Origin of the sequence: Methanobacterium sp. BRmetb2, assembly GCA_003491285.1 — an archaeon.
GTDB lineage: Archaea > Methanobacteriota > Methanobacteria > Methanobacteriales > Methanobacteriaceae > UBA117.
Genome location: CP022705.1, coordinates 1,021,200 through 1,136,542 on the forward strand (window position 1 = coordinate 1,021,200; position 115,343 = coordinate 1,136,542).

The window sequence follows — 115,343 nt, forward strand, 5'->3', positions numbered from 1 at the left end:
ATAAAACCATCCTCTAGTTTGATCATGGCCTTCGGTTATGAAATCGTAGGGATACCATTTTTCAAAGAGTTCTGTTTCCTGAGGGTAATAAAGTGAGGCCCATCCAGCAACCCCTGAGTCAATCCACACATCTAAAACATCAGGAGTACGTTTCATATTCCCTCCACAGCTGCATTCTAACAAAATATCATCTACATGTGGTCGGTGAATAAAATCTCCCTTCAAACTTCCTTCTACAGTCTTTTCTTGAAGTTCGTCTATGGATCCTACTACGTCAATTTCTCCACAATCCTCACATATCCAAATAGGTATGGGTATTCCCCAATATCTCTGCCGAGATATTGTCCAATCCCGTGCATTTTCTATCCAATTTCTGAATCGGCTGTCTCCAGACCATGAAGGTACCCATCTGATATTTTCAAGCTCTTTCAGCATTTTTTCTTTTATATCGGTAATTTTTAAAAACCACTGTTGAGTTGCAAGGTATATGATAGGGGTTTTACACCTCCAACAGAACCCATATCTGTGAGTGATGGTTTCTCTTTTTAGAAGAAGATTCTTAGAATCTAAATCACTCATTATATCATCATCTGCATCTTTAACAAATTTTCCCTGATACTTTCCAGCTTCCGCTTCAAATATACCTGCCTCATCTACCGGACAAAATATGGTCAATCCATATTCTTTACCTATTTCAAAGTCCTCTGGCCCGTGGCCCGGTGCAGTATGAACACAACCAGTACCATCAGTTAAAGTTACGTGTTCTCCAAGGATAATTTTGTGTTGAAACTCTGTCTGTACAGGTATTTCTTTAGTTAATGGATATTTATATTCTAATCCTTCCAAATCTGATCCATTTACTGTTTTAACGATTTTGTAATCATCTTCACCAAAGAGAGTGTCAACCAGTGCTTCAGCCATTAAATAAATTTCACCATCAACTTCAACATATACATAATCAAAATCTGGATGAACAGTCACTGCCATGTTAGCAGGAAGAGTCCACGGCGTTGTGGTCCAAACTAAAATATATTCATTTTCTGCGTTACTTAAAGGAAATTTAACATATATTGATGGATCTTCCTTGTTTTCATAGTCTATCTCAGCTAGAGCCAATGCCGTTTCGCATCGTGGACACCAAGTAATAACTCTAAGGTCATTAATCAGCAAATCTTTCTCATGAGCCTTTTTTAGAGTCCACCAACATGATTCCATGTATTTTGTATCAAAAGTCACATAAGGATTATCCCAATCCATCCATACTCCTAATCTCTTAAATTGTTGGGTCATTATGTCCTTATTTTCCAAGGCAAATTCTTTACATTTCTTGACAAAGTTGTCAATACCAATGGTAGTTTCAATTTCTTTTTTGCGTTTAATACCTAGAATACCTTCAACCTTGTGTTCAATAGGAAGTCCATGGGTGTCCCATCCTGCTTGTCGGCGAATACTAAACCCATTCATGCTTTTGAATCTTAAATATGTGTCCTTTATTATCTTGTTCCAAGCTGTTCCCAGATGTATTCTTCCACTGCAGTAGGGGGGACCATCTAAAAAGGAATATTTAGGTTTGTTTTCCCTCATTTTATTTGTTTTTTGGTAAATTCCATGAGATTCCCAGAAATTCTGTATTTTATCCTCAACTGTATGCGGATTGTATGATTTTTCTGCCTCCCTTAACGGCATTTTTATTCTCCTTATGATTTTTTATTAGAATATGAATTTAGTGTTTAATAATTAGAGTATTATTTCCCATTATATTAATTTTAATATGTGCAATCTATGTAAATATCCTTGTTATTTTTTAATTTAGATGAATATAAGAGCACTATATTAATTTAGAATATTATCATGAATAAATAATTATAAAAAAATATTGATTAAATCTTTGTTGAAGAGAAAAGAGGTATTATGGTGTGTAAAAAAATTAAGAGAGATTTCTAATTTACAATTAAATTTTTAATTTTGAATCGTTCTAATAATCAGAAATCCATACTTTTAATACAATATATTACACTTGAAATACATGTCTAGAATAGGCGTTTTTCATATTCTAAAAATATATTTCCACTACTGCCCGGCCCATATTATAATTAAAGGCCATGAGAAGTAAAATACTAGTTCAAGTGTAAAACTTCATTTTTAATTCAAGTTTCTTTTAGAATGTTCCGAGCTTCCCCTTTACCAGCATTCCAGTGATAGCAGATATATCCTCTAACCTGGAATCAATCACTTTTTCAACTTCTTTAGTCACAGCATCCATCTTGTAACCGTCTTCCAAAATTATCTGAGCACTTGCTGCTTTAGGCTGATCAACAGGTTTACCAATCTGACTTAAAAGCATTATATGAATTTGTTTAATTCCTTCAACATTTTCTACAACGTCACTTGCCATTTGGTTTGACAGTAGGTTATATATTTTACCCACATGATTTATTGGATTTTTACCAGAGGTAGCTTCCATAGACATTGGCCTGTTTGGAGTTATAAGTCCATTTGCACGATTCCCTCTGCCTACCGAACCATCGTCACCCATTTCAGCAGAGGTGCCAGTAACAGTTAGGTAAAATCCTTTCTCAGATTGACAGCTAGGATCATCAGCAGTATTTATAAACGTTTTAACGGCCCTATCAGTATGTTTAAGGGCCAAATCAGTGATGATATCATTAAGTTCATCTTTAACATTAATATAAGTATCACGATTATCTACATACTTGGAGATCATTGCTGTGGCCACGGTTAGAGTAATATCGTCGTGTTCTCTTAATCCCATAACTTTAATATCTTCTCCAACTTGTGGGAACTTCTTTTTAAAGCTCTTAGAATTTAATAGATTTTCTGCAGCAAGAACAATATTTTCAGTTTCCGAAAATGGTGCGTAACCTACTCCAAAGGAAGTATCATTAGCTTTAGCAATACCATCACGCCCAAATACGTCAACTAAATCTCCTGAACCTTGACCAATTTTACATTCAACTACTGTACATGTTTCCACATTTAAATTTATAATATTCTCTTTTAAATAGTTTTTAGCAGCTTCGATGGCGATTCTGTCAACACCTATCTTTTCTCCTTTATATTCCCTTACGCCCCTACCAGTTAGAAGAATTTCAATAGGTTTTATTACTTCTCCACCACCAAATTGGGGATCAGATTCACCAGCTGTAATCTGTACTTCGTCAGTATTATGGTGCAATACCCCGCCAAACTTATCAATATAAGCTTTACATAAAGCACAACTTACAGACTCGGCTATACCATCACTGATACTATCTGGATGTCCTATACCTTTTCTTTCCACAATCTCTACTTCATTTTTCTCAATAGGGCTCTGTTCGAGCTCTTTAACAATGATATTCCTCATGATGATTAACCTCCATACTTTTTAAGTGATCATGTTAAATTATCTTTATGAACTTTGTTCTCATAGTAAATAAAAGTAAGGGAAATAAACTGGGTTATGCAAAAATTGCTGATAGTTTCTTCTCCAGGTTCAAAGGTTTGATGTTCCAAAATACCTTAGAAAATGGCCTGATATTAAAACTTCCAAAACAGCGCGGAAGGCGATCTTCAGGAATTCACATGTTTTTTATGAAATTTCCCCTTGATATTATCTTTGCAAACTCCAAAAAAGAAGTAGTAGACTTGGTTACTGTAGATCCATGGGACACTTATACCCCTAAACAATCAGCCCAGTATATTATTGAACTAAAAAAAGGTCTCATAAACGAAACTAATACTGAAATAGGGGATGAAATAGATTTTGTATGTGATTTTGCATAAAACGATTTAACCCTTTAAATTATTTCAATAGAAAATTCAATTAATTATTAAATAAAATTCGATACACCATATCTCCATATAATTAGGAAAAATTATATGTATCAAATCATGATTTTCTCTTTTTTATTTCATTAATGGCCATGACAGAAATTTTCTTTACCACTGGATCTTCATCTTCAACAGTTTTTTCCAAAGGTTCAATTGCCTGTTCATCTCCAATAATGGAAAGAGCTAAGGCTGCAGCATATCTTACACTTGCTTTTTTATCATTTAAAAGAGTGATTAAATGTTTTATTGATCTTTTATCGTCAAAGGTTGCTAGTGAAAGTGCAGCAGCTTCACGTACATGGAACTCTTCATCTTCCAAAGCTTTAATTAGAGGTTCAATTGCTCTTGGATCTCCCACTTCCGCAAGAAGTTCGGCAGCATCTTCCCTTACGTACCATTTATCATCTCGAAGTTGTTTAATAAGAAAATCAATCCCATATCTTTCTTCCATCCATAATTACCCCCTTAACTTGCTACAAATATTAAGTTCTTAAAGTTATTTACTTGTTTTCATCTGGTTATGGTAAAGGCCATTATGTTCTAGTAATTTAGTTATCTAGAAAAAGTTTTGATAGCTTGGAAAAACCAAAAAAATAGAAAAATATTACCAAGTTTTGATTAATTTCCATCAAATTTTAGCTTTGATGGATGTTTTAATACATCAATTCCATCAAATTCATCTAATTTATCTGTATTTTTGATGTCAATTTCTCTCATGTAGATTGTTATAATTTTTCCGCCAGATATTGCTCCAAATGGACACGCCTGTTGACAAAGTCCGCAGCCCTCACATTCAAGTAAATTGATCTCCACCCCGGGGTTTATTGCATCGTTGGGACATGTTGCAGCCGCTTCGCAGATCTGACATTTTTGACATAAATCCAGTTCGAGTTTTGAAGGTAAAACCGTTTGAAGCTCACCTGATTCCATATCTACAGGGATTATAAAAGTTTTTACTCTTCCTTTTCCGGCTTGAGCCACTGCATTGGTAATTAAAGAATCTGCTATGCCATAAACTATTTTGGCAATGGTATTGGATGTTGTGGGAGAAACTATGAGTACATCGTATCGTCCCATTGATAATCTGCCAGTTATAGGAAAACTTGACTCTTGATCTTTTTCTAATGCCAGTTCCCTGTAATATCCTCCAGTCAACTTTTTAACTCTTTTAAAAAGTCCGTACATTTTAAGAACTTCTTCTCCTGCCTTGGAGATTAATATGGTTATTTCATGTTCATGGGCCATGTTCTCCAAAATTTCTACGCTTTCTAAAAGTAAATGGCCCGCTCCTGTAATTCCCCAAGCAACCTTCATAAAAATTTCCCTCAATACACCTGAACAAAAAAGGACAAATTATCTCATAAAAAGTAAAAAAATGGAAATTTCTAGAATTCGATGTATTTGTATGCTTCGTCCTCCTTAAAAGCATAATGTACCTTATTGTACTGGCTAATAAATTCAGAAACATCTTCTTTAACATCTTTTCCATCCACAACTACCTTTTTAATGTAATCAGCAACTTCACCCATATGTGATTCTTTCAAACCTCTCCGGGTTATCTCCTGGGTACCGATTCTAATACCTGATGGATCATCAGAACGATTAACATCATCCCAAGGAAGTAAATTTTTATTTAAAATTATATTATTCCTTTCTAAATCTTTAGCCATTACCGAAGCTTTACCAATCTTGGAAACATCCATAGCAATTTGATGAGATTCCGTGAACCCCAGATCTTCACATAAAACATTAAAACCCAATTCATACAAGTTTTGAGCTAATGTTTTAGAATTTTTAATAATTTGTTTGGAGTATTCTTTACCGAATTCAAGCATTTCTGATGTGGCTATTCCTAGAGCAGCTAAGTGATGAAGATGATGATTACTCACAACACCTGGAAATACAGCTTCATCAATTTTATCTTTTAATTCATCTTTACAGAGTATTATTCCACCCTGCGGACCAGGGAAAGTTTTGTGAGTACTTCCAACTAGAAGATCTGTGCCCTCTTTTAGAGGATCCTGAAAGTATCCGCCTGCTATAAGACCCATTACATGGGCACCATCATACATTACACGAGCACCTACCTCATCTGCCGCTTCTCTAGCTTCGGCCACTGGATGAGGGAAAAGGAATAAACTACCACCCAGTAAGACTATTTTAGGTTTATTTTTCAGTATTTCCTTTTTCATGGCATCGGCATCAATATTCATTTTAGTTGAATCAAATGGGTGAGGAATTACTTTGAGACCTCGAATACCTGCAGCGCTTACATTTGCATGGCTTATATGGCCACCCACCGGAACTTCTAAAGCCATTATTTTATCGTTATAATTCGATAAAGCAAAAAATGAAGCTAAATTAGCAACAACACCCGAAGTAGGTTGTACATTTGCATGTTCGGCGTTAAATATTTTTTTGGAAAGATCTATAGTTAAATTTTCTATTTTGTCAATGAATCCACAGCCCTCATAGAGCCTCTCATCAGGCAAGCCTTCAGCGTATCTATGGGATAGATCAGAAGCTAATGCTTCCCTTACACTTGTGCTAGTAATATTTTCACTGGCAATTAAATTGATACTGCTTTCCATCCATTTATGGTGCTCTTTTGTTAAATTTTCGATCTCTTGAGCGTATTTTTCATTTTCAAACATTATATTTCCTCATGAAACTGAATTTTGATAATCTTTAATTAATCTAAATGATGATATAAAAAGTACTTATATAAATATTTCAAGTTTTGATTAACATTTAATAATGAAATTAGGATTAATTTGATCGGAACATTCTTTTAGTACGCATCTCTTTTAAATTAGAAATTATTCTTAGTAAATCTGCTGCAGGAATACTTAACATCACATCTTCTGGGTTTAGATTAGTATTGTTTCTTGCACCGATATCTCCAAACCCATAAGTTACTTTTCCGGTTAAATATGGTAATGCAGCCATGGTACTGCATATAGGACCCGAATCAGCCCCCAATCCATGTATTCCTGAATCGTATGCATTAGCATGGAGGATTTCCATTCCCTGTTTGGCTTTACATATGATAAAGATTACATCTGGCTCAAATTCTGCTTTCATCAAAGGTGCAAATAATATGGCCTTAAATATTCCAGATTCCATCTGTTTGTTGTCATTCCATGACCTCTGTACGGCGGATACGTTCTTGTAGACCCCCATGCCTACCAGGAAGGCTCCGCTTCTCATGTTAGATGGAAATTCTTTAATATCTTTCAATCCACTGTATCTGGCACCACCCATACATTCTTCTTCCTCAGCAGTGGAATAAAAAACATCTCCACTAGAGGCATTTTCAAGTTTTTTACAGAACCTTGATGTGCCTTCTTCTTTCTGAATATTTCTTGGTATTTTAGTAGACCATTTAATTGCTACTGGTTCCTTTTCTATATCCAGTAATTCTTTTAATTCAATTCCCCATTTACTATACATAAAAACCCCTTTCACCATACAATTCTAGATTATTATCATTTTTAAAATACTACAATTAAATTTTCCTTAGAGGAAATATGCTAGAAATTTACTATATTGAAATTTTTAATGTTAAATTTGATTCAAATTGAAAAAATAAATCATAATATCAGTTTTAATTATCTAAAATAAATTTTAAATGATTTAATTAAAGATAGTAATTATTTAAAAATAAAAAAAAATAATTTAAGGGTTTAAAACCCCTAATTATTTGGATTCATCCAATGCAGCTTCGATCTGGGCCATTATCTGTCCAGTTCTGAAGTGTTGTTGATCCATTGCTCCAGATGGGCATGCAGCTACACATGTACCGCATCCTTTACATAGCGCAATATTTACGTGTGCTTGTTCGTCTTCTCTCTCTATTGCACCGAATGGGCATAGTTCAAGACAGACTTCACATCCACCACATACATCCAGGTCAGTAACAGCTACAATTGGCTCAATTTCCACTTCACCTTTAACCATTGGTATGGCTGCTCTGGCTGCTGCACCTGAAGCTTGAGCTACTGAGTCCGGAATATCCTTAGGACCTTGTGAAACTCCTGCTAAGTATATACCGTCAGTTAGGGTATCAACAGGCCTTAGTTTTGGGTGAGCTTCCATGAGGAATCCGTCTGCACTCTTAGATATACCGAGGGTCTGTCTGAGATCTTCTGCACCTTCTGGTGGGGTTAAACCTACAGATAATACTACCATATCATAGTCGTATTCTGTGACTTTTCCAAGAAGTGTGTCTTCTCCACGTATGGTTAAAGTCAGATCTGGGTTTTCCATTACTTCTGCTGGTCGTCCTCTTATAAACTTGATACCGTACTTTTCTTGTGAGCGTTTATAGAACTCTTCGAATCCTTTACCAAATGCTCTTATATCCATGTAGTAAATTGCTACATTTGTATCAGGCATTTTATCTTTTATGAGTTGAGCATTTTTCATTGCATACATACAGCATACTCTGGAACAGTATGGTTTGCCGATTTGCTCATCTCTGGAACCTACACATTGAATGAAAGCAACGCTTTTTGGTTTTTCACCGTCAGATGGTTTGAGAACTTTTCCTTCTGTTGGTCCAGAAGCGTTAATTTGTCTTTCTAGCTCCATTGCAGATACTACATTGGTGTGACTGCCGTAACCATACTCTAATTTTTCTGTTGGGTTGTAAGGATCGAATCCTGTAGCAACTATTATAGTTCCAACTTCTAATTCAACTTCTTCTGGTTCTTGGTCGTGTTTTACTGCTCCTCTTTCACAGATCTCGTCACATAGCTTACATTCGATACAGTAATCCTTATCGATGGTTGCACATAATGGAACTGCTTGTGGGAATGGGATGAAAGCTGCTTTTACCATACCAATACCTTGGTCAAAGTAGTTAGGCATTTCAATTGGACATACATCAACACATGAACCGCATCCAACACATAAATCTTCATCTATGTATCTAGGTTTCTTTTCCACTTTTACCTTGAAATTTCCAATGTAACCGTCAACTTCTTTAACTTCAGCATAGGTCATGAGTTCTATATTTTCATGTTTACCTACGTCCACCATTTTCGGTGCGAGAATACACATGGAACAGTCAAGAGTTGGGAAGGTTTTATCCAGTTGAGCCATTCTTCCACCAATGGTTGGCTCTTTTTCTACCATGTAGGTCTTGAATCCCATATCAGCTAAATCTAGTGCTGATTGGATACCTGCAACCCCTCCACCAATAACCATGGCTTTATTATCCACACTCACAGTTTCTGATTCTAGAGCTTCTAATAACCTTGATTTTGCAACTGCCATTCTTACTAAATCTTTTGCCTTTTCAGTAGCTTCTTCAGGCTGATTCATGTGCACCCATGAATCATGCTCCCTTATATTTGCAAACTCGAAAAGGTAGGGGTTGAGTCCGGCTTCCCTGACACATCTTCTGAATGTAGGTTCGTGAAGCCGTGGTGAGCATGCTGCTACAACTACTCTGTTTAAACCTAGCTCTTTAATGTCTTTTTGAATTTCTTCTTGTCCTGGGTCTGAACAATAGTATTTGTATTCTTTAGCTAAAGCTACATTAGGTAGAGTTGCTGCGTAATCCTTTACTGCTTCAACATCAATTACACCACCGATGTTAATACCACAGTGACACACATAAACTCCAATTTTTGGTTCTTCAATAGTTTCTTCATTTTTTTCTGCCATTAGATCACCTTGTACAAGTTGATGAATTCTAATCTTAAGTGATGTAAGGTGTATCACCAACACTTATAAAGATTTCTATCTATTTTTTTATACAAAGTTTATATACTATAATAAGTTTAAGGCATCCACGTAATACAAAGGTTATGGGCAACCAAAACCTGTTTTTGGCCATTTTTCCGGATTTCAGGTGAAATACTCAAGTATAATTTATAAAATCATTATAATCAACGGGATAGTTATCATGCTTAAAACTGTGGTTAAAAATATGCATGCTGCTGCTGCATTAACATCCAAGTCATAGTTAATTGCCAATACCAAACTAAGCATGGCCGAAGGCATGGCCGCCTCTACAATTATGACTGATCTTTCCAAACCACCAATACCTAAAAAATATACAATTAATAAGGCCAACACTGGGGCTAAAACCAATCTAATTAAACTAACATAAGATGCTGCTTCAAAATATCCCTTAATATTTCTAGCTTGAAGTGATAGTCCTAGAGATATCATGATAAGAGGTATGGCAGCACCGCTCAAATAATCAATTATATTTTCTGCTATCCCTATTTCAATATTTAAAAAGTTAAAGAGAATGCCAAGCAAAACTCCCCATAACGGAGGAAATAATAGGGCTCTTTTTATTATATCTGAAGATTTTCCTGTGAAAATTAGCATAAACAAAACGCCAAAACTAATAAAAAGAATTATGGAACCCATGTCATAGAAAATTGCCCTTATAAGGCCCTCTGTCCCAAAAACACTTAAAACTACAGGATAACCAAGAAATCCGGAATTCACCATGGTTGAGGTAGTTATAATGCTCCACCGGGTTTTTCTAGAATAACCCTTTGCCTTAGCAAGTAGATAACCAATCACTCCTGAAAGTATACCTAGAAATATGCAGATAAAAGGTATAGGTGCTAAAATATGAATATTTGTTAGATCTGCAGTGTACATAGCTAAAAATATTAGTGAAGGGATGCTCAAGTTCACTACAATCTTATTTAAAATTAAGGAATCTTCTGACTTTAAAAGGCCAATTTTTCGTAACAAATAGCCAATAGCTATCATTACAATTATGGTTATAATTGTTTCAACTGAATTCATTCTATCTACTTTTTAAATTGTTCGGTATAAAATGCATTGAAAACAAAAATAGATTATTAAAGTCCTATTTTATGAAAGAAAAAAAGGGAATTAGATTCTGTTTAATCTGTTCCCTCATTCGTTTTAAAATATTTAAAAAAAATTGAAGGTTAATGTTTAATCCGAAATACCTTCGGTTATTATTTTAAACACACATTCTCCTTCGGGTAAATGAGGACTGTCTACCAATCGAGCAATACGTTTTCCAGCTAATCCTTTTTTAAGCCAGATCCTGTAAGTTGCAGCGTGACCTAAAACATGACCACCAATAGCTTTGGTTGGGCTTCCAAAAAATGCGTCTGGCCTTGCTTGTACTTGGTTAGTTACAAAAACTGCTACATTATAAGTATTTGCTATGTTTTGTAAGGTATGTAAGTGCTGATTCAATTTTTGCTGTCTCGTTGCCAGGGACTCTCTTCCCACGTATTCCGCACGAAAATGTGCAGTCAAAGAATCAACAATTACCAACCGGATGTTAGTATCGCCCTGGATTAACTCATTCACTTTATCTGCCATTAATATTTGGTGGCTGGAATTAAAGGCTCTTGCAATATGAATTTTCTGTAATACTTCCTCTATATCAAGTTCTAGTCCGTCTGCAATTTGTTTAATCCTTTCGGGTCTGAATGTATTTTCAGTGTCTATAAAAACACATTCTCCATCAAGCCCGCCTTTTTCCTCTGGTAACTGAACAGTTACAGCAAGTTCATGAGATATTTGACTCTTACCCGAACCAAATTCACCAAATACTTCGGTTATGGATTGTGTTTCGATTCCCCCACCAATTAATTCATCTAAACCACTACTACCAGTGGTTATTCTCCCCACGTCTTTTCTGCGCTCCATAACGTCGAATGCTGTTTCAAAATCAATTTGTTCCGCTTTTCTAGCTGCTTCAATAACCTTTTGAGCTACACCCTCGCCTATTTCTGCTTTTACACTAAGTTCCTTTGCAGTGGCCGTGGCCAGCCTCATCATATCCGCAAAACCAGCATCTCTAAGTTTCTGTGCAGTTTTTTCACCAACATTAGGTAATTCTTCAAGTTCAACCATTTTGATCTCCTTTATAATTTGGTAATAAAAATTATCTATTGATCTTTTTTCATTCTAAATACAACACATATTCAAATATATTAAATACTATAAATTAATTCAATTTATATTTTTAGTTTCAAGTATTTTAAAAGTTTTTTTAAATTTAAATACCCTTATTTTCTGATTTAAGTTAAATTACTCACACTTAGATTAGCTATTATAGTGGAATATTATTCCACTATTTTTTTAACGTTAAGACGTAATTCTTCATTGTATTCATCAAAATTAGCATCGGCAACTATGACTATTTCTGTTCCAATCAGATCCTGTGCCTTTTCTCCTAACGAACCTTCATCACCAGTTTTATCAATTATTTCTTGCCCTTGTTCGGAAGTTAAACCAATTAACTTTTCTGCCTGTTTTCTGAAGAAGGTGACCCTGATATCTGCAGTATCATCCTCTATTCTGGTAGGAATTATCATGAGGTAGTTGGGGGTTTCTATTTCTTCTCCGCAGAAATCACATATATAAGCTTCTTCTACTAATTCAAGCCGCTTATTACAGTTAGGACACATAGGATACAAAATCCTGTCACTATAAACCTCTGAAATCTCTCCTTTTACTTTTATATTACGATCTTCCTCTTCGATTTCGTCAATCTTCTTTGATTTATAAATTGTTTCCTCTAGATCTTTAAATGAAGGTAAATTTTCTGCTTCTTTCTCTTTAAGTTTAATTAAATTTGAAGTTCTGCCCACGCTGAGTTCAAGATTATCATTCCGGAAGTTTATTCGTGGATTCTCAATTTTTATTGCATCTCCTATGTTTAAAGGAACTTCAGCCATATCATCCCATAACGAAACCCTGATAACTCCACTATCATCAGCTATTTCAGCAGACCTAACCTTTCCTATTGATCCATCATCTTTCTGGAATTCATTAGGTTCATATAAATCAATAATTCTGGCCAGTACCCTGGTGTTTCTTTCATCTTCTTCTAGTTGATGGATTTTTTTGGTGGTATATATCATTTCTTCAAGTTCAGCTATAGGAGGGATCTTTTCCACTTCCTCGTCAGTGGGTTCCAATACACGAGCAGTCTTCCCTATACTTAATTCAACATTATAAAGTCCTAAACGAGTTCTAGCATTTTCAAGACGTATTTCATCCCCGATATTTAATGTTGCGCTGGCTTTATCATCCCAAAATGAAGTTCTAACCACCCCTGACCCGTCAGCTATTTCAACAGATCTTACCACTCCAACAGTTCCATCATCTCTTTTAAATTCCCTAGGTTCATTAACATTGATTATTCTACCTATTATATCTACTTCTTCACCTTCTTCATCAATATCATCTAAATCTCCGATTTTAATTGGTTCTAGATGTTTTTTATATTCTTTAAGGAGTTTTAATAAAGTTCCATCAGATTCAGGGTTAATAGAAATACGAGAATTCCAGTTGGTGTTTATTCTATAACCTGTAGGTGAATATTCATCAAATTCCACATTACCCCCATTGATCTTTAAAATATCCCCTTTGTTAATTTTAAGCCCAGTATCCTCATTCCAGAGCGTTATTCTAATTTTACCTGTATCATCTGCTATTTCAATTGATTTTACAGAACCAGTGCTTCCGTCGCTACGTTCAAAATTTATAGTATCCTGTATTTTTGTCACAACCCCCATTACCGTGACATTTTTTTCTTCATGAGCATCTCCAATTTTAATGACCTTTTCTTCATGTTCTGGCACATCAAAATCTCCTTTTACAATTCTACTAATCCATGCATGAGTAAGTGAGATTTCACCATTTCTACTTCTGCTTTGTGCACCCAGTATTTTAACAGAATCCCCTTCTTCCAGTTTTAAATCAGCAATTAAACCCACATCATTGTTCCATAAGGTGTAAGAGATTGTGCCAGTTTCATCTTCAAGTTCAAGAGATAATACTTTTCCTTCACCGCCATTTCTATCGAATTTTCTGATTCGGGGTATTCTAATTATTCTAGCTATAATATTTACCTGCATGTCTTCTTTAATATCCGTTATATTAGTTATTTCCTCATCATATTTGGGAAAATCTTTATAATCTTTTTCAGATAACTTTTTGATTGTTGAACGAGGGTTTAAGTGAACTTCTTTACTCCTATAACCATCTTTTACTTCCACATTATTTATTTTAGCTATATCTCCTTCACTGATCTTTTTAACCATTTTTATATTTTCAGTCCAAAATACAGTCCTTATTTCCCCAGTATCATCAGCCAATATGATATTTAACACTTTTCCTTCTTTTCCATTTCTTTTAGTAAATTTTTTAGCATTGGATATGTGCATAACACGTCCTATAATACTAATCCTACTTTTTCCAGTTTCTAAATCAGCAATCTTAAATGATGCATTTTCTTCAGAGAGGGGCTTGTTTTTTTCGTTTATATGTTCACCTACAATCATACGGGCCAGGTCAAGTTCATTCATGAAGCTTACGTCTTCATATTCTTTTTTCATATTATCCATTCGCTTCAAAAATTCCTCCTCTGAAATTTTATCTGCTATTTTTTGGTACTCCTGCAATATTTCGTCTTTCATTTACTTCCCTCAATAAAAGTTCTCTCCACTATTATATTAAAAAATGCTATAAATTAATTTTAATATTGATTAATATTACTTATATATATTATTATTATTACTTATGTTATAGATTAGCTAATAACCTATTTATATGTCGTTACTTAAACTATTATTTGAATCAATTTTTGTATAAAAAGATTTAAAATCACGAGTTTTTAATAAATGATAAAATTGATTATCAAAATCATCTTTAAAGTATGAATCACTTCTTAAGTTATATGAAACCGACTTTACAATACTTATTCAATAAATAAAAATTAAAATTTATAAATGGAGGACCAAGAATGTCTATGACAATGGCAGAAAAGATACTGGCAAAAGCAGCTGGAGAAAAAGAAGCAGAAGCTGGAGAAATAGTAATGGCAAATATTGATGTGGCTATGACCCATGACTTAACTGGACCATTATCAGTAGAATCTTTTGAGAAAATTGGAACTCCTGAAGTATGGGATCCTGAAAAAATCGTGGTAATATTTGATCATCAAGTACCAGCAGACTCTATTGAAGCAGCAAACAACCATATAATAATGAGAAAATTTGTGGAAAACCAAAAAATAAAGAATTTTTATGATGTTAATGAAGGAGTCTGTCATCAAATACTACCTGAAAAAGGACATATAGTTCCGGGAGAGGTTGTAGTTGGTACAGATTCACATACTTGTACTCATGGAGCTTTAGGTGCATTTTCAACTGGTATTGGTTCAACTGACATGGCTATGGTCTTTTCAACAGGCAAATTATGGTTTAAAGTACCAAAAACCATTAAATTCAACATAAATGGTCAACTGCCTGATTATGTCTATGCTAAAGACGTGGTATTAAATATTATAGGAAGAATAGGTGCTGATGGAGCAACTTACATGGCTTGTGAATTTGGCGGTGAAACAGTTAAAGAGATGTCTGTATCTGACCGAATGGTTCTCTGCAACATGGCCATTGAAATGGGAGGAAAAACTGGTCTGGTGGAACCGGACAAAAAAACAATAGAATATATAAAAAATCGGACCACCAAACCCTATGAAATAATGAAAACAGATGCGGATGCAACTTCCCTTGAAATAATGGACGTTAAAGTAAATGATTTAGAACCACAAATTGCATGTCCACACAATGTGGATAATGTAAAACCAATCTCAGAAGTTGAAGGAACAGAAATAGATCAGGTCTTTCTAGGTTCTTGCACCAACGGGCGTCTGAATGATTTAAGAGACGCTGCAAAAATCATTAAAGGACATACCATTTCAAATAGTATCCGAATGCTGGTTATACCTGCCTCCAGAGAAATCTACCGCAAAGCCCTTGATGAAGGACTCATAGGAACATTTGTAGATGCTGGCGCCCTTGTTTGTAATCCATGTTGTGGCCCATGCCTAGGAGGGCATGTAGGGCTTCTAGGCCCTGGCGAGATTAGTCTTTCCACATCCAACCGGAACTTTAAAGGAAGGCAAGGAAGTGCAGAAGCAGAAGTATACCTGAGTTCAGCTGCAGTTGCAGCATCATCAGCAATCAAAGGTAAAATTACCGATCCACACAATTTAAAATAAAATTTGAAAAGAAGGAATAGTTATGAAAGGAAAGGTTTGGAAATTTGGAGATGACATTGACACAGATATCATAATACCTGGAAGATATCTGGTTTTAAGAGATGAAAAAGATCTTGCATGCCACGTAATGGAAGGTCTTGACCCTGAATTTTCTAATAAAGTAGAAAAAGGAGACATAATAGTAGGAGGCAAAAATTTTGGATGTGGTTCATCTAGAGAACACGCACCTATAGCAATTAAAGGTGCAGGAATATCTGCTGTTGTAGCTGAATCATTTGCACGTATTTTTTATAGAAATTCAATAAATGTTGGTCTTCCCCTATTTGAATCCAAAAATATTTCCCAAAATGTTTCCACTGGCGATAAAATAGAAGTCGACCCAGAGAAAGGAATTTTAAAAAATCTCACAACATCTAAAAAATATAAAATAACAAATTTACCTAAATTTATGGTTGAAATACTGGATAAAGGTGGACTTATCCCCTACTTAAAAGAAAAAATGGATGAAATATAATAAAATAGAATAATAAAAATTTAAACAATGAATAGGAGCTTGTAGGTGTTTATATGTATAAAATAGCAGTTATACCTGGAGATGGAATAGGTAAAGAAGTGATGGAAGCTACTTTACACGTTTTAGAAGCAATAAATGTTGAATTTGATTATACCTTTGCTGATGCTGGAGATGAATACGCAGAAATTAGTGGAGTGCCCCTCCCCCAAGAAACCGTAGATATAGTAAAGGCGTCCAAAGCCTGTTTATTTGGTGCTGCAGGTGAATCAGCTGCAGATGTTATTGTGAAAATGCGGCAAGAACTAGATTTATACGTAAATTTAAGGCCAGTCAAATCATACCCTGGAACTAAATGTGTATATGACGATTTAGACTTTGTAATTGTAAGAGAAAACACGGAAGGGATGTATATTGGTCGAGAAGAATACACAAACGAAGGAGCCACTGCTTTAAGGGTTGTAACTAAAAAAGCATCAGAAAGGATATGTAAATTTGGATTTGAATACGCTAAAAAGACCGGTCGAAGTAAAGTAACTGCTGTTCATAAGGCCAATGTTCTAAAAAAGACTGACGGCCTCTTTAGAGATACATTCTATGAGGTTGCAAAGAAATATCCGGAAATGGAAACTGATGATAGATACGTAGATGCAACTGCCATGTTCTTTATAACTCGTCCCCAAATGTTTGACGTTATTGTAACCACCAATCTCTTTGGTGATATTTTATCAGATGAAGGAGCCGGCCTGGTTGGAGGTTTAGGTTTAATACCCTCGGCCAATATAGGTGAAAAGCATGGATTATTCGAGCCAGTTCACGGATCTGCACCGAGCCACGCTGGAAAAGGAACTGCTAACCCTGCGGCTATGATGTTATCTGCAGTTTTAATGTTAGATTACTTGGAAGAACATGAAGAAGCTCGAAGATTTGAAAATGCGCTTATTGAAGTTCTAAAAGAAGGTAAAGTTGTTACCCAAGACTTAAGAGGTAACGCTTCCACCATGGAAATGGCTCGGGAAGTTAGAAAAAAACTAGAAAATTAAAATTGATTTAATTTTTTTTATTGCATTATTAATAGTAGTGAAGGAATCTTTATGAAACCTGACGATGTAAGAGCTGATATCCCCTTACTAAAAGATGTTATTTATCTAGATGCTGCAAGTACAACACCTACCCCTAAACCAGTAATAGATGCTATCTGTGATTATTTTTATAATTATAATTCTAATACAGGTAGGGGGGCCTATAAATTAGCAGTTAATGCTTCAGAAAAGTTCGACAAAGCCCGACTAACAATTGCCGAATTTTTAGGATGTCTGGAAGAAGAAATAATCTTCACTAAAAATACTACCGAAGCCATAAATTTAGTTGCTAACGGCCTTGATTTTAAAAAAGGAGATTCTATAATAGTTCCTAATATAGAACACCACTCAAATTTAGTTCCCTGGCTCAACCTTAAAAAAAGGGGAATTAATGTAAAGATTATAAAAGCTGATGAATTTGGAGTGGTAAATCCTGCTGATGTTGAAAAAGCTGTAGACAAAACCACTAAACTCATTACTGTAACACATATTTCTAATTCCATAGGTTCGGTCCAGCCAATTGATGAAATTGGGAAAATTGCCTATGACAACAATTCACTATACATGTTAGATGCGGCTCAGTCCGGAGGACATGTAAAACTTGATTTAAAGCAGATTAATGCAGATTTTGTGGTATTTCCCGGACATAAAGGATTTTTAGGTCCTGTAGGAACTGGATTTTTATATTGCGACCAGGAAAAGGCAGATAATATTTTTCCCATGAATCTGGGTGGTGGTACGATCTTAGATGTTACTGAAGATAGTTTTACTCTTGATTCATCACCGGCCCGATTTGAGGGAGGTACACAGAATATTGCTGGTATCATTGGACTGGAAGCAGCTGTAAAATATATTGATAAAATAGGGATAAATAAGATCGAAAAACACGGCAATAAACTTACAAAAATAATGTTTGAAGAAATTTCAAGTATAAAAAATACCATCTGTTATGGTGATCCAGAAAATATTTATGGTATCGTTTCCTTCAACATTAATAATATTAATTCACATGATGTGGCTAAGATATTAGATGAATTTCAAAATATATGTGTAAGAAGTGGTCATCACTGTGCAATACCTGCTATGAGACACATTGGAGCTTACAAGTTGGGCGGAACAGTTAGGACATCATTGCATTATTATAATAATAAAGAAGAAATTCAAATATTAGCTGATGTGGTAAAAAAGGTTTCAGAATCGTTTGGAGATAAAAAATGAATAAATATCAAATTATTGCACTTGTAATGATATTTTTGATGGTTGCAAGTCTACTTGGAGCTTTATTAGTTTAAAAAAGTAAGGCTATTTGGAGGTTATTAAATGGCAAAAATTAAAATAGGGGCCGTAGTGGCAGAATTCAATTATGATATAACACATATGATGTTAGAATTGGCAAAAGAACATGCCAAATTTTTAGACTCAGAAATAACTGAGGTTATTACTGTACCTGGCGTTTTTGATATGCCTTTAGCAATTAAAAAACTTCTGGAAGAAGATAATGTTGATGCGGTTATTACACTGGGTGCAGTCATAGAAGGTTCAACATCCCACGATGAGATTGTGGTTCAACATGCTTCCCGTAAGATAGCTGATCTAGCACTGGAATATGACAAACCAGTATCTCTTGGAATATCCGGACCAGGTATGACCAGATTAGAAGCTCATCAAAGGGTTGAATACGCTAAAAGAGCTGTGGAAGCAGCAGTTAAGATGGTGGAAAGGTTAAAATAAATTTATACTACTTTTAATCTTTCTCATTTTAAATTTTTTTTAAATAGTTTGTATTGGAGTTAATTTTTCCTTATTTATTCAAATTAAAATATTTACACATCAACTTTATTTAAATTACTTTTTTTGTTAATTCAATACTGCCCCGTCGGATCGGTGAGTAAAACTCTTTCATTACTCCTCTTTTCATAACACTGCAATGTGAATTATATAATGCTGACTACTTATAGAAAGTAATAGATAATTTAAAAAAAAATAAATGATTTTAATTACTTTTTTAGAGATATACCTAAAAATTAAAGGTTTAATGCCATTAAAAAATCTTTTAAAGTTTTAAATTATATTAATAAGAGTAGATCTGATATAACTTATATATCTAAGATTAAGATTAAATAGTAATAAGATAGAAAGGGTTGTTTGTTAATAAATTATTGATCAGAATTTTCCAATTATTAAGATATACTAAAGGTGGATATCAATGGAAATTTTAACGCCTAAAGATTTGAAAAATAAATTTAAAGACCCTTGGATCGCTCCATACCATAAAGTAATTACCATGGTTGATGATGACCTTGTAGAAATTGTGGAAATCCATCCATGTATTGGAGGCTCAGAATGGGTGGTTTACCAATATAAAAGATCCAGTGATTTGGTATTAAAATCAAAAAGAGATGGTAATAAGCATGTTTTCCTTGTAAAAAAAGGAAAAACCGATTTGAAATTGAAACCAAGCTTTTCTGCTGCGGGAATTGAAGAAATTTCAGTTGAAAATAATGAAGTGAAAGTTGTTCACGCCGGCCTGGCAGGGGCTGGTGTAGGTGCTGCAATGTGTCGAGGAATGGCAGAAGGTGTTAAAAGAGTAGAACTCTATGATGTAGGTGGGGGTTCTAAACTTGGAAAAGCAGCAGTCATAACTCCTTTAATGGAAAAAGTTGTAATTGGAATCGATGATACTGACACTAAGGAAGAAGGAGCCACATGGACTCTGGCCAACAATGTAGGTGTTGAATTAAGCCAAATGGGTTTTGAATACCTTGATCATATAATAGTGCAACTTTATCCCCATAATCCTAACAAAACACAGAATTGTGTAGCTATTGCATTGGTGTTTGCTGTAAAGCCTGGGCAAAGAGATAATTTAATAGAAAAAACTGCTGAACTTTTAAAAAAGAGTACACTTTCTAATAAAACATCAATGGCCATACTGGATGGTATCAAAATTCCTGAAAAACTGAGAGAATACTCTGATGCAGCTAAAAAATCCATGATAACTGTGGAAGAAGCTGAAAAGATGGCAAAGGATCTGGGCATCCAGTTGGTAGAAGTAACTGGATCACAAGGCAAGATAGGAGCTTTGGCGGCGTTGGGACTCTATGATGATTTAAAAGAAGCTGTTAAAGTTTACGATGAATAAACAATAATCAATTCTTTTTTTTAAATTTTTAATAATTAAAAATAAAATTTAAAAATCTACCATCACCATAAGGAGCAAATTCCATATCCGTGTTAACTTTATTGGAAATTTCAATTTTTATCACATGCGAACCCCAGTATAAATAATAATCTCTGTTAATGTCGTTAACTTGAATAGTCCTCATTAACACACCGTTTATGTAAACACCATACTTACCATTCTTAAATACGCCTGAACTACTTGATACTTTTTTATCGTCCACATAAATATTTATTAATCTTCCACTTTTACTATCGGTTTTAAGAAAAATACCTTCATTTATGGTAAGATTATTTTTAATTGTTCCGTTTATATTTAGGGCTTTTTCAGCGTAAAGATTTTTAAAAACATTTCTAATGTTACTATCAGGGATAACATCTCCTACTGCTATACCTAGAACTGATCTGGCATCTGCAGGTACGCGGATTATATTATCTTCTCCTGGCCTTGTTTGAGTGATATTATATTTGACATCTTTTATGTAAATCGAATCATTATAATTTAGTCCCAACGTGTCAACTGCACCTTTAGGTACTCTTAGCATATTGTATTCATCTTCTAATGCACTATCAACAGTGTAAGGCCCTCTAACATCAAATGTTTTGTTTTCAGATGGTTGTTTCCATATTATTAGATTTCTTGATGTAGGTTCAATGGATATTTTCCCCTCGTCCACATGTACAGCTCCTAAAAACGAAGTTAGCATCAGTATTAATATCAATCCTGACACCAGTATTGGGAAATGCATGTATAAAAATGATTTTGTTGATCGGGCCCGGCCACTGGATTTAGATATTACAACTAAAGATCTTCTAATAAGTTTTATAATGTAATAACCGGCCATTAACAATCCAATTACTGTTATTGCAATTCCCAGTAATGGAGGAACAAATCTCACAAAAAATAAAGAAAACAAACCTAATGTAGCTAGAGATAAGCCCAAAATGCCCATTCGTATAAATTTGCCTAAGGCATCCATCATGGTAACTCTACCATACTCCATGGCCCGATCCATTATGGTTCTGACCACTTCTGTAGCCACTAAATTTAATTCTTTAAGTGAAGATAAATTATGGTCAATTTTTCCAATGTCTACTTCTTTAATTTTTATTCCCATCACATCGGCGTCCAGAACTATCCCCACGTCAACTCCGTAGTCTTCTTCAAACTTAATGTTATTTAGAAAATTTCTTTTTGCTGCAAACTGTCCGCTTAATGGTTGATCAAATTTGATTTCTGGAAAAAAGAAGTTTAATAAAGGTTTAGCAGTTAATTCAGTTACTCTTCCTGCCTCTCTTTTAAATTTAGTTTTAGTAACATCTGCTTTTCCTTCAATAATAGGCATTATTATACTTTCAACTTGTTTAGAAGTCAGGTGATGAAGATCTGCGTCAATGAAAGCTACAACATCCCCTCTAGAATACTTAAACCCTGTTTTAAGGGCAGAACCTTTTCCTTTATTTGCATCATGTTTAATTACAGTGGCTCCAGCTTCTTCTGCTATTTTAGCTGTTTCATCCTCGGAACCATCATCTACAACAATTACTTCCAGGATGTAATTTAAGGATTTAACTACTTTAACCACATGTTCAACAGTTCCTGCCTCATTATAAGCAGGTATTACGACTGATATTTTAAAATTACTATTATTTTGCTGTTTATTGACAGTTAATATGAGCAATAAAAAAATTACAATGATCCATGCCAATATGTGCACCTCGAAGTTTTTTTAATGTTGGTATCAACTTAATTAAATAATAGGCTATATAATATTTTTTAAAAAAACTATTTATCAAGTTTTTATCATAACTATTATAAGAATAATTGAAGGTGTAAAATGAATACCAAAGTTATGATTTTACTGGGAAGTTCATCTGATTTTAATATTGCGCAGAAAGCCATAAATGTTTTGGAAAAAATTGGAGTAGGCTACGATATCAGGGTTGCATCAGCCCATAGAACCCATGATAAAGTAAAGCAAATTGTCGTAGAAGGTACAAATAAAGGTGTAGATGTATTTTTAGGTATTGCCGGACTTTCAGCACATTTATCCGGTATAATGGCTGCCAATACATATAAACCAGTTGTTGGAGTGCCTGTAGATGTGAAAATAGGTGGAATGGATGCCCTTTTTGCAAATGCACAGATGCCTTTTGGTGCTCCGGTAGCTACAGTAGGTATTGACCGGGGCGAAAACGGGGCCATTCTCGCATGTCAAATAATTGGTATGTATGATGAAACAGTTAGAGTTAAAGTATCAAAGATGCGTGATGAATTCTTTGAAAAAGTACAAAAAGATGAAAAAGAACTCTTAAAAAATGTAGATGGACGTTATTATACGCCCAGAAAAATTGGTTCAAAAAATAATGAGAATAATAACCCTAAAAAATCATCTTATAATGACAATATTAAGAGTATGGATGATCCACAAATAGCTGTGATTCCTGGAAGTTATTCAGATATGAAAATAGCCAAAAAAACCACAAATTTTCTGGAAAAAGTTGGAATTTCATATGATATGAACATTATATCCCCTATAAGATATCCAAATAGATTTGAAAATTATTTAGACCGGGTAGAAAATGTAAAGGCATTTATAGCAATCTCTGGTTTATCTGCACATGTAACTGGAGCAATTGTGGCCCACTCTGATAAGCCAGTTATAGGGGTGCCGTGCCCTGTACAATTAGGTGGATTAGATGCCTTGTTATCTATGATTAATATGCCGCCAGGAGTGCCAGTTGCAACTGTGGGAATAGGAAACGGAGGAAATGCCGCATTGCTTGCAGCTGAAATGTTAGCGCTGGAAAATAATGAAATTAAAGATAAAATATTTCATTTAAAAAAGCATATAATTTAATTATTGTAAGTTATTCAATATTATCTTTCAACAAAAATTGTCAATACTCAAAGAGAAGATATAAATGTCCGACATAAAAAGAAATGGTCAAAATTTAGGCAAAAATAAGAAATCATGTCAGAATAGTAATTGCAGATGTCCTGCTAATTATCTGCTAATTGGAGTTTTTATAATATTAATAACATTATTTATCGCCACTACCCTCTAAAAAGAAGGTGAAGCAATGAAAAATTTTTTAAAAACACTTGAAGCTGAATTTGAAGTAATAAAAGTAGATGAAGAATTATCTACAAAATTTGAAGCTGCTAAAACTTTAAGAAACCATCCTAAAGACTTGGTTTTATTAGAAAATATAAAAGAATCCCCAATAAAGGTTATATCCGGCATATGCAACACCCGCAAGAAAATTGCCCGAGCTCTATCCTGTGAAGTATCCCAAATAACTTTTAAGATCATGGAAGCCATGGAAAATCCCATCCCTATATCCAAAATAGAATCAGTGGCTGATAATTTTCAATTATCAAAAAATGCTGATTTGTACAAACTACCCATTTTATATCACTATCAAAAGGATGGTGGAGCATATATAACTGCAGGAGTTATTATAGCTAAAGATCCGGATTCTGGTATAAGAAACGCGTCAATACACCGGATGTTAGTACTGGGAAAAGACAAACTTACGGTGCGTATTGTTCCCCGCCATTTATACACTTATTATAAACGTGCTGAAGAGCTAAAAAAACCATTGGATATAGCTATTGCAATAGGGATCCATCCTGCAACCCTACTGGCAACAACTACTTCCATTCCGTATAATGCTGATGAAATGGAAGTGGCTAATCACTTCCATAAGGGAGAAATGAAACTAATTAAATGTGAAACTGTGGACCTGGAAGTTCCTGACTGTGAAATACTATTGGAAGGCCAGTTGATACCTCATGAAAGAGCAAAAGAAGGACCTTTTGTTGATTTAACCGATACTTATGATGTTATTAGGGACGAACCCGTGATCAAACTTAAAAAAATGCATTTAAAAGAGAATCCAATTTATCATGCTATTTTACCGGCAGGTTTTGAACATAGACTATTACAAGGTTTGCCCCAGGAACCTAGAATTTACAATGCTGTCTTGAACACATTACCCACTGTGAAAAATGTTGTTTTAACTGAAGGCGGATGTTGTTGGTTGCATGCGGTTGTATCCATTCATAAACAGACCCAAGGAGATGGAAAAAACGTTATTATGGCAGCTTTAGCTGCTCATCCTTCCCTTAAACATGTTGTTGTTGTAGATGAAGATATTGATATATTTGATCCTGAAGATGTTGAGTATGCGATAGCAACAAGAGTCAAAGGTGATGATGACATAGTTATAGTTCCTAAAGCCCGTGGATCATCACTTGATCCTTGCGCCCTGCCTGATGGTACCACTACCAAGGTAGGTGTGGATGCCACCAAGCCTTTAGATAAGAAAAATAAATTTAAAAGGGTTAGTTTAACTGAATAAAACTTTTCTATTTCTTTATTAAAAATAACAACACTTTTTTAATTATTTTTAATAATTAAATTAAAACATCGATTTTAGCTCCACATTTCATGCATTTATTGTCTTTAATATTATTTTTGTTAACTTGAAAACCGTTTCTTTCAACTAAAAGTTCACCACACTGATAACAGTAAGTGTTCTCTTTATCAGTTCCACTAACATTACCCATATAAACATAGCGCAATCCTGCGTCTTTAGCAATTTTATATGCCCTTTCCATGGAGTCTATCGGTGTGGGAGGGACATCTTGCATTTGATAGTGGGGGAAAAATCTGGAGAAATGTAATGGAACTTCTATACCCACTTCTTCAACCATAAATTTAACTAAATCTGTTACATGTTCTTCAGAATCATTATAGCCGGGTATTAGTAGATTAGTAATTTCTATATGAATTTTTTTATCATACATGCGTTTAATAGTTTCTAAAACAGGTTCTAGATGTGCACTGCAGAGATCATGATAAAATTTATCATCCATACCTTTTAAGTCGATGTTGGCTGCGTCAAGATAAGGGGCCATTAATTCAAAAGAGTCTTCAGTCATGTAACCATTGGTGACATAAATTGTTTTAATACCTTCCTTTTTGGCCAGTTTTGCAGAATCATAGGTATATTCCAGCCAGATTGTTGGTTCGTTATAAGTCCATGCTATGGACTTACAATTATATTGTTTACAAAGATCTACTGCTTGTTCTGGAGGAAGTTCACGCAGGGAACTTTCATCTATTGTTGCCTGGGATATGGTCCAATTCTGACAGTAACGGCAGCGGAAGTTACACCCTACTGTTCCTAGTGATAGCACATCTGTTCCAGGATAAAAGTTGAACAATGGTTTCTTTTCGATAGGGTCGACTGCCAATGAAGATACTGCAGCATAAATTAAAGTATTAAGTTTTCCTTCATCGTTCTTTCTGGTCTGGCAAAATCCTAGTTTTCCCGGTGTTATAACACAAGTTCTTGCACATACATGGCAATTTACATTGCCGTCAAGTTTATCATATAGTATTGCCTCTTTTTTCATGGCTACCACTCAGATGTTCATATCCCCTAGGTGTAATAATATTTGTTTTTCCATCTTTATACACTATTTTTATTTCACCAAATGAAGTAACTTCACCAATTTTATGTAAAGAAATCTTTTCAGATAAATCTTCAAATTTTTCATTTTCTATTGTAAGGAGAAGTTCAAAATCTTCCCCATAGTATAAAGCCATTTCTAAAGGATCTTTATCTAAAATACGAGCTAAATCAAAAACCTCTGAAGGTATAGGTAGTAAATCCTGGTAAATTGTTATCCCAATATTTTTTGAGGACGATGTGACTAACTCACCAATTTCACTAATCAATCCATCAGTAATATCTGTAGCAGAAGTCACATATTTGGATTTAGATAATTCCATAGCCTTTTTTAGAGGAGCTCCAGGATCTAATGCATGTTTAATTATTTTTTCTTGAAAATCCTTGCTAATTTCTATTTTTCCAGAATCATTAAATAAAAATTCAAATCCTGCAGCGGCCAGACCAATGGAACCAGTTAAAGCCACCACATCCCCTGCGTTGGCTCCACCCTTTGTTAATACATTTTCTTTCCCTACAATTCCAATGCAAGTTCCTGAAAGAGTGATTTCATCTGATTCGTTGGTATCACCACCAATTAAAGACATATCATAACTAGAACAAGCCATAAGTATGCCATCAATAATCGAATCAAAATCTGCAACTTTCATATCACCAGGTAAGCCCATGGAAACTATAATTCCAATTGGCTTTGCTCCCATAGCAGCAATGTCGCTGACATTAACTGTTACTAATTTTTTCCCCATTTGAAAGGGTGTCATTTGTTGAGGGAAATGTTTAGATCCAAATAACATGTCAGATGTTACCACAAGATAATATTCTCCAAAATCGAGTAATGCAGCATCGTCACTAAAACTATCAATGGATTTTTCGTTTAAAAAAAGAGAATTATATTCTAAATTTTTAGTTTTTTTCAAAATCCGTTGAATTAATTTTTTTTCACCTAAATCAGAAAGAACTTTAGAGGGCATGATAAACCCTTTAATATATTAAGATTAATAAAAAAATGGTGCTAGAGTGATTTATTCACTCTATCCTTTATAATATCCACAATTCTTGGATCAGATCCCAGTGGCTCTGTATAAATAATTTCGCCACCAAATTCTATTTCTTCCTCTTCTTCATCATGGCGGTGGCTATGCTTATGTGAGTGCTCATGGCCATTATCTAATCCCAATATGTGTGGAATGTCATGTTTAGTGTGAACTCCGTGGGCTAAAAATACAGGAGTTACAATTATCTTTTCTACACCGTTTTTAGCAAGTTTGTTGATGGCTGAGGGTATAGTGGGTTTAGTCATCTCCATAAATCCTACTTCAACCAAATAATCTTCGTTTTCTCTGTACATCTGGGCCAAATTAGTTACTACCTCTTTACCGTAGGGTAATCGACTTCCATGCCCCACCAGCAGAACTCCTATTTTACTCGTCTTTAATTCTGAATTTGAAACCATATGATATCACTCCGTCGTCGCCTGCTTCTCTAATTTTTCTAAATACCATTTCTACTTCTTTTCCTATTTCAACTTTTTCTATGTCACAATCCACAATTTGGGTTGTGATTTTAGCACCTTCATCTAATTCGACGATTGCAACTACATAAGGTGCTATATTTTTAAATTCGTCAGTAGGGGTTTCTATAACTGAATATGTTAAAATTTTCCCCTTCCCAGTGAGATTGATATCTTCTAATTTTCCTTTTCTTCTGCACTCCGGGCATAATATCCTTTTGGGAAAAAATACCTTTCCACATTGTAAACATTTTGAGCCTATAAGATTATATCGTTGCGGGATGTGACGCCATGCTCTTACAGTTTCTGTCATTTAAATCCTCCAAGTAATATTTAAATAAATTTTTTTACTTTAAATTAGTTAACCGATTGTTTAAAAGTTGATTTAATGATTAAACTGATTTTAAAATCAATCAACTCTAAAATAGTGCCTAATTTGATTTTTTAAAAAATTATTTAGTCATTTTATTCTTGGAAATTATGGTAATTAAATCCTTTGGTTTTATGATTTCTGATCTAAACGGAACCAGGCAGGAGAGTGGAAATGATCTAAGATGGATAAGCAGGAATCTGATTTTATTATTAATAAATTTAATGATAGTCATACTTATTTATGTTAACCAAAGCAAAAAGTATTAATATAATAATAATTAATTAATAAGTATTACAAATTATTGATGCATTTTTAAGGTGAGTTATATGGATGAAAAAGGTTATATTATTAGTTCATTATCGTTTTTACTCATCATTCCAGCCATATTATTAGTTTTTGTACTTTTAGACGTAAATAATGCTGGAATTGAAACTTCAAGTTTGACTGTTCAGTCCAAAAATGTATTTTATGTGGCTAATGATTTAAAAAATAATATTCAATTAATATCAAAGGAAATCATCAATGAAACGGCCCTGAAAATAATTGATAATGGAGCAGTCAAGGACAGCAGAAAAACAATCAAAGACCAGTTACAGTTAAAAATCAATCAACTTATAACAAATTATGAGTACAGTGACGGAGTTAATATCAATTGCACTATCCGTTCGGTGGACAATGGTAATGACCCATTTATAATACAAGTTAATTCTACTATACAGGTTTCAAAAAATGGTGTGAGCCATAACGAAAATGTGAGTCAAAATGTGTCCCTTGAAGGACTGCCGGATTGTCTACCTTTTATAAAATGTAGAGGATATGGAAGGCTAGATATAGTTGATGATAGGATAAATTACAATTCTTGTCTATTCAACCTTTTAAATAAGAAAAATATAATCAATTTTTTCGTTTATATTAACGCCACCTCGCCTTATTTGATAAAAAGGTGTCCTTACCATCCCTACATTACTCATGAAAATTTTTTAACTCTGAAAAATTGTATAGATAATGGATATTATCACGAAAGCAATGACGGTGCTTGTTATTTGTGCAGGATGGAAGGTAAAGGTGTGTGTCCACATTATGGTTTAGAAACCTTTATAATTTCTTCTCCAATATCTAATTCAACTTTGACACTTGCTCCCTGTTCAGTTGATCATGTGATTTTCAATGAAACCGTGTTTTGTGGAATGGGACTTCACTATCACCAAGATACTTTAAAATATTATAATATCTATTTAGACAATGGACATCGTTCTAAATATGGTATAAAGAATTATTAGAGAATTAAAATGAAAAGATTAATTAGAGATGAGGATTGTCAAGTCTTCTCAATAGATGTTATGCTTGGTTTGATAATAATTGTCGTCATAATGGGAATATCAGCAGATTCTATGGATCTGATAAGTTATAAAATACAGGAATTTAGCTATAGTTCATCGATGGAAAGGATTGTAGAGGATGCTGCTGATGTTTTAATTGAAACGCCAGGAACCCCAGAAAACTGGGAAGAATGTGATCCTAACGTGGATATAAGCCCTGGACTTGCACAATATGATAATGTAACAGGTAAAACTGTCCCTAACACCCTATCCATTAAAAAAATATCAAAATTACAAAATCATTATGAGGAACTTATTTATGGAAAAATTTTGCCAGATATCATGCATTCTACTATGATCATAATTCCATTAGATTCAAAATTTAAGCCCTTGATAATACACGAAGATGAAATAGATGAACAATCTCCAGATACATTTATTATAAATAGAACCATTTTAACAAATTATATTGACTCAAAAGTTGTTATAAACATTGGGAACAACATTAATTCAGCAAATACCGGTGCAAAAAATTTAAATTATGAAAAATGTCCCCATAATGATTTAAATGGAACATATAAACATGAAAATCCAAAAAAAGGACAAAATCCGTTTTGGATTTGTAAACATTTCACATTATCTAAAAAAGAATTAGATTCAAGTGATTTTTATGTTTTTACTGAACCACTTGGCAATATTAACACTGTAGAATGGATTATTGATAGGAATGAAAAAATTTCCAATAAGGGGAATAGATTTGATTCCAAACCAAGATGTGTAACTGATAGGATACAGGAAGTTCTGGGACAAGATGAAAATGCAACTTTATGGTTGCATGTGAAGATTTCAAGTAATCAAAATCCGTTCATGATTTATTTAGTAAGTTTACCTAAAGGTAATCCCATGGAAATGGTGAGTATTGAATATTTAAATCCCATACCTTGTAATTTTATTTTAAAAGCTTGGATTTAGTATCTTTTTAAAAAAATTATTTTTTTATGTTATATTCAATTTAGTATTAACATTATCACTAGAACCAAGCTGTTTGTGGCCAGTGGATATGTGAGTCTTGTTGATATAGGGATTACTATATTATTTGGATCCCAATCATTTTCATAGCTTTTAAGAGAAATTAAAGCTGTGGAAGAAAGGAGTATTATCTAAGAGAATACTCCCAAAAACGGAGATAATTGTAAAATCCATTATACTCATGCTTTCGAATCCCATTAGAACGCTGAATCCTTTAGCCATAAAAGCCAAGAAAATCGACATCATAATGGTTAAAATAATAATAGAAGCAATATTTTCACTTAATATTCTTGACCTTTTAAGTTCAGGGGATAAAGTGCCAATATGTAGATTAGAATTTAAACAGACCCTAATGCTCCAAATAGGTTACCCCTCATACCTATTGCGCCAGGAATTAAAACAAGTAATCCCGGAAATGCCTCCAGCTGCGAGGTCATCATACTTAAAAACAAGCCAGCCAGTATTCCTCCTAAATATTGATAAGTATAGCAATAAAACTTTCACCTAAAACTCGTTTTACATCAGCGCAAAATAATGAAAGTTTGTTTAATGCTGAAAATGGTGCATAAAATAATTTGATAGCGCTTTTAGAGATTACTATAACAACTTCGACTAGAATTAGTGGTATATTTTCTATGAACTTCCTGATCTTCATAAAAAGTTGATCTAGATTCGTCACTTGGATCACCAGCTATCATAAATCATACACCCCGTCAAACTTTTCTAAAGATCGTCCATTTTAATCTCATTTTTGGCTAATTTCCTTAACAGATCCGCGCCAACTTCGTTTCCCTTGGCAATAAGTGTGTCTTTACTGCATAGAATTGTATTTCTGTCTGGTCCATAAATCCAAGATTCATTTCTTCTTATTGCAATTACTCTCATACCAGTCCTTGTGGCAAGAAGAAGTGCTCCCAAAGAATTATCTGATAGTTCTGAACCTTTATTTATAGTGACTCTAACTATTATTTCTTCTGACTCTTCCATAACCATTTTAAAAACAGGATGTGGCTTAATCCCTTTTAAAACCAGATCGGCTATGTCCTTGGCAGAATTAGCAATACTTTCTGCAGCTTCACCAACCTCGAGAAGGGCGGTTAATTTTTCAGCGTCTTCAACAGACCTTGCTGCAAGGAGAGATTCCTTTTTTATCTCATAGTTAAGTCGATTAACCTTATTTTCTAGTTTTAAAACTTCTTCAGCCGCATCTTTGCTATTAAAAAGCAGGGCGGAGTAGGCCAGATCAACCATCAGCTCGGACATGTTCTTCATTTCGATCAAGATATCCTTAACACTTTTCGACACCTTTCATCCTCCAAATCTAGGTAATAAGATTAGAATATATTAAGATAAAAACTTTTTCAATTTTATGAAAACCTATCATCAGTCAAATACTAGAAGAGTGTACTAATACTGAAAATTTAATGACCCAAATTACTATGCATGAAAAATTTAGGTAAAAAATGGACTAATATTATAATTTTCATCATTCATTATATGTGGTGTGTATACATTCTCTTCTTAATTTTAATAGTTCTTTCTTTTTATTTTTAAGGTCATCTGTTTCTTTAAGAATTTTTTGAAGTTTAGGTAATATGCACTCCACTGTTTTATCTTCATGGATCCATAAACAGTCAAGACAGCTCCATACATTTTTACCTTTAATCCATTTTCCACCGGTAGAACTGTCTCCACAAGGATAAAAGGGACAATAACAGAATGTACAATTCTGTGGATGTTGGTGGCAAGGATAATATTCGCATTCCAGGTTAGATCCCTCTACTATTTCCCCCTTTAAAAATTTATCATAAAATTCAACAGCCGCAGAATGAATTTCTGAGGGAACCACATACCCTCGTGGTGTGATCATATATCCTTCGCAGACATAAGTCATAGAATTTCCAACTATCAAAGTAGTGGACATATTAATCTCTTTGTCTGGTAAATCTTCAAGAGTGGTGATTTCAACTTCTGAAACTTCATCTCGACTCATAACTATTCCAACAGGTGTAGACAATTTTTTATACTTAATCAGAAGATTATAGGCTTCTTGAAAAGGTTTTTTACGAGTTTTACTTAACGGATTGTAAAACGCTATGACGAAGTCTCCCTTACAAGCACTCTCTACTTTTCTTTTAATTTCAGATAAAGGAGTTAGTATATCACTTAGACTAATAACAGCAAAATCGTGTAAAGGAGCCCCTAAAAGAGATGCAGCAAAATTTACTGCTGTAATACCAGGGATAACTTCTACAGACAAACCATCGTATTTTCCAATTAACTGAAAAAGTACATTACCCATTCCAAATATTCCAGGATCACCAGAACTAACCAGCGCAACATTTTTACCTTGAAGAGATTTATGAATGGCCATTTCAGCCCTTCGTATTTCATCTCCCATCCCTTTTTTTATTACTTCTTTGCCATCTAAAAGATCCTGAATAGGTTTAATATATCCCTTATATGCTATTACTACTTCAGCATTTTTTATGGCTTCAACTGCCTTAAAACTAATGTTTTCTCGTGATGGGCCTATCCCAACTATACTGATCAATTTAATCACCTTAAATATCGGATTTCAGTAGGTATAATGGAACTTGATTAAATGATGTTTATTTGATATATAATCACTAACTACGTGTTCATATTAGTATTGGCATACAATCTACCGACGGAAACTATTTTAATAGTATTTACATTTATTTCAATACCTTTTGCAGTCATATTACCTACAGCAGTGGCCCGAATACTATAAGTTTCATTGGGAGCTATAACTATAGTTCCTCCTGTTTTATTACTGCCGGAACCGCTGATAGACTCTTTATATCCTGTAGCTGTAATATTTACCTGGAAATTTTCATTGTCTGTATCGGCGAAAGTTGTGATAGTTAGAGTATCCAGATTTATACCATCTATACCACCCTTTGTTTTAAGAGCTTCTACCACTTCAGTAGGGTTAGTTGCATTAAATGAATCTGGTGTGGGGGTAAATGTAGAATTAAGGCCTTCAAAATTCAGGAGCGAAGCTATTGCATTTATCTGGAAATCAAATAATTTTTCAATGTCTGGGGGTTGAGATGTAACAATAGTGTAAGAACTTACCAGTCCTGCTTCAAAAAACAAGAAGAAGACTAGAAGAAATAGTATGAATTTTATGATTCGGGACACATAATCACCTTTATATTAATTTTAAAATTTTTTTTTGTATTGATTTATAAAATCTACACTTAAAACAATTTAACATTTAGTATGATCCATTTTAAATACTGTTTTTAAGTAAATGATCCGTATCTTCAAAAAGATTATATTAACATATTTAATGTATGAATTTTTCTAATATGAAACTAAGTTATTTATTTATTTTTTTAAATAAAATTTTTATTAGAATCAATCTTATAATTGAAGTTAATAATATATAGTACTAATAAGTTTTTAAGGGTTAAGTTATGAGTGAAGATATTATCATAAAATTTGCTGATGCAGGGATTTTAATAAACGATACTGCGTATGAAATGATTAATAAACTTAAAAATCCTTTAACTATTACTGAAAAAATAATAAAGGATTTAAATAAAAAGGATAAAGAGTTATTAATCTTAACAGAGGATGATTTAAATTGTTATATCCCCAGCCGGGCCGCATCTCCGCTTTCATCCTTGCCTAAAAGTATATCGAAAACCGTGGAAGATGTTACTTCAGAGGAAATAAAGGTTAAAAAAACTTCAGATTTTGTTAAAAAAGATAAAAAACCTAAAACTTTTAATTTTAACATCATACAGGATACTAGTAAGCAATCATATACTAATGGGGAAATTAAAGATTTATCAAGCTATTTTAACAGCAGATATCAAAAATTAAGAGGTTTAATACAGAAAAGGGGAAATATGCAAGATAGTGTTACTATTAAAGATATTTCAAAATCCCAAGATGTGGTAAAAATCATAGGAATAGTCAATGATATAAGAACCACTAAAAATAATCACAAAATTATCGAATTAGAAGATGAAAGCGATGAAACTATAGTTCTAATCCATAATGAAAATCATAAACTCTTTGAAAAATCTGAAAACATTGTAAAAGACGAAATAATTGGAGTAATAGGAAGTAGGAAAGGAACCATGGTTATCGCATCAGAGGTTATACATCCAGGTGTACCTCGTGTTGAAGAAGTAAATATGGATTTTAGCACTGTTTTTCTCTCAGATATTCATATTGGTAGTTCCACATTCTTAGATAATGCATTTTCCAAGTTCATAAGCTGGATAAATGGTGATTATGGCACACCTGAACATCATGAAATTGCCAATGATGTTAAATATTTGATAATTGCAGGGGATATAGTAGATGGAATAGGTGTATATCCTCATCAAGAAAAAGAGTTGATAATAAAGGATATTTATGACCAATATGAAGAGGCAGCAAGACTTATAGGTGAAATTAACAGGGACATAAAAATAGTAATAGCCCCTGGAAACCACGATGCATCCCGACTGGCTGAACCCCAACCAGCCATACCTATCAAATATGCTGAGGAATTATATCAATTGAAAAATGTGGAATTTGTAAGTAATCCGTCCTGGGTAAGTTTAGATGGTATAAAAACCTTAATTTACCATGGTAGAAGCTTTGATGATCTGGCAATGACTGTAAAAGGACTATCACATCAAAATTCAGATTTAATCATGAAAGAGATACTTGAAAAAAGGCATATTGCACCAATATATGGTGAAAGAACCCCATTAGCATCAGAAGTAGAAGATCACCTAGTCATAGATGAAATTCCGCACATATTTCACACGGGACACGTTCATATAAACGCTTATAAAAAATATAAAGGTATTCACCTTATTAACTCAGGTACCTTCCAGTCTCAGACAGAATTCCAGAAGATCTACAACATTGTGCCAACATGTGGAGAAGTACCAATTTTAAATCAAGGTGTTTTTAAACAACTTAAATTTGCTTAAATTTTTTAAAATAGCTAATTCATGTTTATTTTATATGGGAGGTTTCAAAATTAGAAAATTTGTAATCAATAAAATTGTGGAAACATGCCATTACCTGTATCAGCGCAAACTAGTTTCTGGTAAAGGTGGTAATGTTAGCTGTAAATTTGAAGATTCAGGAGAGGTTAAAATTGCCATAACTGGAAGTGGCACCTCCTTTAAAACCATTGAAAATAAAGATGTGTTAATTACGGATTTGTCAAGTAATATATTATCTGGAGATGGAAAACCATCGTCAGAGTTAGGAATGCACTTGGCAATCTATAAAAAAAGACCTGATCTAAACAGTATTGTTCATACCCATTCACCATATACCGCTGGATTTGCTTTTTCTGATAAAAAATTAAAAAGATTAGAAGGTTTTGGAGCGATAAAAAATGAATTTATTAGTATGGTTGAATATGCTCCTCCCGGCTCCATTGAATTAGCAAATTACACTTCAAAAGCAATGGAAAAAGAGAATGTAGTTTTACTTAAAAGTCATGGCTTAATAGTTGCAGAAAAAGATATAGATGAAGCTGCTCTTCTTGCTGAATTTATTGAAGAATCAGCTAAAACCCAGCTTGTAGGTTATATACTTAGTCTCTGATAGATTCTAGTTCGCTTAAAACGTTCCAAATAAGAGTTCGGGCATGTATAGGTATATTAGGATCATTACTAATTTCGTCTAGTATAGAAATCACTGTACTCGCCCTTATAGTAGAATCTTCATCCTCATTCATCAATATATCATTTGATTCCTCAGCTGCGCGCCTAATATTTCTGGGCACACTTGTATCTTCCATTATATGTTTTAATATTTCAGAAACGCGATTAAATGCATCATTACTCATATTATATCCTCCAGAATTAATAAATTATATGAAAATTTAATTATTGTTATCCATGTTGGTTTATATTAACTGCCTTAAAAACCTTTTGCTGATAAAAAGATCCATATTTAATCAACAGTATTTACTGTGATAATCATTAAAAATGAATAATAACTGATTTTAAAATTCATATTTGATTATATGGAAATTAAATTTGAATATAATGATTAATAAAGTTAGTATAATAAAATTAATTTATTAAAATTCAATTTTATTTATTTAAGGGATTTTAAGGTGAAATTGCTGCAGCTACAGTTACACCATTGAAAGCTATTTTTTTAAGAATTAAATGAGAATTTTCACCAGCACTTATCAAAGCACACGGCTGACAGACTCCTCCCACACCAAAGATTTCCTTTACAAAAGGAGAGTCATCATATTCATTACTTTTAAAATCCTTTAAAACATGGTGAGGGATTATTTCAAGCGGAATATCATGTTCTAATGCAAAATCAGTGATTCCTTGTTCATATTTTTTCATTTCTGCAGTTGAAATTGAATCAATTCTTTCAATAGGTATGTTCAAATAATTTAAAGCATTTTTAACTGCCAAATCGACTTTAATTTTAGAAACACCTTTTTTTGAGCCAATACCTATCACGAATTTTTTAGGTTTTAACTCTAATGAATCTGAACCAGTTGAAGCTTTAATTAAATCGTCTTTCGAATTTTCAGAGAAAGAATATGTGTTATTAATAATAGAATATCCTTTTAAAAATTTGAATTTGGGTGGTATGGATAAATTAACATTTTTATTTTCTATGATGGCAGAATTAATTATTTTAATTTTTTCAGATCCTTGAATTCCCAGTAGATATTGCCTCGCTAACTCATCAATACCAATTTTTCCATGAACATCTGTAGATGTAGTTATAACTGCATTTGCATTTGTTAATTTACTTATCTTAGTTGCAAAAGCATTTGAACCCCCTATATGTCCAGATAATAGACTTATAACATTAGATCCTAGATCATCCATGACTAAAACTCCAGGATCTACAAATTTATTTTTTTTAAATTTGCATAAATTTCTAACCATTATTCCAGTTGCCATTATACCAAGAATCATCTCATATTTTGAAAAAATCTGTTTTAAAGTGTTTTTCACATTTTTCTGGAAGATATCAACTTTGAATATTGTAGGGTCCTCTTCTAGTTTCTCAGATATCTTTTTTGCTAATTCATATCCAGATGAACTAACAACAATTATGGCTATTTTCATTTGATCACAATCTAATTTAATAATATATATTGATTAAATAATATTTAACGATTTGAAACATCAATGAGATTTAAGTTATATATAATTATTATTTTCTAATACTAACCTCTAATTGTTAGTTATAATAAAGTGAAGGTTAGAATTGATATAAAAAATGCATAAAGTAAGGATGAAATTATTATAAATAGAGCTATGGTTATTTCAGTCAATAATATTGCCTCATCTATTGTTTCAATTTCCAAAGAATTGATATTGTTACCTAACTGATACACTCCTTTCTTGGTCAGTTTAACTTTTAAAGCACCAGCTGCTGCTGCCATAGAATATCCTGAATTTGGACTGGGTGTATTTTTAGCATCTCTTATCATGATTTTATAGGCATTTTTCCAGTCTTTCTGTAATATAAATGCTGAAAATATAATTAAAAGTCCTGTTATTCTGGCCGGTATATAATTGAGGATATCATCTAATTTTGCTGGAAACCAGCCTATTTCAATATTTTCAGGATCCTTATAGCCGACCATTGCATCAAGTGTGTTTACTACTCTGTAAGCTACACCACCCAATACTCCTAATAAAAATGAATAAAATAATGGTGAAATGATAGAGTCTGTAATATTTTCAGTGAGACTCTCAATACTGGCGGAGATTAACTCTCTTTGTGTAAGATCAGATGTATCTCTGCTCACAAGATATGATACAGAAATTCTAGCTTCATTAATATCAAATTCTAAATTATTTTTCACATTAATGATCGAAGTAATAAGGAATTTGATTGAAAAAATAGAAGATAATATTATAGATCCTACTATCAAATAGATTAAATCATTGATTTTAGATATTTCAAGAAATATATAAGCAATTAAAACAAATATTATTATTGTTAAGAAAGTTAATAAAATACCAGTCCACTTACTGTTGAAAGGCGCTAATAACTTTTTAAAATAGTCAATAATATTTCCCATCAAAACAACAGGATGGATTTTTGTAGGTGGTTCTCCAAACAATATATCTATCAATACAGCAGTAATAATTATGAATAATATTTCCATGGATTTCATTTGTATCCATTTCATAAAAAGTCTTATTGATTTTTAATTTCTTCATACAAAGGTGTTAAAATGAAAAATTTAGAGGATAAAATACAAAAATGGCTCTCAGATGAAGGTTTATTTAGAAAAAAAGTTCATGATGATAATAGTAACTTTCATTTTTTAATCCATTATCCTGATGAGCATGTAATGGATGTTATACAACCAAAAGGAAAAAAAGATATGATAGTTGTAGGCTGTGCAACCAATGTAAGTCCTGAACATTTAAATGAAATGAATAAAATGTCAGCCAAAGAGAAGGAAGATTTTATTTGGGATTTCAGGTTTGGATTAAATAAATATACTGTTGATTTCCAAATGCAACATCCTGAAAATGTGCTAAATAATTTTATTGTAACTACGGAAATATTTGAAGATGGATTAACCAAGGATAAATTGATTTCCTCAATAAAAAATATTTTTCGTGCAAAGATACAAGGTGTGTGGAGAATACAAAAAAAGTTTGGTACCCATGATGAAAGCGAAAAGGGTATCTCTGATTCTATGTATGTTTGAATAAATTATTTAAACATTGTATTGTTGAATAGTAGAAGATTATTATAATATTTTTCATAAAATAAGCTATAAAAAGAAGTATAAATAACTAAAGATACATTTCCAGTGTAAAATTTTTAATGAAAATATTGTTGAAAACGGAGATACATTTCCAGTGTAAAAATTTCAAACTATCAATGAAAGTTAACAAAGAGAGATACATTTCAAGTGTATTGAAAAAAAGTTGATGTTATAATTAGTAAGAGAGGTACATTTCAACTGAAAAAATATTAAAGATAACAATAATATTTAGGTAAGAGAGATACATTTCAAGTGAAAAAATAAAAAGCATATCTTTAATGATTTTAGAGGTACATTTCAAGTGAAAAATTATTAAGTTAAAATCAATTAAAACAATTTTAAAAAAATATTAACTAAAAATTAATAGTTAATTAGAAAATAATTCACTTATGTTTCTTTGATACTTAATCAAAGATTTAAAATTATTTTAAATTTTAATTTTTTCATAATATTGTCTTTCTAAATTTTTGTTCCTGAAAATTTTTTATTTAGTTGTTAATATTTAAAGCTCTAATATAACTTAAAACTATTTAATAACTATTTTTATAACCTTTTAAGTATTAAATAATTATATATAATATAAAAACAAATTATTATACGTTGAATTAATATTTTACATATACAAAATAATAGTTAGTATTATATTCATACTTTTTTTACACTTGAAATATATGTCTCACTGAATTTACTCTTAATATATTTTATTTCATTACAGTTGAAACGTATGTCCCTCTTTGTTTTTCTATGTAATATTTGATAAGTTACATTTGAAATTAATCAAATTTTTTTATTTTTTTAATTTTTCATCGAATTTACCATAACAAAAAAAATTTTACACTTGAAATACATCTCTCACTTTCAATAAATATATAACCAAGTTGCAAACACTATTATATTTTGTAGTTGGGACCCAAATGTTATTATTGATTTCATTATTATTAATACTACTTTATAATTGAACTTGTCAGTGTTTTCTAGCAGAATAAGTCCTACTTTGATTTAAAGAACATTCCAATATTAATTACATTAATCTAATATTAATATTAGGTAAGGGGTATTTCATGAATATATTTGATGAATTAGGAGATAAACACAGCGTTTTTACAGATAAAAATTATCTTGATCATAGATTTTTGCCAGATAAATTACCTCACAGAGAAACACAGATAAAATCTATAGCAAAATATTGGATTGAAGCTTTAAGTAATGTTACTCCTCCTGATATTACTATATACGGTAAAACTGGGACAGGTAAAACAGCGGTTGCTAAATTTGCCATGAAGCAACTAAAAGAAGCTGCAAACAATAACGCTGTTAAAATTCGAACAGAATATATTCGTTGCACCGATTATACAACAGAATATCAAGTCATTGCCAGATTATGTCAGCAGATGGGTCGTGATGTTCCCTACCGTGGATGGACCAAAGCCGAAGTTATACACGCTTTTAGAAATCTTTTCAAAAAAAATGCATTCGGTAAAGATTTAATTTTGTTGGTTGTTCTTGATGAAATTGATATATTACTAAAAAATGATGGTGATGGTCTTCTATACACATTAACCCGTACTGATAACGTTTCTATTTTATCTATTAGTAACTATGTTGACTTTAAAAAATTTATAAAACCAAGGGTAAAAAGTAGTTTAAGAGATCGTGAAATTGTATTTCCTCCCTACGGGGCACAACAATTAGTTGATATATTGGAAGAAAGATCTACATTATCATTTAAAAAGAATGCGCTAAGTGATGATGTAATTCCTTTATGTGCAGCCCTAGCAGCTAAAGAAGAGGGAGATGCTAGATACGCTTTGGATCTATTAAGGACTTCCGGAGAAATTGCTGATGAAAAAGGTTCAGAAATTGTTTTAGGTGATTATGTAAGAGAAGCAAAAGATTTCATTGAACACAACAAAATAACTGATATTGTAATGACCCTTCCAAGCCAACAACAAAGAGTTCTCGAATCAATACTATTTTTGACTAAAAGAAGAGAAGAAATTACTTCTGGAAGACTTTATGAAGTATATAAAGATGTTTCAAAAGGTGACACTGTTTCATATAGACGAATATTTGATTTCATCAATGAACTGGAAATGTTAGGCCTTATATCTACAAACACTGTTTCGAGAGGAAGAGCAAAAGGCAGAACCAATATTATTGATTTACAATGCGAAACATCGATTTTGGAAGATGCAATATGGGGAATGTAACAGCCAACATGGAAAAATATTAACATTCATATTTTTATATTAACTAAACCTTCATTATTATTTTTAAATAAATTTTTTAATTTTAGACTATCAATTATCTGATTATTGACTTTAAAAGGGCCATGCGTACAGGAACACCATAAAAAGCCTGTTCAAAATATTTACTATATGATGTTGTATCCACATCATAAGAAATTTCATCAACCCTTGGAAGGGGATGCATTACTATTAAATCAGTTCCCTTTAATAATTCTGAGTTAATTAAATATGCTCCTTTAATTTTTTGATATTCTTCTGGATCAGGAAATCTTTCTTTCTGTATCCTTGTAACATACAAGACATCTACTTTATTCAAAACTTCATGAATATTTTCAGTTTCTCTGGCCACTACATCCATCTTGTTTAAATCATGTACTATTTCAACAGGCATTTTTAGTTCTTTTGGTGATACAAAACTCATTTTGACATTGAACAGTGCTAGTGCATAAGCTAAAGAATGAACAGTTCTACCATATTTCAAGTCACCAATAAGTGCTACATTTAAGTTTTTTATTTTTCCAAAAATTCTTTTCATGGTATAAAGGTCCAACAGAGTTTGGGTAGGATGCTGACCAGCACCATCTCCTGCATTGATAACAGGTATATCTACCAGATCTGAAACATATCTTGCCGCACCTTCCATTTCATGCCTTATAACTATTGAATCAGCGTATTCACCAACCATACGTGCAGTATCAGCCAGATTTTCTCCTTTTGTCATGGAACTACCAGCAGCTTCTGTAAAACCTATTACATTACCACTTAACCTTTTCATTGCAGTTTCAAATGATAATTTTGTCCGGGTAGATGGTTCGTAAAATAACATTCCCAAGATCTTTCCATAAAGTAGATTAGAAGTTTCTTGTGACCTTGCAATCGGCTCCATTTTTTCAGCTACATTCAAAATATACTTAATATCTTTCTTACTGAAATCTTTAATCGAAATAACGTTTTTCTGATTGAAGGTCATAAAATCACCTTTATATATATTATCAGGTATCTCTTATTATATTAATTATATTTTTAGACTTCTTAATCAAATAACTATAACTTCCGGGCAAAGGTTAAATAGCCCGTATGACCTGCCATTCTAGTTTTTGGACGAGTACCTTTATTTTTTAATTCCATTTCTCTAAAGATACATTCTACAGTCTTAATATCTTTTAAATCATGTTTATTTAACACTTTATTGAGAATCTGAAACTGTTCAATATAAGGGTTATATGCTGCCAAATAACCTCCTACTTTAAGTGATTCTTTCACTCCTTCGACAAGTTCCCAAGGTTTGGGAAGATCTAAAAAGATCAAATCAACATCCTTTTCTTCAATTCCCTCTTTCATGTCTTTACATTTTATTTCGACATTTTCAAGACCAAAACCATTTACATTCTTTTCAGCTATTTGGGCAAAATCTTCCCTAATCTCATAGCTGTAAACTTTGCCTTGGTCACCTACCACATTTCCAAAATAAAGAGCAGTGGTTCCAGCTCCAGTTCCTCCTTCAACAACCACAGAACCTGCACCAAGGCCAGTATAAGCCATAATAATACCAACATCTTTTGGCAATAATATGGAGCAGCGACGCTCCATAAGTTGAATATAATCATTCACATCTCTTTTTAAGACTTTAAATTCCTTATCCATATGAGATTTTAGGATCTGACCTTCTTCACTTTTTTCTATATCTTCTTTTTTTATAAACCCAAAATCAGAATGAAAATCCTTATCATTGGATATCATATATTTTTTCCCTCTTTCATCCATTAAAATTCTCAATTTATCACTTCTCAGTTTTCATAATTTGATGAAATATTTTAATTATCGTTGATTAACTTTTTCTCTTTGATTGGTTTGATTGTTTTAAAGTTAGAGTCCAGAACATTCCTAATTTGCCTAGCAATTTTTTTACCAATACCTTCAACTTTCTTTAATTCTTCTTCAGAAGCACATATAATTTCAGTTACACTTCCAAATTCTTCCATTAATTTTTTAGCTGTAACTGGTCCTACGTTGGGTAGGGATTCTATAATGTACAACTGCTGTTCCCAGATGGTTAATGGTTTCTTTTCTGTTCTTATTTGTATTTCAGGCCTTTCATGCATTTGTTCTCTTAGAGCAATTCTAAAAATCATTGCAGCAGTATCCTCTTGTGAACGTGTAGGGATTATAGGTATTCCAAAATCAACAGTTACAGATGCTAAAGCTCCTCTAATAGCGTTGGGATGGATGAAACCAGAGTATAAATCATCACCTTCCAATATAATCAATGGTTTATTGAAATTTTCAACCAATTCCTTGGCTTGTTTATACAATCTTTTGTCTATTATGGAGCTTACAAAGTCTTTAGCTGTTTTTCTTTCTATAGCCACCTCATCACTGACCTGATAATCAGCTACAGCCAAACTTTTTATATTAATTTTAATGTTTAGGTTATGAAGTTCTCGCAGAACTTTAGAATTTTGTTCTCTGGAATCTGCGTAGATTAGAGGAATTACAGATTCTACATCAAAATCTCCTGGTTCCACATATTTATTTTCTTTTATTGAATTATCAACGTTTTTTTCTTTTTCTAAATCTTCTGTTTCTTCTGAACTTTCATTAATTTCTTCAGTAAGTTCTTCTTCAACACAATAATCATTACCTATAACTTCCATTCCTTCTTCAATCGTTTTATTTAATATGTTAACTTTTAAATCTTGCTGATATCCATTATCTAATGTTTTTCGCATCTGCTTTTCCTTATTGATACTGGACCAGTAGTAAGCTTCATCTCTGGTTCCTTTAGTCATTAATATAAACATACGTCCCTTATCTTTCCGTCCAGTTCTACCTCTCCTCTGGATCATCCTTATTTCTGAAGGAACAGGTTCGTATAAGATAACCAAATCCACTGCAGGGATGTCTATGCCTTCTTCAGCAACACTTGTTGATATTAAAACGTCATGTACCCCCATTTTAAATGCTTTTATTATTTTTTTCTGCTCTTTTTGAGTTAAACCTTTTTCATTTTCCCGAGGGGCTTGGCCAAAGAATTTCACAGCATTGATGTCCTCACCAACACACTTTTGATAAATTTTTTCGACTGTATCCCGATACTGGGTAAATACTATGATTTTTGAATCTTTTTTTTTCAGTTCTTTTTTTAAAATTTCAACCAGTTTTTCTAGTTTAGGATGCTCAATATCATTGTTAAAAGCTTTATGCGTCAAATAAATTGCCATATTAAATTCTTTATCATTAATAAGACCTTTAGCAGCCTTAGTTTTTTTGCTACGAAGTCTGTGGAAATACTTTTCCAAATTACTTATTCCTTGGGTTTCTAAAAGCTCAATAGCATGTAATATGTTTATCACTGCGCTGAGTAGAGATATGGCCACAAAACATTTCTTGGGCGGTTTGATACTTCTTCCTATTCTATTTTGTGCTAGGCTTTTTGCTCTTAGAATGTCTTTTTTACTAACATTTACAATTGAACTTATGATACCCATTTTTTTCAGGGTCATTAAACGTGATTTTAATGTCTTTTCCATATGGGTTTTAATGTCCTTCAATTCCTGTGGTAATTCTACTTTTACCCAGTTGACTTCGACTGGATTAAAATAGGGAGATACGTCCTTATCTTCCTCATTTTTTATTACTACATCTTTTATGAAGAGATTTTCACACACACTCTTGACTCTTTCTTCATCCCATCCCGGAGATGCAGTGAGTCCTAATATTAAGGGATTTTTACTATCTTTAATATATTTACTTGCCAGAAAAACATAGGAATAAGAACCTACACCCCGATGACATTCATCAAAAACGAGTAAAGAAACATTTTTTAGAGTATATTTTCCAGAAATAAGGTCAGATTCTACAGTTTGTGGGGTAGCACATATCACTTGCGATTCTTGCCATCTTTTAGTTCTATCTTCCGGTTTTATATCACCAGTAATGGAAGTTACGGTTATTTTCAAAAATGCTCGGAAGCTCTCCTCATGTTGAACCACTAATGGTTTGCTAGGAGCTAAAATCAATATTTTTGAGTTTTTTATTTTTTGAATTCTTTCTGCAGCAACCAAAACAGCAACAATAGTTTTCCCAAGAGCAGTAGGTGCTACTATCATACTGTTACCTTTTTTAAGCACTCCTGCAGCTAAAATTTGCTGATAAAGACGGGATTCTATTTTTTCAGGTTTGATTAGAGGATGCTCGATCCATTTTGACATAATAGTATATTATAAATAATTAAATAAAAATTTGTAGGATAAATCTGGTTAAATTAAAGATATAAAAACAAAATTATTCATTTTTTTGAAAAATATGAAACTTTAATTTTTTAAAAATAGATAGGGCCTTTATTTTTTTATGATTAAATTTTCAAAATCATCAAAAACAACATCTAAACCACACATACTAGGGACGTAGTTAGCTGCTTTGGCAGAATCTACACCTATTACTTCAAAACCTAAATCTTCTATGGGCGAGACCACCATACATGTATCGCACACGATTTTTCCACCGGCTTTTTCTATCATAGCAGTATATCCCATTCTATCTGCAGCGGCTTTCATGTTTAGGGATGTACAAACCCACAACTCATTTTTCAGTTCTTTCCCCACAAGATGCTCAGCAATATGTTGAATTTCATCCAGGGAGGAATGAGGACATCCAAGACATATTAGATCAGGCTTTTCAGTAGAAGTGGATAATTTTTCCCTAGTTTCTTTAATTTCTGCTTCTCCAAAAGCTATTTTGTCAATTTTTTCCTCTAAAATTAGTTCCTGTGCAAACTGATGTTCCGGTGTCAGGTCTTCGACATGATAAAGTGCTACTGCACCAGAAGATGCAAGCGCTGCTCCTAAACTTTTCAATTCATTAGATGAGGGTTTATTTTTAAATTTAAAGTATGGGATTCCATCTTCTACTATTTTACCCACAATGTAACCTATTGCTCCATAGTCTGCTCCATGAGCTTCAGTTTCAATCTCTACCACCCAGTTTGGAATCCTTTCTTCAGTCAGATGATAACCATAAAGGGGTGTTTTCCCACATATAGCTGCAGACAAGGCTCCAGGCCCTCCTTCGCGGTTGGTTCTCGCCCCTAATACTGAATTGGCATAAATTACTGCAGATGATTCAGACCATGCAATATGAGAACCCATAAGTGGAACATTACCAATTAAATATGGAGTACAAGTACAAGTAGTCATGACATCCATTTTACGATAAGCTTCCACTATTTTTAACTGTCTTTTTGTAAATTCTTCCGTAAATCCCAGTTCTTTCCATTTATCTAAATCCACACCAGCAGGATTTAATGTGGAGGGGACGCACGTTTTTGCTTTTGGATCACGAGCTAAATCCTCTAAATATTCCAATCCTGCGTCGCCTATAGTTTTATAGGATACACCAGAAACTTGGGCAGAGGATATATCAACCATTCTTTCAGCGTTGTAAATATCACCCAGTGCTACTAAAATTTCCATGCTTTTTTGTATGGTGCTTCCATATTGACCACTGTACATTTCTTCTTCTTCTGGTGTTAAATACATTGAAATCTCCCTTTAAGAGTTGATCTGTTCTGATACAATATCATTTACTAAATTTAAAAAATTATCCATTTCTTTATAGGGTACTACTGCTCCAGCGGCAATGTTATGCCCGCCTCCAGCACCATTGAAGCTTTTAGATGCCTGTTCTAATGCCTTACCCAAATTTACTCCATTTTGAATTTGTTGGTTGGTGGTTCTTCCTGAGATCTTTATTACGTTGTCCATTTTGGATATGGCTATAACTGGTTTTTCTGGATCTAAATACCTTAATTCCAACCCAACACTAGCCAAAGTACCCATTAAACTCTTTTTACGTTTATCTTCAGTATAAATATGTTGAATATAATCTAATTTAACAGATCCTTCCTTTTTAATCCAGTCAATTCCATTTACCAAGTTATCCTGGTATTTTTTGACTAATTTTTGAGCTTCTTCCACTGATTCTTTTTTGTCTCCCAAACAAATACTCAAACCTAGTCCATATTTTTTATTTTTACCACAAGCGTCTAATACCCGGGCATAATCTTCAATATTTTTCAGAGGAGGAACTTCCCGAGGCATACTGTAAACAGTTCCAAAGATCTTTTCGTTGACTTTGATTAACTCCTCTTTTAAGATATCTCTTTCTTCGTTACTAAGATCACTGAATTTTATCCCATAAGAAACTCCCATTTTTTCTAAAAATCCCATTGAACCTTCTAAATCTCCTGTGAGGCCGGGTAAAACAGGATTAATGGTGTAGGCTAGTGATTTATAAATCGGTTCTTCGTTTTTGTATGCAATTTTCAAGTCGTCGTGCATTTCCACTGTTCCGGCTTGGATTCCTTCATCCAATATCATCTTATTAATACCAGTAAATCCATCAACACCTTGCATATCTCCGAATGCTCCAGTTAATGCTAATCCTGCCAATTCTTTATTATCCATCCCTCTAACAATTATATAAGAGACACCGGAGGCGCTAACATCCTTTGTACCGTCTATTTCATAAAGATGGGGATTTATGTGGGTTATGTTTTTGATTTCATCATCACTATCGCCAGGTGTTTGGTGGTGATCAGCCACTATAACTTCTCTTTTTAGTCTGCTTAGAGGTTCTAAGGCAGCACTTCCCATATCACAAAAAAAGAATAATTTATATTTTTCCTGAGCCAGCTTTTTAATAAAACCTTCACGTAGGCGGGGTACAATGGTAACATGAAATTTACCATTAAGTTTTGAAATTGCGTTACATATTATTCCAGCTGAAGAAAGGCCATCAGAATCATTGTGAGAAATTATTCTCACAATATGATCCTGTTCTATATGACTTTTAAGAAGATTTCCAGCTTCTTCAGCTTTATTTAACAAGTAATGCTGCTTTTTTTGGTTCATATCTCCAGCCTTCAGGTAAAACGCCCTCTCTGGTGTAATATCTTACCAATCTTCTAATATTAGATTCAATAATTTGCAGACCTCTTTTAGTGTGAAGGTCCTTTGGATTTTCTGTTAAGTGTTCCCTAATATTAACTGCTTTTCTTATTAAATTCATTAAATCTTCTGGATATTCTAATTTTTGACCGTGATTTTCCAGTATTTTTGTAATTTTCATTCCAGTTATTAATTTAACATCAGGAATTCCATACTGGTCTCTTAAGATAATCCCAATTTTACTGGTGGAGTTACCTTCTTTTCTTAGTTTTAATATTAATTCTTCTATTTCTTCGTTTGAATACTCGATCCATTCAGGTTTGATGGCCATTTAATCACCTCTATAATCCTTATACCATATTGCAAACTTTTCAAACGCTTTTCTGCGGTGTGAAAATTCGTTTTTTACTTCAGTTTTCAACTCGCCAAAAGTTTTTTCATATCTTTCCGGATTGAAAAGCGGATCAAAAGCAAATCCATGGCTTCCTTTTTCTTTATATGAAATATGTCCCTTAACAGCACCTAAAAAAGTCTCGGGTTCGGAGTTGGGCATGCAAAATCCAACAACCGACCTGAATTCGGCGTATCTGTCATCAACATTATTCATCAGCTTTAAAATACCTTTGTTACCAATTGTTTCCTGAACATACGCAGAATACGCTCCTGGAAACCAGTTTAAGGCTTTGATAAAAAGACCTGCATCTTCAACAATCACAGGTTCTTTCAAACGACTTGCAACATCTTTAGCACCAAAAGAAGCAACTTCTACTAGTTCTCCTTGTATTTCAGGATACCCTAAGTTTAAATGTTCAAGTTCTATACCAAAATTTTCAAAGATATGTTTGGCTTCTTTTACTTTGTGTTTATTACCAGTTATAAATGTTATCTTCATAAGTTCATCTCAAGGATACTTAACAATTAATATTAAGTTTCTCATTTATCAAATTCCTTTTATTTAATTTATTTTTTAATCAATATAACTCAAAGATCAAGCCATGTTTGTAGTATATCTTCCCCTTCCTTCAATTTCTTTAATCTTAGCTATTATTCGCGGGTAATTATCTGCTAACTTATATCCTTCCAAGACATATTCAAAGCATTTTTCAGCAACTTTGTAATGTATGTTGTGAATAGCTTTTTTAAATACTAATAGATCTACTCCTTTATCTTCTACTTCTTGGGAAACTTTTCCCAGACCAAAATCAAGGAAATATATTTCATTATCACTTAAAATCATATTTGAAGTAGTTAGATCGCCATGAATTATACCACAATTATGGAGTTTAGCAATATTTTCACCTATTCTAATACCAATATCCCCCATAATATGTGTATCATTGTTTAATACATTTTTAATCAGTTCACCACCTATCTTCTCCATTGTCAAAGAGTAATCTGCTTTGTTGATATCATAAATAAGTGGTGTAAAAACGTCACATCTTTTAGCTTCGTTTAAAAGCCGGGCTTCTTTTTTGGTCCGGGTTTTCCTTAAATAAAAATCCATTTCTGGGATACGATAACTTTTTGATGCCCTTTCCTTTATTATAACTTCATTATTCATCCAATATTCAGAATAGATATTAGCTTCAGCACCTTTTGCCAGAATATCATCTGGTAGAGTTAGATACTTCTGTGAACTTTTCATCCAGGGAACATCTACTTCGTCAGTCCGGTACCTTTGAATTACAGTTGTTTCATCCAAACTTTGCCGGAAACCATTTTTATACATTAAATATCCTAACCAGGCTATCATAGCCCCATTATCCCCACAGTATTTAACTGGAGGTATGAAAAATTCAGCATAGTGTTCTTCAGCCATAGTGGCCAGCATTTCCCTTAATCTAGAGTTAGCAGCCACCCCACCACAAAGCATCACTTCTCCCTTTTTTGAATGTGCAAGAGCCCTTTCAGTTACTTCTACAAGCATAGAAAATGCAGTTTCCTGTAAACTGTAACACAAATCTTCTAAATTAATACCAGATTCATATTTTCGAATAGCAGCAGTTAAAAGACCTGAAAATGATAAATCCATACCTTTAACCACGTACGGTAATTTAATATAATTATCAGATTTTTTGGCAAGTTTTTCAACCACTGGACCTCCCGGATGGCCCAATCCCACTGAACGTGCAAATTGGTCCAGACAATTTCCTATAGCAATATCCAGAGTTTCACCAAACACACGGTATCTGCCACTGTCAAAGGTTATCACCTGACTATTACCCCCACTCACGTAGAGTGATATAGGATCTTCAGCACCAGTGGTAAGTTTACCAATCTCAACATGGCCAATACAATGATTTACACCTAATATTGGAATATTTAATGTTAATGCAAGTGATCTTGCTGCAGTAGCCACGGTTCGAAGCGCTGGTCCTAAACCCGGGCCACGAGAGAACGCCACCATATCAATTCCCTTTAGTGTTAATTTAGAAATTTCCAAAGCCTCTTTTATTAAAGGTAAAATTGAATTAGCATGGTGTTCTGCTGCTTCTCTTGGATGGATACCACCACTAGCTGGTATTAAAGCTTTTCCAACTGAAGCTAATATATTTCCTTCAGAATCTACTAATCCAACTCCAGTCTTTTCTGCAGTTCCTTCAATACCAATAACTATCAATTCTATCACATTTTTTAGTTTTAAAGCTATATAATTCACTATTTCTACTAAAAATATTATATTATAATAAGTTAATTATTTTTAATTTAGTTTTAATATATAATCAACAATTAAAATTAGTTCGTATTTTTTCTATAATTTAATATATGATTTAACATAAACGGACAATTAAGATGATCTCTATATAATAAATTTTCTCTGATATAAAAGAAGGTGGAATAATATGAAGGATAATATTAAAGTTTTTGGCTCATCAAACACTCTTAATCAATTAAAATGTAAGAATTCTTTATTTCTATGTGTTATTGCCAGCACAAAAACATCTAACATTGAAGGGATAACTGGAGCAGGGTTAACGCCGGAATTGACTGATTTCACACCTGCTGCTGATGTAGAATTAGTGGTTTTAGGCAATCCAAAGTGTTTACCGGAAATACCCCGGACGGTTATTGGGGGAGAAGCTGCTCCCACACCAGCCGTGATCACTAAAGCAGCTTTGGAGCTGACTGACATACCATTTATAGTAGTAGACGCAGGTTCAGCAGTTAAACCCAATATTCCTTATATTAGGATAAATGATGAACCCGGTCAGGATATTAGTACAGGTAAATCAGTTAAGAATGCTAAAGAAATTTTTGAAAAGGGAAAATTATTGGGAAAAACGCTCTCCAAACTCACAGATCATATAATAATTGGTGAAAGTACGCCCGCCGGCACAACCACAGCTCTGGGAGTGTTAACTGCTATGGGTTACGATGCAAAAAGTAAAGTTAGCGGAAGCATGCCTGAAAATCCTCATAACCTCAAATATAAAGCGGTTTTTGATGGATTAAAAGCGGCAGGCTATGAAAAAGGTGATCTCCATCATGATCCCATTAAAGCAGTAGAAGTAGTGGGAGATCCTATGATCCCTGCTGTAGCCGGAATAACCATGGGTAGCTCTGTAAGAGTAACCCTTGCCGGAGGCACCCAGATGACATCTGTTTGTGCTTTCATAAAAAAGTTGATGCCCAACTTTGATTTTAGCAATATATGTATATCTACAACTATATTTGTTGCAGAAGATGAAACTTCTGATATTAACTTTATATCACGCCAGATAGATGATATCACCATCCTGGCAGTGGATCCTGAATTCGAAAAATCAAATAACAATGGACTTAAAAGTTATGTTTCTGGATCAGTTAAGGAGGGTGTAGGTGCAGGAGGAGCAATGCTCGCTGCTCTATTAAATGGTGCTTCTATAGATGAAATTAGAATTAAAACTGAAGAATTATGTGAAAAAATCTTTTAGTCAGTTAAAATACTTTAAATCTTATTTATAATGGGATAAATGAGATACGTTACTTTCAAATTATCTCCATTAATACGGGGGATGTTTAAATTATATTTCCTTAAAAAGAACACATTTTTAAAATTTTTTAAAGGTTTCATACCTTCTAAACGGGTTTTATTAGCAGGAATAGTATTTTACATAGCTGGATTTCTCTTGGCTGTATTAGATCCAGAGACAGCTCAGTTAATTTTTAAAGGCGGTTTTCTATGGGGAAATTTGGAAGTAAAATTTCAACCACCATCTAAACTAACTTTAAATTATCTTACAGAACAATTTATTAATTATTTAGGTTTTAAATCTTTTAATATATTTTTGAATAATTTATTGCTTATTATTCTAGCTATTTTTTCAGGTTTTGCCCTAATACCGGTGGTGCTGATTGGACTATTCAGTTTCACCGGTTCTATAACTTATCTATTATTTTTGAAATTAGGGGTTCTTAAAACATTTTTAGTTCTTTTAGGATCATTTCATCTCTATCTTGAATTACTTGCAGGAATTTTAGCTATTGACGCATTCATTCTGTTTTATGGATCTTTTATCAAATCTATCCGGGAAAAATCAGCGTCTAACTTTAAAATAGCTATAAAAGAAAAGTTCATTCCATTGTTTTTAAAAATTACAATTCTTCTATTTTTTGCGGCTGTTTTAGAAGTATTTTGGAGTACATGGTGGGTTTATATCATTACCCAACAATATATTTCCTGGCTTGATTTTTATTTAGGGGTTTATTCAGCTTGGATAATCTAATTTTAATCAGATTTTATAAGAATTAGTTATTTTCGAGGATAATGAATTAAAATAATTCAAATAAAAAAAGTTAAGTTAGTACTAATGTGAAAATTAGTACAAAAGCACCTACAATCCAGCAGTAATAAGCAAATATCAACAAATTTCTCTCTTTTATTAATTTTAACATTAATTTAATGGCTAGATAACCGGATATTGCTGCTGCAATAAAACCCAGCACATAAGCACTTGTATTTACATCTAGACCCGTGCTTATGTCCTTTAATTGAACCAATGCTGCTCCTAATATTGCTGGTATTGAAAGTAAAAAACTGAAACGGGCTGCTAATTCTCTTTCCATACCTAAAAATAGTCCTGATGATATTGTGGCTCCTGAACGGGATATTCCCGGGGCAATAGCACATGCTTGGGCAACACCCATAATAAGAGTATTTTTAACGGTCATTTCTTTTAAACTAATTTTTTTAAGTGTCTTTCGTGATACCATTTCTGATCCCCATAGAAGAAAACCAGTGATGATTAGAAAGACTGATACTGCAGTTAAATTGCTGAATAAGCTTTCAAAAAAGTCTTTAAGCAAAAAACCAGCTAATCCTGCAGGTATTGTACCAATTATTATAAACCATGCTAATTTTTTAAATTGATCTTCTTTTATACCTTTTTTAAACTGACCACGAGGTATGTCTATAAGACTAGAGAAGAACGACTTTATCATATGTACAACATCTTTCCTGAAATATCCTAGTACAGCTATAAGACTTCCTAGGTGCAACAAAGTATCAAAAGATAGATTTGGTGCTAGTCCAGTTAATTCGTGCATGAATACGAGATGGGCCGAACTACTTATTGGTAAAAATTCAGTTAAACCTTGAACAATACCTAGAATTAATGCTTGAATAATATCCATTTTTATATCACCTTTAAATTAATAAACTGTTAAATCCTATTTTTAAAAATTATACTAAGTTAGAAGTTATAACTTATAATTATTAAATGAAGGTTAACCATCCATATTCATCCTCATGGCTACCATCAACAATACTGAAGAATTTTTCCTGTAGCTTTCGAGTTATTTCACCCCGGATGCCATCACCAACCACAATTTTATCTACTGATCGAACGGGAGTTACCTCTGCAGCCGTACCTGTTAAAAATATTTCATCAGCCAAGTAAAGCATTTCTCGGGGCAAGGGTTCTTCTTTAACCGTGATATCCATATTTTTAGCTAATGTTATGATGGAATTTCGGGTTATTCCCTCCAGAATAGATGCAGAAATGGGGGTAGTATATAAAACTCCATCTTTTACTAAAAAGATATTTTCTCCACTTCCTTCACTGATCTGTCCATGATAATCAAGAATAATACCTTCGTCGTAACCATTGGTCAGTGATTCCATTTTTACCAGCTGGGAATTCATATAGTTTGCTCCAGCTTTGGCCAAGTTAGGCAGTGTATCTGGAGCCATTCGGCGCCAACTTGAAACTCCAACATCAACTCCATATTCTATTGCTTCAGTTCCAAGATATTTACCCCATTTCCATGCAGCAACAATAACTTCTAATGGACAGTTTAGAGGATTTACTCCTAATTCACTGTAACCTCGAAATATAAACGGCCTTATATAACATTCAGTTAAGTTATTGATCTTTACAGTATCAACAACTGCTTCGCTTAGATAGTCTAGTGAGTAAGGTACTTCCATACGATAGATCTTTGCTGAATTAACCAGTCTTTTAACATGTTCATGCAAACGAAAGATTGCAGTCCCTTTTTTGGTATTATAACTCCGAATTCCTTCAAAAACGCTGGAACCATAATGTATAACATGGGATAAAACATGAACATTTGCATCTTTCCAATCAACGAGTTTTCCATTAAACCATATTTTTCCGGCTTCATTCCAGGCCATATAAAATCCCTCGATTATTCCTATAACATTTTTTGATTTATCTTAATTATATTCAAGAACAACTAATTTAATTATTAATTGACAGTTTAAAGCAAAATTAAACTTTAAATCTGTTAATATAATTATTTTATCTAATAATCATAGAAGACAACTAATATATAGTATTTTTTAATTAATAATAATTTATTGAATATAATATTAGATTATCTAAATTTTATAAAAATATCTTTATTTTAAATTATTATTTGACTTGGAAAAGTTTATATACTCAACCAAACAATAGTCAGAAATACTCACTTGGGCCGGTGGTCTAGGGGTATGATACCTCGCTTACAACGAGGTGATCAGGAGTTCGAATCTCCTCCGGCCCATTAGAATCCTTAATTTTTTTTAATGTAATCAAAACTAAAAAATGTTATTTTCATTATTTTCCTTCAATTTTTTCAACTTGAATTTTTGATCAGGATATTGTGCATTAAATGCTATTTAACTGATTATTTAATTGTAAAAACTAGAGGGATACTTTAAAATACTGGTTTTAAAAAATGGTTATTTAATTCTAAAAATAAGCAATATTATTTGAAAATTAAATTTTTAGAAAATTATGAGTAGTATAAGGACCAAAAGGGACACAAAGAATACTGTGGTGCCTTTTACCATGGTTACAGTTATGTCACGTTCTAAACTGAAAACTAGACCATATGCTAAGATTGCGGAAAATAAAATTTTGATAATTCCCAAAATAGCATTATTTACATTTCCATAGGCACCGATAATGGTAGAGATTATCCATGACAGACTTAAAACTATTAAAATTAGAACAACAGTGTTGCGAAGTATGTTTTTAATTCGCGGATCAAAAAAATTAGCTACTTTATCTCTTTTACGGTTAAGAGAACCTCTTTTTCCCGATTTCGCAAAAGAAGTGCCCGGATTACCTTCATAACTGGAGGGTACATATGAATCATCTATTACTTCAACTTCTTCACTTGTATATTCTACGTCATCTTTAGAAAACTTTTTTGCAAGTCGTAAAAGTCCATCATTATTTATGAGTTTTATATTTCTCCTAGCGGCGTAATTTTTAGCTTGTTGTGTAAAGTCGGAGGTAGTTACTATCACTACTTTAGATGCTTTAAGTGTTTTAGCTACCATTTCCATTTCTTTAAGGACATCAAGACCAACGTTCCACCTTTCATCATAATTTTTACAAGCTACAACTATTCCAATATCACCTAAAACAGTGGTTAAAACACCATAAATGTCTATAAGATGTCTGGAAGTTCTAAACTCTTTATAAACCTTGAAACCAGAATCTTCCATTATTTTTGCTACGAATTCGACTAGCTTGTTTTTCTTCATTTACATACCTTCGTACAAAGTGTATGAAAATTTGAACCCCTTATCCATATATGATAAAAGGTAATGCTCTTCACTTCTATTTATTATGATTATTAATATATTATCATTATTATATATGTCATTTCTTTTATTTTAACTAAGTAATTAAATATAACTAAAATTATCTTCATTTAATGAATTTTCATAATTACATAAAGTTTTTAGATGTTAAATTATATAGGTGCTTTTATGAGAATTGTTATTACCAACGACGACGGAGTTAACTCATCAGGAATTATAGCTGCCAAAAAAGCAGTTGAAAAGTTAGGCAAAATTAATGTTGTAGCGCCAGCAACACAGCAAAGTGGTATAGGCCATGCTTTAACACTTTTTGAACCTATTAGAGTTACAGCTACTAATTTAATGGATGGTAGTGAAGCTTATTCTGTTTCCGGGACACCAACTGATGCAGTAATAATTGGAATATTTGAAATAGTAGAAGAAAAACCTGATTTATTAATTTCCGGCATCAATATAGGTGAAAATCTTGGAATGTCTGAATTAACCACTTCTGGAACTATTGGGGCGGCCATGGAGGCAGCTGTCCATGGGATACCCGCTTTATCAGTATCTTTGCAGGTCACCAGGGGTGATATTAAGTTTCATGACGGTCATGTCGATGTGGATTTTTCCCATGCACAAAAAATGACGAGAAATGTGGCAAAAAAGATTTTAAATAAAGGATTACCTGCGGGGGTGGATTTTCTCAATCTGAATATTCCTGCATCTCATAAAGATAATAAAATTAAACTTACCCGGTTGGGAAAAAGAATGTACAAAATTCATATTAAAAAACGATTGGATCCACGTGGCAGACCTTATTACTGGATTGATGGTGATCCCGTAGAAAATGATACAGAAAATACTGATGTACATGTTCTAAAAAGTGAGAATTGTGCAACATTGACTCCTATATCTTTAGATTGCACTTCCCATCTTGATTCTATGCAAGGTTGGATAGATTAAAAAAATTATTATGCCAAATTTGGGGAATCATGATTATATGGATGTTTTAGATATTAAAAATAGAAAAAAAATACAAATTGAAGTTAATTATATTAAAAATCAACAACTTTTATACCTAAAATATTCTTTTCTCCTTCATAGATGGCTTGGGCAATTTGTGCACTGCCTAAAGATCCGGATATGGCTGGCAGGCTTATAACTGGAGCCAGATTTTTTACTTTATTTTTTATGGAACCAAAAATGTTTATTGGATATTGCATCGAACCCATAGATCCAGTAAGCACTATTCCTTCCAGTTTATTTTCACTAACACCGGCCAGTCCCCATATTTCCATTATAATAGTCATAATCATGGTTTCCATGGCTAGCATGGATTTTTTATCTCCACTTAAATAAGATTTTATAAGTTTTTCTTTTGCACGGGTCACTTTAGTTTGTATATGGGCCACTTTAACAGCTCCTGCGTGGGAGAAACATTCATTTGCAGTACGGATATTGTCATCTATATCCCTAATCATTTCTAAGTCTAACGGTCCGTGTATAATTCCCATAGCACCTAAACAAGCATCCACAGCACCATTGATCTTACCATTCTCTATTAAAATGCTGACTGTATTGGAACTTATATCTGAAACTATCATGTTTTCATATCCAGTCTTTAAAAAGGCATTATAACAAATACTAATTTTTTCAGAGCTGGCATGATGAGAATAAGCTGCTTTAAATCTATTATCCAAGCAGGGGGTATTTTTATGGAGTCCGGGGATAATAACAGTAGGAATATTAGAATCTAGTATTTCATCGTATACTATTGTTCCTCCACCGGTAACCTTACCTGCGCCACCTATCGAAATTATGCCCCTATTTTTAACTTTTTCAATAGGTTTTATGGTACTAATGCCATCTCCCATAGCATAGGTAATGGCCATTAACTGGATAGAGTTAGTATCTACTCTTTTTTGGAGTTCTTCTAGAGCAGATACTCTTCCTGTGGACAGTTCTTCTCTTCCTATTTTAAAATGAATTAATTCGTTGTTGAGGATGGTAAAAGAAACTCCAGTGGTTCCGTGATCCATCCCTACAAAAACCAACCATATCACCTTTATTTCTCTAGTCTGTAAAGTTTTTTGTATTTATTTTTCTAGTCCACAGAGTTTTCTGAGTTTGGAGCCCACCTTTTCTATTTGGAGTTCTCCTTCAATACTTCTTAACCGGTTGAGCATAGCTCTGTTGGCCTGGTTTTCCAGGGCCCATTCTTTGGTAAATTCACCTTTTTGAATTTCATCTAATATCTTTTTCATCTCAGTTTTTGTTTCACTGGTAATTATCCGTTCTCTTCGAGATAAACCACCATATTCAGCAGTGTTACTTACATCTTTCCACATTCCAGCAAATCCTTTTTCATATATCAGATCCACAATTAGTTTTAATTCATGACAGGTCTCAAAATAGGCTACTTCTGGTTGATACCCAGCTTCGACCAATGTTTCGAACCCTCCCTTTATTAATTCAGTTACTCCTCCACAAAGAACGGCCTGTTCACCAAATAAATCAGTTTCAGTTTCTTCTTTGAATGTAGTTTCTAAAACTCCAGCTTTGGTTAGTCCACAACCTTTTCCCATAGCCAGTGCAATGTCCAATGCATTACCAGTATAATCATTTTCTACTGCTACCAATCCTGGAATTCCGAATCCTTCTAAGTATTGTTTTCTAACCATACTACCCGGTCCTTTGGGGGCAATCATAGTTATGTTGATATTTTCCGGCGGTTTAATGTATCCATAGTGTATGTTGTAACCATGAGAGAATGATATGGTGTTACCTTCTTTTAGACCCGCTTTTATGGAATTCTCATAAACTTTGGCCTGAATTTCATCAGGTATGAGTATGTGTATTACATCTGATTCTTCTACAGCATTTTCAACAGTTAAAACTTCCATTCCATCATTTAAAGCTATATCCCAAGAGTTTCCACCTTTTCTTAGTCCAACAACAACATTTAAACCACTATCGGCCATGTTTCTAGATTGGGCCATACCTTGACTACCGTATCCTATAACTGCGATAGTTTTATCCTTTAAAACTTCAGTATTCACATTTTTTTCATAATATATCTTCATATTGCCACTTCCTCTCATAATAACTACTTAAAATAAATTTTTCATAAATATAAGCTATAATAATCTATTAGCATCTAATATTTTAATGAAAATTTACTTATAAAGTTTGTCCATACTTCCATAGAATAAACATTACAAGAATCATTCAATACCTAAATTAAATAAGTTAATGATTATTTTAGGGTTAAAAACACCTTAAATAACATTACATTGTCTTTATACCACGGGACATTGCAGTAGGTCCTGTCCGTGCTATTTCTTTAATTCCGAAGCCTCTGACCAAATCGATCAGGGTGTCTATTTTATCCGAATCCCCAGTAATTTCAATAGTGAGGGTTTCAGGACTTACGTCAATTATTCGCCCCCGGAAAATTCCTGCGTATTGTATGACTTCTGATCTTATTTTTTCAGTGGGTGAATTAACCTTAATTAAGCATAATTCTCTTTTAACGGTGGTTTCATATTCCAGGTCCCTGACTTTAATAACATCAATTAGCTTGTTCAGTTGTTTGGTTATTTGTTCTAGTACCTTCTCATCTCCTCTGGAAATGATTGTCATACGGGCCATTCCCTCTTTTTCAGATGTTCCAACTGTAATACTATCAATATTAAAAGCTCTTCGTGTAAATAATCCAGCTACTCTTTGTAGGACACCGGGCTTGTGCAGTACTAAGGCGCTAATAATATGGGTTCTTTCATCTTCCATTTTATTCACCTGCCTTCTCTTGGGACTTTTCATGATAGGTTATTTCTCCAGGAACTTCACTTTCCACTTTATATTCGCCTACTAATTCAGTAAGTCCACATCCTGGAGGTACCATAGGAAGAATTTCCTCTGGATCAATGATTATATCAAGTAAACTTGGTTCTCCTGATTTAAGAGCATTTGAGAGGGCATCCTTTATTTCACCAGGCCTTTCTACTCTTTCAGCACTGACTCCAAATGATTCTGCCAGCATTACAAAATCAGGAACTTCTCCCAGATGTGTATGGGACATTCTTTTGTCGTAGAACAATTTTTGCCACTGGGCCACCATTCCCAGCCGCCTATTATCTAAAATACATATAACGATCGGTATATCATATTCCTTTATAGTGGCCAGATCTTGGCATACCATTAGGAAACCTCCATCCCCACATACTGCAACAACATCTGTTTCAGGTTTAGCTACTTTAGCCCCCATAGCTGCGGGGAATCCAAATCCCATAGTTCCTAGACCTCCAGATGATAAAAATGTTCGAGGATGTTTAGATGTGAAATAATGGGCCATCCACATCTGATTCTGTCCAACATCCGTGGTTACTATCGTATCCTCGTCCAGTGTTTCGAATATTTCTTTGATAACTGTTTGTGGCTTTAATGGAACATCATTATACGACATTCTTGGAATACAAGCATTTTTAAATTCTTTAACATGATTTAACCATTTTTCAGTATTTAAATTCATTTTCTCTTTTAAAATCATTTCCAGGAGGGCGTTGAGCACATTTTTTGCATCTCCAACTATGGGGACATCTACTTCTATATTCTTACCAATTTCTGCAGGGTCAATGTCGATGTGTATTATTTTGGCATTTTTAGCAAATTCATCTACATTACCAGTTGTTCTATCTGAAAATCGGCATCCAATGGCAATTAAACAATCACATTCGTCCACCAAAAAATTGGCAGTTTTTCTTCCATGCATTCCCAGCATTCCAAGTGATAAATTATGATCTTCAGGATATGATCCTTTTCCTAAAAGCGTATTTGTTACAGGTGCTCCAATTGTCTCAGAAAGTTTTAACAGTTCTGGAGAAGATTCTGATATAATGACTCCTCCACCAGCGAGAATAACTGGTTTTTTTGATTTTATAATAAGTTTAGCCGCTTTTTTTATTTGAAGCGGATGACCTTTTTTTGTGGGTTTATATCCGGGAAGATCCATTTTTATGTCCTTTTCCCTTTTAAACTCTTCTTCTTGAACATCTTTAGGAAGATCTATAACTACTGGGCCGGGCCGACCAGTACTTGCAATGTAAAAACTTGATTTTATCATTTCAGGAATTTCTTTAGCTTTCATTGGTTGAAAACTGTGTTTAGTAATGGGCATGGTGATACCCAGCGTATCTACTTCTTGAAATGCGTCATTACCTATTAAATTACTTGGGACCTGGCCTGCTAGAGCTAGTATGGGTGATGAATCCATGTAAGCTGTTGCAATACCAGTTACAAGATTAGTTGCTCCTGGTCCAGAAGTACCGATGCATACCCCCACTTCTCCTGAAGCCCGCGCATATCCGTCTGCTGCGTGAGCTGCACACTGTTCATGTCTTACTAGAATGTGTCTTAGGTCTGAATCATAAATTACATCATATAGGGGTAGCAAAACTCCCCCTGGGTATCCGAATACAACTTCTACTCCTGCATCAGTTAGTGATTTGATTATGGCTTGGCCGCCCTTCATATAAACACCTTGAAATGTATTGTTACTTGAATTGTTTCATATTTGTAAATTACTTTATTAATTTTTTATATCTAATAATCACATTTATAAATTGATACATATAATTCTAAAAATCTAATACATTAGTTAATTCAGCCAATATTTTTAGAGAACTTCAATTTACAGAAAATAATTTAATTTATAATAAATTCTCATCGTAAGATTTAAGGATATTTAACAATCAATTTTTATCATACGTTACAATTAGAATTGTATATTACTTTCAAAATTAATATTAGAATATGATTTAAGTGTTATATTATAAGGGATAATCTGATGATTATTGCATATGGTATTAGTATAAATGATTAAATGGGATGATGATATGAAGATTCTTGTTGTAGGAACTGGAGCAAGGGAAAATGTAATATGTGAGGCAGTTAAGGACCATGCAGAGCTTTATTCTATTATGAGCAATAAAAATCCAGGAATAGCCCGAATTTCTGAGTATAAAATTGCCAATGAAAATGATCTAGACACAGTTAAACAATTTGCAATAGATAAAAATATTGACATGGCCATTATTGGGCCAGAATCTCCACTGGAGAAAGGTATTGTAGATTGTCTGGAATCTTTTGGTATACACTGTGTTGGGCCTACTAAATCTGCAGCTAAAATTGAGACTGATAAATCATTTATGAGAAAACTTTTTGAAAATCATAAAATAGACGGCTCTCTGGTTTACAGGGTTTTTGATAATTATACTGATGTATCCAATTTTATTGATGAATTTGAGAGAGATGTTGTAATTAAACCGGTAGGTTTAACTGGTGGAAAAGGTGTAAAAATTGTAGGAGAACATCTTAAAGATTCAAATGAAGCAAAAGAATATGCTAAAGAGGTAATTGATACTAAAATGGGTGGTTTTCCAAAAGTTGTTATTGAAGAAAGATTAATCGGCGAAGAATTTACTTTGCAAGCTTTTTCTGATGGTAATAATTTGGTTCCCATGCCGGCGGTACAAGACCATCCCCATGCATTTGAAGGGGATCAAGGCCCTATAACTGGGGGAATGGGATCATATTCGGATAAAGACGGATTATTACCTTTTTTAAATAAAAAAGATTATAATAAAGCAGTTAGTATAATGCAAGACACTATTAAAGCTATTAAAAAAGAAGCGGGTTCTTATAAAGGATTTTTATATGGTCAGTTTATGTTATGTGCTGAAGGGCCTAGTTTAGTAGAATATAATGCTCGTTTTGGAGATCCGGAAGCCATGAACGTTCTTCCTCTTCTTGAAACAAATTTCGTAGAAATATGTGAGGGTATAATTGATGGAACTCTTAAAAAGGCTAAATTTGAAGATAAAGCTACTGTGTGTAAATATTTGGTTCCTAATGGTTATCCGGGAAGTGGAAAAGCGGGACAAATATTAAATGTAAATGAAGAAAAAATTAGAGATAACGGGGCCCGGCTTTATTATGCAGCAGTTAATCAGAAGGACGATAAAATATTTACTTCTTCCTCTCGAGCACTGGCCCTGGTGGGAATCGGGGATAGCATTGAAGAAGCTGAAAAAACATGTGAGTCAGTAGTAGATTATGTCGAAGGAGATTTATTTCACCGTAAAGATGTGGGAACAGCAGATCTTATACAAAAACGGATAGATCATATGAACAAACTAAAAAAATGATTTATTTATATTTTAAATCAAATTAACTATAGCAAACTTTAAATAAAATTTTTACAAAATAGCATGCATTCTTCATATATTTTTTTAATGCATTATTTTTGGGGATGAAAACTAAATGAAACATCTTTTATCATTTTCAGATGCAAAAAATCAAGCAAATGAAATATTAGAATTATCTGAAAAATTTAAAAAAGGGTCAATCACTGGTAAACCATTAGATGGTAAAAGTCTGGCCATGATCTTCGAGAAATCATCGACCAGGACACGAATATCTTTCGAAGTTGGCATGTACCAGTTAGGAGGAAAAGCACTTTATCTCTCAATTAACGACCTGCAAATTGGACGGGGCGAAATAATTTCAGATACAGCAAGGGCAATGAGTCGGTACGTAGACGGGGTCATGATCCGTGCCAAAGAACATGCTGATGTGCTAGAATTTTCACAATATTCTGAAGTACCGGTTATAAACGGATTAACAAACAGGGAACATCCTTGTCAGGCATTCGCAGATATTTTAACAATCTACGAAAATAAAAATACATTAAATATTCATTTAACATTTTTGGGAGATGGAAATAACGTTTGTAATTCCTTATTATTAGCTTCAGCAGTGTTTGGAATGGACATGACTGTTATATGTCCTCGGGGATATGAACCAGATAAAGAGATAATTGATTTATCATTAAAATATGCCGAAACCTCAGGTTCCAACATTAAAATAACTGAAAATATTGAAGCTATAAATGGTGCAGATGTAGTATATACTGATGTATGGGTGAGCATGGGTGATGAAAAGGAAGAATCTCAACGTTTAAAAGACCTTAAAGATTATCAGGTAAATCAAAATATAATGGAAAAAGCTGATCCCCAGGCAATTGTAATGCATTGTCTACCTGCGCTTAGAGGTCAGGAAATCACTGCAGAAGTTATTGACGGCCCACAATCAGTGGTGTGGGATCAGGCTGAAAACAGGTTACATGCTCAAAAAGCCATTCTATACAAGCTTTTAAAAGATTAATCTAAAATTTTTTTTAAAAGAAGTTTTATCTTAAATACTTTTTTTTATTACATGGATTCAGGAGCATCTATACCTAATAAATTTAGACAATTTTTAATAGTTATCCTTGTTTTATCAACCAATACTAATCGAGATATTTCCTCATCAGAGCCTTTTACTGGCACTGATTTGTAAAACTTGTTAAATGCTCCAGCAAGATCCAATGCGTATTGGGCAATAAGATGCACCCTCCTTATTTTAGCAGATTCTTCTATGGTACTGGTGAACTTGGCCAATGTTTTAATTAGATCTACTTCTGCAGGGTGATCTAAAATTTCCATTTCAGATACATTGAGGCCTTTGGATGGGGAATAATCACATTTTTCCAGTAATTTACATGCTCGGGCATGTGCATATTGAATCGAAGCGCAACCCCTCTCAAAACTTAAAGCTTCATCCCATTTAAATACTATGTGCTTTTCAGGGGATAATTTGGCAATATAATATCTAATTGCACCAATACCCACTTTTTTTGCTATTTCGAGTTGTTCTTTTTGAGTTAAATCCGGACGTTTAACTTTTAATTCATCAACAGCTCTTTTAATGGCTTCATCTATCATCTCATCGACAGATATAAAAACTCCTCTTCTGGTTGACATTGAACCTTCAGGCAAGGTAATGAATTCATAAAATATTACTTCCGGACTTTTCGAACCTAGTATATTTAAGGCTATGTTTAGCTGGTCTATTGCCAGTTTATGATCTGAACCAAGCACGTCAATTAATTCATCTGAGTTTTCAGATTTATAAACATGATAAGCAAGGTCTCTGGTAGAATATAAAGACGTACCATCTGATCTTGTAAGAATCAATTCCTTTTCAATACCATAATCTTCCAGGGGCAGATATAAAACTTCGTTTCTTTTGGTAACATCTTTTTCTTTCAGTGTTTTTAAGATTTGATTCACTGAACCATCTTTAACGAATTTACTTTCCCATTCATAAGCATCATGAGCTACATTAATTTCCTTTAAAGTAGCAGATACTCCTTCTAAACATTTAGAAACAGCATTTTCAAAAATTTTTTCCAGTTCTCCTTCATCACCATGTTCGTACCGTTTTAATAAATTATTAATTTCTTTTTTTAGTTCAGGATCAGCTCTTAGTTTTTCGTTTACCTGGAAATATAATTTTCCAATTTCGTGATCTATTTTTTTGGATTCGTCAATTTTATGATCGAGATTGAGAATTCCCCAGACGACCATGGCAATTTGTCTTCCCATGTCATTGACATAGTATTGGGTTTCTACATCATAACCCGCGTAGCTGAGTATACGTGAAATTGAATCTCCAATAACGGAATTACGTACATGGCCTATGTGCAGCGGCCCATTAGGATTTGCCGAGGTGTGTTCCACAATAATTTTTTCTTTTTTTGCTTTTAATTGTCCATAATCTGCCTTAATAGATTCTATAACCATGTTTTGGAATTGTGGATAATTTAAATAAAAATTAATGTAGGGGCCTTTCATTTCTACTTTTTCAAATAAATCAGGTTTTTTCATAGCCTTGAGAATTTCTCTGGTTATGTCCATGGGTGGCTTTTTTAATTGTTTGGCCAATTGAAAAGATACTGTGGAAGCTAAATCCCCTAATTCTGGATTTGGTGGTTGTTCAACTTTTATTTCAGCAGGTTCTTCGTATCCAAGGTTATTAATAGCATTTTTTAAGGTAGATATCGCTTCTTTTTCTAGCTTTCTGTACATTGATTCACCTGATTTTTTGAGTGAGAATTATTTTTAAAATATTTATTATAAACTAAAAATTAGTTTATATTTTTAATTTATTAATAGCGTTGAATTATACAAAATATTATTCTCTTCAATTTTTCAAGATTTATTTAATAGTCTTGATTCATTTTTAATAAAATAAGGATTGTTAATAAAACAATCTTTAATTCATAATCCTCTTATCCAAAGAGTTATGTATCCTATTTTAGGTATAATAAATGGATTATTTCCTATTTCTACCACTTTGGCCATGATCTGGTTAGGATATACAGCCACCGGGTCAGGACTGGGGTTGTTATCTCCCTTGGTTATATAATATTTTTGCCCTTCGGAGTTTGTTCCAACTTTAATAATACGATGAATCACCGGCTCTGGAAACCAAGTTGCATCATATATTACAATATCTCCTACTTCCAGATCGTTTGGATTAACTTCTTGTAACCCAAACAAATTAGTTTTTTCAACTATTACAATATCTCCCCGGTAAAAAACTGGTTCCATACTACCTGAAACCACAACATTCATGTGTTGTGCTGCTATAATCCCAATTAATAAAATAGCGATATACCCTACTATTTCTTTTGTATTAGAAGACATTAATTTCCACCTTTATCTGAGTATGGCTCCTTTATCTGCAGAATTTACCATTTTACTATATCTTAAAAGCCAACCTTTTAAATCTTTTTTAGGAGACACCAACTGTGCTAATCTTTCATTTATTTCTTCTTCACTTAACATCACATCTAATTTGTGGTTAGGTATATCAATTTTTATCAAGTCACCATCTTTTAAAGCAGCTATGGGGCCTTTAGTCATAGCTTCTGGGGAAACATGGCCTATACAAGGCCCTCTTGTACCTCCAGAAAATCTTCCGTCAGTTATCAGGGCCACGGAGAGACCCATTCCGGATATTGCAGAAGTTGGATTTAACATTTCTCGCATACCAGGGCCACCTTTAGGTCCTTCATAACGGATTACTATTACATCTCCTTCTTTTATCTCTCCATTAAAGATTGAATTGACACACTCTTCTTCACTATTAAAAACTCTAGCAGGACCTTCAAATTCCATCATTTCTGGGCTAACCGCAGCTTTTTTTATCACTGCTCCGTTTGGAGCTAGATTTCCTTTTAATATGGCCAGTCCACCTTCTTTATGAACTGGATCATCCAAGGGACGGATAACCGTATAATCTAGTACCTTTGCATCTTTGATATTTTCTTTAACAGTTTGGCCTGTACATGTAATTAAATCTAAATTTATCTTTTCTTCAATATTTTTTAGAACCGCCGGTATACTGCCGGCTTTATCAAGATCTAACATACTATATGGCCCAGAAGGACTTATGGCGGCTAAATGCGGAATTTCTCTCTCTAACTTGTCAAAGAGTTCTAGGTCAATTTTTACACCTTTATCTTCCAGTTCACTGGCTATGGCAGGAATGTGTAAGATTGTATTGGTTGAACCTCCTAAAGCCATATCAACAGTAGCTGCATTTTCAAAAGCGCCCTGACTCATAATAAGAGAAGGAGTAATATTTTCATTTAAAAGTTCTATTATTTTTGACCCTGATTCCCTTGCTAATCTCATTTTTTTAGCAGCTACAGCATGTGCGGTGGCACAGTAGGGAAGACTCATCCCCATGGCTTCAGTTACACAGGCCATGGTGTTGGCGGTGAAAAGTCCAGCACAAGAACCAGCTCCGGGACATGCACATCTTTCAAGTTCATTTAATTCATCTTCTGACATTTTTCCAGATGATACTGCTCCAACTGCTTCATAAACAGTTATTAGATCAACTGATTTTCCTTTGTAGGTGCCAGGTAACATAGGTCCCCCAGTTACAAAAATGGAAGGGATATCTAAACGGGCCGCGGCCATGAGCATACCCGGAACTACTTTGTCACAGGTCGGAATCAATACTAGAGCATCAAAACTATGGGCTTGTGCCATACTTTCCACAGTATCAGCTATTATTTCTCGGGATGCCAGCGAATAACGCATCCCATCATGATTCATGGCAATTCCGTCACATATTGCCATGGTGTTAAATTCAAATGGAACTCCACCTGCTTCGGCCACACCTAATTTTACCGCATCAGCTACTTCTCTAAGGTGGATATGTCCAGGAACTATTTCAGTGAAACTATTTGCAATTCCTATGAATGGTTTTTCCATTTCTCCATCTGTTACTCCACATGCTCGAAGAAGTGTTCGATGAGGAGCCCTTTGTAAACCTTTCTTAATGGTGTCACTTTTCATAAAATCACCTATGTACATGATAAACCGAATTAGATGGTTGATCTTTAATAATTATTTAAACAAAATTTAATTTGATAAAATCCATTAACTGAATTATTTAATATTATTTTTAAGCAATATTTCAGCAAGTCTTTTTGGTTAGTTATATATTATATTTTTTCATTAGTTTACTTCTATATTAATATTTAATTTACATTAATAATATTATTCATAAACTGGAACTAATTAATAATAATTTTATATTTTAAATTATATATCTTAAGGCATGGAGTTAATCTTAATTTTGAAGGTTTTAATTTCAATTGCCATAGGTGCACTTATTGGAACTGAAAGAGAACGAAAACATGAAACTGCAGAATTTGCAGGCATTCGCACATTCATACTCATAGCTCTATTTGGAACAATTTCTGCCTATTTATCCATCTTTTATTCCTATTTTTTAATTATAGCCTTCTTGGCTATGGCTACATTAGTATGCATAAGTTACCTAATAAGTTCCAAAATGAGTGGAAACATAGGAACAACCACCGAAGTCACGGCCTTATTGACTTTTGTTTTAGGTGCATTTTGTTTCACTGATGAAGGATATAAAATAGCGCCAATCATTGCTATTATCATTACTGCAATTTTAGCCTTTAAACCTTACTTGCACAGTTTTATACGTAAAATTAGTGAAAAAGAAATGTTAAATACATTAAAGTTTCTAATAATCGCTTTTGTAATTTTACCTTTACTTCCCAACCAGAACATAGGACCATTAAATGTTTTTAATCCTTATCAGATATGGTTGATGGTGGTTTTTATTTCTGCTATTAGTTATGCGGGGTATGTGTTTATGAAGTTAATTGGTGCTGAGAGGGGATTAGGGGTCACTGGTATTATTGGAGGGCTGGTTTCAAGCACAGCTGTAGTTACTGCTATGGCCGGTCGAGTTAGAGAAAGCGATTTTTTGATTAAAGCAGCTGTTTTTGCCTCGGTTATTGCCAGTTCTATGATGTTTTTAAGAGTACTTTTTGAGGTTTTAGTGATAAACTCAGAACTCATACCATTATTATTAGTACCAATGTTATGCATGGGATTTTTAGGAATATTATTGGCAGTGATAATCTGGAAAAAAACAGATGTAAAGGATATCGGCGCAGAGGTAAAATTAGAAAACCCCTTTAGTTTAAAACCGGCATTTATATTTGGAGCACTTTTCCTGGCAATTCTATTTATTACTCGAATTGCCGACTTATACTTTGGTAGTAGTGGTCTTTATGTAGCGAGCATAATATCGGGAGTTGCTGATGTGGATGCTATAACCATAAGTATGGCTTTACAAGCCAAAACAACCATTTCTACCACAACAGCCGTGACTGCGATAACTCTGGCCAGTATATCCAATACCCTCTTTAAATTTGTAATAGCACTATTCATTGGTACTAAAAAATTTGCTCAATATATAGGTCTTATTTTTGCATTGATTATTTTAACAGGATTTATAACCATAATATTAATCTAGATTCAATTAGTTTTTCTTTAATAATAATTAATAAATTATTTTATATTTAAAAGGGTTTTGGTATCTTAATTGATTTAAAACTATCCTATATATCTTTTTAGTAATCTTTGATTTAATATAAAATTATATAAGGATGAATTTGCATATAAAGAAAAGTCTATGTATCTAACATAGAGGCCATAATGTCACTTCCAGGGGCGGATTAATATTATGTTATTCCTACTCCCACAAGAACATTCCAATCCTGGAAGTCATTAACTATTCATTTTAATCGTGAAATTTATAAATTGGAATTTAAAATTTTTATTTTTATTTTAATTTATTAATACCTCCTTTTTTTAGTTAATACTATTTTTTTGATGATTAAACTAATTTAAACCATTATTTATCTAACTTTTGACAAATTCTTTAAGCTAATTTTTATGGTGATAATAAAATTTTTTTAATATTTTTAGAATCATAAAAATCTAATATTTAAATAGTTTTAAGTTCAAATTTTAAAAGAAAAACTATTATTGTTTAAGCTGGAAAATCTCCAGCATTTTAAATACGTATTTACTATACTTTTTAGGGCTGTAAAAATCTATTTATGTTATTATTTGTATTAAGGTGATAAGATGAGGATATTGTTAATTCACTCTGACTATTTAAAATATAAAACCAGAAATAAAACTAAAATTGCCGAAAAAATAGAAGATAATAAGAAGCAAGGGCTATTTGAAAACTCGTTAGTGGTTTTCACAGCGGTGGAAAAGGAAGATGGAGCAGATCCACAACGGATAGTTGAAAATGCCGTAGCTGAGATTATGGATATTTACCAGAAGGTTGACCCGGATAATGTGGTAATTTATCCCTACGCACATTTAAGCTCATCTTTAAGTTCACCAGATGTTGCTAAAAAGATTTTAAAGGGGATAGAGTCTAAATTAAACGAAATGGATCTTCAAGTGGAACGGGTTCCATTTGGATGGTATAAATCTTTTGAAGTATCTTGCAAGGGCCATCCCCTATCTGAATTATCTAGAACAATTACTGTTGAAAAAAAAGAGGAAAAAAAGACCACAGATGGGGAAAAATCAAAGTTTTTCATTCTAGATAAGGAAGAGTTGCATGATCCAGAAAAGTTTCAATATGAAAGTGGAGATTTGAGAAAACTGGTACTGTACGAATTGGGCAAAATGGAATCTACTGGAGATGAACCACCCCACGTTAAATTAATGCGAGAAAAAAAATTAGCGGATTATGAGCCTTCAGCAGATGTGGGGCACCTTAGATGGTATCCTAAGGGTCGATTGATCCGGGATCTTTTAGCAGATTATGTTTATAATCTGGTAACTGAAAATGGTGCAATGCCGGTTGAAACACCCATAATGTATGATCTGGCAGATGAAGCCATAAGGGTGCATGCAGAGAAATTTGGTGAAAGGCAGTATCGAATGCACAATAAAAAAGAATTAATGCTTAGATATGCGTGCTGTTTTGGGGCATTTAGGGTTTTGGCTGATTCTTTTTTAACATGGAAAAATTTACCGATAGGCGTATATGAACTTTCAACTTACAGCTTCCGGATGGAAAAAAAAGGGGAAGTAGTGGGCTTGAAACGACTAAGAGGATTTACCATGCCTGATCTCCATACGGTATGTAGGGATATTGATCAGTCACTGGAAGAGTTTGACAAACAAATTTTAATGTGTCAAAAAACAGGTGAAGCCTTCCAAATCAACTACGAAGTTATTTTCAGGGCAACTGAAGACTTTTTTGAAGAAAATAAGGAATGGATGTTTGATGAGGCCAAAAGAATTGGTAAACCCATCCTGATGGAAATTTTACCAGAAAGAAAGCATTACTGGATATGTAAAATGGATTTTGCCGCTATAGACTACCTAGGCCGGCCCATTGAAAATCCGACTGTCCAAATAGATGTTGAAAGTGGGGAAAGATTTGGTATTACTTACATTGACGAGTCTGATGAAGAAATTAATCCCATAATAATTCATTGCAGTCCTACTGGAAGCATTGAAAGGGTTATATGCAGTTTACTAGAAAAAACTGCAGTTGAACTTAATGAAAAACCCCCAATGCTACCAACATGGCTTTCTCCAACACAAGTTAGGCTTTTACCTATAGCCGAAAGGCATATTGACTATGCACTGAAACTTGCCCAAGATCTTAAAAACAGTAAAATAAGGGTGGATGTGGATGATCGCCAAGACACGGTAGGTAAAAAAATAAGAAATGCTGGTAAAGATTGGGTACCTTACGTTCTAGTTTTAGGTGACAATGAATTGGAAAGCAATGATTTAATGGTCAATGTACGCAGTACCAAGGAAAAAATATCCATGTCCCTTGATGATCTGAAAGAAAGAATCCACACAGAAACAGTTCACATGCCATATAGGGCTTTACCCCTACCTTTAAAACTTTCTAAACGTGTCAATTTCTAATTTTTAATTTTTTTTACTTTTTATTTAGATGATTCACCAGTTTGTGTTTAACTTTTTTTTAAATTGCTTTTAATAATCTTTTTAAAATGTCCTGTTTTAGGGCTATTTTTTAATTGAAATCATCAAATTTTAAATAGTATAACTTATAAGAGTTTAAGTTATAAGTTATAACTTAGAAGTTAGGAGATGATGATGTGGGTGAAGTAATAGCAATACTCAATCAGAAAGGTGGAGTTGGAAAAACCACTACGGTGGTAAATTTATCGGCAGCTCTGGCATTGAACGGTAAAAAAGTTTTATTAATTGACATGGATCCTCAGGCTAATGCTACTACTGGATTCGGTATTGAAAAAGGAGCACTTGAATATACTATATATTCGGTTTTGTCAGAAGATAAAACACTAAGCGATGTGATAATGCACACGGATATAAAAGGATTGGATTTAGTCCCAAGTAATATCCATTTAAGTGGTGCAGAAATTGAATTAAGTAAAGTAATTGGTCCTTATAAAATATTAAAAGAATCTATGGATGGTTTTGATCATGTTTATGATTATATATTAATCGATGTTCCACCATCACTTGGTCTTCTAACCATCAATTCCCTGGTTGCGGCAGATAGTGTTATAATACCAATACAAGCAGAATTTTATGCTCTGGAAGGGATGGCAGACTTAATAGAGGCCATTGAATTGGTAGAAAAACGTTTAGAAAGTCCATCTCCTATAAAAGGAATATTATTAACTCTTTACGATTCAAGAACTCGTTTAGGAAGGGAAGTTTACAAAAATGTGAAAGAATATTTTGGCGAAACCGAGAATATTTTCAAAACAACTATTCCCCGAAATGTAAAATTGGCAGAAGCACCAAGTCATGGAATGCCGTGTATAGTATATGATGAAGAAAGTATTGGAACAATGGCCTACAACAAACTTGCAAAAGAAATAATTGAACTGGAGGATACAGATGACTCCTAGAAAAAAGAAACCAGAAAGTGCTCTGGGAAAAGGTTTGGATGCTCTGATACGAAGAAACGAGACAGAGAAGGTGGAAGACAACACATTGAAAACTTCAAAAAGAAAGGAAGATCCCCAACCTGCAGATGATAATGTAGAAAATAGACTTGTGGAAGACGTGCTGAGTGAAGTAAAAAAGAACCCTAGGATATCATTATGGTCGGCCAGATCTGCTGCAGTTCTAAGATTTTTGAAAAAAACCAAGCCAGAATTTAGTATTAGTAGTGAAGCGTCAATTTTAATTGAAGATGCAGTAAAAGATAAATATCCTGATATCTGGAATATTTTTGATGATTTATAATTCCTTAAATTATCTACCATATTTTAATATTTTTTACTAAAAAATTGAATTGAATAAATATTATTTTTTATTATTTTTTAGTAAATTTTAAAAATTGAAGATTTTCTAGAAATAATTAAATAAACGGTCTCTTTTAATATAAAAGTTAATACTATTAAAATATTTGACCAATTATGGGATAATTGTAGTTAATAATAATTTAAACTATATTAAAATGATTTTTTGCCTCTTTTTTCCAAGTAACGAGATTTGACTGTAAATTAAAATCTCTTTAAAAAGTCACTTTATTTAGTTAGTGCTTTCATCTTTTTTTAAATAGTATAATATATTGTATTATTCCCTTTTTCCAGGATTTAATATGATTTCCTATGAATTTTAATTTGGAGGGACACCTTTTCCCGAAATTTGATTGGAAATACTTATTTTAAATAAACCAATCATTGAAAATTCTTTGTTATTGAAAATAAGACATAATCATCAGATTTTAATATACGTTAAAATTAATCTTCTTGTAGAATGTTTTATTTAATAAAAAGAGTTTATAACTGGCTTTATTTTGGAATTTAAATGAAAATATTTAAATATGATTACTTAAGATTACCTATCTTGTTCAAGGGAGGATATTCTAAACCGATTTGGAAATTTTATTCCAAATTTCATTAGTAATACTCTTACCTTGAACGAGGAGGCGGCAGAATTAAGCGACACTCGCTATTTGCATTGTTATTAGCTTTGGGCATAACAATGCTTGCGATTCCATCCTCATTTGGGGGTGTGGATAGCGTAAATAATTATAAAAACGCAAAAATTGAATTAAATAACGACGAAATACAACAAGTAAGTGCAGCGACTTATAAAAAAGTATGGTACAAAAAGTACTATAAAAAGTACTATAAAAAGTACTATAAAAAGTACTATAAAAAGTACTATAAAAAGTGGTACAAATCTGGCGGGCGCTGGAGATACTACTGGAAATCGTATTGGAAGTCTTATTGGACATATAAATATGTGAAGAAATCTAGCAGTGTAAGCGCAGCTAGTACTTCATCTTCTAAGACTTATAAAACCAGTTCTTCCAGTTCTGATTCTGTTTCAACCACTGGATTAAGTTTTACGGCGAGTTATATCAACCGAAACTATAACCACCGATACGGAGCTTCTACAACTGCATCTGGTGTTCGTAGAACTGGTTATGGTGATTGTTGGGGATTAGCAGATTTAGCTGCCCAGGAATTAAAGAAGAAAGGTTACACAGTTCGTGTAGTCCAAGGTGCGAGCCGAGAATCAGCTCGACACAGATGGGTTCAGTATAAGTCTGGTGGTAAGTGGAAGACTTTTGAATCGACCATGGTCACCAAAAAGTATGGTTCCAAACACTATTCCTATGCCATAGCCACTGCAAGAACAGTAATCAAATACTACTAAATAAAATTGTAAAACAAACAGAAGAGGTTTCAAATAACCTCATTTTTTTTATTTTTCTTTATTTTTATAAAAAAATTATTATTTGTTATAAAATCTTTATAATTGTTATAATCCATTGCTAAATCATTTTTAAAAGGATTTTGATTGAGTTGATTCCATGTTTTCCATGCAAATATTGAAAATATATATATATAAATTGCATTAAAGCAGTTTTTTTCAATGACATTAACGTTTAAAAGGTTTTTTTCCTTATTTTAAACTCAAATAAGTGTGTTTTATATTTGGAGCGGTACCCAGCTTTTGAAACCAATCATATTTAACCATTTAAGTTGAAACGGGTTTGTATAATGTTTTAATCTTAAAAATGGAGCATAATTTACAGATTTTTATATTCTGCTAATATAATCTTATATTAAAATGTTTTATATGTTAAAAAGAGTTTTAAAACTGCTTTTTTTCCAAAATTAAAACGCAATGTTTATATATAGTGATATTATGATTCATTTATAGTTCAAAAGTAAGTGGAAGGCTGTAATAAATAGAAAATGATATTCTGTTTTTTAATATAAGTCTTACTCTTGAATAAGGAGGCGGTATAATTAAGCGACACTCGATATTTGCATTGCTATTTGCTTTGAGCATAGCAATGCTTGCTGTCCCATCCTCTGTTGTGGGCATGGATGGCGATAATATTCAAGACAACACGAAAGTTGAATTAGATAATAAAGAAATACAACAAGTAAGTGCAGCGACTTATAAAAAAGTATATTACAAAAAGTACTATAAAAAATGGTACAAATCGTATGGACGTTGGAAATACTATTGGAAATCTTACTGGACATACAAGTATGTGAAGAAATCTAGTAGTGTAAAAGCAACTAGTACTACATCTTCTAAGACCTATAAATCTGGTTCTTCCAGTTCTGGATCAGTTTCAACCAGTGGATTAAGTTCTACGGCGAGTTATATCAACCGGAATTATAATCATCGTTCTGGAGCTTCAACTACTGCATCTGGTGTTCGTAGAACTGGTTATGGTGATTGTTGGGGATTAGCAGATTTAGCTGCCCAGGAATTAAAGAAGAAAGGTTACACAGTTCGTGTAGTCCAAGGTGCGAGCCGAGGATCTTCCAGACACAGATGGGTTCAGTATAAGTCTGGTGGTAAGTGGAAGACTTTTGAATCGACCATGGTCACCAAAAGATATGGTTCCAAACACTATTCCTATGCCATAGCCACTGCAAGAACAGTAATCAAATACTACTAAGTTGAATTATTATAGTAATCGGATATTACTAATTAAAATAAGTTTAAATGTAATCGGATATTACTATGCTGAATTTAACTTAATTAACTTAATAGTAACTAAGATATTACTAAATAAAGAATTAGTTGAGAGGTTTTAAAATCTCTCTTTAACTTATTTATTTTAATTTTTTAAAAAAGCAAAAGCCACGTTAAATTAGATTTAACCACTATTTAGATTTTATTATTAATTAAAAATTTATGATGGATTGTTTTTGTATACAAAATTATTTTAATAGAGAAATAGTGTTGAAAAAATGGTTATTCAAATTAATTAGTGATAGCTACATCTATTCTATTCTAATAATTCAATTTATATTGTTTTTAAATTGTTTAAATTAATAAAATTAGCCAGAATATTCTTTTTTTTAGAATTTTAGGATAATTTCAAAGGAATTGTAATTTAAGCCTATTTAATTTTTTTGAATTAGCTATTAAATGGTGACTTATAAAAATGTAAAACATTATAACTTTTTAATCATGAAAATGGTCTATAAATTATAGACTTTGAGATTAAGGTTATTTATTCTTTTATTAGAATGTTTTATATATTAAAAAGAGTTCTAAAACAGCCTTTTTTTTAAAATTAAACCACAATATTTATATATAATCAGAATATGATTATTTTTATTGTTCAGACGAAGGACTTAAAAAACTTAATATAATTAGAAAAATTTTTTATTTTTCAAGAGGGTCCACGTTTGAATGAGGAGGCGGTATAATTAAGCGAGAGAAGAAATTTTTCGCGGCGTTAATAGCATGCAGCTTTTTGATGCTTTTTTCAATGGCTGGAGTTAATGCTGCAGAAAACGATTCTACATATACAAATATAACAAATGATAACATAATTCAAGAAGATCAGACGAATTCTACAATTAATGGCACTGAAGATCAGACAGATACTACTACATATCAAGCTAGTGCTGAGGATCCTACTGGTTTTGTAACTGTTGAAGAAGTTGAAACAGCTGCAACTAACCTTAAAAATTATGTGGAAACACATAAAACTTTACCAGACACTATAGAAGTTGGATCAAAGACATTAACTATGGCCCAATTTTTAAAAGTTTTATTGACAACTACAATACATTTAGATCAAGGCATAATTGATTCAATAAACATTGACGCAGTGGATGATGCACCAAACCCTGCAGGTCAAAATATCTCAGACAACATTCTAAAATCAGGATACTTAGAAGATGCTATCAATATACTTAATTTCATGGATTCCTATGGAAGGGCACCAAACTATTGGAGTACTTCGATTGGTAATCTACGGTTTGAAAATCTGGTACTTAGTTATGCTAATATCATGGATTTCAATGAGAATAATAATCGACTACCAAACTACACTAAGATTCGATCATCCGATTTCAAATGGCCTGTGACTGTTGAAGAAATTGAAACAGCATCTATTTACCTTAAAAATTATGCGAACTCACATAAAGCTTTACCGGCGACTATTCAGGTTGGTTCCAACTCATTGACTATGTCTGAGTTTTTGAGGGTTTTAATGACAACCGTGATAAATTTAGATCAAAATGTATCTACACCAGTTGATATGGATAATGTGAATAATGCGCCTAGTCCAGCAGGTGTGGTTATTTCAGGTAATATTCTAAAATCAGAGTATCTAAAAAATGCTACTACTATTCTAAATTTCATAGATTCCAATGGAAGAGCACCAAATTATACGAATACTTCATTTGGTAATCTAAGGTTTGAATATATGGTGTATAATTTTGCTAAAATCATGGATTTCCACAAAGATTACAATAGACTACCTAACTATACTATAGTCCAAACATCTGCAATGAGTTATGAATTAAAAGAAAATTATTCTTATTCAGTTTCAACTAGTGGTTTGAATGCAGTGGCCCGATATATAAATCAAAACTTCAATCACCGTTCTGGAGCTTCTACTACAGCAGCAGGTGTTTTAAAAACTGGTTATGGTGATTGTTGGGGATTAGCAGATTTGGCTGCCCAGGAGTTAAGTAAGAGTGGTTACAAAGTTCGTGTAGTTCAAGGTGCAAGCAGTGGTTCTTATAATCACCGTTGGGTGCAGTACTATGCTTATGGTAAATGGAATACTTTTGAATCTACAATGATTACCCAAAGATACGGTTCCAAACATTACTCATATGCCATAGCATCGGTAAGAACAGTAATCAAATATTATTAAGAGGAAATTTCCTCTTTTTATTTTTATTTTTTAAAGGCTTTTTAAATTCCTAGATAAAAATAAGGCTTATTTAATATTTAATGTTTAGATGGTTGGTGAGTAGTCCATTAGTTCTTTTTTAAATTATATCTTAATTCGAAGAGTTTATATTTATTGATTGTAATATTCAAAGTCCTTATTTTCTAAAAATAATATTTTTATTGCGATTATTAAATTAAAAATAATATAATGATGAGGGTGGACCCTACCTTTTTTATGAAAGCTTATTAGAAGTTTTTAAAATGGAAAAATAATCTCAGAAAAAGTTTTTTTTCAGAAATTTAATGAAAAAAAAATTATATAAGATATATATTAATAATTCTATAGTCCGCAAACATATGTAAAATCATATATATACAAATAAAAATTGGTGATACTATTACGCGAATGAAGTTTTTCGTGGCTTTATTAGCATGCAGCTTTTTGATGCTTTTTTCAATGGTTGGAGTTAATGCTGTTGAAAACAATACTACAGATGGAACTGTAATAAATGATATTAATGTATTGGAAGAGGAAAACAACCCTTTACAGTCCAGTGATACAGATTCTACAAGTAGTGACACTGAAGATCAGACAGATACTACTACATATCAAGCTAGTGCTGAGGATCCTCCTATTAATTCTGTAAGTATTGAAGAGGTTGAAGCAGCTTCTGTTTTTCTTAGTGGTTATGTAGCATCACATAATACTTTGCCAGAGACTATTCAGGTTGGATCATATACATTGACTATGGCTCAGTTTTTAAAAGTTTTATTGTATACTACACTGCAGTTAGATCAGGGAAATCACAATCCCATAAAAATTAGCGCGGTAAATAATGCATCTAATCCATCTGATATTAATGTTTCAGGCAACATTTTAAAATCAGAATATTTAAGAAATGCTATCAATATTCTTTATTTCATGAAGGACTATGGAAGGGCTCCGAACTATTGGCTCACTTCCTTGGGCAATCTTAGATATGAAGCTATTGTACTAAGTTATGCTAAAATCATTGATTTCCATGAATATTATAATAGGTTACCTAACTATATTAAAATCAGCCGATACGATTTTAATAATTATAATAATGTTCATGGAATATGGATACAATCAGCAAGTGTGTACACCCTAGAGGTTAGTGAATTAATAAAAATGGACATAACTGATGTGTTTGTTATATGTAAAAGAACAGGTTCTAATATATACTCCACCATCCTTCCTATATTACTCAATAAACTTCAAGGAACCAGTATAAGAGTTCATGCATGGATAATCTGTTTCCATGATGATAGTGGTTTTATTGATCCTTCCAATGAAACCTATCAACAAGATCTGATTAATTACATCTCATTACTAATGAATAACTATAATATTGACGGTGTACATTTAGATTATGTCAGATATCCTGGCGATGCTTATAACCATAATGGGACTGAAGTAATAACTAACTTCGTTGAAGATGTCTACAACAGAGTTAAATCCATTAATAATGGACTCGCAGTTTCTGCGGCGTTAATGCCCGAAAAAGAGTCTAATGCATATTATTATGGGCAGGATTATGGGCTATTAGCTCCTTATCTGGACTTTATGGTGCCAATGATTTACAAGTATGAGTACACCCCAACCACTGCGTGGATAGCTAGCACTACCCAGTATATTGTGGGTCAAGCAGGGGACACTCCAGTAATAGCAGGATTACAAACTTACAATGATGATTATGAACCAATTCTTCCTGCAGAATTAAGAAATGATATAAATGTAGCGGTGGCTAACGGTTCTTGTGGATTTGCATTATTTAGGTATGGATTAATCCACGAAGATTTCACATACTAATGGATTTAAATAATGATATAACTATATTTCACACGGAACCACATTCTAAACCATTTTTTTATAATTTCTATTTTTTAAAATCTCAAAATATCACATTTTAGCATATTAATTTTGTAAATTAAAACTTATAACTTATAAGTGTAACACTTATAACTTATTACAACGATAAAAATGAAACCTCAATCAAATTAATCAAATTTTTTAAAATGAATAGGGTTTACATAAGTTTTTTAATCCAATGTTGCCTGATATACTCCTTTAAATTTAACAAATGGTTCAGCTCTTTTGATTACTGCTCCCAATTTTTTAAGTTCTTCTAATTTATTAAATACATGACCTTTTCTTTTTTCATGGAGTATTCTAAGAGCTGATATTTTACCAATACCCGGTACAGTTATCAATTCTTTAAAGGAGGCAGAATTTATTTCTACAGGAAATTTTTCAGGATTATTTAATGCCATCAAATATTTGGGATCTTCATCCACAGACAGGTTTCCCTCCCCATCAAAGATCAACTCGTTCAGATTAAATCCGTAATAATTTATTAAATAATCTGCCTGATAAAGTCTCGGAGCTCTCATAGGTTCAGGTTTATCTAGATTTTCGAGAGGTGTTTCTTTTAGAGGTTGGAATGGACTGTAATAACTTCTTTTCATTCCAAAATTATTTGAAAGCCATTTGACTCTCTTAAGGATTTCTTCATCACTTTCATTATTAGCCCCTATAATAAACTGGGTAGTTTGGCCAGAGGGCGCGAATTCTGGATTTTTATTAGATATCCTTTTTATCCACTTCATTCTTTTTAATATGTCTTTTTGATAATCTTTAGTAGAGGTTAGTTCTTGGAAACCATCAGGTGTTGCCGCTTCAATATTGATACTAACCCGATCAGACAGACTCATAGCTCTTTTAATCATATCATAAGATGATCCTGGAAGAATTTTTAAATGAATGTAACCTTTATAACCATGATCAACTCTCAATAAACGAGTAACTTCAATCATTTTCTCCATGGTATTATCAATATCTTTGGAAACACCAGAACTTAAAAAAAGACCATCAACCATGTTTTGGTAATAATAATCCAAAAATATATCACTAAGTTCTTCAGGACTATATTCTAACCTTGAAAACTTCCTTTTACTATGATTCGTGCAATATTTACAATCATTATTACATTTATTTGTCATTAAAACCTTAAAAAGTGGAATAAAACATCCATTAGGGGAAGTTGCATTATAAACTCCTGGAATTTCACCATTCTTAATATTTTCCACCGAAGGGGTAACATAATTGCACAGATCATATTGGGCAGAATCACTTAAAATTTTCAACTTATTAATATTCATCATGTAAATTTTGTTTGAATCAATATAATTATTTTTCTCATATTTTTCAAGAGCTAATTAATGGATTAAACTAATTTAATCTAAAAATTATGATTAAATTTTTTATTAAAATGTTTTTAGGGTCTTTAATTATTTTTAATCTACGTTTGTTTATTATTTTCTATTTTGAGTTATTTTTTTTCTTTTATTTTGGATTTGGATTTTATATGGTGGGGTGATGGTCTTTTGGTTCTTTTTTTGATATTATGTTGGTTTAAAGATTCATATCTATTAATTATAGTGGCAAAGTTCTTATTTTCTAAAAATAATCTTTTGATGGTTTTTCACTCAAATAGGATCTGGGATGATGATGGAGTATATCTCTTATATGTAAAGTTATTAGAATGTTTTAAATGGTAAAACAAGTTATGGGAAGGCTTTTTTTTGAAAATTTAAAGAAAAGTTTTATATAAGATATAATGATAAAATTTTATAATAGCAAATGAATTATGCAAATCACATTAATTCTTAGAGAATTATATTGATAAATAAAACTTGGGTGGTATCATCACACGAAAGAAATTTTTTTTAGCTTTATTAGCATGTAGCTTTTTAATGCTTTTTTCTATGACTGATGTTAATGCTGCAGAAAGCGATTCTGTAGAGGATGGAAATGTTACTGTACTTCCAGAAGATAATTCTGTACAGTCCAGCGGATTAGAGTCTACTGAGGATGCGGAAGAAGAGACTGATACAAATACGTATCAAATTAGTGCTGATTATATTGGTTTTGTGACGGTTGAAGAGGTTGAAACAGCTTCTAATTACCTTAATTATTATGTAGAGACATATAACTGTTTACCAGAGACTATTACAGTTGGATCCTATGATTTGACTATGTCTCAATTTTTAAAGATTTTATTGGATACTAGTATTCAGTTAGATCAGGAAGATTATATTACTCCAATACCATTCACTGACATGGGTGATGCACCTAATCCAGCAGGACAATCCATTTCAGGATACATTCTTAAATCAGAATATATCCTGAATGCTGCTGCTATTCTTAATTTCATGGAGGGTTACGGAAGATCACCGAATTATTGGCGTACTTCTTTAGGTAATCTAAGGTTTGAGGGTCTTGTGCTTAGTTATGCTAATATAATCGATTTCTATAGGGAATATAATGAGCTGCCTAGCAACACTTTTATTATTCCATGTGATTTTATGGGGTTAGTGACTGTTGATGAAGTTGAAGCGGCTTCTGTTTATCTTAAAAATTACGTGGAGACAAATAACCATTTTCCAGAGACTATCCCTGTTGGAGCAAAATCTTTAACCATTGCTCAGTTTTTCAAGGTTTTATTAACTGCAGTTGTTCAGATTGATCAGGAAGATTATACTACTCTAATATATGTTACTGATTTGGGCGATGTGCCTAATTCAGCCGGGCATGTTATTTTGGGCAACATTTTAAAATCGGATTATATTTCAAACGCCGGGCAACTTCTTAGTTTTATGGAGTCATATGGGAGAGCACCGAATTATTGGCGTACTTCTTTAGGTAATCTATGTTTTGAGGGTCTTGTGCTTAGTTATGCCAATATCATGGATTTCCAGGAATCTAATGGCAGATTACCCAACTATACAGTTGTCAATTTTTCAGGGGCTGCGACTTTTGACAATGTTAAAGAGGCGTCTCTATATCTTAAGAAATATGTAACGGCTCTTAAACTTTTACCGTGGAGTATTAAGGTTGGTTCTTATACTTTGACATTGTCTGAATTTTTGAAAGTTTTATTGATATCAGTGATAAATTCAGATCAAAATCTATTTACTTCGGTGGTTATCACTGATGTGGATAATCCTCCTAAGCCAGCAGGCCAAAATATTTCAGGTACCATTTTAAAATCAGAGTATATCCAAAATGCTAATGCTATTCTCAATTTCATTGATTCCAATGGGAGAGCACCGAATTATGGAATTACTTCGTTGGGTGATTTAAGATTTGATTACATTGTGTTTGGTTATGCTAAGATCATGGATTTCCACAAAGATTATAATAGACTCCCTAATTACACTGTTGTAAAAAATTCTGACTTTAATTTCAGTACAATTAACGCAATTTACTATTCAGCTCAGCTTAGACCAACAAACAATTGTCAGTCCACAAGTTCAACCATAATAAATTTTGCTAAAAACTTAACTAAAAACTGTTTTACCACCTACGATAAGGCTTTAGCCATATTTGAATGGGTAAGAGATTATTGTGATTATACATTCTATTACAATACCAAATATGGTGCAGTTGGAATGTTGTACCGTAAGGATGGTAATTGTATAGATCATTCACATTTAATCAATGCTTTAGCTCGTTCTGTGGGTATACCTGCTAGATATGCTCATGCAAAGTGTAAATTCACTAATATGACCGTGGGACACATATGGTCAGAATTATATATCCGGGGGAGATGGGTTACTGCTGATGCAACGAGCTTAAGAAATGATTTAGGGACACAATTGAATTGTAAAATATTGTATTGGAAAGGAAGATACACCCAACTACCTTTCTGAACTTTTTTTATCATTTTTTTCATTTTCTGGATAATTTTATATATCTAGTTTATTAGGGCAATATTAATGTGGTTTTAACTATATTTTAGTTTATATTTGTTTACTAATTTGTGTTCAAGGTTAATTTATTTGTTTTATTCTCGATTTGGGGTTTTTATGATAGTTTAGTAGTTTGTCAGTTCTTTTTTTAGGTTTTATGTTGGTTCAGAGGGTTTATATTTATTAATTATACTATTTACAGTCTTTATTTTCTAAAAATAATCTTTTTCTGATTGTTTTTCACTAAAATTTAATATAAAGAGGAAGTTGCATTATATCCCTTTTATGAAAACTTATTATAATGTTTTAAATGGTAAAATAAGCCATAAAAAAGCTTTTTTTTAGAATTTTAATGAAAAGGTTTATATAAGATTATGTTAGAATTCAAATAGTCAATAAATGATTTAAAAAAAATCATTTTAATTGAACTTGGAGGCGGTATAATTAAGCGAAAGAAGAAATTTTTCGTGGCCATGTTAGCGTGCAGCTTTTTGATGCTTTTTTCAATGGCTGGTGTTAATGCTGCAGAAGATGATTCTTCAGATGGGATTATAATAAATGATACCAATGTAACTCAAGAAGATAATCCTTTACAGTCCGATGATAACGATTCTACAGATAATGGCACAGAAGATACGGGAGATCAGACAGATACTATTACATATCAAACTAGTGCTGAGGGTTCTTCTGGTTCTGTGACGGTTGAAGAAGTTGAAACGGCTGCTAGCGAACTTAAGAATTATGTGGAGATACATAACAGTTTACCAGACACTATTCAGGTCGGTTCATATACTTTGACCATGGCTCAGTTTTTAAATGTCTTATTAAATACTACACTACAATTAGATCAGGAAATATATGATCGAATAACAATTAATACGGTGGATGATGCACCTAACCCTTCTGGTAACGTTAATTCGGGTAATATTTTAAAATCAGAATATTTAGAAAACGCTGTCAGTATCCTTAATTTTATGGATACTCATGGAAGGGCACCAAACTATGGGAGTACTTCTTTAGGTAATCTAAGATTTGAAGGCCTTGTATTTAGTTTTGCTAAAATCATAGATTTTTACAAAGATTTTGATAGGCTACCTAACTACGCAGTTATTATCCAATCCGGTTTCATGGGTTCTGTGACGGTTGAAGAAGTTGAAGCAGCTGCTAGCGAACTTAAGAATTATGTGGAGATACATAACAGTTTACCAGACACTATTCAGGTCGGTTCAAAGTATTTGACCATGGCTCAGTTTTTAAGTGTCTTATTAAATACTACGCTACAATTAGATCAGGGAAATTATTCTCCGATAAAGATTATTGCAATGGGCGATGCACCTAATCCAACAGGTGAAATTGTTTCAGGTAACATTCTAAAATCAGAGTATTTACTAAATGCTACAAATATTCTTAATTTCATGGATTCCTATGGAAGGGCACCAAACTATTGCAATATTACCTTAGGTAATTCTAGATTTGAATATATGGTGTTGAGTTTTGCTAAAATCATAGATTTCTACAAAGAGAATGATAGGCTACCAAACTATACTAAAATTCTTCCAACGGATTCTATAGGATCAGTGACTTTTGAAGAGATTGAAGAAGCAGCAGTTTATCTTAAAGAGTATATAACAGCACTTAAATTTTTACCAAAGACTATTCAAGTTGGTTCCTATACTTTGACCATGTCAGAATTTTTAAAAATTTTATTGACAACAGTAATAAATTCAGATCAAAATATATTTACACCAGTAAATGTCACAGATGTGAATAATTCGCCAAATCCTGCAGGTCAGAAAATTTCGGCCAACATTCTAAAATCAGAATATATGCAAAATGCTATTGATATTCTTAATTTTATGGATACTTATGGAAGGGCACCAAACTATTGGAAAACTTCATTAGGTAATCTCAGGTTTGAATATGTAGTATTTAGTTTTGCTAAAATCATAGATTTTCAAAAAGAGTACAATAGACTACCTAACTACGCGCTCATACATACATCTGACATACTTTTCAATGTAATTGACGCACCGGGCAATTTACTACAGTATCTTATGCCAACAGATAATTGTCAGTCATTAAGTTCAACCATAATAAATTTTGCTAAAAATTTAACTAAAAACTGTTATACTGACTATGATAAGGCTAAAGTCATATTTGAATGGGTAAGAGACTATTGTAGCTATACGTTCTATTACAATACCAAATATGGTGCAGTAGAAATGTTAAACCGTAAGGATGGTAATTGTATAGATCATTCACATTTAATCAATGCTTTAGCTCGTTCTGTGGGTATACCTGCTAGATATGCTCATGCACAGTGTAAATTCACCAGCATGACAGTGGGACATATTTGGTCTGAACTATACGTAAATGGAAGATGGGTCACTGCTGATGCGACAAGCACAAGAAACAATTTAGGAACACAAGTGAACTGTTCAATATTATATTGGAAAGGAAGATACGCAGAACTACCTTTCTAAACCCTTTTTTTATTTTTAGATTTTTAATTGCAGAATATTATATTATATATGTTTTAATTTATTATAGAGATGTTAAACGGTTTTAACTATTTCAAACCGATTGTGTGTTTATTATTTTGTATTTAAGATTATTTTATTTGTTTTATCCTAGATTTGGATTTCATATGATTGGTTTGTGGTCTTTTGATTCTATTTTTAGGGTTTAAGTTGGTTCAAAGAGTTTATATTTATTGATTATACTATTCACAGCTCTTATTTTCTAAAAATAATCTTTTTAGGACGGGTTTTTACTAAAATCTAATATAAAAGGGGCCGGGGACTATATATCTTTTATGAAAACCTATTAGAATGTTTTAAATGGAAAAATAAGCTATAAAAAAGCTTTTTTTCGGAAATTTAATGAAAAGGTTTATATAATATTTATGTTAGAATCTCATAATCAGCAAATAAACTATAATATCGTTTTATATTCTATATCCAGTAAATATCTAAAAAAATTCCATTATATAATTTGGAGGGGTTTACATTAAGCGAGAGAAATTTTTCGTGGTGTTAATAGCGTGCAGCTTTTTGATGCTTTTTTCAATGGCTGGTGTTAATGCTGCAGAAGATGATTCTTCAGATGGGACTATAATAAATGATACCAATGTAACTCAAGAAGATAATCCTTTACAGTCCGATGATAACGATTCTACAGATAATGGCACAGAAGATACGGGAGATCAGACAGATACTATTACATATCAAACTAGTGCTGAGGGTTCTTCTGGTTCTGTGACGGTTGAAGAAGTTGAAACGGCTGCTAGCGAACTTAAGAATTATGTGGAGATACATAACAGTTTACCAGACACTATTCAGGTCGGTTCATATACTTTGACCATGTCAGAATTTTTAAAGATTTTATTGATGACTGTCATAAATTTAGATCAAAATGTGTCTACGCCAGTGGCTGTCACGGAGGTGGGTGATGCACCTAATCCTGCAGGTCAAAATATTTCGGGTAATCTTCTAAAATCAGAGTATCTGCAAAATGCTATTGGTATTCTTAATTTTATTGATTCCAATGGAAGGGCACCAAATTATTTTAGGACGTCTTTGGGTAATCTACGGTTTGAATATATAGTATTTAGTTATACTAAAATCATGGATTTCTATGGAGATTATGATAGGCTCCCTAACTATACTAAAATTTGTTTATCTGATTTTATGCAGTCTTTAACAGTTGATGAGATTGAAACAGCTTCTAATTGTCTTAAAAATTATGTACAGGCAAATAAAATTCTACCAGACACTATTCAGGTCGGTTCAAAGTGTTTAACCATGTCAGAATTTTTAAATGTTTTATTGATGGCAGTGATTAATTCAGATAGAAATGTGTCTATGCCCGTGGCTGTCACGGAGGTGGGTGATGCACCTAATCCTGCAGGTCAAAATATTTCAGGTAACATTCAAAAATCAGAATATGTAAGAAAGGCAACCAATATTCTAAATTTCATGAATTCCAATGATAGAGCACCAAACTATTCTACCACATCTTTAGGTAATCTAAGGTACGAATATATAGTGTTCAATTTTGCAAAGATCATGGACTTCCATAAATACTACAATAGACTGCCTAACTATACCGTAGTCCAAACATCTGCCATGAGTTATCAAATGATGGAAATTTCTTCTAAATACGGTGCTAAAAACGTTATTGTGACAGATAGTTATGTTCAATGCTCTGGAAGATGTACTTGTAGCTTGTATCAAGATTACGATTATCATACAGTTAAATTTGTTAACTACTGTCCTTATTGCCATAAAAATTCTACACTGGACTATGAAGAAGGAAATACAATTTATGATAACCCTGAAGGAATGTGGGTGTGCAGTATGAGTAAAGGTGGCTGTGATGCAGATTTCTGCTTAGTGCATGGTAAAGCCCATGTGACTAGTGGTGCTAAATATTTAACCTCTGCATAAACAATAAATAGGCTGAATTTATTATATCAGTCTAATTTTATTTATTTTTTGACATTGTTAAGCAGCACTGTAATTTATGTGAGAATTCTAAGTTTTTTTAAGATCATTTTTTTAATTGAAAATAATGGATTAATCCTTTTTCAGATTTCACCTTAAAGAATTATCTAATTAAAATTAGCCTTTAATTTTAATTCTCTTAAATAAGATTATTTTCGAATTGTATAAATAATAGGAGAATTATTATTAAAAGTGGTGTTAAAAATGTGGTTATACATAATTATAGGAATTATAATAATAATATTACTGGCAGCCCTGGCTTTAATGTATAACAGTCTGGTGGGCTTACGCAATAGAGTTAAAAATGCCTGGTCTCAGATAGATGTTCAACTAAAAAGAAGGACAGACCTAATACCTAACCTGGTTGAAACAGTTAAAGGATATGCAACACACGAAAAAGGAGTTTTTGAAGAAGTAACCAGGGCTCGTTCAAGTTTAATAAACGCCCAAACAGTTAAAGAAAATGAAGAGGCTAATAATATGTTAACCGGTGCTCTTAAATCTCTTTTTGCAGTTGCCGAGAATTACCCTGATTTAAAAGCAAGTCAAAACTTCCAGGACCTGCAGATGCAACTGGCTGAAACTGAAGATAAAATTGCTTACTCACGTCAGTTTTACAATGACACAGTTTTAATGTACAATAACAAAGTTCAAATGTTCCCGAGTAATATCATTGCCCGCATGTTCAACTTCACAGAATCCGAATTCTTTGAAACAGCAGAAACTGAACGTTCAGTTCCTAAAGTAGAATTTTAGGTGGTAAAATGAATAAAAACCATTTTATCACACTTTCTTTATTACTTTTACTCACTTTTTCTATTTTATCTACTGTCGCTGCCCAGGATGATGATGATCGAAGCTACACAATTCCTTATGCAAATATAGATCTTTATTTACAGGAAAATGGTAATTTACATGTGAAAGAGAAGCTTCATTATTCCTTTTCAGGGACGTATAATGGGGTGTATAGAGACATACCGATTAAAACTGGTCAGAGAATAGAAAATATCCAAATAAATGCTGACGGGGCATATTCTACTCTTGAAGTTATAAATCAAGGTGATACACAGCGACTGAAAATTTATTTATACTCCAATCCTGAAAAAACAGTGCCAATAACTGATAGGGATGTAGATGTTTATATTGAATATGATTTTATTAATGTTATCAAAATCTACAACGACGTGGCAGAGTTACAATACAAACTCTGGGGAGAAAATTGGGAGGTCGATGTAGGTCAGGTCACTGGAAATATTCATTTACAATCTAGTGAAGGTGTAAAATACTGGATTAACCCCCCATATTATGTACAAAGTGACAAATGGCAGGGAAATATTTTGCAGATTAAATCTACTAACATTGCTTCGGGTAACTGGTTTGAAATAAGACTGGCCATACCTAAGGATCAGTTTTCAAGCAACCCCCTATTTGCACAAAAAATTGATAGTAACGGGTTACCAGAGATGGAACGAATCCAACAGGACTATACAAACGAATTAAACTTTAAAACCATACTTTACTCTATTTTATCGGTTTTAATGATTCTGGGTATATTCGTACCTATAATAATTTATTTCAGATATGGTAGAGAACCTAAAATAGATTATCAAGCAGAATATGAGAGAGATTTACCAACTGCAGATCCTCCAGCAATGGTAAATGCTATATCTGGAAAAGGATTCTCCAAAAGAATTGGTGAACCAGACATGGACGGATTTAGAGCCACTATAATGGATTTAATTAACCGGAAGTATCTGTTGATTCAGGATATCCCGTCAGATATCAAAGAAGATACAGAAGGATCCATTTCATTGAAAATTAATGAAAATAAGGATTTTTCAAAGCTTAAATATTTTGAAGCTGATGTTATAAATTTCCTCAAATCCTTTGAAGAGGAAGGCATAGTGGGTCTTGACAGACTTAAATCTAATTTAAAAGTTAGAAGTAACGCTGAATCATTTAGAGATTCTTATAACTTGTGGAAAGATGATTTAAAGAACGAATTTTTAAATGATGATGTTATGAAAAAGATTTTCATCAGAAAAGGAGACACTTATCTAAAAATTTTTGGAGGATTAGGTTTGGTTATAGCGGCAGTGACTTTCTTTTTCACACTATTTGATCCATTTCCTGCTGCAAGATATGCTTTGGTTTCATCCATTGTTTTAGGTGTTGTGGCTATAATTTCTTTAGTACTGCCACAAAAAATTGCTGGACGATGGACTACTTATGGTGAAGAATACAATGCTAAATGGCATAATTTTAAAAAGTATATTATGGATTTCAGTTTAATTAAAGAATATCCCCCGGAGTCTATTGCCATATGGAATAAATACTTAGTATATGCCACAGCTCTTGGAATTGCAGATAAGGTACGTAAATCAATGGAAATGACACTACCAACCGACGAACTAGCACGGAGTGATATCTACCTATTCCACTATTATGGAGGATATGTAATTCTTTCCTCCACATTAGATGCCGGGATGGCCACAGCCACAAGTGGAGACTCTGGCGGTTTGGGCGGAGTCGGCGGAGTCGGCGGAGGATCTGGTGGAGGTGGAGGTGGAGCTTTTTAAATAAATATTCTCTTCTCCACATCCATTTTTTTCCTTTCTTTTTTTAGGTAGGGGAAAATTAAATTCTCTTTTTTTAAATTTTTCACTAAATTTTTAAATAACAGCACGGATTACTACATAATATGAGAATTGTCTTAGCAGGAACCGGAAGTGCTGTGGGAAAAACAACCATTTCCACAGGTATAATGAAAGCACTTTCTAAAGAATATAAGGTACAGCCATTTAAAGTTGGCCCGGACTATATAGATCCAACTTATCATACTATGGCAACAGGTAATCCTTCACGAAACCTCGATTCCTTTTTCATGTCTGATGGTCAGATAAGACAATCATTTGAAAGAGGTTTAAAAAATTCCAAGTCAAATCTAGGAATAATAGAGGGGGTAAGAGGCCTATATGAAGGATTAAGCCCCATAAGTGATGTTGGAAATACAGCATCCATTGCAAAAGCCCTGGATGCTCCGGTGATACTTATTTTAAATGCACGGAGCCTGGTTAAAAGTGCAGCGGCAATTGTACTTGGATTTAAAACTCTCGACCCCCAAATAAAAATTAACGGTGTTATTTTAAACCAGGTGAAAAATAAAAAACACTACCTTAAAACCAAGGAATCAGTTGAAAAACTTTCTTATACTGAAGTGATAGGTGGTTTACCTCGAAGCGAGGACATTGCTGTAGAACAACGTCATTTAGGTTTAGTTCCGGCAGTGGAACGCGAGAATATTCTAAGTTTCATTGATAAGTGGGGAAGAGTAATTGAGGAAAATATTGATCTGGATCGGCTTTTAACAATTATGAAGGACTCCAATAAATTACCGCCGGGAAGAGAAGATACATGGCATAAAAAAAATCGTAAAAAGGTTAAGATTGGAGTTGCACAAGATGAAATATTTACTTTTTATTATAAAGAGAATTTAGAGGCTTTAGAAGATAATAATGCAGAAATAGTACCATTCAGTCCCTATCATCATGAAGAATTACCCGATGTGGATGCACTTTATTTTGGGGGAGGTTATCCTGAAATATTTGCCAAAGAACTGGAATCAAACCAATCCATGAGGTTATCTGTTAAAAAATTCCATGAAGATGGACGGCCCATATATGCTGAATGTGGAGGCTTAATGTATCTTACCAAATCTATAAACAATAAGAAAATGTGTAACGTTTTTAATTATGATTCTATAATGACGAAAAAGCCCCAAGCATTAAGTTATGTTATTGCTAAAACAAAAAATGATAATATTATCACTAAACAAGATGAAATATTTCATGGGCACGAATTTCACTACTCTAAAATCTTATTAAAAGGTAAAAATAATTTTGCATTTGAAATCCTCAGAGGTAAAGGTATAAAAGGTTCTTTAGATGGTTTAATGAGTAAAAACACGGTGGCCAGCTATGTTCATACCCACGTGGCAGCTTGTCCTCAATTTGCCCCTAATTTGGCCATAAGTGCCGTGGAACTTAATGATTAAATTTTTATTGAGATTGGAGTTATAGGTGTATTTATGAAAATCAGAAATATTGACATTTTTTCTCCTTACATCATGATTTTTGGTATACTGCTTTACCTGGCCCTGGCAGTTGTAGCTTTCAATTATAATATTAATGGTTTAGAACCATCATCAAGTTTAACTTATTACACGGTATTTTATGGTGTAACTCTGTTTTTGGTGGGTATTTTTTTTGCAATTTATATTCAGAGGTACTTGAAAATAAAAAAATCTTCTTTGAGTTTTATAAAATTTTCTAAAAAGTTAAAACCACATATATCATTCGAAAAAATAATTTTAAGCTTGATTATAATGGGGATATTATTACAAATAGTTAACATTTATCTGGTAGGAGGTATACCCCTTTTTAGTGGTTATCTCAAAGCTAAAGCCATAACTAAAATTTGGTTTGTGTCATATTTGATATTTCTACCGTCCATTAACATATTGTTGGCTAAATTTAATAGGAAATGGTATTATCTCCTTTTTGCTGTTGGTTTACTTTTATTTGCCATTACTGGTTATCGAACTACTACCATGGCCATAATATTCAGTGTTTTTATCACCAGTTATTATGTGTTGAATCTAAAATTTAAATACATACTAATTTTCGCCATGTTAATGTTAATAATAGGTGTATCAGTAGGTTATATTGCAGTAAAAGCAATTGAATGGCAGCAGTGGAACTTAAACCCCTTTGAATTATTTTTCTACCGTGCAGGCTACACACTGAATGTCTTGGATAGGGTTGTGGAAATGGTGGGAGCAACTAAAGGTTCCCTATTCTATTATACACTCACGGGATTTTTTGAATCTATGGATCCTAGGATTATTATTGGAGAAACTGTTTTAAAATATCGAGTATCTACTACATCTACTATATTTGGCCCAGCTTTACTGGATTTTGGCTATCTGGGCTTAGGGGTGCAGATGTTTTTGCTGGGAATTTATTTAAAATTGTTACACACACTTCAAAAAATGAAAAAAGGAATATACACGGCATTTTATGCCATAATATTGGCTCATTCACTTATATGGATAGAAACTGGGCCTACTGATTTGGTAGTGTGGGCTTTCTTTGTAATTGGCCTACTTTTGATACTATTAAATTATACTTTAGATTCAAAATCCGAAGTGAAAACTGAAAATGGTGCTCTTTGATGAAAATTGCAATAGCTGCTGAAATTGCCCCTGCTAAAACTTTTATTCCGATATTAGAAAAATTAGACGCAGAAGTAATTGGTTTAACTCATGGTGATGGGGCAAGCGAATTATTAGAAGAATTTTGTTCTAGTATATACAGTATTGGGCAGGGCCGGGGAAAGGAAGCACAAAAACGATCAAATTTTAAAATTGCTTGGTTGGTTTTAAAGGATATTTTTAAAGCAGTTGGTTCATTACGAGGTCATGATATTGATCTTTTACTTACCTGTGGAAATGCAGGTGATGTGAGAAAAGGAATTGCTGCCGCCAAAATACTGGGAATTCCCAACCTGCATATTGAACAGGATATCTATAATCCTATAGAAATGATAGCATATTCTAATCTGGTAACAGTTCCATCAAAACAATATAAAAATCTGGTGGAAGAGAGATATGGCCTAGTGAATGTACGAGTAATTGGTGGATATCCCCAAGCTTCATATATAAAAAAAACTGCATTGCACAATGTTGAACAGATTAAAAATATGTATAATGCGGATGATTTCCTGTTGATGGTGCTGGGAGGAGATGTTAAAAGTGAAGATTTGCCTGAAATTATTAAAACACTTGAAAATCTCCATGAAAATATTTTAATAGCCCCATATCGTTTTGATAAAGATCATGTACTAAATCTAGTCAAATCACCCCAATTGAAAGTTTTAGATGGTTTTGTGGATCTTTTACCTATTATGAATGCCTCCTCTGGCATGATATATGGGGCGGGTATGGGCCTAACTATTGAGGCTGGAGCAATGGAAATTCCTTCTATAAAATTGGCAGGATTTCACAGTCAACATGCCAGTATGGATCTGGCATATAAATTAGGCATACCTGTTGTAGTTGTAGAAGATATTCCAGATGCACTTGAAAACCTTAAAAAACCAAGAGGTCAATGGTTAATTGATAATGGAGAAAAAGCAGTATCAAATGTAGTGGAACTGATTAATAACTTTGATAATGAAAAATCCAGAAGCAGTGGTTTTTCAAGTATGAGAAAAATATGGAAAGAAAGATCAAAATTTAGATAGCTCAATTAAATGAACTTTAATAAATTTTATTTTATTTTAATTTTCATTTTAAATAGATAAATTAATTTAATTATTTAAAACTGATTTTCAACTATTTAATTGATTAAAAATCCCTGAAAAAGTTTAAAATAAGCAAATTTTACTCTTTAATAATATATTACTAATTTGTTTAATTTAAAGAATTTGTTAAAATACCAGTATAAAAACTTAGCCATAAAAAATAAAATCAAAAAATACTTATTAGATTATTAGAATAGGATTTTTGGTGATATAATGGTAGTTAAAATAGGAGTTATTAAATGTGGTAATATTGGTACCTCTCCTGTAATTGATTTATTACTCGATGAGAGGGCTGACAGACCGAATATAGACACCTGTGTAATCGGTTCTGGAGCTAAGATGAACCCAGAAGAAATTGAAAAAGCTGTACCTTTAATGCTGGAAATGGAAAGGGACTTTGTAATATTCATTAGCCCAAACCCTGGTGCTCCAGGCCCTGCTAAAGCAAGAGAATTATTATCTGCAGCAGATGTACCTGCAATCATCATTGGTGATGCTCCAGGACTAAGAGCTAAAGACGAAATGGATGAACAAGGCTTAGGCTACATAATAGTTAAAGCAGACCCAATGATTGGAGCTAGAAGAGAACTTCTGGACCCAACTGAAATGGCCTCATTTAACTCTGACGTAATAAAAGTATTAGCATTAACCGGAGCTTACCGAGTTGTACAAAACACCATCGACGCTGCAGTAGCTAATGTTGAAGCAGGAAGTGGTGTAGAACTTCCAAAAGTTGTTATATCTAGAGATGTTGCTATAGAAGCTGCAAACTTTGCTAACCCATATGCTAAAGCCAAAGCAATGGCTGCATACGAAATTGCAACCACCGTAGCAAATATAGATGTTGAAGGATGTTTCATGGTACAAGACGCTGCAAAATACATACCAATCGTTGCATCAGCACACGAAATGTTAGGTACAGCAGCAAAACTTGCTATGGAAGCTCGTGAAATAGAAAAAGCTAACGACACAGTTACCAGAACCCCACACGGTGGAGATGGTAGCACAGTTTCAAAAGTAGCTTTAATGGACAAACCACAATAATTTGGTTTTAAAGTAGTCCCCGGGACTGCTTCTTTTTTTCTTTTTTCTAAATTAATTTTTAGATGTTTAGCTTTTTTAATCAAATATTAAAATTATTATATTTATTTAACAATTTCATAATTCTGTTTTTACGATACTACATATTTTAGTAAAATGTTTATTTTAGAAAAGCATAATTGAATCATGAATTTAAAGGATATTTTACATGATGCAGGGAGATACACATGTAGTGATTGGACTAAACTACTTCTTTTAGGATTTACTTTATTATTGTTAGATTTATCAAATGAAAGTGCTAGTTATGGACTTAAAAGTCACATATTTGATTATATATTCTTGGTATCGGGTTCAATCCTTGCTCTTGTTGAGGGAGGCTACGCATTTCGTATTGTAGAAGAAACAATTAAAGGATCTACGGAACCTCCCCATTTTAATAGATTTTATGAATTACTAGTACACGGACTTAAACACTGGATAATGATAGTTACCTACGCCATATTCCCATCAATCATTATTATAATTGGAGTGTTGTTTGCGGTGGTTGATAGTGACATAGGGGCCCTAATAGTTATTTTAGGATTTATTTTAACTTTTCCATTCACAATACAATGGATGGGCGCACTTTTGAACATGGCCCATAATCATGGAAGTTTAAAATCAGCATATCATTTTAGAACAATTTATAAAAGAATTAGATTAATTGGGCTTAAAAGATTAACTGTTGCTTATGTTGGGATATTTCTAGTTGCAAGTATAATAACTGTTACTTTGAGAGACAGTATGAGCTCGACCATACCTATTTTTGGAATTTTCATATTTCAACTGATATTAGCTCCGTTCATATTAATTTATACAACTCGGATATTGGGATTGGTTGATAAGCCCTTAAATTAGAATATAATTGATTAAGATTAATATTAGAAAACATATTTTCTCAAAACTAAGAATGTGTTTTCTTAAATATCTAAATAATTTCTTTTTGTGATAAAATAGAAATTTATTTATTCAAAAAGTGAACTGAAATCTTCCACCATATTTCTCCATACGCCGCTCTTCAATTCATTTTTACCGAGTTTTACTTTACCAATAAATTCCATTCCTTTTTCTTCAAGAGCAGTTTTTATCTGATCAGTTGCCATTTCATTCCCATTTCCGCCCATGGTTACAAGTACTGCACACTTTTTACCTTCTGTATTATGGACTTGAGTTAAATATTCCAGTGTTCCAGAAGGCGCACGGCCGGCCCAAATAGGACAACACACAAGGAGACAGTCATAATTGTCCATATCAGTTTCACAAGGCTCAATAGGAACTTTTTTTTCAAGATATGCGTGTACTGCTTTAATAACATACCACCTATCTTTCACAGGTTCTATTCTGGTAAAATTTGCATTAATCTTTTTTTGTAATTCTTTCGCCACAGTTAGTGTGGTCCCAGTAAAGGAGTAACACGCTATTAGAGTCTTCATTTATCTTTCCCTCCCACTTTAGCTATTTGCTTTACTTTTTCTAATTTGATATATGCACTTTTTTGCACTAGATTAGATTATACCTTTAGTACTTAAAATTGAATCGTGTTCCACACGACACGCATCTTTCATGGCCTTTGAAAAAGCTTTAAACAGAGCTTCTATTTGGTGGTGATCATTTTCTCCAGTTACATGGGCGTTAATGTTTATTTTAGCGGTGTTAGCAAAGGAATCAAAGAAGTGGGCCACGTTTTCTGTACTTAAATCTCCAACTTTGGATTTTTTAAACTTTATATCAAGGACAGAATAACTTCTTCCACTGATATCGATGGCTACAGTGGCTAGTGCATCGTCCATAGGGACTATGGCGTGTGACATTCTTTTTATCCCTTTTTTATCTCCAATAGCCTGGTTAAATACTTCACCCATCAGGATTCCCACGTCTTCTACAGTATGGTGATCGTCAACTCCAGTGTCTCCAAAGGCTTTCACTTTAAGATCGAAAAATCCATGTCGGGCAAAAGAATCCAGCATGTGGTCGAAAAATTGAATTCCTGTATTTAAATCAGAATTTCCTTCACCATCAATATTGAGAGTAATTTCAATGTCTGTTTCAGAGGTTGTCCTCTTCATTTTGCTTTTTCTTTTCATCTTTATCATCTCTTATTACGGTTATAGCTCCTTCAGGACATTTAGATGCACATATCATACATAAATGGCAGTATTCTAAGTTAGAAACATTTGCTGTTCGATTTTTTTTATTTACTGTCCATATTTTTGGTCCTTTGGGACATTCTTGAATACAAGTACCACAGCCAGTGCATTTTTCTTGGTCTATAACGATTTTCATTCAAATACCAATTATAACTTATAACTTATAACTTTGAACTTATAATTTGATAGTCACAAATTTTTATAGTTTAATAACAGGTACAGACGCTGCTTTAAATCCAATAAAAACTTTTTTATCCAAATTTAGCTGCAGTTCTTCTCTTGAATGTTCAGTGATATATGCAAATAGATTGATCTTTTCAGCAAGCATTATATTTAGTCTTACCATTTGATTTTTAATTTCCATTCCAATAATTTTCCCTTCGAACATATTTCTAACGCTAGATTCTTGGGGTTTTAGCATGATAAATATGTCTTCAGGGCTTAATAACAATAATACTTTATCTCCTAAATTTAAATTTTCCATAAATGGTAACATCACATTAAGGCCATTTAAACTTATATTCATAACCCTATTCTTTTTATCTATATCTGAAACTTTGCCTTCTAATTCATTAAATTGAGAATGTTTTTTTAATATGATGTTAAGCTTTGCATATTCTTTAACCACTAATTTTCCCATATTTGTAAGTTCACTACTTCCCCCTCCACCTTTTCCTCCTCTTTTGGTAATAACTATTGGTTTTTCAAGATTTTTTTCAATTAATTCTATATGTTTCAAGGCACTTCTATAGGGAATTCCACTAGTTTTTGCTGCTTTAATAATTGAGCCATAATGATCTATGCATTTTAAAAATTCGTACTTTTTATGATCCAAAACAATAGATTTGCCCTCTATTTCCAGTTTATATTCTGGACTTTCTTTTAAGATAGTCATGATAAGACTACTCCCCTCTCAATTATAATGGTACATTTATTATTATAGACCAAACCTTTCTATAAATCTAATCAATTTTTCCAATATTCCTGTCAATGGACCTAATTTTTTAGAAACTTTTCTAAGCATTCTCAAATCTCTGGCTTCAAATCCTTTTAAAAATGTGAGAGATAGTAAATAAACTATTGGAGCTATAATAATTGCCGCAACAAATCCTTCATAATTTTTAGGAAGCAATATTAATGGTAAACTCATTATAATTGTTGATACTAAAATTTTAGCAAAATCAAGATAAGGAGGAGTTACTTGAGTTTTTTGGAATGTTTGCCATAATATACCAACCATAATGACAAATGCCGCAATAGTGGTTGCCAGTGCTGCCCCAACAATTCCATACAAAGGAACCAATAAAAGGTTAAGTCCAAGGTTAATGGCTGTACCAATGAGGAGAATCATCATCGGTAATCTTGGATATCCTATTCCTTGAGATATACTTGCCGAAACCATGAATAATGTGTAGAAAGTCATACCAATAACCAGTATACTCAGTGCTTCTGCGCCCGGGACAAATTCAGAACCAAATAGTATTCCCATTAGGGGTGTTGCGAATATGGCTATACCTATACATAAAGGCAAAACCAGGAGTATAACGTAACGATATGATTGGACAATGTAATTTTTTAATAGGCCCTTATCTTTAAGGGCGGCTGCTTCTGAAGCTGCCGGAAGTACTGCTGTTGCAACCGATAATGAAATAACCAGGGGTAATCTGGCGATAGGATCGGCAGCAGTATAGTACCCCACGTATTTGGTGGCCATGTAAGATCCAATAACAAATGTACTTATATCATATATGGCCATTTCAGAAAGAGCAGTTATAATAACTGGAATAGAAAATGCTAAAAGAGTTTTAATAAGTTTCAACTCATCCCAGAATCCCAACTTTTTTTCAGGCTCAGGTTCTGGTAAGTATTTCCAGAGAAACTTCCTAAATATGAGAAATGCTGCTGCTGCTGACGCAATAAATCCTATAGCAGTTCCCATAACAGCTCCTGCAGCATAAAAGCCTATAGAAACCAAAACAACAGCCATAGTTATCATGAAAACTTGTTCCACAGCACGGGTAGCTACAATATATTCCATTTTATAGAATCCCTGAAAAGCTCCTCTAAATGCCCCTACAATCACGCTGAAAGGAGTAATAAGGGCCACGGCTTGTAAAGGGTACGTTGCTAAGGGTTTGTGGAATACGCTGTTGGCAATCCAATCCGCAGAAAAAAACATTACCAGGCTAAAAAAGATTCCTAAAATAACCATAAACTTTAGGGACGTGAAAATCACTTGTCTTACTTGATCATAGTCATCAAGGGCTTTATATTGGGATACATATTTTGCAATAGCTGGAGGCAGTCCTCCGGCAGATAATATCTGGAAGATGCCTTGAAAAGGTATGGTGAGTCCTAAAAGACCATAACCTTCCGGTCCTAGCAATCGGCTCATTAAAAACCTGTAGAAGTAACCGCCTACTCTGAAAAGAATGTAGCTTATCATCATCATGAAGCTACCTCTTACTAATTTTTCACTTCCCATTATATCACCAGAACTCTCTAAGAAATTGTTGAACTAATCAAATAAGAAAATAAGCAAACTTTAAGATTTTTGTTAACTTATGTATAAGATTAATTATTTAAAAGATTTAATATTGATTAATTTTTTAATATCAAAAAGATTAATAGAAAAATAAACCTTAAATAGTTTGTTATTTTCAGATAAATTTAAATTAAATATCTGCCATGCCATAAAATATTATTTTTAAAGACAGTTAATGAGCTGGTTTGTCCTAACTTATTGGCTATTCTTTTATTTCGAATTTTTCTAAAAATTTGACGAACATATTAATAGTCTTTTTAAGACTTTTAAAACCATCTTTATCTGCCTTTACACCATCTAATGTGTCTTTTGACCAGAAATTAGCTCCCAAATTCGCCCCGAAAGATCCACCACTTATAGGAATTATACCATTTAGGATGTAAAATGTGTGTATTTGTTGAAGGGCCAGTTCCTGTCCTCCTGCCCTATCTCCCCCCACGGAAATTCCCATACCAACTTTATATCTCAGGGAATCATAATCAGCAGCACCCAGAGCTCGGCAACGATCCATCACAGCCTTTGTTTGGGCACTTATTCCTCCATTGTACATAGGACTGGCTATCACTATGCCTTCAGCATCTTTTAAAAGATCATAAACCTCATACATATCATCTTTCATTACACACTCTTTTTTTCTCAAACAGTAGTCACAATGTCTGCAGGGACTGATATCTTTCCCTCTGACTCCGAAAAATTGGGTTTCAAATCCTCGCTTTTCAAGTATTTTGAGAGCTTCATTTAAAACATAATCAGTGGCCTGTTTTCTAGGACTTCCGCATATTCCAACAATCACGCTTATTTCTCCTTTATATTTTTAAATGATATTTATTAAGTCTTATTAATTAAATTTGGTATTTATAATTATTATAATAAATTCTACCTAGCTGCCTTTTAATCTAATGTTGAATTATTTATTATTGTAGTCACATAATATTGTTTATAGAGTTACATTAAATATTGTTTTAATAATTATAATCTATATCTTGAATTTGCAGGATTTGTGCGTGATTATATGGAAAATAACATTTAGGGGGGCTTGTAATATTCTATACTATAATATGTTGTGGATGGTGCAAGGAAACGAACGAATTAATAATTTCATTTGATAAAAAAATATTAAAGGGGTGAAAACATGTTGTCTTATTCTTTAAGTGATGAAGAGATTGAAAAGTTAGTTAGTGAATCTGAGGAACTCTCTGGTGATGAGACTGTCAAAGCTTTAATGGCATATTATACCAAAGAGTCTCCCCGCTATAAGATTCCAGAGGATCCAATAGCAAATGATGTGGTTTACCACATGATCCGGAATGAACTGAAACTGGATGGTAACCCTTCACTGAATTTGGCCAGTTTTGTCACCACTGAAATGGACGAATATGCTAAGGATTTATTTATGGAAAATGCTGGAAAGAACTTTGTGGACCAGGATGAATACCCTTACTCTAATTTAATACAGGAAAGAATTATAAGCATACTGGCCCGACTTTACAATGCACCAGAAGATACAAAACCTGTTGGAACTAGTGTTATCGGTTCATCAGAGGCCATACTCCTTGGTTTGTTGGCTCACAAATGGAATTGGAAGAAAAAAAGAGAAGCGGAGGGTAAATCAACTGATAAACCCAATATAATCTTTGGTGAAGATGTGCACGTGGTGTGGAAGAAGTTTGCCAGATATTTCGATGTGGAACCTCGTATCATACCTATGGAGCATGATAATTATGTTATGAGTGTGGATCTTATCAGGGAAAGTATCGATGAAAACACTATATGTGTGGGCACCGTGCTGGGCACAACTTTCACTGGAGAGATGGATCCCATTTTTGAGATTAATGAAATGTTAGAAGAAATCAACAAAGAAAAAGGATGGAACATCCCTATTCATGTGGATGCTGCCAGTGGTGGATTTGTAGTTCCCTTCATATATCCGGAGATGGAATGGGATTTCAGACTCCCACATGTCAGGAGTATTAATGTTTCTGGCCATAAGTATGGGTTGGTGTATCCGGGGGTTGGATTCCTGGTTTTTCGTGATGAATCCGACCTGCCGGATGACCTTATATTTGAGGTGAACTATCTGGGAGGGCTGATGCCTACCTATAACCTGAATTTTTCCAAGGGAGCCAGTACCATTATAGCCCAGTACTTCAATCTCCTGGCCTTGGGAAAAAATGGATTCACTGCAATCATGGCTCTACTGTTTAACAATGCAGAGCATTTGGCAAAGAAGATGGATTCTTGTGGAAAATTTAAAGTAATAAATAATGAAACCCGAATCTTACCACTGGTAGCATTCGAACTGGATAATAAAGCAGATTTTGATGTCTTTGACTTCTCTGAGAGAATAAGGCAGAAAGGATGGATCATCCCTGCTTATACCCTACCAAAAAATGTTGATGACAAGGCCATCATGCGCATTGTAATCCGGCTCACAATGAGCCGGGAACAGGTAAACATCCTATTCAATGATTTGGTAGATGCATATGAAAGTCTACAAAGAGATATAGATGATGTTCTGCGCGAAGTCAAGCATTTAGAGAATCAGAAGTTCTCCAAAGAACACCCTGATACCATATGCTGATTTATTTATTTTTTTCAGCCAAATCTTATTTAAAAAGAGCAGGAAAAGAAAAAGAAATTATAAAAGAATTTTTTAGATTTTAAAACATAATTAAAAGAAAATAAGAAGAATTAAAAAAATTTAATTCTTTAAATAGACTCGTCTTCATCAAGGGCAAGTCGCATTGTATCTGGATCTTGCGGCATATGTTCTAAAAAGTCTTCTGCAGCTCTTCTAACATCTCTGGATCCTATTATGTATCTTCCAACTACAATGATATCTGCTCCACTGTCCAGGGCTTCTTCTACTTTTTGAGGTGTTATTCCGCCGGCAACAGCTACCTGTTTTCCTTCACCTAGAATGTCTTTGATCTGGTTGATGTTACCCCATTCAGTTATTTCTGCTTGTTCTTCTCCTCTCTCGGCTTTAAGGGTTTCCAGATCAACATTTCTATGTAACAGTACTATATCTGGTTTGAATCTTAATTTACCAAGTTTTTCCACAAAATTATCCACATTCATCATGTCTAATATAGCGTATATCCCCTGTTTGGATGCCTCGTGAACTGCTTTTTCTATGGATTCAATGGTTCCAAGCCCAGATATTGCAACTGCATCTGCTGTTTCATCCGCCGCCATTTTAACTTCTATTCTTCCAACGTCCAGTGTTTTAAGGTCGGCTATGATAAATGCATCTTTTCGGAGTTCTCTGATTTTACTTACAATGCTCACACCAAATTTCTTAACCAGAGGTGTACCTGCCTCTAGGAGTATTCTTTCCCTGTCTGGTAGGCTGTTTATTATTCTTTCCATTTCTTCCATGTTATCCAGGTCAAGTGCTACTTGTAGGTAAGGTGGATTCCATAGTCTGACTACTCTGAATCCCATGATTGGATGGGTTCCACGATCTTTTTCCCCTAACACTTTATCGATTGAAGGGTAGTTTTCCAGGGCTCTTTTCAGGGCTAATTTGGTTGCTCCATAATTATATTGATATATTTTACGGAAATCTTCTGCCTCCGGATGGATAAATACACTGGCAATAATTACCAGATCTTCTACTTTGTCTTTGGGTATTATTCCTTCTGAGACTGCGTCGGCAACAGCTCTACCTACTGCAGTTTGTGCTGGGCCAAAAATTTTATCTGCATCTTTTAAATCTCTAACTGTTACTTTTGGAACAATCAAAGTTGATGGTTTGGTCATTAAGTTTGGTCTTATAACTGAGAGAAGTGGTGTGTGGCCTATTGAAAGCTGGGTTAAATTGTTTGCAAAAGCAGCACCAGCATGACCATCTTTACTACCTATAATTAGATCAACATGAGCTATTTCGTTACCATTTCCTATGAGGGCTTCCCCTATATTGTACATAACATTTCCTCCTATATAATAATTTGATCTAAACAATATAAATAAATAACATTTCTTTGTTGAAAACTTCTTAATATTAATCAGCTTATTTAAGTTAAATTGATTTTCTAATTCTAATTATAAATATTTTAATATTATAAAATTTTAAAAATCTTCTAAATTAAGATAATTCTTAAAAATTATCTAATAAAGCTGTAAATATCTATTTTAATTATTTAAGTTAAAAAAAGAAATAAAATTTTTTTAATCTTATTTTATGTAGACAGCTATGGTCCACCAGTGTCACCAGTGTCACCGGTTTCAGTATTAGTTCCATCATCAGTTTCGTCAGTATTTCCTCCGGTTCCATCATCAGTATTATCTGTAGTTGTACTCCCATTTCCAGTATTTGTAGTCCGTGTTGTTGTCGAGGTTGTTTGAGGTTGATAAGTGTCAGTAGTTCCTAAGGAATTATTATTAGCATAACTTGTGTTGGTGTTGTTTGCATCATATGATAATTGATCAAATGCCTGTTCTTGACTGGTAGCCAGTGCCATTATGACGTCATAGCCTCCGAGTACAAAAACAACAACCAGCATGCAAGCAATTAAAAGAGATTTTTTATCCAAATTAGATCACCTAAATAAATTTTACATAGTAAATTAAAATTATATACTGTTATTGACATTATTCATATTTATATATATCGAAGTTAGTTAATTGATCAATTAAACATAATTTTTTTATTATACTAGTTTAGTTAAACCAAAATTAGTTTATTATAACTCAAAATTATATAATAATTCTTTAAAATGTTACAATAAATTTAAAATGGATTTAAAACGAATTCAATTTATTAAAAAGAAAAAAACAGGGAATTTATATTTTCCCTTCTAAAAAGTCTTCGTATCCTTTTAAATCCAGCATTCCATGTCCAGAGAAGTTTATAATTATGTTTTTCTCTTCATTATTCTTTTTGCACTCTAAAGCCATATCCATACCTACTTTTATTGCGTGGCATGTTTCTGGAGCAGGTACTACTCCTTCGGCTTTAGCAAAAGTAGCTCCACTGGTGAATATATCGTGTTGGGATACTGAGCGTGATTCAATAATGCCTTCATGAGCAAGCAGTGCTACTAGAGGTGCCATTCCATGGTATCTGAGGCCGCCGGCGTGTACAGATGGAGGGATGAAATCATGCCCTAAAGTATACATTTTTAGAAGCGGTGTTAAACCGGCAGTATCACCATAGTCGTACCGGTATTCTCCTTTAGTTAAGGTTGGACAAGATTTCGGTTCTGCAGCTACAAATCTACAGTCAAGGTTTCCGTCTAGTTTGTCTTTTACGAATGGGAATATAGCTCCACCTAAGTTACTGCCTCCCCCTACACATCCTACCATTATATCTGGAGATTCATCAATTTTTTCCATCTGTTTTTTGGTTTCAAGACCGATTATGGATTGGTGTAAAAGTACATGGTTTAATACACTTCCTAATGAGTAATAAACCCCATCAGCATTTAATGCATCTTCTATGGCTTCTGATATGGCTATTCCAAGTGATCCGGGGTGATTAGGGTCTTCACTTAGTTTTTCCCTTCCAAATTCTGTTTTATCGCTAGGAGATGGTAGCACTTCTCCATCATATAACTCCATAATTGTTTTTCGGTGTGGTTTTTGATCAAAAGATACTCGAACCATGTAAACAGTACAGTCGATATCCAGAAGTGAACATGCCAGTGATAAAGCAGAACCCCATTGTCCTGCTCCAGTTTCAGTAGTTAATCTTTCTGCACCCTCTTTTTTTGCATAATATGCTTGTGCAATTGCGGTATTTAACTTATGGCTTCCAGTAGGAGAAAGATCTTCTCTTTTGTAGAAAATCTTTGCAGGTGTTTCAAGGTGTTCTTCAAGACCTTTTGCTCTAAACAATGGACTTGGTCTTCCTATCATTTTGTAAACATTTCTGACTTTTTTTGGGATTTTTATCCATCTTTCCTGGGACATTTCCTGTTCTAACACTGATTTAGAAAATATTTGGGGCAGATTTGCCAGTTGGTGTCCTTCTTCAGTTTCTGAAGCGGGAGGTAATGGTACTGGTAGATCTGGAATTATGTTATACCATTTTTTAGGGATTTCCTTTGAAGGTAATGTGACTTTGTACATTTAATCACCTATTTTTCAATTTTTTCAAAACTTAAATTTTTTATTAAATATTTTTACTGTACTGCACTATTTAAATCTTTGTCGTACACTTTTGTACATTAATAGAATCAGTTAATCAGATATGATAACTATTGGCAGGAGGATGATTACAGATTTATAATTACAGATTTTCTTCTATTTGCTTTTTTTCATATTTTTGTTTGATTTATATCCTATTTTTGTATTTTAATTCTCTAAACTTTATTTTGAACTTAGTACCTCTACTCAAATCTACTTCAATTTCACCGTCAATTTGCATGGTAAGGCTATTAATAAGCTGTAATCCTAGGGTTTCTGTATCTTCAAATTCAAAATCTTCTGGTAAACCAATTCCATCATCAGCTACTACAAGTCTAAACATTTTATCTTCTTTTCTAAGTTCAACTTTAATTTTTCCTTCTTTACCATTAGGAAATGCATATTTAAGGCTATTAGACACTAATTCGTTAACTATTAGTGATAAAGGCATAGCAGTATCAATATTCAGGCTAACTGAATCGGCTAAAATCTCTGTTTTTATAATCCGACGGTTTACATTGTATGAATGAAATAGATATGAAACCAGTTTATTTATATACATTTCAAAGTTGATATGTGCAAGATCTGTAGATTGATAAAGTTGTTCATGAATAATAGCCATGGATTTAACCCTATTTTGACTCTCTTTAAATACATCTATTGCCTCTTCATCATCAATTTGTTTGGATTGAAGATTTAGTAAACTGGTGACTATTTGCAAGTTATTCTTGACACGGTGATGGATTTCTCTTAGTAAAAGTTCCTTATCTCTCAAAGACAGTTTAATTTTTTCTTCGGCATGCATTCTTTGGATTGCCAATGCATAAAATTCACAAAGCCTTTGCACGGCTGTAAGATCATTTTCCGTAAAATCTTTTAATTTAAACAGCGATATCTGTCCTACCAATTCGTTTCCTAGCATTACAGGTGCTGATAAGAACTTACATTCTTTAATATCATTCAATTCACATATTTCAAGGTTTTCATTCAAGTCATTGATGTAAAAAGCTTGTTTACTGTCCAATGATTTACTCAGTAACCCGGGATATCCTCCCTCGAGATTTTCTATAAATTCCATTTTTAGCTTTTCGACAGGTAAACAATTATCTGAAGAAAAAATAGAATAATTGATCATTTCACCGGTTACACTATCAATTACTGCAGCATATCCAAACAGACTTTCGGTTAACCTTTCTGCTTCATCTAATACCGAATCAGAAATGTCTTCAATAGATGAATTGGGGGATATAAGTGGTTCATAAATCCTTTCAAGTGCTTTTTCAATTTTTAGTTCTCTTTCTAGAGCAATTGTCGACTTTTTCCTTTCAGTGATATCTGAAAGTGATACTAAACTCTTTTTTGTCCCTGGAATTAATGCTACAGTAGTCAATATATCTTTAATTTCACCTTCCCGATCAATGAATTGAAATTCATAATTTCTAGGAGCATAATCTGGATCAATTCTTCTTCTTTCATGATATTTTTGCATTGTATCTAGATAGTTATCCACCACAAATTCGGTCCATTTCTTTTTTCCCTCTATTTCACTCCTTTTGAAACCATAAAGCTTTTCAAATTCCGTGTTAACAAGCGAAACAGTCATATCCTCTTCAACTATTATTGTCGCTGTACCAGTATTTTCAAATATGGTACGGTAATATGCTTCAGATTCTTTCAAAGCTTTTTCCGCTTTTTTACGTTCATTAATATCTCTAGAAGTGACTATTAATTCATTAAATGCACCAGTATTTGGGTCGCGCACTGTTTGGGCAGTTGATTCAATCCAAGTGTAATTCCCCTTTTTTTTCCGAATACGGTAAATTACTGTGATAATATCTTGTTTTTCTATTAAATCGTTAAGAGTACTCTTTACAAGCCCCCAATCATGGCTGTGGATAAATTCAAAGGAGTTATGGTCCACCAGTTCTTCTGGTTCGTAACCTAGTATTTGTTTACAGGCGGGTGATACAAATAAATAATCCCCTTTAAGGTTTTGCCGGGAAATCATATCGGTAGCATGTTCTGCTATGAGACGGTAACGTTTTTCACTGGATTTCAATTTTTCTTCAACCGCTTTTCGTTCAATAGCTGCTGCCAAAACGTTAGCCATAGCTTGTATAAAATTTAACTCTTCTCCATCAAATTCCCTTTTTATCTTTGTATGTACTCCTAAAACTCCAAAGGGATCTTTTTGACTTCCAATAATTACACTTACTCCACTAACAACATCATGATCAAAAAGAAACTTAGGGTTGTTAAAACGTGTTTCTTCAGATAAATCTGCAACAATTACTGGTTCTTTGGATTGAAGTGTGTAAACTGCTTGAGATTCACGCCCCGAAGATATTTTAATATTTCCAACAGTACCATTTTCCCAGCCCTCTCCAGCACGAAGAAGTAAACTTTGGTCGGGCAAAATTTCCAGGATTTTGCAGTAGTCAACTTTAAGGGTATTTACAATTTTTTTTACTATTTGGTTCATTAATTGGTCAAGATCAATTTCTATAAGTGCCATCTGGCTGATATCTGCAATGGTGACCTGTTGAATAGCATGATTTTTCAGGGATTTTTCAGCTATTTTTCGTTCGGTAATATCTCTTACAATGGTGGTTACAAAACGATCATTGGTTGTGTGCCACTCTGAAACAGATACTTCAAATGGAAATCGAGTACCCTCTTTTTTAATACCATAAAATTCAGTTTTATAACCTTTAAATTGACTATCTTTCCTAATATCTTTAAGTCTCTTTTTCAAGATATTTTTATCTTCGGAAAATATTATATCCAAAATATTAATACCATCCAGCTCCTTATTAGCATAACCAAAGGTTTTATTAAAACTCTTATTGGAATAGATTATTTTCCCATCTAACGTTAGCGTGGCTATCCCATCCAATGCAGAATTTGATACTGAACGAAATTTTTCTTCGCTGGTTTTTAAAAGTCTTTCTCGTTCATCTATACGCTCACTTAATAGGCTTACAACGATTCCCACCATTATTAACATGAAAGCTCGAATAAAATCATCAGTTAAAGGTTCTGAAACTTGAGATGACACAAAGTGGCTGAAAATGAGAAATACTGATAAAAATATAGGAACAATCATTCCCTTTTTTTTGAACCACAACGTGGCCAAAATGATTGGTATGTAGAAAAGATGGGTAAAAATAACAGTTTTTCCAAGTACAAAATGATAATAATAAGTCAATATAAGTGATAGGATTGTTAAAAATAACACAAGAATAATTTTATACATACTTGCGTTTGAGCCACTATTTTTCATTGAAAAGCCTTCTTATATAACTAAATATATTAAAAACTTATTATTTAGTTTATTTTTTGTTTATATGACGTTTTACTGGTTATAAATGTATGTATAAATTAATTTTATCTTTTTTAAATCCTATGATTTATTATGTTGATTTTATTTGACTTTCAATTAGTATATACTAATATTAATAATTATTTAATGTTTTTTGTGTGGATGTTAGATGGGATTTTGTACGTTTTTATTCAAAACATTTTTTTTATTAGATTAAACACAATATATGATTATGAAAATTTTAGCAGTGGATATAGGCGTGGGTACTCAGGACATATTACTATATGATTCTAACGAAAATATAGAAAATTCTATTAAACTTGTTCTTCCTTCACCAACTCAGATAGTAGGACGTAAAATTAGGGATTCTAAGGATAATCTTTTAATAACTGGCGAAACTATGGGCGGCGGTCCTATAAACAGAGCTATCAAGGAAAAAATTCAGATGGGCCGTAAGATTGTAATGACAGAAAATGCTGCCAGGACAGTTAGGGATGATCTAAGCAGAGTTGCAGCTTATGGTATTGAAATAATATCTGAAGATCCTAATATAATGAATAATGAGCAATATTCTGATTTTGAAAAAATAGAATTAAAAGATGTAGACCTGGTTGCAATAGAAAAAGCATTGAAAGAGTTTAATGTTAAACTGGAATTCGATTTTTTAGGAGTTGCAGTTCAAGATCATGGTTTCATGGAAGGAATGGGTGATAGAAACTTCAGATTCATGAAAATAAAAGAAAAATTGAATATTCCGCGAAAATCTGAAGAATTTTCCTATTACAATACTGTTCCCGACTATTTTACTCGTATGAATGCAGTTTTAAGATCCCTCAAACAATATAATGTGATGGTAATGGATTCTAAGTTTGCTTCTATTTGTGGGGCAACCTGTGATGATTATGTTAAAAAATTGGGCAAATTCGTGGCTATGGATGTTGGAAATGGGCATACCCTTGCTGCAGCCTTTGATGGGGAAAAAATTGTAGGGTTGTTTGAACATCATACCTCTTCTTTAAATAAGGACAAAATTGAGTTATATGTGAAAAAACTTGTTAATGGATCTTTGACTCATGAAGAAATTCATGAAGACGGTGGACATGGAGCTTGGGTGCTGGAAACAATAGAAAACTTTGAATGTATAGTAGCCACTGGGCCTCAGCGAAGATTATTGAATCAAACAAAATATAATGTTTATCATGCGGCTCCTGCAGGCGATGTAATGATGACTGGCCCATTAGGGTTAATAAAGACTATAAAAACATTAGTGGAGTAATTAAATTATATTTCAACTTGTTATAATGGTGATTTTATGATTATTGACCCTCATATTCACAGTATTTATTCTGGTGACGCCACGGAAACACCTCAAGAAATAGTTAAAAAAGCAATGGATATTGGACTGGATGCCATAGCCATAGCAGACCATAATACACTGAAAGGATCTATGGTGGCTTTAAATGAATTTAAAAATTTAGAAGAATTTGTAATAATTCCAGCAATGGAGATAAGTTCCAGTAAAGGTCATATAGTGGCCCTGGGCATAAATGAAGAGATAAAGAAAGGATTATCTCCAGAAGAAACCATCCATCTTATTAGGGAATCTGGAGGAATAGCGATAATACCTCATCCTTTTGTAAAATATAGGGATGGATTGTGTGAATATGTTAATAATCTGGATATTGATGCCATTGAAACCTTAAATTCCCGTTATATATTTGGTTATTCTAACTGGAGGGCCAAAAAACTGGCAGAAGATAGAAATATTCCTGAGATTGGTTCTAGCGATGCACATTTTTTAGGAGGTATTGGTAGTTGCGTGACTGACGTTGAAGCAGATTTTACAGTCGAGAGTATTTTAAAGGGAATTTTAGATGGAAAGACTTCAGTTTTTGGTAGTAGAACTCCTTTACCCCTGATTCTAAAAGAAGTTATAAACAAGAAAATTAAAAAGTTATAATTTCTTTTTTCCAATCTTCTAATTTATACATTTAATTTGGTTAAACATTAAAATTTTCCATATGACTTCTTTTCCTTACTTAAGATTGATTATTAAATTATTCTGATTTTTTGCACTTTATCCCATAAGCTTAAATCATTAAAATCTATAGTAACCTTCATGATTTTAGATTTTATCAGAGAGTATATAATTTATCTAGAACCGGGATACAACTTATTAAATACTATTATCTTTGGTATAATATTGGGATTAGTCATAATATTAATAATTAAAATGTTTAAGTATATTAAAAAGGATCCTAAAGATCTTTTGATTCCTTTAATCCCTTTTATATTCTTCGGTTCCAGTACACGGGCTTTAGTGGATAATGGAATATATCCTCTCACTTATTTGCTGGTAACTCCTGGTATATACATTTTAACCGGAGTTTTAGCCATATTGACTCTTTTAGGATCAGTCTATATTGAAAAAAAGACAAATTTTGATTATAAATATTTAATATTAGGGGTTGGATTGGTTATATGTATTCCAAATATTTTAAGAATACCTTCAATTGATTTAAATGCATTTTTATTAGTTTTAGGATTATGGGCGCTATTTTCTTCTATTTTTATAATATTACGGAAAAAATGGGATATCCTGAACAGTAAAATTAATTTAAGCGTGATATCAGCCCATCTTTTTGACGCTAGTTCCACTTTCGTGGCAGTGGACCTTTATGGTTATAGTGAACAGCATGTACTACCCAATGCACTTACCAATTTAACTGGAACGGCCTTTGTTATGTACCCATTAAAAATTGCTGTAATATTAGCAGCATTATATGTTATAGACTTATATGTTGAAGATCGAACGATTAAAAACATGTTGAAGCTGGCTATATTTATTTTAGGACTAGCACCTGGGCTTAGAAATTTTTTAAGCCTGTGTATTGCAGTTTAATTTTTCCCAATATTTTTAAGCATTCATTTTATAATATTTATTATAAAAAAATTTAAGATGAGCCTCTTGTATTTAAGAGGATACCTTAATAAGATATTTGCCAAACCAAAAAGAGGTTTTTTTATGTACATAGATAAAGTAAAAAAAGCCATGAATCCACCAAATTCAGTTAAAATATTTGATACAACACTAAGAGATGGTGAACAAACGCCAGGGGTTGCGTTAACTGTAGACGAAAAGATAAGGATTACTAATAAATTGGATAGCTTAGGGATTAATGTTATAGAAGTAGGTTTTCCTGCAGCTTCTGAAGGAGAGCGTGAATCAACACGTAAAATATTAGGACTGGGAATTGATGCTCAGATTTGTGGTTTGGCAAGGGTATTAATTCCAGATTTAGATGCGGCAATTGATTGTGACGTTGATTATATTCACACATTCATAGGAACATCTCCACTGCACAGGAGATACAAGCTTAAAATGAGTAAAGAAGAAATTCTCTCAAAATCTGTTGATGCAGTAGATTACATAAAAGATCATGGGATTACAGCAGAATTTTCTGCAGAAGATGCCACCAGAACTGAATTTCAATATCTAAAAGAAATATATAGGGCTGTGGAAGATGCTGGAGTCGATGTTATTAATGTACCAGATACAGTGGGAGTAATGATACCTTCCTCTATGAAATGGTTAATAAATGAACTTAAAAAAGACTTAAAGATTCCAATAAGTGTGCACTGCCATGACGACTTTGGACTGGCGGTAGCTAACTCATTAATGGCAGTTGAAGCTGGTGCCCAGCAAGTACATGCCACCATAAATGGCTTAGGTGAAAGGGCTGGAAATGCTTCCTTAGAAGAGGTGGTTATGGCTTTAACTGTGGAATATGGAATTGAAACCAGTATAAATACTAAATTATTGGTCAATACTTCAGAATTTGTTTCCAGAATCACAGGGGTTAAAATGCCACCAAACAAGGCCATTGTGGGCGAAAATGCTTTTGCTCACGAGGCAGGGATACATGTGCATGGTGTACTGGAAAAAGCCGAAACATATGAACCTATTACTCCTGAAATGGTAGGCCATACTCGTAGAATTGTTTTAGGTAAACATACTGGTGCCAAGGCTCTTAAATCTAAACTTGATGACTATGGTATTGATATGGATGAAAATCAATTTTGCAAAGTCTTTGATCAAGTAAAGAATCTGGGTGATAAGGGTAAAATGGTCACTGATGCTGATTTAAAGGCTATTGCTGAAAGTATTTTAGGCAAAGCTAAAGATGAAATTGTGAGACTGGAAGGTTTTGCTGTGATGACTGGTGAAAATGTGATGCCCACGGCCACTGTAAAGCTTAAAATCAACAACGAACTTAAAACTGCTTCTAAAACAGGGGTTGGACCGGTAGATGCGGCTATTAATGCGATTCAAAGTGTTGTTAGTGATACTGCAGATATAGAACTTTTAGAGTATAATATAGAAGCTATAACTGGTGGTACTAATGCTTTGGCAGAGGTTTTTGTGGTTATGGGTGATAAAAATGGCAATAAGGCCACTGGAAGATCCACCCGTGAAGATATAGTAATGTCCAGTGTAGAAGCTGTTTTGGATGCTATCAATAAAATATTAATTTTGAGATGATTTTTTATTTATTATCCATTTTAATATCAAATCTTTACTATTTTAAATGGAATTAATTTTTTAATTAGGTTAGTGTTTCTAATTGTGCGCATGATGTTAGAGTAGAATATGCAAACCTTAAATTATATATATCTACGTGACGAA

At 33.1% G+C, this 115,343-nt stretch carries 95 protein-coding genes and 1 tRNA gene (1 of these 96 only partly in view); 45 read left to right on the forward strand and 51 right to left on the reverse strand.

Translation table 11 applies throughout. The features are described from left to right. Positions 1–1,686: the 5' portion of an isoleucine--tRNA ligase gene (locus CIT01_05245; GenBank protein ID AXV37641.1), read on the reverse strand. It extends 1,449 nt beyond the left edge of the window; 1,686 of the gene's 3,135 nt are visible here — the first part of the coding sequence; its start codon is at positions 1,684–1,686; the stop codon falls past the left edge of the window. 472 nt (positions 1,687–2,158) lie between these two features. Beyond that, complete coding sequence (locus tag CIT01_05250) at positions 2,159–3,364, reverse strand: S-adenosylmethionine synthetase (GenBank protein AXV37642.1); 1,206 nt, start codon at positions 3,362–3,364, stop codon at positions 2,159–2,161. A gap of 47 nt (positions 3,365–3,411) precedes the next feature. On the opposite strand from CIT01_05250, the gene CIT01_05255 reads away from it, so the two are divergent. Further along, positions 3,412–3,783, forward strand: a complete 372-nt coding sequence (locus tag CIT01_05255; protein AXV37643.1) for a hypothetical protein — start codon at positions 3,412–3,414, stop codon at positions 3,781–3,783. Between the two features lie 106 nt (positions 3,784–3,889). On the opposite strand, the gene CIT01_05260 is transcribed toward CIT01_05255, so the two are convergent. The 8 genes from CIT01_05260 to CIT01_05295 form a co-directional block, all read right to left on the reverse strand. Further along, the gene (locus CIT01_05260) at positions 3,890–4,282 is read right to left on the reverse strand and encodes a PBS lyase (GenBank protein AXV37644.1); all 393 of its coding nucleotides are present in this window, start codon (positions 4,280–4,282) and stop codon (positions 3,890–3,892) included. Between the two features lie 167 nt (positions 4,283–4,449). Then, the gene (locus CIT01_05265) at positions 4,450–5,145 is read right to left on the reverse strand and encodes a hypothetical protein (GenBank protein ID AXV37645.1); all 696 of its coding nucleotides are present in this window, start codon (positions 5,143–5,145) and stop codon (positions 4,450–4,452) included. 71 nt (positions 5,146–5,216) lie between these two features. Next, the gene (locus CIT01_05270) at positions 5,217–6,485 is read right to left on the reverse strand and encodes a serine hydroxymethyltransferase (GenBank protein ID AXV37646.1); all 1,269 of its coding nucleotides are present in this window, start codon (positions 6,483–6,485) and stop codon (positions 5,217–5,219) included. A gap of 115 nt (positions 6,486–6,600) precedes the next feature. After that, a complete protein-coding gene (locus CIT01_05275; GenBank protein ID AXV37647.1) occupies positions 6,601–7,284 on the reverse strand; it encodes a hypothetical protein in 684 nt (227 codons plus the stop codon). A gap of 246 nt (positions 7,285–7,530) precedes the next feature. Continuing rightward, positions 7,531–9,504: a disulfide reductase gene (locus CIT01_05280; protein ID AXV37648.1), complete on the reverse strand. Its 1,974-nt coding sequence runs from the start codon at positions 9,502–9,504 to the stop codon at positions 7,531–7,533. 207 nt (positions 9,505–9,711) lie between these two features. Continuing rightward, on the reverse strand, positions 9,712–10,611 hold the full coding sequence (locus tag CIT01_05285) for a transporter (protein ID AXV37649.1): 900 nt from the start codon (positions 10,609–10,611) through the stop codon (positions 9,712–9,714). A 156-nt stretch (positions 10,612–10,767) separates the two neighbouring features. After that, on the reverse strand, positions 10,768–11,703 hold the full coding sequence (gene radA / locus CIT01_05290) for a DNA repair and recombination protein RadA (GenBank protein ID AXV37650.1): 936 nt from the start codon (positions 11,701–11,703) through the stop codon (positions 10,768–10,770). Between the two features lie 212 nt (positions 11,704–11,915). Beyond that, positions 11,916–14,276: a replication protein A gene (locus CIT01_05295; GenBank protein ID AXV37651.1), complete on the reverse strand. Its 2,361-nt coding sequence runs from the start codon at positions 14,274–14,276 to the stop codon at positions 11,916–11,918. A 326-nt stretch (positions 14,277–14,602) separates the two neighbouring features. Between CIT01_05295 and CIT01_05300 the strand changes: the two genes are divergently transcribed. The 6 genes from CIT01_05300 to CIT01_05325 all read left to right on the forward strand — a co-directional run bounded on the left by CIT01_05300 (position 14,603) and on the right by CIT01_05325 (position 20,597). Next, positions 14,603–15,862, forward strand: a complete 1,260-nt coding sequence (locus CIT01_05300) for a 3-isopropylmalate dehydratase large subunit (GenBank protein AXV37652.1) — start codon at positions 14,603–14,605, stop codon at positions 15,860–15,862. A 22-nt stretch (positions 15,863–15,884) separates the two neighbouring features. Beyond that, positions 15,885–16,376, forward strand: coding sequence for a 3-isopropylmalate dehydratase (locus CIT01_05305; protein AXV37653.1), 492 nt, complete (start codon positions 15,885–15,887; stop codon positions 16,374–16,376). Between the two features lie 53 nt (positions 16,377–16,429). Next, positions 16,430–17,416 (forward strand): isocitrate dehydrogenase, encoded by a 987-nt coding sequence (locus tag CIT01_05310; GenBank protein AXV37654.1) that lies wholly within the window; start codon positions 16,430–16,432, stop codon positions 17,414–17,416. A 51-nt stretch (positions 17,417–17,467) separates the two neighbouring features. Further along, on the forward strand, positions 17,468–18,673 hold the full coding sequence (locus CIT01_05315; GenBank protein ID AXV37655.1) for a cysteine desulfurase: 1,206 nt from the start codon (positions 17,468–17,470) through the stop codon (positions 18,671–18,673). Positions 18,674–18,775: 102 nt separating this feature from the next. Beyond that, positions 18,776–19,186, forward strand: a complete 411-nt coding sequence (locus CIT01_05320; GenBank protein ID AXV37656.1) for a 6,7-dimethyl-8-ribityllumazine synthase — start codon at positions 18,776–18,778, stop codon at positions 19,184–19,186. 475 nt (positions 19,187–19,661) lie between these two features. Further along, positions 19,662–20,597, forward strand: coding sequence for a hypothetical protein (locus CIT01_05325; protein ID AXV37657.1), 936 nt, complete (start codon positions 19,662–19,664; stop codon positions 20,595–20,597). Between the two features lie 28 nt (positions 20,598–20,625). On the opposite strand, the gene CIT01_05330 is transcribed toward CIT01_05325, so the two are convergent. Further along, positions 20,626–22,344, reverse strand: coding sequence for a dolichyl-phosphate-mannose-protein mannosyltransferase (locus CIT01_05330; GenBank protein AXV37658.1), 1,719 nt, complete (start codon positions 22,342–22,344; stop codon positions 20,626–20,628). Between the two features lie 129 nt (positions 22,345–22,473). On the opposite strand from CIT01_05330, the gene CIT01_05335 reads away from it, so the two are divergent. Together CIT01_05335 and CIT01_05340 are read left to right on the forward strand one after the other, a co-directional pair. Beyond that, positions 22,474–23,496, forward strand: coding sequence for a 5-(carboxyamino)imidazole ribonucleotide mutase (locus tag CIT01_05335; GenBank protein ID AXV37659.1), 1,023 nt, complete (start codon positions 22,474–22,476; stop codon positions 23,494–23,496). Between the two features lie 223 nt (positions 23,497–23,719). Beyond that, positions 23,720–25,003, forward strand: coding sequence for a hypothetical protein (locus tag CIT01_05340; GenBank protein ID AXV37660.1), 1,284 nt, complete (start codon positions 23,720–23,722; stop codon positions 25,001–25,003). Between the two features lie 55 nt (positions 25,004–25,058). On the opposite strand, the gene amrS is transcribed toward CIT01_05340, so the two are convergent. Genes amrS through CIT01_05360 form a run of 4 tightly spaced genes read right to left on the reverse strand, consistent with a single transcriptional unit; the run spans position 25,059 to position 27,942 of the window. Further along, positions 25,059–26,063 (reverse strand): AmmeMemoRadiSam system radical SAM enzyme, encoded by a 1,005-nt coding sequence (gene amrS / locus CIT01_05345; protein ID AXV37661.1) that lies wholly within the window; start codon positions 26,061–26,063, stop codon positions 25,059–25,061. Next, positions 26,038–27,090 carry a thiamine-phosphate kinase gene (gene thiL, locus CIT01_05350; protein AXV37662.1) on the reverse strand — a complete coding sequence of 351 codons (1,053 nt, stop codon included), beginning with the start codon at positions 27,088–27,090 and terminating at the stop codon, positions 26,038–26,040. The genes amrS and thiL overlap by 26 nt, the downstream gene beginning before the upstream one ends. A gap of 41 nt (positions 27,091–27,131) precedes the next feature. Continuing rightward, complete coding sequence (locus tag CIT01_05355) at positions 27,132–27,572, reverse strand: sirohydrochlorin nickelochelatase (GenBank protein AXV37663.1); 441 nt, start codon at positions 27,570–27,572, stop codon at positions 27,132–27,134. Further along, entirely contained in the window at positions 27,541–27,942 is a 402-nt protein-coding gene (locus CIT01_05360) for a transcriptional regulator (protein ID AXV37664.1), read from the reverse strand. The genes CIT01_05355 and CIT01_05360 overlap by 32 nt, the downstream gene beginning before the upstream one ends. Positions 27,943–28,328: 386 nt before the next feature. Between CIT01_05360 and CIT01_05365 the strand changes: the two genes are divergently transcribed. The 3 genes from CIT01_05365 to CIT01_05375 all read left to right on the forward strand — a co-directional run bounded on the left by CIT01_05365 (position 28,329) and on the right by CIT01_05375 (position 30,858). Beyond that, positions 28,329–29,282: a hypothetical protein gene (locus CIT01_05365; GenBank protein ID AXV37665.1), complete on the forward strand. Its 954-nt coding sequence runs from the start codon at positions 28,329–28,331 to the stop codon at positions 29,280–29,282. 9 nt (positions 29,283–29,291) lie between these two features. Continuing rightward, positions 29,292–30,293, forward strand: a complete 1,002-nt coding sequence (locus CIT01_05370) for a hypothetical protein (protein ID AXV37666.1) — start codon at positions 29,292–29,294, stop codon at positions 30,291–30,293. A 238-nt stretch (positions 30,294–30,531) separates the two neighbouring features. Continuing rightward, positions 30,532–30,858, forward strand: coding sequence for a hypothetical protein (locus CIT01_05375; GenBank protein AXV37667.1), 327 nt, complete (start codon positions 30,532–30,534; stop codon positions 30,856–30,858). Here CIT01_05375 and CIT01_05380 read toward each other — a convergent pair. From CIT01_05380 to CIT01_05395, 4 genes are all read right to left on the reverse strand, one after another. Then, entirely contained in the window at positions 30,820–31,029 is a 210-nt protein-coding gene (locus CIT01_05380) for a hypothetical protein (protein ID AXV37668.1), read from the reverse strand. The genes CIT01_05375 and CIT01_05380 overlap by 39 nt on opposite strands. Positions 31,030–31,073: 44 nt before the next feature. Continuing rightward, complete coding sequence (locus CIT01_05385) at positions 31,074–31,655, reverse strand: potassium channel protein (protein AXV37669.1); 582 nt, start codon at positions 31,653–31,655, stop codon at positions 31,074–31,076. A 181-nt stretch (positions 31,656–31,836) separates the two neighbouring features. Beyond that, entirely contained in the window at positions 31,837–32,904 is a 1,068-nt protein-coding gene (gene cobJ / locus CIT01_05390; protein ID AXV37670.1) for a precorrin-3B C(17)-methyltransferase, read from the reverse strand. An 80-nt stretch (positions 32,905–32,984) separates the two neighbouring features. Next, the gene (locus CIT01_05395; GenBank protein AXV37671.1) at positions 32,985–33,518 is read right to left on the reverse strand and encodes a hypothetical protein; all 534 of its coding nucleotides are present in this window, start codon (positions 33,516–33,518) and stop codon (positions 32,985–32,987) included. Between the two features lie 278 nt (positions 33,519–33,796). Here CIT01_05395 and CIT01_05400 point away from each other — a divergent pair, with 278 nt between their 5' ends. Both CIT01_05400 and CIT01_05405 read left to right on the forward strand, forming a co-directional pair. Further along, positions 33,797–35,317, forward strand: a complete 1,521-nt coding sequence (locus tag CIT01_05400) for a DNA polymerase II (GenBank protein ID AXV37672.1) — start codon at positions 33,797–33,799, stop codon at positions 35,315–35,317. 34 nt (positions 35,318–35,351) lie between these two features. After that, positions 35,352–35,945 (forward strand): fructose-bisphosphate aldolase, encoded by a 594-nt coding sequence (locus CIT01_05405; protein AXV38733.1) that lies wholly within the window; start codon positions 35,352–35,354, stop codon positions 35,943–35,945. On the opposite strand, the gene CIT01_05410 is transcribed toward CIT01_05405, so the two are convergent. The 3 genes from CIT01_05410 to CIT01_05420 all read right to left on the reverse strand — a co-directional run bounded on the left by CIT01_05410 (position 35,935) and on the right by CIT01_05420 (position 38,502). Further along, positions 35,935–36,189 (reverse strand): hypothetical protein, encoded by a 255-nt coding sequence (locus CIT01_05410; GenBank protein AXV37673.1) that lies wholly within the window; start codon positions 36,187–36,189, stop codon positions 35,935–35,937. The two genes, CIT01_05405 and CIT01_05410, sit on opposite strands and share 11 nt — an antisense overlap. A gap of 268 nt (positions 36,190–36,457) precedes the next feature. After that, the gene (locus tag CIT01_05415; GenBank protein ID AXV37674.1) at positions 36,458–37,450 is read right to left on the reverse strand and encodes a cobalamin biosynthesis protein CbiG; all 993 of its coding nucleotides are present in this window, start codon (positions 37,448–37,450) and stop codon (positions 36,458–36,460) included. 119 nt (positions 37,451–37,569) lie between these two features. Then, complete coding sequence (locus CIT01_05420) at positions 37,570–38,502, reverse strand: adenosylcobinamide-phosphate synthase (protein ID AXV38734.1); 933 nt, start codon at positions 38,500–38,502, stop codon at positions 37,570–37,572. Between the two features lie 69 nt (positions 38,503–38,571). Here CIT01_05420 and CIT01_05425 point away from each other — a divergent pair, with 69 nt between their 5' ends. After that, positions 38,572–39,057 carry a hypothetical protein gene (locus CIT01_05425; protein AXV37675.1) on the forward strand — a complete coding sequence of 162 codons (486 nt, stop codon included), beginning with the start codon at positions 38,572–38,574 and terminating at the stop codon, positions 39,055–39,057. Positions 39,058–40,178: 1,121 nt separating this feature from the next. Further along, positions 40,179–41,327: a cell division control protein Cdc6 gene (locus tag CIT01_05430; GenBank protein ID AXV37676.1), complete on the forward strand. Its 1,149-nt coding sequence runs from the start codon at positions 40,179–40,181 to the stop codon at positions 41,325–41,327. A gap of 94 nt (positions 41,328–41,421) precedes the next feature. On the opposite strand, the gene pyrB is transcribed toward CIT01_05430, so the two are convergent. The 8 genes from pyrB to CIT01_05470 all read right to left on the reverse strand — a co-directional run bounded on the left by pyrB (position 41,422) and on the right by CIT01_05470 (position 50,933). Continuing rightward, positions 41,422–42,336: an aspartate carbamoyltransferase gene (gene pyrB, locus CIT01_05435; GenBank protein ID AXV37677.1), complete on the reverse strand. Its 915-nt coding sequence runs from the start codon at positions 42,334–42,336 to the stop codon at positions 41,422–41,424. A gap of 74 nt (positions 42,337–42,410) precedes the next feature. Beyond that, a complete protein-coding gene (locus CIT01_05440; GenBank protein ID AXV37678.1) occupies positions 42,411–43,142 on the reverse strand; it encodes an SAM-dependent methyltransferase in 732 nt (243 codons plus the stop codon). A 38-nt stretch (positions 43,143–43,180) separates the two neighbouring features. Beyond that, entirely contained in the window at positions 43,181–45,577 is a 2,397-nt protein-coding gene (locus CIT01_05445; GenBank protein ID AXV37679.1) for a Hef nuclease, read from the reverse strand. Between the two features lie 129 nt (positions 45,578–45,706). After that, the gene (locus tag CIT01_05450; GenBank protein ID AXV37680.1) at positions 45,707–46,903 is read right to left on the reverse strand and encodes a hypothetical protein; all 1,197 of its coding nucleotides are present in this window, start codon (positions 46,901–46,903) and stop codon (positions 45,707–45,709) included. A 12-nt stretch (positions 46,904–46,915) separates the two neighbouring features. Further along, a complete protein-coding gene (locus CIT01_05455; GenBank protein ID AXV37681.1) occupies positions 46,916–48,277 on the reverse strand; it encodes a phosphoesterase in 1,362 nt (453 codons plus the stop codon). Next, positions 48,243–48,644 (reverse strand): 30S ribosomal protein S15, encoded by a 402-nt coding sequence (locus tag CIT01_05460; protein AXV37682.1) that lies wholly within the window; start codon positions 48,642–48,644, stop codon positions 48,243–48,245. The genes CIT01_05455 and CIT01_05460 overlap by 35 nt, the downstream gene beginning before the upstream one ends. Further along, entirely contained in the window at positions 48,645–49,205 is a 561-nt protein-coding gene (rdgB, locus tag CIT01_05465) for a non-canonical purine NTP pyrophosphatase, RdgB/HAM1 family (GenBank protein AXV37683.1), read from the reverse strand. A gap of 96 nt (positions 49,206–49,301) precedes the next feature. After that, positions 49,302–50,933, reverse strand: coding sequence for a Kae1-associated kinase Bud32 (locus CIT01_05470; protein ID AXV37684.1), 1,632 nt, complete (start codon positions 50,931–50,933; stop codon positions 49,302–49,304). Positions 50,934–51,156: 223 nt separating this feature from the next. On the opposite strand from CIT01_05470, the gene CIT01_05475 reads away from it, so the two are divergent. Together CIT01_05475 and CIT01_05480 are read left to right on the forward strand one after the other, a co-directional pair. After that, positions 51,157–52,227 (forward strand): TIGR00303 family protein, encoded by a 1,071-nt coding sequence (locus CIT01_05475; GenBank protein AXV37685.1) that lies wholly within the window; start codon positions 51,157–51,159, stop codon positions 52,225–52,227. 39 nt (positions 52,228–52,266) lie between these two features. Beyond that, on the forward strand, positions 52,267–53,019 hold the full coding sequence (locus CIT01_05480; protein ID AXV37686.1) for a hypothetical protein: 753 nt from the start codon (positions 52,267–52,269) through the stop codon (positions 53,017–53,019). A gap of 70 nt (positions 53,020–53,089) precedes the next feature. Here the strand turns inward: CIT01_05480 and uppP are convergent, their stop codons facing one another. Continuing rightward, complete coding sequence (uppP, locus tag CIT01_05485; protein AXV37687.1) at positions 53,090–53,926, reverse strand: undecaprenyl-diphosphatase UppP; 837 nt, start codon at positions 53,924–53,926, stop codon at positions 53,090–53,092. Between the two features lie 82 nt (positions 53,927–54,008). Then, positions 54,009–54,929 carry a branched chain amino acid aminotransferase gene (locus CIT01_05490; protein AXV37688.1) on the reverse strand — a complete coding sequence of 307 codons (921 nt, stop codon included), beginning with the start codon at positions 54,927–54,929 and terminating at the stop codon, positions 54,009–54,011. 299 nt (positions 54,930–55,228) lie between these two features. Between CIT01_05490 and CIT01_05495 the strand changes: the two genes are divergently transcribed. After that, positions 55,229–55,300, forward strand: a tRNA-Val gene (locus CIT01_05495). A 223-nt stretch (positions 55,301–55,523) separates the two neighbouring features. Here the strand turns inward: CIT01_05495 and CIT01_05500 are convergent. Beyond that, entirely contained in the window at positions 55,524–56,291 is a 768-nt protein-coding gene (locus CIT01_05500) for a restriction endonuclease (protein AXV37689.1), read from the reverse strand. Positions 56,292–56,519: 228 nt separating this feature from the next. Between CIT01_05500 and CIT01_05505 the strand changes: the two genes are divergently transcribed. Next, entirely contained in the window at positions 56,520–57,296 is a 777-nt protein-coding gene (locus CIT01_05505; GenBank protein ID AXV37690.1) for a 5'/3'-nucleotidase SurE, read from the forward strand. A gap of 92 nt (positions 57,297–57,388) precedes the next feature. Here the strand turns inward: CIT01_05505 and CIT01_05510 are convergent, their stop codons facing one another. The 4 genes from CIT01_05510 to ilvB form a co-directional block, all read right to left on the reverse strand. Further along, positions 57,389–58,387 (reverse strand): methanogenesis marker 12 protein, encoded by a 999-nt coding sequence (locus CIT01_05510; GenBank protein ID AXV37691.1) that lies wholly within the window; start codon positions 58,385–58,387, stop codon positions 57,389–57,391. Positions 58,388–58,429: 42 nt separating this feature from the next. Then, a complete protein-coding gene (locus tag CIT01_05515; GenBank protein ID AXV37692.1) occupies positions 58,430–59,416 on the reverse strand; it encodes a ketol-acid reductoisomerase in 987 nt (328 codons plus the stop codon). A 205-nt stretch (positions 59,417–59,621) separates the two neighbouring features. Beyond that, entirely contained in the window at positions 59,622–60,122 is a 501-nt protein-coding gene (gene ilvN, locus CIT01_05520; GenBank protein ID AXV37693.1) for an acetolactate synthase small subunit, read from the reverse strand. A 1-nt stretch (position 60,123) separates the two neighbouring features. After that, the gene (gene ilvB / locus CIT01_05525; protein ID AXV37694.1) at positions 60,124–61,863 is read right to left on the reverse strand and encodes an acetolactate synthase, large subunit, biosynthetic type; all 1,740 of its coding nucleotides are present in this window, start codon (positions 61,861–61,863) and stop codon (positions 60,124–60,126) included. A 364-nt stretch (positions 61,864–62,227) separates the two neighbouring features. Here ilvB and purD point away from each other — a divergent pair, with 364 nt between their 5' ends. Together purD and argF are read left to right on the forward strand one after the other, a co-directional pair. Then, positions 62,228–63,538, forward strand: a complete 1,311-nt coding sequence (purD, locus tag CIT01_05530) for a phosphoribosylamine--glycine ligase (protein ID AXV38735.1) — start codon at positions 62,228–62,230, stop codon at positions 63,536–63,538. Positions 63,539–63,653: 115 nt separating this feature from the next. Beyond that, the gene (argF, locus tag CIT01_05535; GenBank protein ID AXV37695.1) at positions 63,654–64,556 is read left to right on the forward strand and encodes an ornithine carbamoyltransferase; all 903 of its coding nucleotides are present in this window, start codon (positions 63,654–63,656) and stop codon (positions 64,554–64,556) included. Positions 64,557–64,603: 47 nt separating this feature from the next. On the opposite strand, the gene CIT01_05540 is transcribed toward argF, so the two are convergent. The 3 genes from CIT01_05540 to ilvD all read right to left on the reverse strand — a co-directional run bounded on the left by CIT01_05540 (position 64,604) and on the right by ilvD (position 68,587). Beyond that, complete coding sequence (locus CIT01_05540; protein ID AXV37696.1) at positions 64,604–66,301, reverse strand: arginine--tRNA ligase; 1,698 nt, start codon at positions 66,299–66,301, stop codon at positions 64,604–64,606. Between the two features lie 192 nt (positions 66,302–66,493). Beyond that, complete coding sequence (locus tag CIT01_05545) at positions 66,494–66,922, reverse strand: signal peptidase I (GenBank protein AXV37697.1); 429 nt, start codon at positions 66,920–66,922, stop codon at positions 66,494–66,496. Between the two features lie 12 nt (positions 66,923–66,934). Next, positions 66,935–68,587: a dihydroxy-acid dehydratase gene (gene ilvD, locus CIT01_05550; GenBank protein ID AXV37698.1), complete on the reverse strand. Its 1,653-nt coding sequence runs from the start codon at positions 68,585–68,587 to the stop codon at positions 66,935–66,937. A gap of 265 nt (positions 68,588–68,852) precedes the next feature. Here ilvD and CIT01_05555 point away from each other — a divergent pair, with 265 nt between their 5' ends. From CIT01_05555 to CIT01_05590, 8 genes are all read left to right on the forward strand, one after another. Next, positions 68,853–70,091 carry a hypothetical protein gene (locus CIT01_05555; protein ID AXV37699.1) on the forward strand — a complete coding sequence of 413 codons (1,239 nt, stop codon included), beginning with the start codon at positions 68,853–68,855 and terminating at the stop codon, positions 70,089–70,091. Between the two features lie 617 nt (positions 70,092–70,708). Beyond that, on the forward strand, positions 70,709–72,535 hold the full coding sequence (locus CIT01_05560) for a threonine--tRNA ligase (protein AXV37700.1): 1,827 nt from the start codon (positions 70,709–70,711) through the stop codon (positions 72,533–72,535). Between the two features lie 194 nt (positions 72,536–72,729). Then, on the forward strand, positions 72,730–73,512 hold the full coding sequence (locus tag CIT01_05565; protein ID AXV37701.1) for a sporulation initiation inhibitor Soj: 783 nt from the start codon (positions 72,730–72,732) through the stop codon (positions 73,510–73,512). Next, positions 73,502–73,852, forward strand: coding sequence for a hypothetical protein (locus CIT01_05570; GenBank protein ID AXV37702.1), 351 nt, complete (start codon positions 73,502–73,504; stop codon positions 73,850–73,852). Before CIT01_05565 ends, CIT01_05570 begins: the two co-directional genes overlap by 11 nt. A gap of 720 nt (positions 73,853–74,572) precedes the next feature. Further along, a complete protein-coding gene (locus CIT01_05575; GenBank protein ID AXV37703.1) occupies positions 74,573–75,277 on the forward strand; it encodes a hypothetical protein in 705 nt (234 codons plus the stop codon). A gap of 676 nt (positions 75,278–75,953) precedes the next feature. After that, entirely contained in the window at positions 75,954–76,544 is a 591-nt protein-coding gene (locus CIT01_05580) for a hypothetical protein (GenBank protein ID AXV38736.1), read from the forward strand. An 810-nt stretch (positions 76,545–77,354) separates the two neighbouring features. Then, positions 77,355–78,767, forward strand: coding sequence for a hypothetical protein (locus CIT01_05585; protein AXV37704.1), 1,413 nt, complete (start codon positions 77,355–77,357; stop codon positions 78,765–78,767). Positions 78,768–79,193: 426 nt separating this feature from the next. Then, positions 79,194–80,621 carry a hypothetical protein gene (locus CIT01_05590; GenBank protein ID AXV37705.1) on the forward strand — a complete coding sequence of 476 codons (1,428 nt, stop codon included), beginning with the start codon at positions 79,194–79,196 and terminating at the stop codon, positions 80,619–80,621. 230 nt (positions 80,622–80,851) lie between these two features. Here CIT01_05590 and CIT01_05595 read toward each other — a convergent pair whose 3' ends face one another. Beyond that, positions 80,852–81,973: a radical SAM protein gene (locus tag CIT01_05595; GenBank protein ID AXV37706.1), complete on the reverse strand. Its 1,122-nt coding sequence runs from the start codon at positions 81,971–81,973 to the stop codon at positions 80,852–80,854. Between the two features lie 591 nt (positions 81,974–82,564). Here CIT01_05595 and CIT01_05600 point away from each other — a divergent pair. The 10 genes from CIT01_05600 (at position 82,565) to CIT01_05645 (ending at position 97,368) form a co-directional block, all read left to right on the forward strand. Then, positions 82,565–84,523, forward strand: a complete 1,959-nt coding sequence (locus tag CIT01_05600) for a hypothetical protein (protein AXV37707.1) — start codon at positions 82,565–82,567, stop codon at positions 84,521–84,523. Between the two features lie 506 nt (positions 84,524–85,029). Continuing rightward, a complete protein-coding gene (locus CIT01_05605; protein ID AXV37708.1) occupies positions 85,030–87,045 on the forward strand; it encodes a hypothetical protein in 2,016 nt (671 codons plus the stop codon). 573 nt (positions 87,046–87,618) lie between these two features. Then, on the forward strand, positions 87,619–89,010 hold the full coding sequence (locus CIT01_05610) for a hypothetical protein (protein AXV37709.1): 1,392 nt from the start codon (positions 87,619–87,621) through the stop codon (positions 89,008–89,010). Positions 89,011–89,271: 261 nt separating this feature from the next. Beyond that, positions 89,272–89,823: a hypothetical protein gene (locus CIT01_05615; GenBank protein AXV37710.1), complete on the forward strand. Its 552-nt coding sequence runs from the start codon at positions 89,272–89,274 to the stop codon at positions 89,821–89,823. An 8-nt stretch (positions 89,824–89,831) separates the two neighbouring features. Continuing rightward, on the forward strand, positions 89,832–91,646 hold the full coding sequence (locus tag CIT01_05620) for a hypothetical protein (GenBank protein AXV37711.1): 1,815 nt from the start codon (positions 89,832–89,834) through the stop codon (positions 91,644–91,646). A 122-nt stretch (positions 91,647–91,768) separates the two neighbouring features. Continuing rightward, positions 91,769–93,121, forward strand: a complete 1,353-nt coding sequence (locus tag CIT01_05625) for a Ni-sirohydrochlorin a,c-diamide synthase (protein ID AXV37712.1) — start codon at positions 91,769–91,771, stop codon at positions 93,119–93,121. Positions 93,122–93,154: 33 nt separating this feature from the next. After that, positions 93,155–94,300, forward strand: coding sequence for an oligosaccharide repeat unit polymerase (locus CIT01_05630; protein ID AXV37713.1), 1,146 nt, complete (start codon positions 93,155–93,157; stop codon positions 94,298–94,300). Beyond that, positions 94,300–95,370, forward strand: coding sequence for a hypothetical protein (locus CIT01_05635; GenBank protein ID AXV37714.1), 1,071 nt, complete (start codon positions 94,300–94,302; stop codon positions 95,368–95,370). The genes CIT01_05630 and CIT01_05635 overlap by 1 nt, the downstream gene beginning before the upstream one ends. A gap of 273 nt (positions 95,371–95,643) precedes the next feature. Continuing rightward, complete coding sequence (locus CIT01_05640) at positions 95,644–96,474, forward strand: methylenetetrahydromethanopterin dehydrogenase (GenBank protein ID AXV37715.1); 831 nt, start codon at positions 95,644–95,646, stop codon at positions 96,472–96,474. 183 nt (positions 96,475–96,657) lie between these two features. Next, positions 96,658–97,368 carry a hypothetical protein gene (locus tag CIT01_05645; protein AXV37716.1) on the forward strand — a complete coding sequence of 237 codons (711 nt, stop codon included), beginning with the start codon at positions 96,658–96,660 and terminating at the stop codon, positions 97,366–97,368. A 107-nt stretch (positions 97,369–97,475) separates the two neighbouring features. Here the strand turns inward: CIT01_05645 and CIT01_05650 are convergent, their stop codons facing one another. From CIT01_05650 to CIT01_05675, 6 genes are all read right to left on the reverse strand, one after another. Further along, entirely contained in the window at positions 97,476–97,943 is a 468-nt protein-coding gene (locus CIT01_05650) for a flavodoxin (GenBank protein ID AXV37717.1), read from the reverse strand. 72 nt (positions 97,944–98,015) lie between these two features. Next, positions 98,016–98,594, reverse strand: a complete 579-nt coding sequence (locus CIT01_05655; GenBank protein ID AXV37718.1) for an imidazoleglycerol-phosphate dehydratase — start codon at positions 98,592–98,594, stop codon at positions 98,016–98,018. Next, positions 98,557–98,793, reverse strand: coding sequence for a ferredoxin (locus CIT01_05660; GenBank protein AXV37719.1), 237 nt, complete (start codon positions 98,791–98,793; stop codon positions 98,557–98,559). Before CIT01_05660 ends, CIT01_05655 begins: the two co-directional genes overlap by 38 nt. A 63-nt stretch (positions 98,794–98,856) precedes the next feature. Continuing rightward, positions 98,857–99,552: a transcriptional regulator gene (locus CIT01_05665; GenBank protein ID AXV37720.1), complete on the reverse strand. Its 696-nt coding sequence runs from the start codon at positions 99,550–99,552 to the stop codon at positions 98,857–98,859. Positions 99,553–99,594: 42 nt separating this feature from the next. Then, the gene (locus tag CIT01_05670) at positions 99,595–101,142 is read right to left on the reverse strand and encodes a transporter (protein ID AXV37721.1); all 1,548 of its coding nucleotides are present in this window, start codon (positions 101,140–101,142) and stop codon (positions 99,595–99,597) included. Between the two features lie 262 nt (positions 101,143–101,404). Beyond that, on the reverse strand, positions 101,405–101,995 hold the full coding sequence (locus tag CIT01_05675) for a Fe-S cluster protein (protein AXV37722.1): 591 nt from the start codon (positions 101,993–101,995) through the stop codon (positions 101,405–101,407). A 339-nt stretch (positions 101,996–102,334) separates the two neighbouring features. On the opposite strand from CIT01_05675, the gene CIT01_05680 reads away from it, so the two are divergent. Beyond that, positions 102,335–103,783 carry a glutamate decarboxylase gene (locus tag CIT01_05680; protein ID AXV37723.1) on the forward strand — a complete coding sequence of 483 codons (1,449 nt, stop codon included), beginning with the start codon at positions 102,335–102,337 and terminating at the stop codon, positions 103,781–103,783. Positions 103,784–103,911: 128 nt separating this feature from the next. Here the strand turns inward: CIT01_05680 and fae are convergent, their stop codons facing one another. The 4 genes from fae to CIT01_05700 form a co-directional block, all read right to left on the reverse strand. Continuing rightward, positions 103,912–105,132 carry a formaldehyde-activating enzyme gene (fae, locus tag CIT01_05685; protein ID AXV37724.1) on the reverse strand — a complete coding sequence of 407 codons (1,221 nt, stop codon included), beginning with the start codon at positions 105,130–105,132 and terminating at the stop codon, positions 103,912–103,914. A gap of 266 nt (positions 105,133–105,398) precedes the next feature. Beyond that, complete coding sequence (locus tag CIT01_05690) at positions 105,399–105,740, reverse strand: hypothetical protein (protein AXV37725.1); 342 nt, start codon at positions 105,738–105,740, stop codon at positions 105,399–105,401. Between the two features lie 250 nt (positions 105,741–105,990). After that, the gene (locus CIT01_05695; GenBank protein ID AXV37726.1) at positions 105,991–107,277 is read right to left on the reverse strand and encodes a TrpB-like pyridoxal phosphate-dependent enzyme; all 1,287 of its coding nucleotides are present in this window, start codon (positions 107,275–107,277) and stop codon (positions 105,991–105,993) included. Between the two features lie 205 nt (positions 107,278–107,482). After that, positions 107,483–110,617 (reverse strand): hypothetical protein, encoded by a 3,135-nt coding sequence (locus CIT01_05700; protein AXV37727.1) that lies wholly within the window; start codon positions 110,615–110,617, stop codon positions 107,483–107,485. A gap of 271 nt (positions 110,618–110,888) precedes the next feature. Between CIT01_05700 and CIT01_05705 the strand changes: the two genes are divergently transcribed. The 4 genes from CIT01_05705 (at position 110,889) to CIT01_05720 (ending at position 115,199) form a co-directional block, all read left to right on the forward strand. Beyond that, positions 110,889–111,932 (forward strand): hypothetical protein, encoded by a 1,044-nt coding sequence (locus CIT01_05705; protein AXV38737.1) that lies wholly within the window; start codon positions 110,889–110,891, stop codon positions 111,930–111,932. A gap of 36 nt (positions 111,933–111,968) precedes the next feature. Then, positions 111,969–112,616, forward strand: a complete 648-nt coding sequence (locus CIT01_05710; GenBank protein ID AXV37728.1) for a metal-dependent phosphoesterase — start codon at positions 111,969–111,971, stop codon at positions 112,614–112,616. 147 nt (positions 112,617–112,763) lie between these two features. After that, entirely contained in the window at positions 112,764–113,558 is a 795-nt protein-coding gene (locus tag CIT01_05715; protein ID AXV37729.1) for a hypothetical protein, read from the forward strand. A 123-nt stretch (positions 113,559–113,681) separates the two neighbouring features. Continuing rightward, positions 113,682–115,199 carry a 2-isopropylmalate synthase gene (locus CIT01_05720; GenBank protein ID AXV37730.1) on the forward strand — a complete coding sequence of 506 codons (1,518 nt, stop codon included), beginning with the start codon at positions 113,682–113,684 and terminating at the stop codon, positions 115,197–115,199. Positions 115,200–115,343: the final 144 nt, after the last annotated feature.

Bases quoted from the DNA above. Each gene is read 5' to 3' on its own strand.
- CIT01_05365 (AXV37665.1), top strand. From the start codon at position 28,329: ATGGATGAAAAAGGTTATATTATTAGTTCATTATCGTTTTTACTCATC.
- CIT01_05405 (AXV38733.1), top strand. From the start codon at position 35,352: ATGGGAGGTTTCAAAATTAGAAAATTTGTAATCAATAAAATTGTGGAA.
- fae (AXV37724.1), bottom strand. From the start codon at position 105,132: ATGTACAATATAGGGGAAGCCCTCATAGGAAATGGTAACGAAATAGCT.
- CIT01_05705 (AXV38737.1), top strand. From the start codon at position 110,889: ATGAAAATTTTAGCAGTGGATATAGGCGTGGGTACTCAGGACATATTA.
- CIT01_05670 (AXV37721.1), bottom strand. From the start codon at position 101,142: ATGGGAAGTGAAAAATTAGTAAGAGGTAGCTTCATGATGATGATAAGC.
- CIT01_05645 (AXV37716.1), top strand. From the start codon at position 96,658: ATGAATTTAAAGGATATTTTACATGATGCAGGGAGATACACATGTAGT.
- CIT01_05500 (AXV37689.1), bottom strand. From the start codon at position 56,291: ATGAAGAAAAACAAGCTAGTCGAATTCGTAGCAAAAATAATGGAAGAT.
- CIT01_05310 (AXV37654.1), top strand. From the start codon at position 16,430: ATGTATAAAATAGCAGTTATACCTGGAGATGGAATAGGTAAAGAAGTG.
- CIT01_05490 (AXV37688.1), bottom strand. From the start codon at position 54,929: ATGGCCTGGAATGAAGCCGGAAAAATATGGTTTAATGGAAAACTCGTT.
- CIT01_05460 (AXV37682.1), bottom strand. From the start codon at position 48,644: ATGGCCATCAAACCTGAATGGATCGAGTATTCAAACGAAGAAATAGAA.
- CIT01_05360 (AXV37664.1), bottom strand. From the start codon at position 27,942: ATGACAGAAACTGTAAGAGCATGGCGTCACATCCCGCAACGATATAAT.
- CIT01_05450 (AXV37680.1), bottom strand. From the start codon at position 46,903: ATGTATTTAACACCAGAAGAAGAAGAAATGTACAGTGGTCAATATGGA.
- CIT01_05400 (AXV37672.1), top strand. From the start codon at position 33,797: ATGAGTGAAGATATTATCATAAAATTTGCTGATGCAGGGATTTTAATA.
- uppP (AXV37687.1), bottom strand. From the start codon at position 53,926: ATGGATATTATTCAAGCATTAATTCTAGGTATTGTTCAAGGTTTAACT.
- CIT01_05285 (AXV37649.1), bottom strand. From the start codon at position 10,611: ATGAATTCAGTTGAAACAATTATAACCATAATTGTAATGATAGCTATT.
- CIT01_05545 (AXV37697.1), bottom strand. From the start codon at position 66,922: ATGTCTTCTAATACAAAAGAAATAGTAGGGTATATCGCTATTTTATTA.
- radA (AXV37650.1), bottom strand. From the start codon at position 11,703: ATGGTTGAACTTGAAGAATTACCTAATGTTGGTGAAAAAACTGCACAG.
- CIT01_05630 (AXV37713.1), top strand. From the start codon at position 93,155: ATGAAAATCAGAAATATTGACATTTTTTCTCCTTACATCATGATTTTT.
- CIT01_05250 (AXV37642.1), bottom strand. From the start codon at position 3,364: ATGAGGAATATCATTGTTAAAGAGCTCGAACAGAGCCCTATTGAGAAA.
- CIT01_05445 (AXV37679.1), bottom strand. From the start codon at position 45,577: ATGTCAAAATGGATCGAGCATCCTCTAATCAAACCTGAAAAAATAGAA.
- CIT01_05420 (AXV38734.1), bottom strand. From the start codon at position 38,502: ATGGAAATATTATTCATAATTATTACTGCTGTATTGATAGATATATTG.
- ilvN (AXV37693.1), bottom strand. From the start codon at position 60,122: ATGGAAGATGAAAGAACCCATATTATTAGCGCCTTAGTACTGCACAAG.
- CIT01_05680 (AXV37723.1), top strand. From the start codon at position 102,335: ATGTTGTCTTATTCTTTAAGTGATGAAGAGATTGAAAAGTTAGTTAGT.
- CIT01_05695 (AXV37726.1), bottom strand. From the start codon at position 107,277: ATGTACAAAGTCACATTACCTTCAAAGGAAATCCCTAAAAAATGGTAT.
- CIT01_05335 (AXV37659.1), top strand. From the start codon at position 22,474: ATGAATACCAAAGTTATGATTTTACTGGGAAGTTCATCTGATTTTAAT.
- pyrB (AXV37677.1), bottom strand. From the start codon at position 42,336: ATGACCTTCAATCAGAAAAACGTTATTTCGATTAAAGATTTCAGTAAG.
- CIT01_05430 (AXV37676.1), top strand. From the start codon at position 40,179: ATGAATATATTTGATGAATTAGGAGATAAACACAGCGTTTTTACAGAT.
- CIT01_05615 (AXV37710.1), top strand. From the start codon at position 89,272: ATGTGGTTATACATAATTATAGGAATTATAATAATAATATTACTGGCA.
- CIT01_05595 (AXV37706.1), bottom strand. From the start codon at position 81,973: ATGATGAATATTAATAAGTTGAAAATTTTAAGTGATTCTGCCCAATAT.
- CIT01_05370 (AXV37666.1), top strand. From the start codon at position 29,292: ATGAAAAGATTAATTAGAGATGAGGATTGTCAAGTCTTCTCAATAGAT.
- CIT01_05590 (AXV37705.1), top strand. From the start codon at position 79,194: ATGAAGTTTTTCGTGGCTTTATTAGCATGCAGCTTTTTGATGCTTTTT.
- purD (AXV38735.1), top strand. From the start codon at position 62,228: ATGAAGATTCTTGTTGTAGGAACTGGAGCAAGGGAAAATGTAATATGT.
- CIT01_05660 (AXV37719.1), bottom strand. From the start codon at position 98,793: ATGAAAATCGTTATAGACCAAGAAAAATGCACTGGCTGTGGTACTTGT.
- CIT01_05710 (AXV37728.1), top strand. From the start codon at position 111,969: ATGATTATTGACCCTCATATTCACAGTATTTATTCTGGTGACGCCACG.
- CIT01_05410 (AXV37673.1), bottom strand. From the start codon at position 36,189: ATGAGTAATGATGCATTTAATCGCGTTTCTGAAATATTAAAACATATA.
- CIT01_05415 (AXV37674.1), bottom strand. From the start codon at position 37,450: ATGAAAATAGCCATAATTGTTGTTAGTTCATCTGGATATGAATTAGCA.
- CIT01_05625 (AXV37712.1), top strand. From the start codon at position 91,769: ATGAGAATTGTCTTAGCAGGAACCGGAAGTGCTGTGGGAAAAACAACC.
- CIT01_05315 (AXV37655.1), top strand. From the start codon at position 17,468: ATGAAACCTGACGATGTAAGAGCTGATATCCCCTTACTAAAAGATGTT.
- thiL (AXV37662.1), bottom strand. From the start codon at position 27,090: ATGCCCTCTAAAGTTCTTTCTGATTTAGGTGAAAAAAAATTAATTCAA.
- CIT01_05270 (AXV37646.1), bottom strand. From the start codon at position 6,485: ATGTTTGAAAATGAAAAATACGCTCAAGAGATCGAAAATTTAACAAAA.
- argF (AXV37695.1), top strand. From the start codon at position 63,654: ATGAAACATCTTTTATCATTTTCAGATGCAAAAAATCAAGCAAATGAA.
- CIT01_05320 (AXV37656.1), top strand. From the start codon at position 18,776: ATGGCAAAAATTAAAATAGGGGCCGTAGTGGCAGAATTCAATTATGAT.
- CIT01_05515 (AXV37692.1), bottom strand. From the start codon at position 59,416: ATGAAGATATATTATGAAAAAAATGTGAATACTGAAGTTTTAAAGGAT.
- amrS (AXV37661.1), bottom strand. From the start codon at position 26,063: ATGAAAAAAGAGGCAATACTATATGATAAACTTGACGGCAATGTAAAT.
- CIT01_05655 (AXV37718.1), bottom strand. From the start codon at position 98,594: ATGAAAAGAAAAAGCAAAATGAAGAGGACAACCTCTGAAACAGACATT.
- CIT01_05585 (AXV37704.1), top strand. From the start codon at position 77,355: ATGCTTTTTTCAATGGCTGGAGTTAATGCTGCAGAAAACGATTCTACA.
- CIT01_05620 (AXV37711.1), top strand. From the start codon at position 89,832: ATGAATAAAAACCATTTTATCACACTTTCTTTATTACTTTTACTCACT.
- CIT01_05640 (AXV37715.1), top strand. From the start codon at position 95,644: ATGGTAGTTAAAATAGGAGTTATTAAATGTGGTAATATTGGTACCTCT.
- CIT01_05375 (AXV37667.1), top strand. From the start codon at position 30,532: ATGCTTTCGAATCCCATTAGAACGCTGAATCCTTTAGCCATAAAAGCC.
- ilvB (AXV37694.1), bottom strand. From the start codon at position 61,863: ATGAAGGGCGGCCAAGCCATAATCAAATCACTAACTGATGCAGGAGTA.
- CIT01_05275 (AXV37647.1), bottom strand. From the start codon at position 7,284: ATGTATAGTAAATGGGGAATTGAATTAAAAGAATTACTGGATATAGAA.
- CIT01_05340 (AXV37660.1), top strand. From the start codon at position 23,720: ATGAAAAATTTTTTAAAAACACTTGAAGCTGAATTTGAAGTAATAAAA.
- CIT01_05355 (AXV37663.1), bottom strand. From the start codon at position 27,572: ATGGTTTCAAATTCAGAATTAAAGACGAGTAAAATAGGAGTTCTGCTG.
- CIT01_05570 (AXV37702.1), top strand. From the start codon at position 73,502: ATGACTCCTAGAAAAAAGAAACCAGAAAGTGCTCTGGGAAAAGGTTTG.
- CIT01_05665 (AXV37720.1), bottom strand. From the start codon at position 99,552: ATGACTATCTTAAAAGAAAGTCCAGAATATAAACTGGAAATAGAGGGC.
- CIT01_05555 (AXV37699.1), top strand. From the start codon at position 68,853: ATGGAGTTAATCTTAATTTTGAAGGTTTTAATTTCAATTGCCATAGGT.
- CIT01_05505 (AXV37690.1), top strand. From the start codon at position 56,520: ATGAGAATTGTTATTACCAACGACGACGGAGTTAACTCATCAGGAATT.
- CIT01_05300 (AXV37652.1), top strand. From the start codon at position 14,603: ATGTCTATGACAATGGCAGAAAAGATACTGGCAAAAGCAGCTGGAGAA.
- CIT01_05260 (AXV37644.1), bottom strand. From the start codon at position 4,282: ATGGAAGAAAGATATGGGATTGATTTTCTTATTAAACAACTTCGAGAT.
- CIT01_05480 (AXV37686.1), top strand. From the start codon at position 52,267: ATGAGATACGTTACTTTCAAATTATCTCCATTAATACGGGGGATGTTT.
- CIT01_05455 (AXV37681.1), bottom strand. From the start codon at position 48,277: ATGAACCAAAAAAAGCAGCATTACTTGTTAAATAAAGCTGAAGAAGCT.
- CIT01_05635 (AXV37714.1), top strand. From the start codon at position 94,300: ATGAAAATTGCAATAGCTGCTGAAATTGCCCCTGCTAAAACTTTTATT.
- CIT01_05580 (AXV38736.1), top strand. From the start codon at position 75,954: ATGGATGGCGATAATATTCAAGACAACACGAAAGTTGAATTAGATAAT.
- CIT01_05265 (AXV37645.1), bottom strand. From the start codon at position 5,145: ATGAAGGTTGCTTGGGGAATTACAGGAGCGGGCCATTTACTTTTAGAA.
- CIT01_05720 (AXV37730.1), top strand. From the start codon at position 113,682: ATGTACATAGATAAAGTAAAAAAAGCCATGAATCCACCAAATTCAGTT.
- CIT01_05600 (AXV37707.1), top strand. From the start codon at position 82,565: ATGCTTTTTTCTATGACTGATGTTAATGCTGCAGAAAGCGATTCTGTA.
- CIT01_05650 (AXV37717.1), bottom strand. From the start codon at position 97,943: ATGAAGACTCTAATAGCGTGTTACTCCTTTACTGGGACCACACTAACT.
- CIT01_05560 (AXV37700.1), top strand. From the start codon at position 70,709: ATGAGGATATTGTTAATTCACTCTGACTATTTAAAATATAAAACCAGA.
- CIT01_05540 (AXV37696.1), bottom strand. From the start codon at position 66,301: ATGTACAGAAAGCTAGAAAAAGAAGCGATATCTACCTTAAAAAATGCT.
- CIT01_05325 (AXV37657.1), top strand. From the start codon at position 19,662: ATGGAAATTTTAACGCCTAAAGATTTGAAAAATAAATTTAAAGACCCT.
- CIT01_05425 (AXV37675.1), top strand. From the start codon at position 38,572: ATGAAAAATTTAGAGGATAAAATACAAAAATGGCTCTCAGATGAAGGT.
- CIT01_05305 (AXV37653.1), top strand. From the start codon at position 15,885: ATGAAAGGAAAGGTTTGGAAATTTGGAGATGACATTGACACAGATATC.
- CIT01_05475 (AXV37685.1), top strand. From the start codon at position 51,157: ATGAAGGATAATATTAAAGTTTTTGGCTCATCAAACACTCTTAATCAA.
- CIT01_05700 (AXV37727.1), bottom strand. From the start codon at position 110,617: ATGAAAAATAGTGGCTCAAACGCAAGTATGTATAAAATTATTCTTGTG.
- CIT01_05295 (AXV37651.1), bottom strand. From the start codon at position 14,276: ATGAAAGACGAAATATTGCAGGAGTACCAAAAAATAGCAGATAAAATT.
- CIT01_05280 (AXV37648.1), bottom strand. From the start codon at position 9,504: ATGGCAGAAAAAAATGAAGAAACTATTGAAGAACCAAAAATTGGAGTT.
- rdgB (AXV37683.1), bottom strand. From the start codon at position 49,205: ATGAAGATAACATTTATAACTGGTAATAAACACAAAGTAAAAGAAGCC.
- ilvD (AXV37698.1), bottom strand. From the start codon at position 68,587: ATGAAAAGTGACACCATTAAGAAAGGTTTACAAAGGGCTCCTCATCGA.
- CIT01_05255 (AXV37643.1), top strand. From the start codon at position 3,412: ATGAACTTTGTTCTCATAGTAAATAAAAGTAAGGGAAATAAACTGGGT.
- CIT01_05610 (AXV37709.1), top strand. From the start codon at position 87,619: ATGCTTTTTTCAATGGCTGGTGTTAATGCTGCAGAAGATGATTCTTCA.